The organism is Streptomyces sp. NPDC016845, assembly GCF_044332585.1.
GTDB lineage: Bacteria > Actinomycetota > Actinomycetes > Streptomycetales > Streptomycetaceae > Streptomyces.
Map to the genome: position 1 here is coordinate 1 of NZ_JBIRPI010000019.1, position 113,385 is coordinate 113,385.

Annotated in this window: 108 protein-coding genes, 5 tRNA genes, 1 pseudogene and 1 riboswitch (1 of these 115 only partly in view); of the genes and pseudogenes, 69 read left to right on the top strand and 45 right to left on the bottom strand. The window is 70.4% G+C overall.

The features are described from left to right. Both ACH4RC_RS31765 and ACH4RC_RS31770 read left to right on the top strand, forming a co-directional pair. A partial coding sequence (locus tag ACH4RC_RS31765; protein WP_398207039.1) for an acyl-CoA carboxylase subunit beta occupies window positions 1-1,028 on the top strand: 1,028 nt, incomplete at its 5' end. A 27-nt stretch (window positions 1,029-1,055) separates the two neighbouring features. Beyond that, complete coding sequence (locus ACH4RC_RS31770) at window positions 1,056-1,247, top strand: acyl-CoA carboxylase subunit epsilon (RefSeq protein WP_394430060.1); 192 nt, start codon at window positions 1,056-1,058, stop codon at window positions 1,245-1,247. 104 nt (window positions 1,248-1,351) lie between these two features. Here the strand turns inward: ACH4RC_RS31770 and ACH4RC_RS31775 are convergent, their stop codons facing one another. The 8 genes and pseudogenes from ACH4RC_RS31775 to ACH4RC_RS31810 all read right to left on the bottom strand — a co-directional run bounded on the left by ACH4RC_RS31775 (window position 1,352) and on the right by ACH4RC_RS31810 (window position 12,189). Further along, entirely contained in the window at window positions 1,352-1,942 is a 591-nt protein-coding gene (locus ACH4RC_RS31775; protein WP_324775244.1) for an ATP/GTP-binding protein, read from the bottom strand. Next, window positions 1,923-2,510, bottom strand: coding sequence for a DUF742 domain-containing protein (locus tag ACH4RC_RS31780; protein WP_398207041.1), 588 nt, complete (start codon window positions 2,508-2,510; stop codon window positions 1,923-1,925). Before ACH4RC_RS31780 ends, ACH4RC_RS31775 begins: the two co-directional genes overlap by 20 nt. A 94-nt stretch (window positions 2,511-2,604) precedes the next feature. After that, window positions 2,605-3,018 carry a roadblock/LC7 domain-containing protein gene (locus ACH4RC_RS31785; protein WP_026057603.1) on the bottom strand — a complete coding sequence of 138 codons (414 nt, stop codon included), beginning with the start codon at window positions 3,016-3,018 and terminating at the stop codon, window positions 2,605-2,607. Between the two features lie 10 nt (window positions 3,019-3,028). Beyond that, a pseudogene (locus ACH4RC_RS31790) lies at window positions 3,029-6,333 on the bottom strand (nitrate- and nitrite sensing domain-containing protein). 384 nt (window positions 6,334-6,717) lie between these two features. Then, the gene (locus tag ACH4RC_RS31795) at window positions 6,718-7,308 is read right to left on the bottom strand and encodes an ATP/GTP-binding protein (protein WP_324775236.1); all 591 of its coding nucleotides are present in this window, start codon (window positions 7,306-7,308) and stop codon (window positions 6,718-6,720) included. Continuing rightward, complete coding sequence (locus tag ACH4RC_RS31800) at window positions 7,289-7,702, bottom strand: DUF742 domain-containing protein (protein WP_398207043.1); 414 nt, start codon at window positions 7,700-7,702, stop codon at window positions 7,289-7,291. Before ACH4RC_RS31800 ends, ACH4RC_RS31795 begins: the two co-directional genes overlap by 20 nt. 188 nt (window positions 7,703-7,890) lie before the next feature. Next, complete coding sequence (locus tag ACH4RC_RS31805; protein ID WP_164305831.1) at window positions 7,891-8,304, bottom strand: roadblock/LC7 domain-containing protein; 414 nt, start codon at window positions 8,302-8,304, stop codon at window positions 7,891-7,893. Between the two features lie 9 nt (window positions 8,305-8,313). Next, entirely contained in the window at window positions 8,314-12,189 is a 3,876-nt protein-coding gene (locus ACH4RC_RS31810) for a nitrate- and nitrite sensing domain-containing protein (protein WP_398207045.1), read from the bottom strand. A gap of 573 nt (window positions 12,190-12,762) precedes the next feature. Here ACH4RC_RS31810 and ACH4RC_RS31815 point away from each other — a divergent pair. From ACH4RC_RS31815 to gltX, 3 genes are all read left to right on the top strand, one after another. Then, a complete protein-coding gene (locus tag ACH4RC_RS31815) occupies window positions 12,763-12,948 on the top strand; it encodes a hypothetical protein (RefSeq protein WP_398207047.1) in 186 nt (61 codons plus the stop codon). A 117-nt stretch (window positions 12,949-13,065) separates the two neighbouring features. Continuing rightward, window positions 13,066-13,851 (top strand): fumarylacetoacetate hydrolase family protein, encoded by a 786-nt coding sequence (locus ACH4RC_RS31820; RefSeq protein WP_398207049.1) that lies wholly within the window; start codon window positions 13,066-13,068, stop codon window positions 13,849-13,851. Then, entirely contained in the window at window positions 13,844-15,328 is a 1,485-nt protein-coding gene (gene gltX / locus ACH4RC_RS31825; RefSeq protein ID WP_398207051.1) for a glutamate--tRNA ligase, read from the top strand. Before ACH4RC_RS31820 ends, gltX begins: the two co-directional genes overlap by 8 nt. A 59-nt stretch (window positions 15,329-15,387) precedes the next feature. Here the strand turns inward: gltX and ACH4RC_RS31830 are convergent, their stop codons facing one another. After that, complete coding sequence (locus ACH4RC_RS31830; RefSeq protein ID WP_398207053.1) at window positions 15,388-15,783, bottom strand: hypothetical protein; 396 nt, start codon at window positions 15,781-15,783, stop codon at window positions 15,388-15,390. Between the two features lie 98 nt (window positions 15,784-15,881). Here ACH4RC_RS31830 and ACH4RC_RS31835 point away from each other — a divergent pair, with 98 nt between their 5' ends. From ACH4RC_RS31835 to ACH4RC_RS31860, 6 genes are all read left to right on the top strand, one after another. Continuing rightward, complete coding sequence (locus tag ACH4RC_RS31835) at window positions 15,882-16,601, top strand: HAD family hydrolase (protein WP_398207054.1); 720 nt, start codon at window positions 15,882-15,884, stop codon at window positions 16,599-16,601. Window positions 16,602-16,688: 87 nt separating this feature from the next. Then, window positions 16,689-16,760, top strand: a tRNA-Gln gene (locus tag ACH4RC_RS31840). A 42-nt stretch (window positions 16,761-16,802) separates the two neighbouring features. Then, a tRNA-Glu gene (locus ACH4RC_RS31845) sits at window positions 16,803-16,875 on the top strand. A 62-nt stretch (window positions 16,876-16,937) separates the two neighbouring features. Next, a tRNA-Glu gene (locus ACH4RC_RS31850) sits at window positions 16,938-17,010 on the top strand. A gap of 30 nt (window positions 17,011-17,040) precedes the next feature. Further along, window positions 17,041-17,112, top strand: a tRNA-Gln gene (locus ACH4RC_RS31855). A 42-nt stretch (window positions 17,113-17,154) separates the two neighbouring features. Further along, window positions 17,155-17,227: transfer RNA gene (locus ACH4RC_RS31860), tRNA-Glu, on the top strand. A 146-nt stretch (window positions 17,228-17,373) separates the two neighbouring features. Here the strand turns inward: ACH4RC_RS31860 and ndgR are convergent. Next, entirely contained in the window at window positions 17,374-18,090 is a 717-nt protein-coding gene (gene ndgR / locus ACH4RC_RS31865; RefSeq protein ID WP_324767461.1) for an IclR family transcriptional regulator NdgR, read from the bottom strand. 187 nt (window positions 18,091-18,277) lie between these two features. Between ndgR and leuC the strand changes: the two genes are divergently transcribed. The 4 genes from leuC (at window position 18,278) to ACH4RC_RS31885 (ending at window position 21,686) form a co-directional block, all read left to right on the top strand. Then, window positions 18,278-19,708: a 3-isopropylmalate dehydratase large subunit gene (gene leuC, locus ACH4RC_RS31870; protein WP_398207055.1), complete on the top strand. Its 1,431-nt coding sequence runs from the start codon at window positions 18,278-18,280 to the stop codon at window positions 19,706-19,708. A gap of 6 nt (window positions 19,709-19,714) precedes the next feature. Beyond that, window positions 19,715-20,308, top strand: coding sequence for a 3-isopropylmalate dehydratase small subunit (gene leuD / locus ACH4RC_RS31875; RefSeq protein ID WP_398207056.1), 594 nt, complete (start codon window positions 19,715-19,717; stop codon window positions 20,306-20,308). Window positions 20,309-20,603: 295 nt separating this feature from the next. Then, window positions 20,604-20,843 carry a hypothetical protein gene (locus ACH4RC_RS31880; RefSeq protein WP_394430041.1) on the top strand — a complete coding sequence of 80 codons (240 nt, stop codon included), beginning with the start codon at window positions 20,604-20,606 and terminating at the stop codon, window positions 20,841-20,843. Window positions 20,844-20,975: 132 nt separating this feature from the next. Continuing rightward, a complete protein-coding gene (locus ACH4RC_RS31885; protein WP_398207058.1) occupies window positions 20,976-21,686 on the top strand; it encodes an HU family DNA-binding protein in 711 nt (236 codons plus the stop codon). 102 nt (window positions 21,687-21,788) lie between these two features. Here ACH4RC_RS31885 and ACH4RC_RS31890 read toward each other — a convergent pair whose 3' ends face one another. Next, on the bottom strand, window positions 21,789-21,992 hold the full coding sequence (locus tag ACH4RC_RS31890) for a hypothetical protein (RefSeq protein WP_398207060.1): 204 nt from the start codon (window positions 21,990-21,992) through the stop codon (window positions 21,789-21,791). Window positions 21,993-22,005: 13 nt separating this feature from the next. After that, on the bottom strand, window positions 22,006-22,650 hold the full coding sequence (gene cofC / locus ACH4RC_RS31895) for a 2-phospho-L-lactate guanylyltransferase (protein ID WP_398207061.1): 645 nt from the start codon (window positions 22,648-22,650) through the stop codon (window positions 22,006-22,008). Between the two features lie 135 nt (window positions 22,651-22,785). Between cofC and ACH4RC_RS31900 the strand changes: the two genes are divergently transcribed. From ACH4RC_RS31900 to ACH4RC_RS31910, 3 genes are all read left to right on the top strand, one after another. Then, complete coding sequence (locus tag ACH4RC_RS31900; protein ID WP_398207063.1) at window positions 22,786-23,580, top strand: lysophospholipid acyltransferase family protein; 795 nt, start codon at window positions 22,786-22,788, stop codon at window positions 23,578-23,580. Beyond that, window positions 23,577-24,599, top strand: coding sequence for an NAD(P)H-dependent glycerol-3-phosphate dehydrogenase (locus ACH4RC_RS31905; protein ID WP_398207065.1), 1,023 nt, complete (start codon window positions 23,577-23,579; stop codon window positions 24,597-24,599). The genes ACH4RC_RS31900 and ACH4RC_RS31905 overlap by 4 nt, the downstream gene beginning before the upstream one ends. Before the next feature lie 104 nt (window positions 24,600-24,703). Beyond that, window positions 24,704-25,882 carry a D-alanine--D-alanine ligase family protein gene (locus tag ACH4RC_RS31910; RefSeq protein ID WP_398207067.1) on the top strand — a complete coding sequence of 393 codons (1,179 nt, stop codon included), beginning with the start codon at window positions 24,704-24,706 and terminating at the stop codon, window positions 25,880-25,882. 19 nt (window positions 25,883-25,901) lie between these two features. Here the strand turns inward: ACH4RC_RS31910 and ACH4RC_RS31915 are convergent, their stop codons facing one another. Together ACH4RC_RS31915 and ACH4RC_RS31920 are read right to left on the bottom strand one after the other, a co-directional pair. Further along, window positions 25,902-26,411: a DUF3515 family protein gene (locus ACH4RC_RS31915; RefSeq protein WP_398207069.1), complete on the bottom strand. Its 510-nt coding sequence runs from the start codon at window positions 26,409-26,411 to the stop codon at window positions 25,902-25,904. Between the two features lie 20 nt (window positions 26,412-26,431). Continuing rightward, entirely contained in the window at window positions 26,432-26,665 is a 234-nt protein-coding gene (locus ACH4RC_RS31920) for an Lrp/AsnC ligand binding domain-containing protein (protein ID WP_351165332.1), read from the bottom strand. 293 nt (window positions 26,666-26,958) lie between these two features. On the opposite strand from ACH4RC_RS31920, the gene ACH4RC_RS31925 reads away from it, so the two are divergent. Together ACH4RC_RS31925 and thiD are read left to right on the top strand one after the other, a co-directional pair. Further along, a complete protein-coding gene (locus ACH4RC_RS31925) occupies window positions 26,959-27,942 on the top strand; it encodes a thiamine-phosphate kinase (protein ID WP_398207071.1) in 984 nt (327 codons plus the stop codon). Between the two features lie 59 nt (window positions 27,943-28,001). Beyond that, window positions 28,002-28,802 (top strand): bifunctional hydroxymethylpyrimidine kinase/phosphomethylpyrimidine kinase, encoded by an 801-nt coding sequence (thiD, locus tag ACH4RC_RS31930; protein ID WP_398207278.1) that lies wholly within the window; start codon window positions 28,002-28,004, stop codon window positions 28,800-28,802. Between the two features lie 141 nt (window positions 28,803-28,943). Here thiD and rpmB read toward each other — a convergent pair whose 3' ends face one another. Continuing rightward, on the bottom strand, window positions 28,944-29,129 hold the full coding sequence (rpmB, locus tag ACH4RC_RS31935; protein WP_003957616.1) for a 50S ribosomal protein L28: 186 nt from the start codon (window positions 29,127-29,129) through the stop codon (window positions 28,944-28,946). Window positions 29,130-29,388: 259 nt separating this feature from the next. Here rpmB and ACH4RC_RS31940 point away from each other — a divergent pair, with 259 nt between their 5' ends. After that, a complete protein-coding gene (locus ACH4RC_RS31940) occupies window positions 29,389-31,116 on the top strand; it encodes a DAK2 domain-containing protein (RefSeq protein WP_398207073.1) in 1,728 nt (575 codons plus the stop codon). Window positions 31,117-31,220: 104 nt separating this feature from the next. Here ACH4RC_RS31940 and ACH4RC_RS31945 read toward each other — a convergent pair whose 3' ends face one another. After that, window positions 31,221-33,920 carry a tetratricopeptide repeat protein gene (locus ACH4RC_RS31945; protein WP_398207074.1) on the bottom strand — a complete coding sequence of 900 codons (2,700 nt, stop codon included), beginning with the start codon at window positions 33,918-33,920 and terminating at the stop codon, window positions 31,221-31,223. Further along, window positions 33,917-35,728 (bottom strand): HSP90 family protein, encoded by a 1,812-nt coding sequence (locus ACH4RC_RS31950; RefSeq protein WP_398207076.1) that lies wholly within the window; start codon window positions 35,726-35,728, stop codon window positions 33,917-33,919. Before ACH4RC_RS31950 ends, ACH4RC_RS31945 begins: the two co-directional genes overlap by 4 nt. Before the next feature lie 171 nt (window positions 35,729-35,899). On the opposite strand from ACH4RC_RS31950, the gene recG reads away from it, so the two are divergent. From recG to mutM, 8 genes are all read left to right on the top strand, one after another. Next, window positions 35,900-38,119: an ATP-dependent DNA helicase RecG gene (recG, locus tag ACH4RC_RS31955; RefSeq protein ID WP_398207078.1), complete on the top strand. Its 2,220-nt coding sequence runs from the start codon at window positions 35,900-35,902 to the stop codon at window positions 38,117-38,119. Between the two features lie 87 nt (window positions 38,120-38,206). Beyond that, window positions 38,207-38,803, top strand: coding sequence for a 16S rRNA (guanine(966)-N(2))-methyltransferase RsmD (gene rsmD, locus ACH4RC_RS31960; protein WP_398207080.1), 597 nt, complete (start codon window positions 38,207-38,209; stop codon window positions 38,801-38,803). Between the two features lie 26 nt (window positions 38,804-38,829). Then, window positions 38,830-39,309, top strand: a complete 480-nt coding sequence (coaD, locus tag ACH4RC_RS31965; protein ID WP_398207082.1) for a pantetheine-phosphate adenylyltransferase — start codon at window positions 38,830-38,832, stop codon at window positions 39,307-39,309. A 100-nt stretch (window positions 39,310-39,409) separates the two neighbouring features. After that, complete coding sequence (locus ACH4RC_RS31970) at window positions 39,410-40,531, top strand: ATP synthase F0 subunit B (RefSeq protein WP_398207280.1); 1,122 nt, start codon at window positions 39,410-39,412, stop codon at window positions 40,529-40,531. Between the two features lie 165 nt (window positions 40,532-40,696). Then, the gene (locus ACH4RC_RS31975; RefSeq protein WP_398207281.1) at window positions 40,697-41,341 is read left to right on the top strand and encodes a YceD family protein; all 645 of its coding nucleotides are present in this window, start codon (window positions 40,697-40,699) and stop codon (window positions 41,339-41,341) included. A gap of 2 nt (window positions 41,342-41,343) precedes the next feature. Further along, a complete protein-coding gene (gene rpmF / locus ACH4RC_RS31980; RefSeq protein WP_030361955.1) occupies window positions 41,344-41,517 on the top strand; it encodes a 50S ribosomal protein L32 in 174 nt (57 codons plus the stop codon). Window positions 41,518-41,524: 7 nt separating this feature from the next. After that, a complete protein-coding gene (gene rnc / locus ACH4RC_RS31985) occupies window positions 41,525-42,331 on the top strand; it encodes a ribonuclease III (RefSeq protein ID WP_398207084.1) in 807 nt (268 codons plus the stop codon). Window positions 42,332-42,509: 178 nt separating this feature from the next. Further along, complete coding sequence (gene mutM, locus ACH4RC_RS31990) at window positions 42,510-43,379, top strand: bifunctional DNA-formamidopyrimidine glycosylase/DNA-(apurinic or apyrimidinic site) lyase (protein ID WP_398207086.1); 870 nt, start codon at window positions 42,510-42,512, stop codon at window positions 43,377-43,379. Here mutM and ACH4RC_RS31995 read toward each other — a convergent pair. After that, complete coding sequence (locus ACH4RC_RS31995; protein WP_398207088.1) at window positions 43,352-43,732, bottom strand: winged helix-turn-helix transcriptional regulator; 381 nt, start codon at window positions 43,730-43,732, stop codon at window positions 43,352-43,354. The two genes, mutM and ACH4RC_RS31995, sit on opposite strands and share 28 nt — an antisense overlap. Before the next feature lie 126 nt (window positions 43,733-43,858). Then, window positions 43,859-45,049, bottom strand: a complete 1,191-nt coding sequence (locus ACH4RC_RS32000; RefSeq protein WP_398207090.1) for a CAP domain-containing protein — start codon at window positions 45,047-45,049, stop codon at window positions 43,859-43,861. A gap of 226 nt (window positions 45,050-45,275) precedes the next feature. Here ACH4RC_RS32000 and ACH4RC_RS32005 point away from each other — a divergent pair, with 226 nt between their 5' ends. The 4 genes from ACH4RC_RS32005 (at window position 45,276) to ACH4RC_RS32020 (ending at window position 51,599) form a co-directional block, all read left to right on the top strand. Continuing rightward, window positions 45,276-45,557, top strand: coding sequence for an acylphosphatase (locus tag ACH4RC_RS32005; RefSeq protein ID WP_398207091.1), 282 nt, complete (start codon window positions 45,276-45,278; stop codon window positions 45,555-45,557). Between the two features lie 383 nt (window positions 45,558-45,940). Continuing rightward, entirely contained in the window at window positions 45,941-46,144 is a 204-nt protein-coding gene (locus tag ACH4RC_RS32010) for a hypothetical protein (RefSeq protein ID WP_398207093.1), read from the top strand. 237 nt (window positions 46,145-46,381) lie between these two features. Beyond that, window positions 46,382-49,930 (top strand): chromosome segregation protein SMC, encoded by a 3,549-nt coding sequence (smc, locus tag ACH4RC_RS32015; RefSeq protein ID WP_398207094.1) that lies wholly within the window; start codon window positions 46,382-46,384, stop codon window positions 49,928-49,930. A 244-nt stretch (window positions 49,931-50,174) separates the two neighbouring features. Continuing rightward, window positions 50,175-51,599, top strand: a complete 1,425-nt coding sequence (locus ACH4RC_RS32020) for a sugar porter family MFS transporter (RefSeq protein WP_398207095.1) — start codon at window positions 50,175-50,177, stop codon at window positions 51,597-51,599. Window positions 51,600-51,716: 117 nt separating this feature from the next. Here the strand turns inward: ACH4RC_RS32020 and ACH4RC_RS32025 are convergent, their stop codons facing one another. Beyond that, the gene (locus ACH4RC_RS32025) at window positions 51,717-52,688 is read right to left on the bottom strand and encodes an LLM class flavin-dependent oxidoreductase (RefSeq protein WP_398207097.1); all 972 of its coding nucleotides are present in this window, start codon (window positions 52,686-52,688) and stop codon (window positions 51,717-51,719) included. A 58-nt stretch (window positions 52,689-52,746) separates the two neighbouring features. After that, window positions 52,747-54,192: a cytosine permease gene (locus ACH4RC_RS32030; protein WP_398207099.1), complete on the bottom strand. Its 1,446-nt coding sequence runs from the start codon at window positions 54,190-54,192 to the stop codon at window positions 52,747-52,749. 238 nt (window positions 54,193-54,430) lie between these two features. Here ACH4RC_RS32030 and ftsY point away from each other — a divergent pair, with 238 nt between their 5' ends. Next, window positions 54,431-55,633 (top strand): signal recognition particle-docking protein FtsY, encoded by a 1,203-nt coding sequence (ftsY, locus tag ACH4RC_RS32035; protein WP_398207100.1) that lies wholly within the window; start codon window positions 54,431-54,433, stop codon window positions 55,631-55,633. A 135-nt stretch (window positions 55,634-55,768) separates the two neighbouring features. Here ftsY and ACH4RC_RS32040 read toward each other — a convergent pair whose 3' ends face one another. Next, window positions 55,769-56,437 carry a bifunctional DNA primase/polymerase gene (locus ACH4RC_RS32040; protein WP_398207102.1) on the bottom strand — a complete coding sequence of 223 codons (669 nt, stop codon included), beginning with the start codon at window positions 56,435-56,437 and terminating at the stop codon, window positions 55,769-55,771. 479 nt (window positions 56,438-56,916) lie between these two features. Here ACH4RC_RS32040 and ACH4RC_RS32045 point away from each other — a divergent pair, with 479 nt between their 5' ends. From ACH4RC_RS32045 to ffh, 5 genes are all read left to right on the top strand, one after another. Beyond that, window positions 56,917-58,398, top strand: coding sequence for a hypothetical protein (locus tag ACH4RC_RS32045; protein WP_398207104.1), 1,482 nt, complete (start codon window positions 56,917-56,919; stop codon window positions 58,396-58,398). 276 nt (window positions 58,399-58,674) lie between these two features. Beyond that, on the top strand, window positions 58,675-60,030 hold the full coding sequence (locus tag ACH4RC_RS32050; protein ID WP_398207105.1) for an ammonium transporter: 1,356 nt from the start codon (window positions 58,675-58,677) through the stop codon (window positions 60,028-60,030). Further along, window positions 60,027-60,365, top strand: coding sequence for a P-II family nitrogen regulator (locus ACH4RC_RS32055; protein ID WP_361065033.1), 339 nt, complete (start codon window positions 60,027-60,029; stop codon window positions 60,363-60,365). Before ACH4RC_RS32050 ends, ACH4RC_RS32055 begins: the two co-directional genes overlap by 4 nt. Window positions 60,366-60,411: 46 nt before the next feature. After that, window positions 60,412-62,955 (top strand): [protein-PII] uridylyltransferase, encoded by a 2,544-nt coding sequence (locus ACH4RC_RS32060; protein WP_398207107.1) that lies wholly within the window; start codon window positions 60,412-60,414, stop codon window positions 62,953-62,955. A gap of 837 nt (window positions 62,956-63,792) precedes the next feature. After that, on the top strand, window positions 63,793-65,352 hold the full coding sequence (ffh, locus tag ACH4RC_RS32065) for a signal recognition particle protein (protein WP_398207108.1): 1,560 nt from the start codon (window positions 63,793-63,795) through the stop codon (window positions 65,350-65,352). Between the two features lie 136 nt (window positions 65,353-65,488). On the opposite strand, the gene ACH4RC_RS32070 is transcribed toward ffh, so the two are convergent. From ACH4RC_RS32070 to yhfZ, 8 genes are all read right to left on the bottom strand, one after another. Further along, window positions 65,489-66,724 (bottom strand): phosphopentomutase, encoded by a 1,236-nt coding sequence (locus ACH4RC_RS32070; protein WP_398207109.1) that lies wholly within the window; start codon window positions 66,722-66,724, stop codon window positions 65,489-65,491. Next, a complete protein-coding gene (locus ACH4RC_RS32075; protein WP_398207111.1) occupies window positions 66,721-67,887 on the bottom strand; it encodes an alanine racemase in 1,167 nt (388 codons plus the stop codon). Before ACH4RC_RS32075 ends, ACH4RC_RS32070 begins: the two co-directional genes overlap by 4 nt. 6 nt (window positions 67,888-67,893) lie before the next feature. Then, the gene (locus tag ACH4RC_RS32080) at window positions 67,894-69,021 is read right to left on the bottom strand and encodes an aminotransferase class V-fold PLP-dependent enzyme (RefSeq protein ID WP_398207113.1); all 1,128 of its coding nucleotides are present in this window, start codon (window positions 69,019-69,021) and stop codon (window positions 67,894-67,896) included. 2 nt (window positions 69,022-69,023) lie between these two features. Further along, window positions 69,024-69,971 carry a phosphotriesterase gene (locus tag ACH4RC_RS32085; RefSeq protein ID WP_398207115.1) on the bottom strand — a complete coding sequence of 316 codons (948 nt, stop codon included), beginning with the start codon at window positions 69,969-69,971 and terminating at the stop codon, window positions 69,024-69,026. 194 nt (window positions 69,972-70,165) lie between these two features. Continuing rightward, on the bottom strand, window positions 70,166-71,512 hold the full coding sequence (locus ACH4RC_RS32090) for a YhfT family protein (RefSeq protein WP_398207117.1): 1,347 nt from the start codon (window positions 71,510-71,512) through the stop codon (window positions 70,166-70,168). 16 nt (window positions 71,513-71,528) lie between these two features. After that, the gene (locus tag ACH4RC_RS32095; RefSeq protein ID WP_398207119.1) at window positions 71,529-71,885 is read right to left on the bottom strand and encodes a DUF2620 domain-containing protein; all 357 of its coding nucleotides are present in this window, start codon (window positions 71,883-71,885) and stop codon (window positions 71,529-71,531) included. A 44-nt stretch (window positions 71,886-71,929) separates the two neighbouring features. Then, complete coding sequence (locus ACH4RC_RS32100) at window positions 71,930-72,304, bottom strand: PRD domain-containing protein (protein WP_398207121.1); 375 nt, start codon at window positions 72,302-72,304, stop codon at window positions 71,930-71,932. 93 nt (window positions 72,305-72,397) lie between these two features. After that, window positions 72,398-73,342: a GntR family transcriptional regulator YhfZ gene (gene yhfZ / locus ACH4RC_RS32105; RefSeq protein ID WP_398207123.1), complete on the bottom strand. Its 945-nt coding sequence runs from the start codon at window positions 73,340-73,342 to the stop codon at window positions 72,398-72,400. A gap of 102 nt (window positions 73,343-73,444) precedes the next feature. Here yhfZ and ftsH point away from each other — a divergent pair, with 102 nt between their 5' ends. After that, entirely contained in the window at window positions 73,445-75,385 is a 1,941-nt protein-coding gene (gene ftsH, locus ACH4RC_RS32110; RefSeq protein ID WP_398207124.1) for an ATP-dependent zinc metalloprotease FtsH, read from the top strand. Between the two features lie 14 nt (window positions 75,386-75,399). On the opposite strand, the gene ACH4RC_RS32115 is transcribed toward ftsH, so the two are convergent. Next, complete coding sequence (locus ACH4RC_RS32115; RefSeq protein ID WP_398207126.1) at window positions 75,400-76,260, bottom strand: class I SAM-dependent methyltransferase; 861 nt, start codon at window positions 76,258-76,260, stop codon at window positions 75,400-75,402. Window positions 76,261-76,515: 255 nt separating this feature from the next. Here ACH4RC_RS32115 and proS point away from each other — a divergent pair, with 255 nt between their 5' ends. The 18 genes from proS to ACH4RC_RS32205 all read left to right on the top strand — a co-directional run bounded on the left by proS (window position 76,516) and on the right by ACH4RC_RS32205 (window position 91,342). Next, window positions 76,516-77,931, top strand: a complete 1,416-nt coding sequence (proS, locus tag ACH4RC_RS32120; RefSeq protein ID WP_398207128.1) for a proline--tRNA ligase — start codon at window positions 76,516-76,518, stop codon at window positions 77,929-77,931. Between the two features lie 258 nt (window positions 77,932-78,189). Further along, the gene (locus tag ACH4RC_RS32125) at window positions 78,190-78,786 is read left to right on the top strand and encodes a hypothetical protein (RefSeq protein WP_361064993.1); all 597 of its coding nucleotides are present in this window, start codon (window positions 78,190-78,192) and stop codon (window positions 78,784-78,786) included. A 210-nt stretch (window positions 78,787-78,996) separates the two neighbouring features. Beyond that, a complete protein-coding gene (gene rpsP / locus ACH4RC_RS32130) occupies window positions 78,997-79,419 on the top strand; it encodes a 30S ribosomal protein S16 (protein WP_398207130.1) in 423 nt (140 codons plus the stop codon). 2 nt (window positions 79,420-79,421) lie between these two features. Next, window positions 79,422-79,661 carry an RNA-binding protein gene (locus ACH4RC_RS32135; RefSeq protein ID WP_324767399.1) on the top strand — a complete coding sequence of 80 codons (240 nt, stop codon included), beginning with the start codon at window positions 79,422-79,424 and terminating at the stop codon, window positions 79,659-79,661. Between the two features lie 138 nt (window positions 79,662-79,799). Next, window positions 79,800-80,372 carry a ribosome maturation factor RimM gene (rimM, locus tag ACH4RC_RS32140; RefSeq protein WP_398207131.1) on the top strand — a complete coding sequence of 191 codons (573 nt, stop codon included), beginning with the start codon at window positions 79,800-79,802 and terminating at the stop codon, window positions 80,370-80,372. Then, complete coding sequence (gene trmD, locus ACH4RC_RS32145) at window positions 80,369-81,190, top strand: tRNA (guanosine(37)-N1)-methyltransferase TrmD (RefSeq protein ID WP_398207132.1); 822 nt, start codon at window positions 80,369-80,371, stop codon at window positions 81,188-81,190. Before rimM ends, trmD begins: the two co-directional genes overlap by 4 nt. A gap of 132 nt (window positions 81,191-81,322) precedes the next feature. Next, a complete protein-coding gene (rplS, locus tag ACH4RC_RS32150) occupies window positions 81,323-81,673 on the top strand; it encodes a 50S ribosomal protein L19 (RefSeq protein WP_356493218.1) in 351 nt (116 codons plus the stop codon). A 65-nt stretch (window positions 81,674-81,738) separates the two neighbouring features. Then, window positions 81,739-82,443, top strand: coding sequence for a signal peptidase I (gene lepB, locus ACH4RC_RS32155; protein WP_398207134.1), 705 nt, complete (start codon window positions 81,739-81,741; stop codon window positions 82,441-82,443). Beyond that, window positions 82,436-83,551, top strand: a complete 1,116-nt coding sequence (lepB, locus tag ACH4RC_RS32160) for a signal peptidase I (RefSeq protein WP_398207135.1) — start codon at window positions 82,436-82,438, stop codon at window positions 83,549-83,551. The genes lepB (ACH4RC_RS32155) and lepB (ACH4RC_RS32160) overlap by 8 nt, the downstream gene beginning before the upstream one ends. Window positions 83,552-83,555: 4 nt before the next feature. Then, entirely contained in the window at window positions 83,556-84,416 is an 861-nt protein-coding gene (gene lepB, locus ACH4RC_RS32165; RefSeq protein WP_398207137.1) for a signal peptidase I, read from the top strand. Window positions 84,417-84,508: 92 nt separating this feature from the next. Continuing rightward, window positions 84,509-85,249 (top strand): signal peptidase I, encoded by a 741-nt coding sequence (gene lepB / locus ACH4RC_RS32170; RefSeq protein ID WP_398207139.1) that lies wholly within the window; start codon window positions 84,509-84,511, stop codon window positions 85,247-85,249. Then, window positions 85,242-85,754 carry an NUDIX hydrolase gene (locus ACH4RC_RS32175; protein ID WP_398207141.1) on the top strand — a complete coding sequence of 171 codons (513 nt, stop codon included), beginning with the start codon at window positions 85,242-85,244 and terminating at the stop codon, window positions 85,752-85,754. Before lepB (ACH4RC_RS32170) ends, ACH4RC_RS32175 begins: the two co-directional genes overlap by 8 nt. Before the next feature lie 55 nt (window positions 85,755-85,809). Beyond that, window positions 85,810-86,118 (top strand): DUF2469 domain-containing protein, encoded by a 309-nt coding sequence (locus ACH4RC_RS32180; RefSeq protein WP_005311352.1) that lies wholly within the window; start codon window positions 85,810-85,812, stop codon window positions 86,116-86,118. A gap of 127 nt (window positions 86,119-86,245) precedes the next feature. Further along, a complete protein-coding gene (locus ACH4RC_RS32185) occupies window positions 86,246-86,620 on the top strand; it encodes a YraN family protein (RefSeq protein ID WP_398207143.1) in 375 nt (124 codons plus the stop codon). Window positions 86,621-86,622: 2 nt separating this feature from the next. Further along, window positions 86,623-88,242, top strand: coding sequence for a YifB family Mg chelatase-like AAA ATPase (locus ACH4RC_RS32190; RefSeq protein ID WP_398207145.1), 1,620 nt, complete (start codon window positions 86,623-86,625; stop codon window positions 88,240-88,242). After that, a complete protein-coding gene (gene dprA, locus ACH4RC_RS32195; RefSeq protein WP_398207147.1) occupies window positions 88,239-89,420 on the top strand; it encodes a DNA-processing protein DprA in 1,182 nt (393 codons plus the stop codon). The genes ACH4RC_RS32190 and dprA overlap by 4 nt, the downstream gene beginning before the upstream one ends. Window positions 89,421-89,785: 365 nt before the next feature. After that, window positions 89,786-90,628 carry an RNA polymerase sigma factor WhiG gene (gene whiG / locus ACH4RC_RS32200; protein WP_398207149.1) on the top strand — a complete coding sequence of 281 codons (843 nt, stop codon included), beginning with the start codon at window positions 89,786-89,788 and terminating at the stop codon, window positions 90,626-90,628. A gap of 156 nt (window positions 90,629-90,784) precedes the next feature. Next, entirely contained in the window at window positions 90,785-91,342 is a 558-nt protein-coding gene (locus ACH4RC_RS32205) for a TetR/AcrR family transcriptional regulator (RefSeq protein ID WP_398207283.1), read from the top strand. 441 nt (window positions 91,343-91,783) lie between these two features. On the opposite strand, the gene ACH4RC_RS32210 is transcribed toward ACH4RC_RS32205, so the two are convergent. Then, window positions 91,784-92,431: a M23 family metallopeptidase gene (locus ACH4RC_RS32210; RefSeq protein WP_398207151.1), complete on the bottom strand. Its 648-nt coding sequence runs from the start codon at window positions 92,429-92,431 to the stop codon at window positions 91,784-91,786. Window positions 92,432-92,699: 268 nt separating this feature from the next. Here ACH4RC_RS32210 and rpsB point away from each other — a divergent pair, with 268 nt between their 5' ends. From rpsB to ACH4RC_RS32235, 5 genes are all read left to right on the top strand, one after another. Then, window positions 92,700-93,644, top strand: coding sequence for a 30S ribosomal protein S2 (rpsB, locus tag ACH4RC_RS32215; RefSeq protein ID WP_398207153.1), 945 nt, complete (start codon window positions 92,700-92,702; stop codon window positions 93,642-93,644). 125 nt (window positions 93,645-93,769) lie between these two features. Then, complete coding sequence (gene tsf / locus ACH4RC_RS32220; RefSeq protein ID WP_398207155.1) at window positions 93,770-94,606, top strand: translation elongation factor Ts; 837 nt, start codon at window positions 93,770-93,772, stop codon at window positions 94,604-94,606. Window positions 94,607-94,791: 185 nt separating this feature from the next. Further along, window positions 94,792-95,562 (top strand): UMP kinase, encoded by a 771-nt coding sequence (pyrH, locus tag ACH4RC_RS32225; protein WP_398207157.1) that lies wholly within the window; start codon window positions 94,792-94,794, stop codon window positions 95,560-95,562. A gap of 344 nt (window positions 95,563-95,906) precedes the next feature. Continuing rightward, window positions 95,907-96,464, top strand: a complete 558-nt coding sequence (gene frr, locus ACH4RC_RS32230; protein WP_324767379.1) for a ribosome recycling factor — start codon at window positions 95,907-95,909, stop codon at window positions 96,462-96,464. A gap of 224 nt (window positions 96,465-96,688) precedes the next feature. Next, entirely contained in the window at window positions 96,689-97,945 is a 1,257-nt protein-coding gene (locus tag ACH4RC_RS32235) for a phosphatidate cytidylyltransferase (protein WP_398207159.1), read from the top strand. 363 nt (window positions 97,946-98,308) lie between these two features. On the opposite strand, the gene ACH4RC_RS32240 is transcribed toward ACH4RC_RS32235, so the two are convergent. From ACH4RC_RS32240 to ACH4RC_RS32290, 11 genes are all read right to left on the bottom strand, one after another. Continuing rightward, a complete protein-coding gene (locus tag ACH4RC_RS32240; protein ID WP_398207161.1) occupies window positions 98,309-99,571 on the bottom strand; it encodes a tyrosine-type recombinase/integrase in 1,263 nt (420 codons plus the stop codon). After that, on the bottom strand, window positions 99,571-99,765 hold the full coding sequence (locus ACH4RC_RS32245; RefSeq protein WP_398207285.1) for a helix-turn-helix domain-containing protein: 195 nt from the start codon (window positions 99,763-99,765) through the stop codon (window positions 99,571-99,573). The genes ACH4RC_RS32240 and ACH4RC_RS32245 overlap by 1 nt, the downstream gene beginning before the upstream one ends. A gap of 2 nt (window positions 99,766-99,767) precedes the next feature. Further along, window positions 99,768-101,153 (bottom strand): replication initiator protein RepSA, encoded by a 1,386-nt coding sequence (gene repSA / locus ACH4RC_RS32250; RefSeq protein WP_398207163.1) that lies wholly within the window; start codon window positions 101,151-101,153, stop codon window positions 99,768-99,770. After that, window positions 101,150-101,338 carry a hypothetical protein gene (locus ACH4RC_RS32255; RefSeq protein WP_398207165.1) on the bottom strand — a complete coding sequence of 63 codons (189 nt, stop codon included), beginning with the start codon at window positions 101,336-101,338 and terminating at the stop codon, window positions 101,150-101,152. Before ACH4RC_RS32255 ends, repSA begins: the two co-directional genes overlap by 4 nt. Before the next feature lie 91 nt (window positions 101,339-101,429). Then, window positions 101,430-101,750 carry a SpdD-like protein gene (locus tag ACH4RC_RS32260; RefSeq protein WP_398207167.1) on the bottom strand — a complete coding sequence of 107 codons (321 nt, stop codon included), beginning with the start codon at window positions 101,748-101,750 and terminating at the stop codon, window positions 101,430-101,432. A 24-nt stretch (window positions 101,751-101,774) separates the two neighbouring features. Further along, complete coding sequence (locus ACH4RC_RS32265) at window positions 101,775-101,930, bottom strand: hypothetical protein (protein WP_398207169.1); 156 nt, start codon at window positions 101,928-101,930, stop codon at window positions 101,775-101,777. A gap of 12 nt (window positions 101,931-101,942) precedes the next feature. Further along, window positions 101,943-102,596 (bottom strand): DUF2637 domain-containing protein, encoded by a 654-nt coding sequence (locus tag ACH4RC_RS32270; protein WP_398207171.1) that lies wholly within the window; start codon window positions 102,594-102,596, stop codon window positions 101,943-101,945. A 469-nt stretch (window positions 102,597-103,065) separates the two neighbouring features. Next, window positions 103,066-103,257, bottom strand: a complete 192-nt coding sequence (locus ACH4RC_RS32275; RefSeq protein WP_398207173.1) for a hypothetical protein — start codon at window positions 103,255-103,257, stop codon at window positions 103,066-103,068. A gap of 4 nt (window positions 103,258-103,261) precedes the next feature. Further along, entirely contained in the window at window positions 103,262-103,480 is a 219-nt protein-coding gene (locus tag ACH4RC_RS32280) for a hypothetical protein (RefSeq protein ID WP_398207175.1), read from the bottom strand. Window positions 103,481-103,498: 18 nt separating this feature from the next. Continuing rightward, window positions 103,499-104,857 carry an FtsK/SpoIIIE domain-containing protein gene (locus ACH4RC_RS32285; RefSeq protein WP_398207177.1) on the bottom strand — a complete coding sequence of 453 codons (1,359 nt, stop codon included), beginning with the start codon at window positions 104,855-104,857 and terminating at the stop codon, window positions 103,499-103,501. A 3-nt stretch (window positions 104,858-104,860) separates the two neighbouring features. After that, window positions 104,861-105,217 carry a hypothetical protein gene (locus ACH4RC_RS32290; protein WP_398207179.1) on the bottom strand — a complete coding sequence of 119 codons (357 nt, stop codon included), beginning with the start codon at window positions 105,215-105,217 and terminating at the stop codon, window positions 104,861-104,863. 179 nt (window positions 105,218-105,396) lie between these two features. On the opposite strand from ACH4RC_RS32290, the gene ACH4RC_RS32295 reads away from it, so the two are divergent. Together ACH4RC_RS32295 and ACH4RC_RS32300 are read left to right on the top strand one after the other, a co-directional pair. Further along, on the top strand, window positions 105,397-106,128 hold the full coding sequence (locus ACH4RC_RS32295; RefSeq protein ID WP_398207181.1) for an XRE family transcriptional regulator: 732 nt from the start codon (window positions 105,397-105,399) through the stop codon (window positions 106,126-106,128). A 35-nt stretch (window positions 106,129-106,163) separates the two neighbouring features. Then, complete coding sequence (locus ACH4RC_RS32300; protein WP_398207183.1) at window positions 106,164-106,634, top strand: NUDIX hydrolase; 471 nt, start codon at window positions 106,164-106,166, stop codon at window positions 106,632-106,634. On the opposite strand, the gene ACH4RC_RS32305 is transcribed toward ACH4RC_RS32300, so the two are convergent. Beyond that, window positions 106,635-107,186, bottom strand: a complete 552-nt coding sequence (locus ACH4RC_RS32305; protein WP_398207185.1) for an HD domain-containing protein — start codon at window positions 107,184-107,186, stop codon at window positions 106,635-106,637. Window positions 107,187-107,677: 491 nt separating this feature from the next. Further along, window positions 107,678-108,574 carry a hypothetical protein gene (locus tag ACH4RC_RS32310; RefSeq protein WP_398207187.1) on the bottom strand — a complete coding sequence of 299 codons (897 nt, stop codon included), beginning with the start codon at window positions 108,572-108,574 and terminating at the stop codon, window positions 107,678-107,680. A 446-nt stretch (window positions 108,575-109,020) separates the two neighbouring features. Here ACH4RC_RS32310 and rlmN point away from each other — a divergent pair, with 446 nt between their 5' ends. The 4 genes from rlmN to ACH4RC_RS32330 form a co-directional block, all read left to right on the top strand. Then, entirely contained in the window at window positions 109,021-110,127 is a 1,107-nt protein-coding gene (rlmN, locus tag ACH4RC_RS32315; RefSeq protein ID WP_398207189.1) for a 23S rRNA (adenine(2503)-C(2))-methyltransferase RlmN, read from the top strand. Between the two features lie 30 nt (window positions 110,128-110,157). Beyond that, a riboswitch (TPP riboswitch) is annotated at window positions 110,158-110,277 on the top strand. A 79-nt stretch (window positions 110,278-110,356) separates the two neighbouring features. Next, entirely contained in the window at window positions 110,357-111,439 is a 1,083-nt protein-coding gene (locus ACH4RC_RS32320) for a thiamine ABC transporter substrate binding subunit (RefSeq protein WP_398207191.1), read from the top strand. After that, a complete protein-coding gene (locus ACH4RC_RS32325; RefSeq protein WP_398207193.1) occupies window positions 111,415-113,121 on the top strand; it encodes an ABC transporter permease in 1,707 nt (568 codons plus the stop codon). Before ACH4RC_RS32320 ends, ACH4RC_RS32325 begins: the two co-directional genes overlap by 25 nt. Continuing rightward, window positions 113,122-113,385, top strand: partial view of an ABC transporter ATP-binding protein gene (locus tag ACH4RC_RS32330; RefSeq protein ID WP_398207195.1) — the beginning only. 786 nt of this gene lie beyond the right edge of the window; only the first 264 of its 1,050 coding nucleotides appear in the window; the start codon lies at window positions 113,122-113,124; its stop codon lies off the right edge, out of view. It abuts the gene before it with no gap.

Consider the following 113,385-nt stretch of genomic DNA (forward strand, 5'->3'; position numbering starts at 1 on the left):
ACAGCCCCGCCCTGACCGACTTCGTGTTCATGGTCCGCGAGACCTCGCAGATGTTCATCACCGGGCCGGACGTGGTCAAGGCGGTCACCGGCGAGAACATCACGCAGAACGGGCTCGGCGGCGCCGACGTCCACGCGGAGACCTCCGGTGTCTGTCACTTCGCCTACGACGACGAGGAGACCTGCATCGCCGAGGTGCGCTACCTCCTGTCGATGCTGCCGCAGAACAACCGCGAGAACCCGCCGACGACCCACTCCGACGACCCCGCGGACCGCCGCGGCGACGTCCTCCTGGACCTGGTCCCGGCCGACGGCAACCGCCCCTACGACATGACCAAGGTCATCGAGGAGCTCGTCGACGACGGCGACTACCTGGAGGTCCACGAGCGCTGGGCCCGCAACATCATCTGCGCCCTGGCACGCCTCGACGGCCAGGTCGTCGGCATCGTCGCCAACCAGCCGCAAGCCCTCGCCGGTGTCCTGGACATCGAGGCGTCGGAGAAGGCCGCGCGCTTCGTGCAGATGTGCGACGCCTTCAACATCCCGATCGTCACCCTGCTCGACGTGCCGGGCTTCCTTCCCGGCGTCGACCAGGAGCACGGCGGCATCATCCGCCACGGCGCCAAGCTCCTCTACGCGTACTGCAACGCCACCGTCCCGCGCATCTCGCTCATCCTGCGCAAGGCGTACGGCGGTGCTTACATCGTCATGGACTCCCAGTCCATCGGCGCGGACCTGACCTACGCCTGGCCGACCAACGAGATCGCCGTGATGGGCGCGGAGGGCGCCGCCAACGTCATCTTCCGCCGCCAGATCGCCGACGCCGAGGACCCCGAGGCCATGCGGGCCCGGATGGTCAAGGAGTACAAGTCCGAGCTGATGCACCCGTACTACGCGGCCGAGCGCGGCCTGGTCGACGACGTCATCGACCCGGCGGAGACCCGCGAGGTACTGGTCAAGTCCCTGGCGATGCTCCGCACCAAACACGCCGACCTGCCCTCCCGCAAGCACGGCAACCCGCCGCAGTAGCGGCCCCCACTCGTAGGAGACCCGCCCATGTCCCACGCTGACATCCGTGTCGAGAAGGGCCACGCCGAGCCCGAGGAAGTCGCCGCCATCACCGCGATCCTCCTCGCCCGCGCCGCCGCCCAGCCGGCCGCCCCGGCCCACCGCGTCCGCCAGAACCGCGCCGGCTGGCGCCGCCTGGAGCGCGAGCCCGGCTTCCGCGCCCCGCACAGCTGGCGCTGAGCGCCCACAGCGACGTACGAACGGCTGCGGCCCCGTCCTCCACGTGGAGGACGGGGCCGCAGCCGTTCGCCCCGAAGGGGCGCGGGGCACTTCCGGCGGAGCGCTCAGCGCAGGCGCGCCATCAGCGCGTGCTCGACCAGCGTGATCAGCGAGGACTTCGCGTCCGCGCGGTGGCGGGCGTCCGTCGTGATGATCGGGGTGTCGGGGCCGATCTGCAGCGCCTCGCGGACCTCGTCCGGGCCGTAGGGCTGGTTGCCGTCGAAGCCGTTGAGGGCGATGACGAAGGGGAGGCCGCTGTTCTCGAAGTAGTCGACGGCCGGGAAGCAGTCGGCGAGCCGGCGGGTGTCGACGAGGACGACGGCGCCGATCGCGCCGCGGACCAGGTCGTCCCACATGAACCAGAAGCGGTCCTGGCCGGGCGTGCCGAACAGGTACAGGATCAGGTCCTGGTCGAGCGTGATGCGGCCGAAGTCCATGGCGACCGTCGTGGTCGTCTTGTCCCCGGTGTGGGTGAGGTCGTCGATGCCCGCGGACGCGGACGTCATGACGGCCTCGGTGCGCAGCGGGTTGATCTCCGACACGGCGCCCACGAAGGTCGTCTTGCCGACGCCGAACCCGCCGGCCACCACGATCTTCGCGGACGTGGTGGAACGACTTGGAGTTGCCGGCCCTCCGCTAGAGCTTGCGAAGTCCACTGAGCACCCTTTCGAGCAGTGTCACGTCTGGCTGACCGCCGGCGCTCTCGTCGCCGCCGGGCTGATGGATGGCGACCAGGCCCGCCTCCGCCAAGTCGGCGACGAGAATCCTGGCCACGCCGAGAGGGATGGTGAGCAGGGCCGAGATTTCGGCCACCGACTTGATCTCCCGGCAGAGGTGGCAGATCCGCTGGTGCTCGGGCAGTTGGCCCTGCAACTGGTGCGGCTGCGCGGTGGTGTGCACCAGCGCCTCGATGGCGAGCTGGTAGCGCGGCCTGGTGCGACCGCCCGTCATGGCGTACGGGCGCACCAGGGGGTTGTTCTTCGCAGCGGGCGCGGGCGCGTCGGGACGCGGCTGCGGCTGCACAGGCTGGATTCGGGGTGCCGACGGCTGGTCGTAGGGGCCGGGCTGCCGGGTCGGCCGGGCGTGGCTCGGCGTGGACGGGAAGTTGTACCGGTTCCCCGACCCGTTGTCACGGTTCGCGCCCGGCTGCCCGTGGCCCTGTGCGGGGCCGTAGGGCGGCCAGTGGGCCGACGAACCGCTCGGGGGTGTTGCTGAACCAGACACGTACTTCCTCCTCCGACTGCGCTGGGCACCATCACTGTGGAGCCGCGTCCCGAAACTTTACGGCCACGGGACGCGGAAACGCACCGCCTGTCTGCTAGTTGAGAAGGCTTCCCTGAAGCTCCGCCCGCAGGTCCGGGGTGAGAACCGTGCCCGCGCGGTCGACAAGAAGTGCCATCTCGTACCCGACGAGGCCAATGTCCGCTTCGGGGTGTGCAAGGACGGCAAGGGAAGAACCGTCGGAGATGGACATGATGAAGAGGAATCCTCGCTCCATCTCCACAACTGTCTGGTTCACCGCGCCGCCCTCGAAGATGCGGGACGCGCCCGCGGTCAGCGAGGTCAGTCCCGACGCGACGGCCGCCAGCTGGTCGGCGCGGTCGCGGGGGAACCCTTCGGACATCGCCAGAAGGAGTCCGTCGGCGGAGACCACCACTGTGTGGGACACCCCGGGGGTGTTGTCCACGAAGTTCGTGATCAACCAGTTCAGGTTCTGTGCCGCCTGGCTCATCGGGCTCACACTAACGCTCCTGGATGTAGGTGCTGTCAGGGCCACCGGGAAACCCGCTGTCCTGGCCGTTCTTCGTCACTACGGTCGCTGCGGTCACTGCTGCTCACCGCCGCCTTCACTGCGTCCACGCTGTACGCCGCGCCGCAGATTGCTCAGCCGGCCCCGGACGTCCTCGGGGGCTCGGGATATCTGCGGGCCGCCCTGCGGCGTGGACTCCGCGGCGCCCTCGATCAAGTTGGCCTTGGGCACCCGGCGCGGCAGTCCGGAAGCGGTGACGCCGCCCGCCTTGGGCTGCTTGAGCCGCTCCGCGCGCCCCCACCGCTCGTCGTTGGCCGAGCGCCAGTCGGCCGGTCCGTCGGAGCCGGCCGCCGCAGGGGTCTCCTGCGCGGGGTCCTGGCGCTGGGGGGCGCCGGCGCCGCGGCGCGGCAGTCCGGCGTCCGTGACCTCGTGCGTGACGGAGGGGGAGGGACCGGCCGCCGGTCCTGATCCGGCGGTGGTGCCCGCGCCGAAGCCTACGCTGTCCAGGTCCGCCGCGTCAGCGGCCTGGGCGGATTCCGCATCGGACCCGTACGACGATCCGAAGTCGCCCTGGTAGCTCTCCCGTACTGGCCAGTCGTCCTGCTGACCGCGGTCGGGGTAGGCGGTGTAGGCGTCCGCGCCGGCTTCCGGATAGCCGTCCGGCGAGGGGTGGCCGGCCGCGTACCCGCCCTGCTGACCCTGGTCGTAGGAGGGCTGTACGGGGGCGAAGGGGTCGTACCCGGTCTGCTGCGAGGTGTCGTAGGAAACCTGCTGCTGATCGTTGTAGACGCCCTGACCCTGATCGTCGTAGGCGTTCTGCTGCTGCGGGTCGTAGCCGAGCTGCTGACCGTCGTACGCGGAGTGATCCGCGTACCCCGACTGATCCGCCTGGTCCTGCTGGGCCGGGTGGGGCTGGGCCTGCGGGACCTCGTCGCGGAAGAGCGGACGGTCGTCCGCCGCTTCGGGGCCCTGCGTCTGGGCCTCCAGGGCCGCACGACGCTCCTCGCGCATCAGGGAGCGGCCGACCGGGTCCAGCTCGCGGGCGTCGTCCGGGACCTCGTAGCGGCTGTCGTCGAAGCCGAGCTCGGCGGCGGTGCGCAGCGGCGCCTTCTCGAACGCCTGCTGCTGCTGCGGCTGCTCCTGCTGCGGAATCATCGTCGAGACGGTGAACTCGTCGAAGTCGGCGTTGTTCTGCCCGCCGCCGCCACCGTGGGTGATGTTCTCCGGGAGCATGACGAGCGAGGTCGTGCCCGCCTGCTCGCCCGAGGGGCGCAGCTGGACGCGGATGCCGTGCCGGTCGGCGAGGCGGCCGACCACGAACAGGCCCATGCGCTGGGAGATCGCGGCGTCCACGGTCGGCGGGTTGGCCAGCTTGTGGTTGATGTCCGCGAAGTCCTCGGCGGTGAGGCCGATGCCCTTGTCGTGGATCTCGATCATGATGCGGCCGTCGGGGAGACGGGTCGCGGTGACGCGGACCTTGGTCTGCGGCGAGGAGAACGTCGTGGCGTTCTCCAGAAGCTCGGCGAGCGCGTGCACGAGGTCGGTGACCGCGCGGCCGTGGATGTCGGCCTCGGGGACGCCGGACAGCTCGACGCGCTCGTACTGCTCCACCTCGGAGGAGGCGGCGCGCAGGACGTCGACGAGCGGGACCGGCTGGTCCCAGCGGCGGCCGGGCTCCTCACCGGCGAGGACCAGGAGGTTCTCGCCGTTGCGGCGCATACGGGTCGCGAGGTGGTCCAGGCGGAAGAGGTTCTCCAGCTGGTCCGGGTCGGCCTCGTTGTTCTCCAGGTCGGTGATGAGGGTCAGCTGGCCCTCGATCAGCGACTGGTTGCGGCGCGACAGGTTGGTGAATATCGCGTTGATGTTGCCCCGGAGCAGGGCCTGCTCGGCGGCGAGCCGGACGGCCTCGCGGTGGACCTGGTCGAAGGCGCGGGCGACCTCGCCGATCTCGTCACGGGTGTTGATCGGGATCGGCTGGACGCGGGTGTCGACCCGGCCCGGCTCGGTGCGCGAGAGCTGGTCGACCAGCATCGGCAGGCGCTGCTCGGCCACGTCGAAGGCGGCGGAGCGCAGGCGGCGCATCGAGCGGGACATCTGGCGGGCCATCATCCCGGCGATGATGAACGCGGCGAGCAGGGCGACGACGACGGCGGCACCGATGATGATCGCCTGCTGCTTGGCGTCGTCGGCGATGCCGGACGCCTCGGTCACGGCCTTGTCGGCGAGGTCCGACTCGATCGTGCGGTACATGTCGAACTTGGCGGTGTTGACCGCCCACCAGTTCTCGGCGGTCACGCCCTTCTCGGCGAGCGCGATCCGCGCGCTGGGCTGGGTGCTGGGCATCCCCACGATGGCGGAGACCATGTCGGTCGCCTCGGCCGGCGGCGGGACGTAGTCCGGGTCCTTCGCCTTGGCCGCGGCGGCCTGCTTGGCGCCGTCCGTCTTCAGCTTCTCGATCGCGGTGTCGAGCTTCTTCAGATCCTCGGGCGTACCGCCGCCCTTGTACTCCTCGACGGCGATGCCCTCGAGGTAGGCGTAGCTGCCGAGCGCGGTGCGCTGCTTGGCGAAGCTCTCCGACGACACGCCGGGCTTGACCAGGAGGTGCATACCGATGGAGCGCTCCAGGGAGAGCGCCGCCTTGGTGAGCGAGATCGCGTAGACCGTACGGCCGTAGCTGGTGATGTTGCCGGTGCCGAGACCGAGCTCGTTGGCGAACTCCATCAGCGGGTGCTGGATGGCGACGTAGCCCTCTTCGGTCGCGACGCCCGGAAGCTTGGAGGTGTAGGACGCGGCGCGCAGCTGGTCGAGGCCGCCCTCGACCTTGGTGAACTGCGCCAGGCGGCGCTCCAGGCCCTCTTTGTGCGGCATGCTCTTCGACGCGGCGTGGAAGTCCGCGGCGGCCGAGTCCGTGGCCGCGCGCGCCTTGACCACCTTCGGGTCGTTCTTCTTGCCCTGGAGCAGGGGCGCGGCGGAGATGTCCCGCTCCTCCACGAGGCGGTTGCCGTAGGTCAGCGACGCCTGGACGAGGCGTGCGGTGGCCTCGGCGTCCTCGGCCTCGTGCCAGGTGTCGATGGAGCTCTTCACCTGGAAACCGCCCATGACCAGGCCGACGAGGACGGGTATGAGAAGGATGGCGTTCAGCTTGGTGGGCACGCGCCAGTTGCGCGGCGACATCCGGCCGCCCGACGGCTCGGGCGCCGCCGTCTCGGCCGGGGCGGCCTGCGCCGCTGTGCGCGGCGGCGGGGTGAAGTTGCCCCGCGCCGACGCCGGCTCGGGACTGTTCTTGCTTCGCCTCACTCGACCAACAACCTCTCGGCGTCGGCACTCACGTCGTGCCGCGGTATGTCTCCAGGCCCGTTCTTACTGGGCAGTTCAGCGCATTCCAGCACGTCAGGAGGCGCACCTCCAAACAGTCGGAAGCGGAAGCTCCCCGTGATGTATGCCCCAGATAAAACGGTCATAAAGAGCGAGCCCCGCCAAAAGGCGGGGCTCTTGTGCGCACAGTGGAACCAGGTGTGCGCGACGTGTGTCTACGCCCGTGCAATTCTCTGTCGAAACGTTATGAACACAGCGGCCCCGCGTGTCAAACGCCACAGGGGCCGCCGGAATCGCTACGACAACTGCCGTATGTTTCTAGCCACTTGATGGCCGACTTCCGACTGTTTCCGGCTGCCTCACCGGCTACTTCAGGCGGGCCATCAGGGCGTGCTCCACCAGCGTGATCAGGGCACTCTTCGCATCGGCCCGGTGCCGGGCGTCCGTCGTGATGATCGGAGTGTCCGGCCCGATCTGCAGCGCCTCGCGCACTTCCTCGGGGTTGTACGGCTGATGCCCGTCGAACCCGTTGAGGGCGACGACGAACGGCAGACCCGAGTTCTCGAAGTAGTCGACCGCGGGGAAGCAGTCGGCGAGCCGGCGGGTGTCCACGAGGACGACGGCGCCGATCGCGCCGCGGACCAGGTCGTCCCACATGAACCAGAAGCGGTCCTGGCCGGGCGTGCCGAACAGGTACAGGATCAGGTCCTGGTCGAGCGTGATGCGGCCGAAGTCCATGGCGACCGTCGTGGTCGTCTTGTCCCCGGTGTGCGTGAGGTCGTCGATCCCGGCGCTCGCGGAGGTCATCACGGCCTCGGTGCGCAGCGGATTGATCTCGGAGACCGCGCCCACGAACGTGGTCTTGCCGACGCCGAAGCCACCGGCCACCACGATCTTGGCCGAGGTCGTCGACCGGGGCGCCGCCCCCGTGGCGCCGTCAGAGCTTGCGAAGTCCACTGAGAACCCTTTCGAGCAGAGTCACGTCCGGCGCACCGCCGTTGTTCTCGTCGCCACCCGGCTGGTGGATCGCGACGAGGCCGGCCTCGGCCAGGTCCGCGACGAGGATCCGGGCCACCCCGAGCGGCATCGACAGCAGGGCCGAGACCTCGGCCACCGACTTCACCTCACGGCACAGGTGGCAGATGCGCTGGTGCTCGGGGAGCAGCGTCATCAGCGCCGCCGGGTCGGCGGTCGTGCTGACGAGCGCCTCTATCGCGAGCTGGTAGCGCGGCCGGGTCCGGCCGCCGGTCATCGCGTACGGGCGGACCAGCGGCTGGTCGCCCTCAAAACCGTAGGCGGCCTGTGCGGCTGCGCTGCCGTACGGATCGTGAGGAGCGGTGGGCGGGGTCATGGATCCTCCGGGCGGGACGGCGGGCCTGGGGCCTGCCGTCTGAGGGTGGGCCGGTGGGGGGATTGTGACGGCCTTACGGTGACAGGACGCAGATCGGAAGGGGATTACGTGACTTCTCTGGTCTCCGGGGCGGTTGATGCGCCAGACTTCTGGTGTGGCCGGGGTTACCGGCCGTCACCCCGGACAGGTCAGTGCAGAAGACTGCCCTGCAGCTCTGCGCGCAGATCCGGGGTGAGCACGGCGCCCGCCCGGTCGACGAGGAGCGCCATCTCGTACCCGACGAGGCCGATGTCGCAGTCCGGGTGCGCGAGCACGGCCAGCGACGATCCGTCGGAGACGGACATGATGAAGAGGAAGCCGCGCTCCATCTCCACGACGGTCTGATTGACCGGGCCGCCCTCGAAGATTCTCGAGGCCCCCGCCGTCAGCGAGGTCAGACCCGACGCCACGGCCGCCAGCTGGTCCGCGCGGTCGCGCGGAAAGCCCTCGGACATCGCGAGCAGCAGACCGTCCGCGGACACCACGACCGTGTGGGAGACCCCCGGCGTGTTGTCCACGAAGTTGGTGATCAACCAGTTCAGGTTCTGTGCCGCCTGGCTCATCTGGCTCAACTAACGCTCCTGCTGGTGAGTGGGGCGGGGGTAGCTGCCGGTCTGGCCGGAGTTGCCGGCCTGCCGACCCTGCTGGATGCCCCTACGGAGATTGGTCAGCCGTCCCCGCACCTCGTCGGGTGCGCGTGAGACCTGCGGGCCGGTCTGGTTCTGCTGTTGTTCCTGAGCCGTGCCCGCCACGAGGTTCGCGCGCGGCACACGGCGCGGCAGGCCCGAGACGGTGACGCCGCCGGCGGCGGGCTTGCGCACCCGCTCGGCCTGACGCATCAGCTCGTCGTTCGGGGACTGCCGCCAATTCGACTGGGGCTGGCCGGCGTCGGGGGCGACGGGCGCCTGGCGGGCCGCGCCGTTCCGGTCCTGCGGACGCTGCTGCAGACCGCCGCGCTGCGGCAGGGAGCGGCCCTGCGGAGCGGGCTGCGGCTGCTGCGGGGCCTGACCCTGGCTGCCGTTCTGGCCGTTCTGGCCGTTCTGGTTGTTGCCCTGGCTCTGCTGGCCGTGGAACCAGTTCGTCTCCAGCGTGTCGTACAGCGGGGTGCGGCCGTCACCGGGACCGGCGGCCGGCGGCAGGTAGTCCTGCTGCGGCTGCTGCTGCGGCTGTTGCTGCTGCGCCGGACGCTCGTACGCGAACGGGTCCTGCTGCGCCGGAGCCTGGAACTGCTCGTACTGGCCGGTGTCGGACGGGCTCTGCGGCTGCTCGTAGCGCGGCTGCTCGTACTGGCCCGTGTCCGACGTGCTCTGCCGCTGCGGCTCGTACTGCGCGAACTGGCCGGTGGCGGCCGGGTCCTGCGGGCTCTCGTACTGGCCGGTGTCCGTCGGGTTCTGCGGCTGCTCGTACTGGCCGGTGTCCGACGGGTTCTGGCGGCCGGGTACGGCACCCGGTATGCCGCCGAAGACGTCGGAGCGGACGAACTGGCCGTTGTCCTGGTCCGCGGGGGGCGGCGCGTCGAAGTCGGGGCGGGCGAACTCGGCCGTGGCGGCCGGGCCCTGATGCATGTCCTGCACCCGGGGGTAGCGCGCCGTCGAGTCCGGCTCGTCGTGCTCGCGCGGCGCGTCGAGGCGCGGCTGGGCGTTCTCGTCGCTCCAACTCGGCACACGCGGCTGCGGGTTGCCGCCCGGCAGCTCGGCACGCGGGCCGCCGCGCGGGGGCAGCACCGGACGGCGACGGCCGCCGCCCTGCTGCTGCTCGGCCGGGTCGTTGTGGGTGCGCTGCTGCGGCGGGACCGGGCCCTGCCCGAAGACGCCGGCGCCGGAGCCGGTCGGCGCCTGCGGAGCCGGTGCGTTCTGCTGGTCCTGCGGGCCCCGCTGGGCGCGCGCGGGCAGCGGGGGCTGCTGCCGCTGCGGTGCCTGCGGGTTCTGGGGGAGCTGCGGGTTCTGGGGAGCCTGCGGATTCTGCGGGCCGCGCGGCTGTCCCTGCCGGCCCTGCGGGCCGGAGTCGCGGGGGCCCTGCGGGACCTGCGGGTTCTGGGGACCACGAGGCCCCTGGCCCTGCGGGTTCTGCGGGCCCTGCGGGCCCGGGGCGCCGTCCCGGCTGGGCAGCGCCGCACGGGGGCCACCGGCACCCGCGCCGACCTGCGGGCGCGCGGCGCCGGGACCGGCGTTCAGGCGCCCTGCCGCACCGTTGCCCGCGCCGCCCGGAGCGACACCGCGGCGCGCGGCGGAGGCACCGGCCGCGGCCTGCGCGGCGGCGGGACCGCCACCACCGGGACCACCCTGACCGGGCAGCTTCTTGCCGCCCTGGGCCACGTCCACGGGGAGCATGACGAGCGCGGTCGTACCACCGGAGTCGGAGGGCCGGAGCTGGATGCGGATGCCGTGACGCTGCGACAGACGGCCGACCACGAACAGACCCATGCGGCGGGAGACGGAGACGTCCACGGTGGGCGGCGACGCGAGCCGCTCGTTGATCGCGGCGAGGTCCTCGGGGGAGAGGCCGATGCCGGTGTCGTGGATCTCGATCAGGACGCGGCCGTCGGGCAGCGCGTGACCGGTCACCTTCACCTTGGTCTGCGGCGAGGAGAACGAGGTCGCGTTCTCGAGCAGCTCGGCGAGCAGGTGCACGAGGTCGTTGACGACGCGGCCCGCGACCTCGGTGGTCGGCACCGACGCCAGCTCGATGCGCTCGTACTGCTCCACCTCGGAGGCGGCGGCGCGCAGCACGTCGACGAGGGGCACGGGGCGCGTCCAGCGGCGGCCCGGCTCCTCACCGGCGAGGACGAGGAGGTTCTCGCCGTTACGGCGCATGCGGGTCGCGAGGTGGTCGAGCTTGAAGAGCGAGGAGAGCTGGTCGGGGTCGGCCTCGCGGGACTCCAGCTCGGAGATGAGCGAGAGCTGGCGCTGGATGAGGCCCTGCGAACGGCGCGAGAGGTTGGTGAACATCGCGTTGACGTTGCCTCGAAGGAGCGCCTGCTCGGCGGCGAGGCGGACGGCCTCGCGGTGCACGTCGTCGAAGGCCGCGGCTACCTGGCCGATCTCGTCCCGGGAGTGCACACCGACCGACTCCACGGACGTGTCGACGTCCTGCGGGTCGGACTCGGAGAGCTGCTTGACCAGCTCGGGCAGGCGGTCCTGGGCGACCTTGGTCGCGGTGTCCTGGAGCCGGCGCAGCGAGCGGATCATGGAGCGGGCCACGACGAACGCGCCGACGAGGGAGACGCCGAGCACGACCAGGATCAGCGCACCGTTGACGATGGCGGACTGCTCGGAGGAGTTGCGCAGCTCACGGGCCTGCTGCTCCATCTCGCTGAGCAGCGTCCGCTCGATCTTGGTCATCTCCTGGATACGGGAGCTGTCCGCGTCGACCCAGTCCTTGTAGGAGCGCTTGTCCTGGGAGCGGATGCCGTCCGTCTTGGCGAGGACCCGGTCCGCGTAGTTGTCGGCCGCCTTGATGGTGGCGTTGTTGTCCGTCAGCGGCTTGAGCAGGTTCGCCGATTCGGTGCCGTAGACGTTGCGGAAGGTGTCGAGCGCGTTGCCGAGGTTGTCGGCGGCGGCGAGACCGTACTGCCGGTCGGGCTCGGAGAGCCTGCCGAACTGGGAGCTGTTCGGCGGCAGGGCCGCGGCGATGATGGCGCGCTGCTCGGAGGCGTACTCCTTGGCGTTGGAGAACGCGGCGAGCGAACGCGTGCGCTCGATCATCTCCGGGTTGCTGGTCGCCTGCGCCATGTCGGTGGAGAGCGACAGGAGGTTCTCGATGATGCGGCTGTACGCCTCGACGGTCTGCGACGAGGACGTGCCCTTGGCGAAGGCGTCCTCGCGGACCGACTTGATGGTGCCGAGCTGGGAGGCGATCTGCACGACGTGGTCGTGGACGCCCTTCAGCTTGGAACCGTCGTCGTCCTCGACGCTGTACGTGCCCTCCAGGAACGTGTCACGGGCGCGGTTCGTCTTCTCGCGCGCCGCCCTGATGCTGAAGTCGCCGGTCGCCTTGGGGTCGTTGGTCAGCGGACCCGCCGACTGGTCGCGCTCCTCCTGGAGCGCCGAGGCCAGGTCGGTGGCCTGCTTCGTCATCTCGGTCAGCAGCTTCATGTTGTCGAGCTGCTGGATGTCGTCCAGGGACTCCGCGATACGCAGGGCGCCGAGGGAGGTGGCGGCGACCACGGGCAGCGTCAGCAGAGCGACCAGACGGGTGGAGATGCGCCAGTTGCGCAGGGCGACCCGGGGGCCGGGGCCCGTGGGGCCCTTCGCCTTGGCGGGGGCCGGCGCGGGCTTGGCGGCGCCGGGCGTCGTGGTGCGCCCGTCGCGCTCCCCGACGTCGACGGACGCGGTGCGCCCCGGGTTCTGGGCGTGCGGGGGCTGGGAGCCGCCTGTTATCGGGCCGGTCCCGCCGCGCGGCTCCGGCTCCGCCGCAGCGCTGCCATCCCTGTTCTTACGTCCCTGCACTAGCGTCGCAACCTCTGGACCAGGCGCCCCGCCCGCGAGCAGCGGGTGAAGCGGTGTCGGCGTAGTTCGAGGGGCGACCTGAAACGCCCCCCTGTTGGTCGTGAGTGACCGGCGTCGGCTCCCCCTCCACCGCCGCCGCTCGGCGCTGACTCGCGCCCCCGTGCGCCGGCGCAGTCCGCGGCGGTCCCGGGAATTTCAGCACAGTGCAGGATCTCCAACAAGGCCCGAGGGGCGCACCGCACCACCCGTGACACGGCGTGAGGGGGGAGTCACCAGACGTAGAAAGTGATCTAGGGGAAACCGGGCATTCTCGGAGGTTCTCCGTACGGGAGGGGGGTGTCCCAGTCGCCATGATCGGGAGCGGAATGATGGCTTCAGTGGCGCAATGTCCGTTTCTCTGCTCTCGTCCGTCAGCCCGAAGTGCCCCTTTTGAGGGTCTCCCCGTGAGCAAACTCACACGTAAGCGATCACAACTTCCCGGCTTTCGGCGGGAATCAGATGTTTAGCCTGACGCTTTACACAGACGGACCGACCGACAAACCGCCGACGACACGAAGGTGCACGAGCGCAGCCATGAAGACGAAGACGATGTTCCTGAACCTCGCCAACCCGCGGCGCACCACCCTCGCGCACCTCAAGGACGCCGAGGAGATCCAGGCCGCGCCGCACCTGCCGGAGCACGCCGTCGAGCTGCCGACGAACACCGCGAACCCGAAGCGCACGATCCTCATGGAGAAGCCGGAGCAGTCCGTGGCGTAGCGCTTACGGAGAAGCCGTGGCGAGGGTGCTCGCGTTAGCCTGGACCGGTCAGAGCCCCGAAGCCAGGCTCTGCCGTCCCACCCGGGCCCAACGCAAGAATGAGGGGCGCAGCCACCCGTGCGCATCGCCAGATTCTCCATCGACGGGAACGTCGCCTTCGGCGCGGTCGAGGGCGACAAGCCAGACGAGCTCGTCCTCGACATCATCAAGGGCATCCCCTTCGCGGACTTCGAGCTCTCCGGCACCAAGGTCCCGCTGAGCAAGGTCCGGCTGCTGCCGCCCGTGCTCCCCAACAAGGTGATCGCCTTCGGCCGCAACTACGCGGAGCACGCGAAGGAGCTGGGCAACGAGGTCCCCGACACCCCCTTCGCCTTCTTCAAGCCGTCCACGTCCGTGATCGGCCCCGGCGACGAGATCCAGTACCCCTCGTTCTCGCAGGAGCTGCACCACGAGGCGGAGCTGGCCGTCGTCATCGGCCGCATGTGCCGCGAGGTCCCGGCCGCGCGTGTGAACGACGTGATCCTCGGCTACACCGCCGCCAACGACGTGACCGCGCGTGACGTGCAGAAGCGCGAGAAGCAGTGGGCCCGCGCCAAGGGCTTCGACACCTCCTGCCCGCTCGGCCCCTGGGTGGAGACGGACCTGGACGTGGCCGCCGCCTCCGACCTCGGCATCCAGTGCACGGTCAACGGGCAGCAGCGCCAGCTCGGCTCCACGTCCCAGATGATCACGTCCATCCCGGACCTGATCGCCAACATCTCCGAGGCAATGACGCTGCTCCCGGGCGACGTCATCCTCACGGGCACCCCGGAAGGGGTCGGCCCCCTGCAGGTCGGCGACGAGGTCGCCGTCAGCATCGAAGGCATCGGCACTCTCACCAACAAGGTTGTCAAGCGTGGCTAGCGCACCCTCTCCAGCAGTCCGTGTCCGTTTCTGTCCTTCGCCCACCGGCAACCCCCACGTGGGCCTGGTCCGCACCGCCCTGTTCAACTGGGCCTTCGCGCGCCACAACCAGGGCACCCTCGTCTTCCGCATCGAGGACACCGACGCGGCCCGCGACAGCGAGGAGTCGTACGAGCAGCTCCTCGACTCGATGCGCTGGCTCGGCTTCGACTGGGACGAGGGCCCCGAGATCGGCGGCCCGCACGCCCCGTACCGGCAGTCGCAGCGCATGGACGTCTACAAGGATGTCGCGCAGAAGCTGCTTGACGCCGGCCGCGCGTACTACTGCTACTGCTCCACGGAGGAGCTGGACGTCCGCCGCGACGCGGCCCGCGCCGCCGGCAAGCCGTCCGGCTACGACGGCCACTGCCGCGAGCTGACCGCCGAGCAGAAGGAGGCGTACGGGGCCGAGGGCCGCAAGCCCATCGTGCGCTTCCGGATGCCCGACGAGACGATCACCTTCACGGACCTGGTCCGCGGCGACATCACGTACGAGCCGGAGAACGTGCCGGACTACGGCATCGTCCGCGCCAACGGCGCCCCGCTGTACACGCTGGTCAACCCGGTCGACGACGCGCTGATGGAGATCACCCACGTCCTGCGCGGCGAGGACCTGCTCTCCTCCACGCCGCGCCAGATCGCCCTGTACGCGGCGCTCAAGGACCTCGGCATCGCCAAGCGGACCCCGCTCTTCGGGCACCTCCCGTACGTCATGGGCGAGGGCAACAAGAAGCTCAGCAAGCGCGACCCGCAGTCGTCGCTGAACCTCTACCGCGAGCGCGGCTTCCTTCCCGAGGGCCTGCTGAACTACCTCTCGCTGCTCGGCTGGTCGCTCTCGGCGGACCGCGACATCTTCTCCATCGACGAGATGGTCGCCGCGTTCGACGTCGCCGACGTGCAGCCGAACCCGGCCCGCTTCGACCTCAAGAAGGCCGAGTCGATCAACGGCGACCACATCCGCCTGCTCGACCCGAAGGACTTCGCGGCCCGCTGCGAGCCCTGGCTGAAGGCCCCGTTCGCCCCCTGGGCGCCGGAGGACTTCGACGAGGCGAAGTGGGCGGCGATCGCCCCGCACGCCCAGACCCGCCTCAAGGTCCTCTCCGAGATCACCGACAACGTCGACTTCCTCTTCCTGCCCGAGCCGGCCGTCGACGAGGCCAGCTGGACCAAGGCCATGAAGGAGGGCTCCGACGCCCTCCTCGTCACGGCCCGCGAGAAGCTGGAGTCCGCGGACTGGACGTCCCCGGAGGCCCTCAAGGAAGCGGTCCTGGCCGCCGGCGAGGCCCACGGCCTCAAGCTCGGCAAGGCCCAGGCCCCGGTCCGCGTCGCGGTCACCGGCCGCACGGTCGGCCTCCCGCTCTTCGAGTCCCTGGAGATCCTGGGCAAGGAGAAGACCCTGGCCCGCATCGACGCGGCCCTGGCGAAGCTCGCGGCGTAGTACGCAAACGCGCTTGAGGGGGCTGATCCAGCCCCCTCAAGCGCGTTTTCAGTAGGCGCTCAGGCCTTGGCGCTGACCCAGCTTCCACAGCTGTACGGGGTGCCGCTCGAGCCGTCGGACAGGCACGAGCGGATCTGCAGGCTCGTTCCTTCGGCGAAGTCGAGGTTCCACGTCTTCGTCGCGCCGTAGCCGCCACCGTTGTAGTAGCTGTGGACGGTGGAGCCGGAGCCGTACCGCCACTGGGCCACCGAACCGTGGCCGTCCCGCGACTGGTCGGAGCTCTGGAGCTTGTCCCCCTGCTCCCAGAACCACGCTATCGACGCACCATTGGAATTGCTGACGTTGTTCGAGGTCCCGGCCAGGGCCGGCGCCGAGGCGGCGATCAAGAGCGTCGCAGCGGCTGCCAGGCCACTGGCGGCCAGCTGGATGCGCTTGCGGGCTGTCGCATTCTGCATCAAGACTTAACTCCCCGTCGCTTGAGCTTGTTTGACCTGCGCATGCTAAGCGATCTCCACTCCGCGCGCCGGGAATTAGCGCTGAGTACGATCGGCCGGTGACTCCAAAGGCCGTCGTCTGGGACATCGACGACACCCTCTTCGACTACGCCACCGCCGACACGACCGGCATGCGTGCCCACCTCACCGCCGAGGGCCTGCTGGACGCCTTCGGCACCGCTGAGCAGGCCCTCACCCGCTGGAAGACGCTGACCCGCGAGCAGTGGGCGCGCTTCGAGGCGGGGGAGACCGACTGGGAGGGCCAGCGCAGGGACCGGGTCCGTGCCTTCGTCGGGCAGCTGCTCGACGACGCGGCGGCCGACGCCTGGTTCACGCGCTATCTGGGCCACTACGAGGCCGCCTGGGCCCTCTTCCCGGACACCGTGCCCGTCCTGGACGCCCTCGCGCGCACCCACCGCCACGCGGTGCTCTCCAACTCCTCGCTCCACAACCAGGACCGCAAACTCCGCGTCCTCGGCGTGCGCGACCGCTTCGAGGCCCTGCTGTGCGCGGCCGAGCTGGGCGTCGCCAAACCCGACGCCGCCGCCTTCCACGCCGTCTGCGACGCGCTGGGACTCGCCCCGCACGAGGTCGCGTACGTGGGGGACCAGCCGGACACCGACGCGCGCGGCGCTGTCGAGGCGGGAATGACCGGCATCTGGCTGGACCGTACGGGGATCGGCGGCCGCCCTGAGCTGGTCCGCATCACCGGCCTCGACCAGCTGCCGCCGCTGCTGGCCCGCGATACCCGTTTTGGAGCGCCGGAGACCTTCGGGTAATGTTCTTCCTGCGCCGAGGGAAGCGAGCCGAAAGGCTGGCCCGGAAGCGCAAGCCGAACAAAGGTCCCGACGGGATTGGCGTTCTGGTGGCCTATGGTGTAATTGGCAGCACGACGGTTTCTGGTTCCGTTAGTCTAGGTTCGAGTCCTGGTAGGCCAGCTCGCAGAGCTCATCTGCAACCGTGGATTCCAGATCCACAAAGCCCCCGTTGTGTAGCGGCCTAGCACGCTGCCCTCTCAAGGCAGTAGCGCCGGTTCGAATCCGGTCGGGGGTACAGATCCTTCCCACGAGGACGGCACGGGTAGCTCCCACCGACTTCGATGCAGGATCGCTAGGGCCCCCGTTGTGTAGCGGCCTAGCACGCCGCCCTCTCAAGGCGGTAGCGCCGGTTCGAATCCGGTCGGGGGTACTGGTCGGACCCGCGTGGTCCGAACCACTGTGGCCTATGGTGTAATTGGCAACACTACGGTTTCTGGTACCGTCATTCTAGGTTCGAGTCCTGGTAGGCCAGCTCTGCAGAGCTCATCTGCAAACCGCGGATCTGATCCGCAAGGCCCCCGTTGTGTAGCGGCCTAGCACGCCGCCCTCTCAAGGCGGTAGCGCCGGTTCGAATCCGGTCGGGGGTACAGAACGAAGAGGCCCTCCCCATCGCGGGGAGGGCCTCTTCGCGTACGTACATGTGCGTGTGCCGACCCCGGACACAACTCCGGCCGGTCGCTGCGGCGTTGGAGCGACCGGCCGGAATGGGCAGGGGGAACGGGCGAGTTGTTTCTCAGCCGGTGCGGCGCAGGGCCTCGGAGAGGCGGCCCGCGGCGTCGATCACGGCCTGGGCGTGCATCCGGCCCGGGTGCCGGGTGAGGCGCTCGATGGGGCCCGAGACCGAGACGGCGGCCACCACGCGGTTCGACGGGCCGCGCACGGGCGCGGAGACGGACGCGACGCCCGGCTCCCGCTCGCCGATCGACTGGGCCCAGCCCCGGCGGCGGACGCCCGACAGGGCCGTCGCCGTGAAGCGGGCGCCCTGGAGGCCGCGGTGCAGGCGCTCCGGCTCCTCCCAGGCCATCAGGATCTGCGCGGACGAGCCCGCCTTCATGGTGAGCGTCGAGCCGACCGGGACCGTGTCCCGCAGGCCGGACAGGCGCTCCGCCGCGGCGACGCAGATGCGCATGTCGCCCTGGCGGCGGTAGAGCTGCGCGCTCTCGCCCGTGACGTCCCGCAGGTGCGTGAGCACCGGGCCCGCGGTCGCGAGCAGGCGGTCCTCGCCGGCCGCCGCGGAGAGCTCCGCGAGACGCGGGCCGAGAATGAACCGGCCCTGCATGTCCCGCGCCACCATGCGGTGGTGTTCGAGGGCCACCGCCAGGCGGTGGGCCGTCGGTCTTGCCAGTCCGGTGGCCGCTACAAGTCCTGCGAGGGTCGCGGGCCCGGACTCCAGGGCGCCCAGGACAAGGGCTGCCTTGTCCAGAACGCCGACGCCGCTACTGTTGTCCATGCGTCGATACTCCCGTCTCACTCTGTGAAACGCAAGTTCAAATATCCGTGGAACTTGCCACTCTGTACGGACGCCGGTCCGTGGACCAACGGGCCCGGCAGCCGACGTCCGGTACGAGGGGTACGAGCGACGGCGATCCGAACTCTCTAGTGGGACCGGCGCATCCCGGCCGGCCGAAGGGAAAGCGATGGGTAGGACACTCGCGGAGAAGGTCTGGGACGACCACGTCGTCCGGCGCGCCGAGGGCGAGCCCGACCTCCTCTTCATCGATCTGCACCTGCTGCACGAGGTGACCAGCCCGCAGGCGTTCGACGGCCTCCGGCAGGCGGGCCGCCAGGTGCGCCGCCTCGACCTCACCATCGCCACCGAGGATCACAACACCCCGACCCTCGACATCGACAAGCCGATCGCCGACCCGGTCTCGCGCGCCCAGCTGGAGACGCTGCGCAAGAACTGCGCCGACTTCGGTGTACGCCTGCACTCGCTCGGCGACGTCGAGCAGGGCGTCGTCCACGTGGTGGGTCCGCAGCTGGGCCTGACCCAGCCCGGCACCACCGTGGTCTGCGGCGACTCGCACACCTCCACGCACGGCGCGTTCGGCGCGCTGGCGTTCGGCATCGGCACCTCGCAGGTCGAGCATGTGCTCGCCACGCAGACGCTGCCGATGGCCCGCCCGAAGACCATGGCGATCACGGTCGAGGGTGAACTGCCCGAGGGTGTCACGGCCAAGGACCTGATCCTGGCGATCATCGCCAAGATCGGTACCGGCGGCGGTCAGGGCTACATCATCGAGTACCGCGGCTCCGCCATCGAGAAGCTCTCGATGGAGGCCCGCATGACCATCTGCAACATGTCGATCGAGGCCGGCGCCCGCGCGGGCATGATCGCCCCCGACGCCACCACCTTCGACTACCTCGAGGGCCGCGCCCACGCGCCCGAGGGCGAGGAGTGGGACGCCGCGGTCGCGTACTGGAAGACGCTGCGCTCCGACGACGACGCGGTCTTCGACGCCGAGGTGTTCATCAAGGCGGAGGAGTTGTCCCCGTTCGTCACCTGGGGAACCAACCCCGGCCAGGGCGCTCCGCTTTCGTCGCACGTCCCCGACCCGGCTTCGTACGAGGACGCTTCGGAGCGCTTCGCCGCCGAGAAGGCCCTGGAGTACATGGGGCTGACCGCCGGGCAGGCGCTGCGCGACATCAAGGTCGACACCGTCTTCGTCGGCTCGTGCACCAACGGCCGCATCGAGGACCTGCGCGCCGCCGCGGCCCTCGTCGAGGGCCGCAAAGTCGCCGACGGCGTACGGATGCTGGTCGTCCCGGGCTCCGCGCGGGTCGGCCTCCAGGCCGTCTCCGAGGGCCTGGACAAGGTCTTCAAGGAGGCCGGCGCCGAGTGGCGGCACGCGGGCTGCTCCATGTGCCTGGGCATGAACCCGGACCAACTCGCCCCCGGCGAGCGTTCCGCGTCCACCTCCAACCGCAACTTCGAGGGCCGCCAGGGCAAGGGTGGCCGCACCCACCTGGTCTCGCCCCAGGTCGCCGCCGCCACCGCCGTCCTGGGCCATCTGGCCTCGCCGGCCGACCTGTCCGACGCCGACGCCCGTACGCCCGCTGGAGTCTGATCAGTCATGGAAGCATTCACCACGCACACCGGCCGGGCCGTCCCGCTGCGCCGCAGCAATGTCGACACCGACCAGATCATCCCGGCCCACTGGCTCAAGAAGGTGACCAGGGACGGGTTCGAGGACGGGCTGTTCGAGGCCTGGCGCAAGGACCCCGAGTTCGTGCTCAACAAACCGGAGCGCGCGGGCGCCACGGTGCTGGTCGCGGGCCCGGACTTCGGTACCGGCTCCTCCCGCGAGCACGCGGTGTGGGCGCTGCAGAACTACGGGTTCAAGACCGTCATCTCCTCCCGGTTCGCCGACATCTTCCGCGGTAACTCGCTCAAGAACGGTCTGCTGACCGTCGTCCTGGACCAGAAGGTCGTGGAGGCGCTCCAGGAGCTGGTGGAGCAGGACCCGCAGGCCGAGATCACCGTCGACCTGGAGGCGCGCGAAGTCCGCGCCGAGGGCGTCACCGCCTCCTTCGAGCTCGACGAGAACTCCCGCTGGCGCCTCCTCAACGGGCTCGACGACATCAGCATCACGCTCAGCAACGAGAGCGACATCGCCGCCTACGAGGCGAAGCGCCCGTCGTTCAAGCCGCAGACCGTACAGGTCTGAGCGAGCCCACTCGGCTCTCGGGCAAGGCTCATTCAGGCCACATCCGCAGACCCGTACCCCCAATCGTGCATCGGTTGGGGGTACTTCTGTGTCCGGCTCCAACTGCCCCCGCAAGGCCTGCGCAGGGGAGCCTTCCTGACCAGCAACTCCCTTGATTGACACGGGTGTTCCTGGGGTAAGCGGGACTCGGTGCCGCTCCCGACGAGCGCGCCGCGCGAGGGCTCAGGAGGCGCCTGTGGGGCGGGAGTTACCCCCTGCGGAGGCGACAACTCGCCCCAGATGGCACAATCTGTGCATGGAACACGACGGCCAACTCCAGCTGTACGCGGCGGTCGCGAACCAACTCAAGGAAGCGCACGCCCGAGTGCGCGCACTGCAAGTCCCGGAGGGCGTACGGATGGCGCTGACCCGGAAGCTGCTGGCCATTACGGCCGCGGCCAAACACGATCTGGCCGGTGCGGCCAGACGTCTGGAGCGATTCGGTGCGGACCTCGACGACTTCGAAGAGGGCTCCGGCACGGAAGAGGAACTCTGAGACGGCCGAGATCGTTGCGGCACAAGGGTGATTAGCCCGTTTCGTGTTTGATTTGCGGTATATATCTGCCTAACGTGCGAAAAAGCCGGGGCGAAAGAGATTCGTTCCGGCAATGTCTCCGAAGGGGAAGACGTGAACAAGGCGCAGCTCGTAGAAGCGATTGCCGACAAGGTCGGTGGCCGTCAGCAGGCCGCCGACGCCGTCGACGCGGTACTCGACGCCATTGTCCGTGCCACGGTCAACGGCGACCGTGTCTCGGTCACCGGCTTCGGTTCGTTCGAGAAGGTGGACCGCCCGGCCCGTTACGCCCGCAACCCGCAGACCGGCGAGCGTGTCCGGGTCAAGAAGACGTCCGTGCCGCGCTTCCGCGCCGGTCAGGGCTTCAAGGACCTCGTCGCGGGCTCCAAGAAGCTCCCCAAGAACGACGTCGCGGTCAAGAAGGCGCCCAAGGGCAGCCTGACCGGCCTCGCTTCGGCGACCGTCAAGAAGGCCGCGGCCAAGAAGACGACCGCCAAGAAGGCCGCCGCCTCCACCGCCAAGAAGGCGGCGCCGGCGAAGAAGTCCACCGCCAAGAAGACGACGGCGACGGCGAAGAAGACCGCCTCCACCGCCAAGAAGGCGTCTCCCGCCGCGAAGAAGGCGACGGCGCAGAAGGCCACCACCGCCACGGCCAAGAAGGCGGCCCCCGCCAAGAAGGCCACGGCGCAGAAGGCCACCGCCAAGAAGGCGGCTCCCGCCAAGACGGCCCCCGCCAAGAAGGCCACGGCCAAGAAGGCGCCCGCCAAGAAGTCGACGGCTCGCAAGACGACGACCGCCAAGAAGGCCACCGCCCGCAAGAAGTAAGGGCACCCGCCACAAGGCTGCTCACGCGCCGGGCCGGGCTCCCCTCGGGGAGCCCGGCCCGCGGCGTGTCCGGGTCTTGACCCGCTTGACCTGGGGGTCCGGTCAGAAGGTCTGGAGGGTCACGAGCGCGACCTGCCGTGCCTCGCCCTCGCCCCGGACCTCGATCCGCACCCGCTGCCCCGGCCGCAGCAGCCGCAGGCCGCCCGCGTCGAAGGCGGCGGCGTCGAACGTCAGCGGCGTGCCGTCGTCCAGGAGGACGCTGCCGGAACGGGAATCGGGGTCGTACGTGTACGCGGTGGCCTGCATACGGGCAGCGTACTCAGTCCTGGGCCGCGTCCGGGGACAGCAGCCCGACCGTGGCCCGCGCGGTGTAGGGGCCCACGCCCAGCGCCAGCGCCGTGCGCAGGTCGTCGCCGGTGTCGACGTCCTGGCGTACGGAGTCGACACCGGCGAGCGGGAGTTCCGCCGCGCCGGACGCGGTGTGCCGGGCCCGGGAAGCCGCGCCGAATGCGGGGGACAATTCCGCGCCGGACGCGGCGGACAGAAGTGTCGTGCCGATTCCGGCGGCGTCCGGCAGGAATGCCCGGGGAAATGCGGTGGCCGCGCCGAGAACGCGGGCCAATTCCGCCGGACGCAGCGCCGGGAGATCCGCGTTGAGCGCCGCCACGGGCGCGGCGGGACGCGAGGCACGTACGTACTGAGCGCCATGGGCGAGAGCCGCATTGAGACCCGCCTGCGGCGTGTCGGGAACGATACGGGCGCCGAGAGCCCTGAGTTCACGACCGGCGCGGACATCGTCCGTGACGACCACCACATCAGCCACCGCCGCGCAGGCCGCCGCGGCGGCCACGGTGTCCTGGGCGAACGCGAGGGCGAGGCCCGGGCGCAGGCCGCCGGCCGCGGGCGCCAGCCTGCTTTTGGCCCGCACCAGCGGTTTCAGCGGTATCACCAGGGTCCACTGCACGCCCCTATTGTGACCTGTGCATGAGGTGAGCCGGTTCGGGCGGGCGTACGGTGTTCTCGACAGACCGGTGGCCTGGGGCGACACTTGTGCGGCCCTACGGAGCCCACCCGCCAGGTCCTAGAGGAAGGTGTCCGAGTGTCCCGCCGCAGAATCGGCTTCTGGTACCGCTTCGCAGCGGTCCTGTGCAAACCGCCCCTGGTGGTTCTGTTCAAGCGGGACTGGCGCGGAATGGAGAACATTCCTGCCCAGGGTGGCTTTATCACCGCGGTCAACCACAATTCGCATCTGGACCCGTTCCTCTACGCCCACTATCAGTACAACACCGGACGAGTCCCGCGTTTCCTCGCCAAGCACAGCCTCTTCCGGAAGGGCTTCGTCGGCGCCGCGATGCGCGGCACCGGACAGATTCCCGTCTATCGCGAGTCGACGAACGCACTGAGCGCCTTCCGCGCCGCTATCGCTGCCGTGGAGCGCGGCGAGTGCGTCGCCTTCTATCCAGAAGGAACGCTTACCCGGGACCCCGAACTGTGGCCCATGACCGGTAAGACCGGTGTCGCCCGCGTGGCCCTCCAGACGCGGTGCCCGGTCATTCCCGTCGGCCAATGGGGCGCCACCGACGCACTCGCGCCATATGCGAAGAAGCCGCATTTCTTCCCGCGCAAGACGCACCACGTCCTCGCCGGCGAGCCCGTCGACCTGTCGCGGTTCTACGACAAGGAGATGACGCCGGAGCTGCTCAAGGAGGCGACCGAGGTCATCATGGGCGAGATCACCACGCTGGTGGCGGAGCTGCGCGGCGAACCGGCCCCGCGGAAGCGTTACGACCCGCGCCAGGCGCGGATCGAACAGCGCCGCAAGTCGCGGGCGCGCAGCGGCGGTTCGCACAGCGGTACATCCCGAAGTGGCGGCAGTTCGGAGGAGAGCAAGTGAGCCGACCCGTGAAGGCCGCAGCCAAGGTCGCAGTCTTCGGGACCGGATCATGGGGCACCGCGTTCGCCATGGTCCTCGCCGACGCGGGGTGCGACGTGACCCTCTGGGGCCGCCGTGCCGAACTCGCCGACGCCATCAACTCGACGCACGTGAACCCCGACTACCTGCCCGGCGTCGAGCTGCCCGCGAGCGTACGGGCGACGGCCGACGTGGCCGAGGCCGCGCAGGGCGCCGACTTCACCGTGCTCGCCGTGCCCTCGCAGACCCTGCGCGACAACCTCGCCGCGTGGGCGCCGCGGCTCGCCCCCGACACCGTGCTGGTCTCGCTGATGAAGGGCGTGGAGCTCGGCTCGGCCATGCGGATGAGCGAGGTCATCGAGGACGTCACGGAGGTCGGCGCGGACCGCATCGCGATCGTCACCGGGCCGAACCTCGCGCGCGAGATCGCCGCCCGGCAGCCCGCCGCCGCGGTCGTCGCCTGCCGTGACGAGGCCGTCGCCCAGCGGCTCCAAGTCGCTTGCCACACCCCGTACTTCAGGCCGTACACCAACACGGATGTCGTCGGCTGCGAGCTGGGCGGCGCGGTGAAGAACGTCATCGGGCTCGCCGTCGGCATCGCCGACGGCATGGGGCTCGGCGACAACACGAAGGGCTCGCTCATCACGCGCGGCCTCGCCGAGACGACCCGGCTCGGCCTGGCGATGGGCGCCGACCCGCTGACCTTCTCCGGGCTCGCGGGCCTCGGCGACCTCGTCGCCACCTGCTCGTCGCCGCTGTCGCGCAACCACACCTTCGGCACCAACCTCGGCAAGGGCATGACCCTCGCCGAGACCATCGCCGTCACCAAGCAGACCGCCGAGGGCGTCAAGTCCTGCGAGTCCGTGCTCGACCTGGGGCGCCGCCACGGCGTCGACATGCCCATCACGGAGACGGTCGTCGGCATCGTCCACGAGGGGAAGCCGCCGGTCGTCGCCGTGAAGGAGCTGATGTCCCGCTCGGCCAAGCCCGAGCGGCACTGAGGCCGCCGGACCGAGGGCGCCGGGCGGGGGCGACGCGGCTCGGCCCGGCGGAGGCCGACTCCTTCGCTGACTCCTCCTGTACCAGCAGGTACGCTCATCGCGATATGAGCAGCGAGAACCTTCCCCAGAGCCCCGCGCCCGCCGAGCCCTTCGCGCCTGCGGGCGGGCAGAAGCCGCGTGTGGCCGTCGTCTTCGGTGGCCGTAGCTCCGAGCACGGTGTCTCCGTCGTCACCGCGGGCGCCGTGCTGCGCGCCATCGACCGCTCCAAGTACGACGTGCTGCCCATCGGCATCACGCGCGAGGGACGTTGGGCGCTGACCTCGGACGATCCCGAGCGCATGGCGATCACCGACCGCAAGGTGCCGGACGTCGCCGATCTCGCGGACTCGCCCGAGGGCGGCGTGGTCCTGCCCGTCGACCCCTCCTCGCGCGAGGTCGTCTACACCGAGCCCGGCTCCGTACCGAAGGTGCTCGGCGACGTCGACGTCGTCTTCCCCGTGCTGCACGGCCCGTACGGCGAGGACGGCACGATCCAGGGGCTCCTCGACCTCTCCGGAACGCCGTACGTCGGCTGCGGTGTGCTCTCCTCGGCCGTCGGCCAGGACAAGGAGTACATGAAGCGGATCTTCACCTCCTTCGGCCTCAAGGTCGGGCCCTACCTGACCGTCCGGCCGCGCGAGTGGGAGCGCGAGCAGGAGGGCGCGCGGCGGCGTATCGCCGACTTCGTCAGCGATCACGGCTGGCCGCTGTTCATCAAGCCCGCGCGCGCGGGCTCGTCGATCGGCATCACGAAGATCGACTCCTTCGCCGGGCTCGACGAGGCCATGGAGACCGCCCGCGCCCACGACCCGAAGGTCATCATCGAGGCGGCGATCCTGGGCCGCGAGATCGAGTGCGGCGTGCTCGAGTTCGAGGACGGGCCGCGCGCCTCCGTCCCGGCCGAGATCCCGCCCGTGCAGACCCACGACTTCTACGACTTCGAGGCGAAGTACATCGACTCCGCCGCCGGGATCGTGCCCGCCCCGCTCACCGCGGAGCAGACGGCCGAGGTGCGGCGCCTCGCCGTCGCCGCGTTCGACGCGGTGTCCTGCGAGGGCATCGTCCGGGCGGACTTCTTCCTGGACGAGGAAGGCGAGTTCGTCATCAACGAGATCAACACGCTGCCCGGCTTCACGCCCATCTCGATGTACCCGCGGATGTGGCAGGAGAGCGGGGTCAGCTACCCGGAGCTGGTGGACCGCCTGCTGCAGGCGGCGCTGCGGCGCCCGACGGGGCTGCGCTAGCCGTCGGGCAGTGAGCGGCTCAGGAGGCGATCCCCGTCGGGATCGCCTTCTTCACCGCCGGGGCCAGATCCACCAGGACACTCGAACTGTCCCGCCCCTTCTCCGCGCTCACCTCGACATACGCCTCGCGATTGGCGGTGGTGAAACGGTACGACCCGTCGTCCTGCTTCTCCATCAGCCAGTCCACCCCGTTCACCCCGCCGGCGACCGCGTCGGGATCTCCGCCGTCCGCCACCTTCGGATCGATCATCTTCGGGGGCTGTGCGACTCCGCAGCGCAGTATGATCGCGTTGCTTCCCCAGGCAGCGGTCAACGTGGACGCCGGCCCGGGGTCCTCGCGGCTCAGACCGTCGACCTTCGACGGCAGGACCTTGTCCAGGTTCCGGCACAGCTTCGCGGCCGTCGCGCCCGGACGGGGAACCACGACCGACGCGCTGCCGTCTGCCGAGGAGCAGCCCGCCACGGCGATCGGCAGGCACAGCGCGGGCAGCCCGATGAAAAGACGGAGCCGGTGAGGAGAAGAGTTCACCGGCACAGGGTAGACGGGGGCTACAGGTGGACGACCGGGCAGGTCAGGGTGCGCGTGATGCCGTCCACTTGCTGGACCTTGGCGACCACCATGCGACCCAGTTCGTCGACGGTGTCGGCCTGCGCGCGGACGATCACGTCATAGGGGCCGGTGACATCTTCGGCCTGGATCACTCCCGGAATCTTCGCGATGAGCTCGGCGACGGTCGACGCCTTGCCTACTTCGGTCTGGATCAGGATGTACGCCTGTACCACGGAACCTCCAGGGCGGCCACGAGGATCATGTGGGGGAAAGGGACGCCACGGTATCGCGTCGCCGCTCGTCGCGGGGAGACCCGGGGTGGCTGTGGCGTACACGCCGTGTGCGGGAAGGTGGTCGCAGGCGGCGCGGGGCCTCCTGCGGCGAGCACCGCACGGCGCCGTCCGGCAGGTAGTGCAGGGGAGCTCTCGGTGGGCTGTGCGGAGAGCCCGTCCTTGACAGAAACCGTACCCATGACAGAGACGGACCGCGACCGCAAGCGGGCCGTGGCAGAAGGGGCAGTACGCGCATGAAGGGCACCGTCGGCGAGCTGGGGGAGTTCGGACTCATCCGAGAACTCACCTCCCGGCTCACCACCACCCCGGCCGTACGGATCGGCCCCGGCGACGACGCCGCGGTGATCGCCGCGCCGGACCGCAGGGTCGTCGCCAGCACGGACGTCCTCCTGGAGAACCGGCACTTCAGGCGCGACTGGTCCACGGCGTACGACGTCGGCCGCAAGGCCGCCGCGCAGAACCTCGCCGACATCGCCGCCATGGGCGCCGTCCCCACGGCCCTGCTGCTCGGCCTCGTCGTACCCGCCGAACTCCCCGCGTCCTGGCCGTCCGAACTGATGGACGGGTTGCGCGACGAGTGCCAGGTGGCCGGCGCCGCGGTGGTCGGCGGCGACGTCGTCCGCGGCGACACCATCACCATCGCCATCACCGCACTGGGCGACCTGCGCAACCACGAGCCGGTGACCCGCGCGGGCGCCGGCCCCGGCGACGTCGTGGCCGTCACCGGCTGGCTCGGCTGGTCCGCGGCCGGGTACGCCGTGTTGTCCCGCGGCTTCCGCTCCCCGCGCGCCTTCGTCGAGGCCCACCGCCGCCCGGAGCCGCCGTACCACGCGGGCCCCGCCGCCGCCGGACTCGGCGCCACCGCCATGTGCGACGTGAGCGACGGCCTCATCGCCGACCTCGGCCACATCGCCGAGGCCAGCAAGGTCCGCATCGACATCAAGTCCGGGAAGGTCGACGTGCCCTCCCAGATGAACGACATCGGCCAGGCCGTCGGCGTCGACCCGCTGCAATGGGTCCTGACCGGGGGAGAGGACCACGCCATCGTCGCCACCTTCCCGCCGGACGTGAAACTGCCCGCCCGCTGGAAGGTGATCGGCGAGGTGCTGAACCCCTCCGCCCTGCCCCAGGTCACCGTGGACGGCGCACCCTGGACCAGCAAGGGCGGCTGGGACCACTTCGGGGACGACTTCCCCGGCGGGGAGATCGAGTCGTGACGGCCTCCGCGCCCCTGCCGCGGGCTGCCTACGGGCCCGTCTCCGCCGCGCCCGTACGGGTGCTGACCGTGGCCGGGTCCGACTCCGGCGGCGGCGCCGGTATCCAGGCCGACCTGAAGACCATGCTCGCCCTCGGCACCCACGGCATGAGCGTCATCACGGCCGTCACCGCCCAGAACTCCCTCGGTGTCCAGGGCGCCTGGGAGCTTCCCGCGGAGGCGGTCCGCGCCCAGTACCGCAGCGTCGTCGACGACATCGGGGTCCAGGCGATCAAGACGGGGATGCTCGCCTCTCCCGAACTCGTCGAGTGCGTGGCCGAGCTGCTCGCGGGCACCGAGGCGCCGGTCGTGATCGACCCGGTCGGCGTCTCCAAGCACGGGGACTCGCTGCTCGCCGCCTCCGCGCTCGACTCCGTCCGGACGAGACTCCTGCCGACCGCCACCGTCGCCACCCCGAACCTCGACGAGGTGGCCCAGCTCACGGGCGCGCGCGTCGGGTCGGAGGACGACATGCGGCGCGCGGCGGCAGCGGTGCTGGCGTACGGGCCCCGGTGGGTGGTCATCAAGGGCGGTCACCTGGACACCGGGTCAGGGCCGGGTGCGGGCCCGGCCGGGGAGGCGGTCGACCTCCTGACGGACGGTTCCGAGGAGTACTGGCTGCGCGCCCCGCGCCATGACAACCGGCACACGCACGGCACGGGGTGCACTCTTGCCTCCGCGATCGCGGCCCAGCTGGCAAAGGGCCAGTCGGTGCCGGAGGCCGTGCACGCGGCCAAGGAGTACGTGACCGGGGCGATCGCGGCCGGATTCGCCCTGGGGGCGGGGATCGGCCCGGTGGACCATGGCTGGAGGCTCAGGTAGGCGGTGCCGACGGGGCCCGGCAGTGGGCCCACGGGCGCACGGGCGCATAGGCACACGGGCACATAGGCACATGAAAAAGCCGGTCCCCGAGGGGACCGGCTTTTTCAAGCAACCAGCGAGGTGGCCGCGCTACGCGAAACGTCAGCGCGAGACCTTGCCGGCCTTGATGCACGAGGTGCAGACGTTGAGCCGCTTCGGCGTCCGACCGACCACTGCACGCACACGCTGGATGTTCGGGTTCCAGCGACGGGACGTACGGCGGTGCGAGTGCGAAATGTTGTTGCCGAAGCCCGGCCCCTTGCCGCAGACGTCGCAGTTGGCAGCCACGGGTCACTCCAAAGACTTCAGATGCACTTACGGTTGATCCCGGCATGCCGGGATCAGGATCGGAGGATCTGAGTGGCGGTGCCAGGGTGAGCCCGATGGATATCGGGCAACCGGAGCAGCATACAACGGCTGCTTCGGTACAACGAAATTACCATGGCTGCCCGGACCGCTGCCCGGCGCCCTGACCGGGGCCCTTCCCCGTCGGCCGCCCGCCGGGGTCTACTCTGCGAGGCCAGTCCAGCCGCTCGAGGAGGCGCAGGTGCCGCAGGTGCCACAGGCGTTCGACGTAGCCGCCGTACGCGCCTGGTGCTCACTGGCCCTGGAGGCGCTCGGCCGCGACCGCGCGGAGATCGACGCGATCAACGTGTACCCCGTCGCGGACGGCGACACCGGTACCAACCTGTATCTGACCGTCGAGTCCGCGCAGCAGGCCGTCGAGGCGGTCTTCGCGGGGCTCCAGGCGGGGCCCGAGCCCGCCGCTCCCTCGCTGGCCGAGGTGGTGCGCGCGATGGCGCACGGCGCGCTCATCGGTGCCCGCGGCAACTCGGGGACGATCCTCGCGCAGCTGCTGCGCGGCATGGCGCAGGTCCTCGCGGACGGCGGCGGTCGTGATGCGGATCACGCGGGGGTGGATGCGGGCGCCTTGCGGCTCGCGCTGAGCAGGGCCGCCGCGTCCGCGCGCGAGGCCGTCGCCCACCCGGTGGAAGGCACGGTCCTGACCGTCGCGACGGCGGCCGCGGAAGCCGCCTCCGGTGTCGACGGTGACTGCGGGGCCGTCGTACGGGCCGCCTACGAAGGCGCCTGCGCCGCGCTCGACGCGACGCCGGACCAGCTCGCTGTGTTGAGCCGGGCCGGGGTCGTGGACGCGGGCGGACGCGGTCTCGTCGCCGTGCTCGGGGCGCTGCGCGAGGCGGTGTCCGGGCAGGCGACGCCCGTACGAGCGCGGGCGGACGGCCACCACGCGCGCGTGGACGCCGCAGACGCCGCAACGGACGAGCCTCCTCTCGGAAGCGGGGCTCTCGGAAGCGGCGCTCTCGAATGTGCGGAGGAGCCCGACGGGGCCGGGCCCGCCTTCGAGGTCATCTACCTCCTCGAAGCCGACGACGTGGCCGTGGCCCGGCTTCGGGCGCGCCTTGACGCCCTCGGCGACTCACTGGTCGTGGTCGGCGGCGACGGCCTGTGGAACGTGCACGTGCACGTCGACGACGCGGGCGCGGCCGTGGAGGCGGGCGTCGAGGCCGGGCGCCCGTACCGCATCCGCATCACCCACTTCGGGCTCGGCGACGCGCACGCGGCCCGATCCTCGGCGCCGCCGCGCGAACGGGCACAGCGCGCCGTCGTGGCCGTCGTGCCGGGCGACGGTCTCGCGGGGCTGTACGCGGAGGGGGGCGCGACGACCGTGCCCGACCGGCCCGGCGAGCCCCCCGCCAGCGGAGAGCTGGTCGAGGCGATCCGGCGCGCCCACGCGCGCGAGGTGGTGCTCCTGCCGAACGACGCCGAGCTGCGCCACACCGCCGCCGCGGCGGCCGAGCAGGCGCGGTCCGAGGGCGTACGGGTCGCGCTCATCCCGACCCGGTCCGCGGTGCAGGGCATCGCCGCGCTCGCCGTGCACGAACCCGACCGCAGCTTCGACGAGGACGTCGTCGCCATGACCTCGGCCGCCGGGGCGACCCGGTACGCCGAACTGGCCGTCGCCGAGCGGCAGTCCTGGACGATGGCCGGCATCTGCCAGGCCGGTGACGTCCTCGGCCTCATCGACGGTGACGTCGCCGTCATCGGCACGGAGGTCCCGGCGACCGCCCGCACCGTCCTCGACCGCATGCTCTCGGCCGGCGGCGAACTCGTCACCCTCGTCCTGGGCGACGAGGTCCCCGACGAGGTCGCGGACGGCCTTGAGCAGCACGTCCGCGAGACCTACCTGGCGGTGGACACGGTGGTGTACCGGGGCGGACGGCAGTCCGCGCCGATGCTGATCGGCGTGGAGTAGCCGCCACCCGGGCGCCCTGCCGCGCGAGCGCCGCGTGGGCCTTGCCCCGTTCGTCCCGAGTGACGTGGCCGCATCGGCGTCGACGCGGCCACCCGTCCGGCTCCCTACCGCTCGAGCGCCGCGCGGGCCTCGTCCCGTTGTTCCGTGTCGCCCGCCGCCTCGAACGCCATGGCGGCGCGTTCCAGCTGGGCGGCGGTCTCCTCCTCGTCGTCGTGGCGGTCGAGGAGTTCCGCGAACTGGCGGCAGGTGTGGCCGAGTTCGGAGAGCAGGGGCTCGCGGTCGGCGGCGTCCGCAGATGTGAGCGCCTCCTCCAGGGTGTGGATCGCCGCGTTCATCAGCTCCTGTTCGTCCTCCGCCGACGCCGAGTCCAGCCAGGCACGCGCGCGAAGGGAGCGCACCACGGCGTGGACGTGCCCGAGGGAGCGCCACAGGTCGCCCGCGCGCGCGTAGGCGCGGTCGGCCTCCTCCGGGCGGCCGGCCCGGTCGAGGGCGTCGGCCGCGAGATTCGCCAGCATGGCGTGGTCGCGCTGCTCGGGCCAGTGCTGAGCGATCTCCGCCGCCTTGAGCCAGGCCTCGGCGGACTGAAGGTGTTCGCCGAGCGCGCGGGCGCAGTCGCCGAGCCACCACCGGGCCTGTACGAGGGCCCCGTCGCCGTGATCCTCTGCGGTCAGGTCGAGCAGCGCCGACTCAAGCACCTCGGCGGCCTCCGCCACCCGCTCCTCGCGCAGCAGGTGGCCGCCGAGCTGGAACCGTGCCCAGGCGGCGAACCCGGCGTCGTCGTCCGCCTCGTCGGCCCAGTGCGCGGCCTCCAGGGCGTGCGCGGACGCCTCCCCGACCTGTTCGCCGGCGGCCAGGACCTCGGCGAGCTGGAGGTGCAGCCGCGCCGCGCCGGACGGCTCCAGGTACCCCGCCCCGTGCTCCAGCGCCGCCCGCAGCGCCTGTTCGGCGGCCGCCGCGTCGTCCCGCTCGCGCGCGAGCGCGGCGAGCCGCACCCGGCAGTCCACGGCCATCCAGGGGCGCCCCGCCGCCACCTGCGCGGCCGCGGACTCCTCGTACAAGGCCACCGCCGTTTCCGGGTCCCCGCGGTGCACGGCGATGTCGGCGAGCAGCGAGCGCGCCGACGCCGCCTGCGAGGCGATCCGCGGGACGTCACCGAACGGTCCGGTGGCGGCGAGCAGTTGCCGCACGCAGGCCTCGGCGGCGGCGACCTCGTCGTCCCCGGAGTGGGCCGCAAGGAGGATGCGGGCGCGGCACACGAGGACGGCGGCCGCCTGGCGGGCCGTGGTGGCGTCCGGGGCGGGCAGGGTGGCGAGCACCTGCTCGTACGGTTCCCGGATCGCGGCGAGAGCCTCTTCGGCGCGGCCCGCGCGGGACAGCGCGTACGCGCCACGCGCGCGTGCCGCCCGCGCCTCATTGGGGTCGCCCGCCTTCTCGTACAACTCGGCCGCGACGGCGAAGAGGCCCGTCGCTTCCTCCGAGTCCATCGCCGTGTAGTCGGCGATCTCCGCACGGTCGTGGACGGTCAGCTCCAGGCCCTGCGACTCGGCGGCCCGCGCGGCCGTCCGCCAGGCGCGGGCCGCGTCCGGACCGCCGTCCGTCTCCGAGATCCGCCGCGCCTGCGCCACGAGCGCCGCCGCGTCCACGACCGGCTCCGCGGCCACCGTGACGACCGGCTTCGGCGAGGCCGTCCGTACGACCCGTACGCCCAGCGGAAGGCGGTCGAGGAGGGGCTCCTGGTCCATCCGGCGCCGGAGCCGCGTGCTGACGCGGTCCGTGCCGTTGCGCGCGTCGAAGCGGGCCGCGACGGACAGCGCCTCCACGCGCGCGTGAGCGCCGAGCTCAGCGGCTGTCCAGGTCCGGCCGGCGGGGCCCGGGACGCTCTGCTCGCCCATGCCGAGCGCCACAAGGCGGTCCATCAGCAGGGCGGCCACCCCGAGGAAGTCCATCAGGCCCTGCGGATTGCCGCGGTCGGTGAAGTACGCGGGCCGCTCCGCGAGCAGCTCCAGGGCGCGCGCCTCATTGCCGGTCAGGGCACAGAACTCCACGTGCGACGCGAACGCGCCCCGCATGGACTCCATCGACCGTACGAGGCGGTAGCCGCGCAGGTGGTTCGCGCGGGCCTCCTCGGGGCGGCCCAGGCGCACCAGCGGGAGCAGCGAAGCGGCGAGCGTGGCATGCGGTTCGTGGGCGCACGTGTACTCGCCCTCCAGGACCGGCCGCCACAGCTCCAGGGCGCGCTCGTCCTGGCGCAGGTCCGACTGGCGCTCGCCCTGCCCGTCCAGCTCGCAGGCGTGGCAGTCGGCCATCTTGTCGCGGTCGGCCGCCAGCCACGCCTCGTACGCGCGCGTGGCCCGCTCCTCGTCGCCCATGTGGTCGGCGACGTAGAACTCGCTCATCCGGACGGCGCGCTCGGAGTGGCCCGCCACCCGGTAGCGGTGCTCCATCTCGGCGAGCCACTTCTCGATGGACGCGAGCGGGATGTGCGGCTGGTTCAGCATGCCGCCGGACATCCACTTGAAGACCCAGTGCAGCGAGTGCGTCTCGTAGGCGTCGAAGTCCTCGGGGTGCTCGTCCCACATGCGCAGCAGCCGCGCGAAGGGGACGAACATCTTGTCCTTCTCGGAGCTGTAGTTGTACATCTGCAGCTGGTGGCCGAGCGCCTCGATCACCCCGAGCGGGACGCCGAGCTTCTCCGCCTCGGCCAGCAGCTGCTCGGCGCGGGCGCCGCGGGCGGGCCCTTCCGGCTCGGCGGCGTTCTCCGCCATCGCGCGGCGCAGGGCGTCCAGATCCATGGCCTCGATCATCGGGAGGCGTCCTTTCCGGTGCCGGGGTGCGTGGCCCACTCCAGGAGGCCGATGAACGAGCGGTTCAGGAGCGCGGAGTCGGCGGGGCGCAAGGGGCGCTGCGCCATGAGGAGCGCCTGCCCGTACAGCGCCTCGGCCGCCGTGCCGATCAGCTCGGGGTCGGAGAGCGCGCTCACCCGGCGGATCAGCGGGTTGAGGTGGTTGAGGACGAGCCGCGCGCGTGGGGCGCTGCCGCGCAAGGAGCCGAGGATGCCGGCCCACAGGTCGTCGGCCTGGGACTCGGCCTCCGCGCGCGCCTGCTCGTGCCGGGCCGCGCGGTCGTCCAAGTGGAGCGCGGGCACCGTCAGCGGATGGAAGGCGCGCAGGGCGACGTCGCAGCCCAGCGGGTCGAGCCTGGCCCGCGCCGCCGCCAGGAACGCCGACAGGGCCAGCTCCTCGGCCGGGTCGACGGCGTCCAGGTGCGCGGTCACCGTGTCCGCGTCCAGCTCGGCCACGGCCGTGCCGGGGCGCACCGACGGCAGCGCCTCGACCAGATCGGCGTCATACGTGTAACCGCCGTTGACGACCCCGATGCCCTGCGCGGAGGCGATCGGCGCGACCTGCCGGTACTCCTCCACGGTCCGAGTGAAGTGCACGACGGGGTGGCGCTGCGCGAACTCCTCCAGGGAGAGCTGCCCGTCCGTCGTCTCGAACGGGAGCCAGGGGAGCATCGTGCGCAGCATCTCCTTGTCGTGCCGCGCGAGGGACTTGACGCCCAGGTGGTGCACGGACAGGAAGGCGGCGAGCCGCTCCGGATCACCGGCCGCGAGCGACGTCAGCCACTCCCGGACGCGCTCGCCCAGGGCCTCGCGCACGGCGGCCAGGGTCTCGTCCTCGTAGAGCGACTCGCGCGAGGCGGTGGGGCGCAGGCTGTCCGTGTCGATCACGCAGCGCACGAAGAACGCCCAGTCGGGCAGCAGCTGTTCGGCGCGGTCGGTGAGCAGCATGCCTTTGAGGTGGACCCGGTGGCCCGCGCGCTGCGCCGGGCTGACCGCCTGCGGCAGCACATGGGCGACGCCCCGGACGCCCGCGAGCGGCACCTCCAGGTCGATCGAGTCGAGCGGCGTGAACCCGAACAGCTCGTGGCAGTGGCGGGCCAGGGCGACCCGGCGGGCGGCCGGGCTGGGGTGCGTACGGCTCCAGACGGACGGCAGGTCCGTGACCGGGGTGTCTCCGACGCGCACGTCGTACGGCAGCAGCGAGCCGAAGTCCCGGGCCAGGGACAGGACCCGCTCCTCGGTCAGCCAGTCGGCGGCGCCCGCGCGCGCCTCCAGATGCACGGTCGTCCCCGGCTCGGGGCGGGCCGCGTCGGGGAGCGTACGGACCGTGTACGAACCGTCGTCGCTTGCCGTCCACTCGACCGGCGGCGCCTCGGGCGTCCGCGCGCTGCGGCTGACGACCCGGATGCGCTCGGCGACGACGAAGCAGGCGAGCAGGCCGATGCCGAACTGCCCGAGGAAGTCGGCACGGGCCGACTCCAGGCCGTCGCCGCGCTTGGAGCTGCGGCCGATCGTCGCGAGCAGGTTGTGCACGTCGGCCTCGGTCAGACCGATGCCCGAGTCCTCGACGCGCAGCGACCCGCCCTCCGCGAAGAGGCGCACGGTGGCAGGGGCGTCCGGCTGCTCGGCGCGGCGGGCCGTGATGGCGTCCACCCCGTTCTGCAGCAGCTCGCGCAGATAGACCTTGGGGCTGGAGTAGAGGTGGTGGGAGAGGAGGTCGACGAGGCCGCGCAGGTCGACCTGGAAGGTGTGCGGTGTCTGTGAGTTCATCGTCGCTGCGCCGGTGGGGGGACGGGCGACGGCGCGGGTCGGGCGGCCCCGCGAGAGGTGACCGCGATCAAGGTCGGAGCCCGTCACTCTACGGCCGTACAGCCCCGTGCGACCAGCGGTTTTCACAGTTGTTCACGGGGCTGGGCGGGAATGTCAGTGGCGTGGTGTGCAATGGATCTCGTGCCCGTGCTCGAAGAACCGCTGAAGAAACTGCTCGGCCCGCCCACCGCGAAGGTGATGGCCGAGCACCTAGGCCTGCACACCGTCGGCGACCTGCTCCACCACTACCCGCGCAGATACGCGGAGCGCGGGGAGCTGACCCGCCTCGCCGACCTGCCCCTGGACGAGCACGTCACGGTCGTCGCCCAGGTCGCCACCGCCCGCGTCCTGCGGTTCAACGGGGGCAGTGGCCAGCGCCTCGAAGTCACCATCACCGACGGCAGCGGCCAGCTCCAGCTCGTCTTCTTCGGCAAAGGCATCCACAAGCCGCACAAGGACCTGCTGCCGGGCACGCGCGCGATGTTCGCGGGCAAGGTCGGCGTCTTCAACCGCAAGATGCAGCTGGCGCACCCCGCCTACCAGCTGCTGACCGCGGACTCCTCCGAGGAGGCGGCCGAGACCGTCGGCTCCTGGGCCGGCGCGCTGCTCCCGATCTACCCGGCCACCGCCAAGCTGGAGTCCTGGAAGCTCGCCAAGGCCGTCGACCTGGTGCTGCCCAGCGCCCAGGAGGCCGTCGACCCGCTGCCCGAGTCGCTGCGGCAGGGCCGTGACCTGGTCCCGCTGCCCGAGGCACTGCTCAAGATCCACCGGCCGCACACCAAGGCCGACATCGCCGATGCGCGCGCCCGCCTCAAGTGGGACGAGGCGTTCGTCCTCCAGGTCGCCCTCGCCAGGCGCCGGTTCGCCGACACCCAGCTGACCGCCGCCCCGCGTGTGGCCAAGCCGGACGGGCTGCTCACCGCCTTCGACGCCAAGCTGCCGTTCACGCTCACCGACGGCCAGCAGAAGGTCTCCAAGGAGATCTTCGACGACCTGGCCACCGACCACCCCATGCACCGGCTGCTCCAGGGCGAGGTCGGCTCCGGAAAGACGATGGTCGCGCTGCGCGCCATGCTCGCCGTCGTCGACGCGGGCGGCCAGGCCGCCATGCTCGCGCCCACCGAGGTCCTCGCCCAGCAGCACCACCGCTCGATCACCGAGATGATGGGCGAGCTGGCCGAGGGCGGCACGCTCGGCGGCTCGGAGCACGCCACGAAGGTCGTGCTCCTGACCGGTTCCATGGGCACCGCCGGGCGCCGCCAGGCCCTGCTCGACCTCGTCACCGGCGAGGCGGGCATCGTCATCGGCACGCACGCGCTGATCGAGGACAAGGTGCAGTTCCACGACCTCGGCCTGGTCGTGGTCGACGAGCAGCACCGCTTCGGCGTGGAGCAGCGGGACGCCCTGCGCTCCAAGGGCAAACAGCCCCCGCACCTCCTGGTCATGACGGCGACGCCGATCCCGCGCACGGTCGCCATGACCGTCTTCGGCGACCTGGAGACCTCCGTCCTCGATCAGCTCCCGGCAGGACGCTCACCGATCGCCAGCCACGTCGTCCCCGCCGCCGACAAGCCGCACTTCCTCACGCGCGCGTGGGAGCGCGTGCGGGAAGAGGTGGGCAAGGGACACCAGGCGTACGTGGTCTGCCCGCGGATCGGGGACGACGAGGACGAGAAGCCCAAGAAGGGCGGCAAGAGCGCGGCGAAGAAGCAGTCCGCCGAGGACGAGGCGGAGAAGCGGCCGCCGCTCGCCGTGCTCGCCGTCGCCGAGGAGCTGGCGCGCGGGCCGCTCCAGGGGATCAAGGTCGAGGTGCTGCACGGCCGGATGCAGCCCGACGACAAGGACGCCGTGATGCGCCGCTTCGCCGCGGGGGAGACCGACGTCCTGGTGGCGACGACCGTGATCGAGGTCGGGGTGAACGTGCCGAACGCCACGGCCATGGTGATCATGGACGCCGACCGTTTCGGCGTCTCCCAGCTCCACCAGCTGCGCGGCCGCGTCGGCCGCGGCTCGGCGCCCGGCCTCTGCCTCCTGGTCACCGAGATGCCCGAGGCGAGCCCCGCCCGCGCGCGCCTGGGAGCCGTCGCCTCCACGCTCGACGGCTTCGAGCTGTCCCGCATCGACCTGGAGCAGCGCCGCGAGGGCGACGTGCTCGGGCAGGCCCAGTCCGGAGTGCGCTCCTCCCTGCGGATGCTCGCCGTCATCGAGGACGAGGAGATCATCGCCGAGGCGCGCGAGGAGGCGACCAGAGTGGTCGCGGCCGACCCGGACCTGGAGCAGCTGCCCGCCTTGCGCACGGCCCTGGACGCGCTTCTGGACGAGGAGCGCGAGCAGTACCTCGACAAGGGGTGAGAGGGCCAGGCACGGGCCGGATGCCCGTCTTTTGAGACACTGGTCCCACAGCTCCCACACGCCAAGCACGCAAGGACAAGGACCGAGATGACCCGCGTGATCGCCGGACGCGCCGGCGGACGCCGCCTGGCCGTGCCGCCGGGCAACGGCACCCGCCCCACCTCCGACCGCGCGCGCGAGGGCCTCTTCTCCACCTGGCAGGCGCTGCTCGGCACGCTCGACGGCACCCGCGTCGCCGACCTGTACGCGGGCTCCGGAGCCGTCGGCCTGGAGGCCCTCTCCCGGGGCTCCGCCCACGCACTGCTCGTCGAGGCCGACGCCCGCGCCGCCCGCACGGTCCGTGAGAACATCCGCGCGCTCGGCCTGCCCGGAGCCGAGGCCCGTACCGGAAAAGCGGAACAGGTCATTGCGGGCCCGCCGCCCGAGGACCCGTACGACCTGGTCTTTCTCGACCCCCCGTACGCCGTCTCGGACGCGGATCTTCGGGAGATCCTCCTCACACTCCGCACTCAGGGCTGGCTCACGGACGACGCGCTGGTCACCGTGGAACGCAGCACCAGAGGCGGGGATTTCCGGTGGCCGGCCGGTTTCGAGGCACTGCGGTCCCGTCGCTACGGCGAGGGCACGTTTTGGTACGGTCGCGCCGCCTTGACCACCAGCCTCACGTGCGACGACGCACGATGAGCGGACCGGAGAGCGAGGGACTTCCCGTGCGCCGCGCAGTCTGTCCCGGGTCGTTCGACCCCATCACCAACGGCCACCTCGACATCATCGCCCGAGCCTCCAAGCTGTACGACGTCGTGCACGTCGCGGTGATGATCAATCAGTCCAAGAAAGGCCTGTTCACGGTCGACGAGCGGATCGACCTGATCCGTGAGGTCGCCGCCGAGTTCGGCAACGTACAGGTGGAGGCGTTCCACGGCCTCCTCGTCGACTTCTGCAAGCAGCGCGACATTCCGGCCATCGTGAAGGGCCTGCGCGCGGTCAGCGACTTCGACTACGAGCTGCAGATGGCCCAGATGAACAACGGCCTGTCGGGCGTCGAGACCCTCTTCGTGCCCACCAACCCCACCTACAGCTTCCTGTCCTCCTCGCTGGTCAAGGAGGTCGCGGCCTGGGGCGGCGACGTGTCGCACCTGGTCCCGCCACGGGTGCACGAGGCCCTGACCGAGCGCCTCCCCAAGAAGTGACACGCACGCGCCGGTTGGGCATACAGTCGTCCCGTCCGTCTCCAAACCCCCTGTCAGCCCAGTGACGACAGTGACAAGACGAGAGAGTGGCGAGCACACGGTGGACGTGCAGAAGAAGCTCGACGAGATCGTCGCCGCGGTCGGCAGCGCCCGGTCCATGCCCATGTCGGCCTCGTGCGTGGTCAACCGCGCCGACCTGCTCGCGATGCTCGAAGAGGTGCGCCAGGCGCTGCCCGGCTCCCTCGCGCAGGCGCAGGAGCTGATCGGCGGCCGCGAGCAGATGGTCGAGCAGGCGCGGGCCGAGGCCGACCGGATCATCGAGACCGCGCACGCCGAGCGCGGCTCCCTGATCTCCGACACCGAGATCGCCCGCCGCTCGCAGAACGAGGCCGACCGGATCCTCACCGAGGCCCGTCAGGAGGCCGAGGAGGTCCGCGCCGAGGCCGACGACTACGTCGACTCCAAGCTGGCCAACTTCGAGGTCGTCCTCACCAAGACCCTCGGCTCGGTCGGCCGGGGCCGCGAGAAGCTGCTCGGCACCGGCCCCGGCACCGACGAGCAGGGCTACGAGGACGAGGACGCCCCCGAGCGCAGCCACGACCCGGAGACGTTGCGCCGCGACGCCGACACCTACGTCGACACCAAGCTCGGCGCCTTCGAGGCGGTGCTCGCCAAGACCCTGGAGGCGGTCGGCAAGGGCCGCCAGAAGCTGCACGGCCGCATCGCCACCGACGACCTGGGCGCGCTGTCCATGGACGCCGAGGGCGGCTCCCAGGCGCACACCAGCGACGCCGACTACCTGGCGGGTCTGGCCGAGGTCGGCACAGGCCCCGGCCAGACGCCGGAGCAGCCGCAGGAGCAGGAGCCCGTCGCCGCGCCGCAGATCCCCGCGCAGCAGCCGGCCGCCGCCTACGCACACCAGCAGGACCCGTACGGATACGAGCAGCAGCAACAGCAGTACGGCCAGCAGGACCCGTACGCCGCCTATCAGCAGCACGACCCGTACGCGTACCAGCAGGGACAGCAGCAGGACCCGTACGCCGCTTACCAGCAGCAGGACCCGTACGGATACCAGCAGCACCAGGAACAGCACCCACACCAGGACCAGCACGCGCACCAGGGGCAGCAGCAGGATCAGGGCGGGGCGCTCGACGAGACCAGTCTCTTCGACACGAGCATGATCAGCATGGAGCAGGTCCGCCAGTACGAGCAGGGCCGCTGACCGCCCCGCCGACGGGGGCGCCGCAGGGTGGCGGGGAGCGGATTGGGCCGAGAGCGAAAGGTCCAGTACCCTGGTTCTTCGGTCGCGCGTACACGTGTGATCCGAGATGCCCGGAAATCTCGCGGCAGTGAACCCAGAGTTTGAAGATCGAAAGCAGGAACAGCCCTGAGTACCCACCTCGACCACCGCAACCCACTTGTGTTCGACACGCACGAGCTGGGTCGGCGTCCTGGTGCCATGCAGCGGCTGACCCGCACGATCGACGCCCCCCGGGACTTCGGTGTCGAGGGAGTCATCGGAGTGCCGGAAGGCGACCCGGTGGAGCTCGAACTCCGCCTCGAGTCGGTCATGGAAGGGGTGCTTGTCACAGGCACCGCCCGTGCACTGGCGAAGGGGGAGTGCGTAAGGTGTCTGGAGCCGGTCGGCCTCGAGGTCGACACGGACTTCCAGGAGATGTTCTCGTACCCTGACGCCGATGACCGGGGCCGTGTGAAAGCGGAACCGGCCGACGACGCCGAGGACGACGAGGACAGGCTCTTTCTCGAGGACGGCTTGTTCGACCTCGAATCCGTGCTGCGTGATGCGGTGGTGCTCGCACTGCCGATGCAGCCGGTGTGCCAGGACGACTGCGAGGGACTGTGCTCCGAGTGCGGAGTGCGGCTCGCGGACGAACCGGGACATCATCACGACGCCCTCGACATCCGTTGGGCGGCTTTGCAGGGACTCGCTGGATCCATCCAGGACGGCGAGAAGGACGAGATGAGCGGCGCCGAAGCGCAAGCGGGCGTCGACGAGAAGCAGGAGAAGTAGCCGTGGCTGTTCCGAAGCGGAAGATGTCGCGCAGCAACACGCGCCACCGCCGGTCGCAGTGGAAGGCTGCGGTCCCCACCCTGGTTTCGTGTGAGCGTTGCCAGGAGCCCAAGCTGCAGCACATCGCGTGCCCCGCTTGTGGCACCTACAACAAGCGCCAGGTCCTCGAGGTCTGAGCGGCTGGTGAGAGGCACAGTGGCTAGCCATAAACCGGCGGATGACGCCAAGAAAAAGGCCGACACCACAGCCTCGTCCCACACGCTTCTGGAAGGGCGGCTCGGGTACAAGCTCGAGTCCGCCCTTCTGGTGCGTGCGCTGACGCACCGCTCGTACGCGTACGAGAACGGCGGACTGCCCACGAACGAGCGTCTGGAGTTTCTCGGGGACTCTGTGCTCGGCCTCGTGGTCACCGACACGCTCTACCGCACCCACCCCGATCTTCCCGAGGGCCAGCTGGCCAAGCTTCGGGCCGCGGTGGTGAATTCGCGTGCACTGGCGGAGGTCAGTCGCGGGCTCGACCTGGGCTCCTTCATCCGGCTCGGCCGGGGCGAGGAAGGCACGGGCGGCCGGGACAAGGCGTCGATTCTGGCCGACACCCTGGAAGCGGTGATCGGCGCGGTCTATCTGGACCAGGGGCTGGACGCGGCCGGTGAACTCGTGCACCGGTTGTTCGACCCGCTGATCGAGAAGTCCTCGAACCTGGGAGCCGGCCTGGACTGGAAGACCAGTCTCCAGGAGCTCACGGCGACCGAGGGGCTCGGCGTGCCCGAGTACCTGGTCTCCGAGACCGGCCCCGACCACGAGAAGACCTTCACTGCTGCCGCCCGCGTCGGAGGCGTCTCGTACGGCACCGGCACCGGCCGCAGCAAGAAGGAAGCGGAGCAGCAGGCCGCGGAGTCCGCGTGGCGTGCCATTCGCGCTGCCGCGGACGAGCGGGCGAAGGCGGAGGCGGCTGCTTCGGCTGCCGCCGCCTCCGCCGACCCGGCGTGACGCTGCGCTTCCTTGACCCGTCCCCACCGGCCCCGCGCCGGTGGGGACGGGTTTTTTCTACGGCCCCGCCCCTGGGCGCCGCGGTGTGTCCGCGGGCCGGTGGGGGCTGGGCGCGCAGTTCCCCGCGCCCCTGACCGGCGCGGTACGCCCCTGATCGTCACTTAAACGGAGGTTCGTCGTGCCTGAGCTGCCCGAGGTCGAGGTCGTCCGGCGGGGGCTCGCGCGGTGGGTGGCGCACCGGGCCGTCGCCGACGTGGAGGTCATGCACCCCCGCGCGGTACGCCGTCACATCGCCGGCGGTGAGGACTTCGCGCTCCGGCTGAAGGGGCAGACGATCGGGGAGCCGAGCCGGCGCGGCAAATACCTCTGGCTGCCGCTGGAGACGGCGCACATGTCCGTCCTCGCGCACCTCGGAATGAGCGGCCAGCTCCTGGTGCAGCCGGACACCGCCCCGGACGAGAAGCACCTGCGCGTCCGCGTCCGCTTCGCCGACGAGCTCGGCACCGAGCTCCGCTTCGTCGACCAGCGCACCTTCGGCGGCCTCTCCCTGCACGACACCGCAGAGAACAGCGCGGACGGCCTGCCCGACGTCATCGCGCACATCGCCCGCGACCCGCTCGACCCCCTCTTCGACGACGCGGCCTTCCACACGGCGCTGCGCGCGAAGCGCACCACGATCAAGCGTGCGCTGCTCGACCAGACGCTCATCAGCGGCGTCGGCAACATCTACGCCGACGAGGCGCTCTGGCGCGCGAAGCTGCACTACGAGCGCCTCACCGCCGGGCTCACGCGCCCGCGCACGGCCGAACTCCTGGGCCACGTACGGGACGTGATGAACGCGGCGCTCGCCGTCGGCGGCACCAGCTTCGACTCCCTCTACGTCAACGTGAACGGGGAGTCGGGCTACTTCGACCGCTCCCTCGACGCGTACGGGCGTGAGGGCCTGCCGTGCAAGCGGTGCGGGACGCCGATGCGCAGGCGGCCCTGGATGAACCGGTCCAGCTACTTCTGCCCGCGCTGTCAGCGCGCCCCGCGCGTGGTGTCGTAGCGCTCGCGCGCCACCAGGACGTCGTCCATGCGCCCCTCCACGAAGTGGATGAGGGAGAGCAGGCGCTCGGCCACGTCCCGGCCGAGCGGCGTGAGTTCGTAGTCCACGCGGGGCGGGTTGGTCGGCTGGGCCTCACGGTGCACCAGGCCGTCCCGCTCCAGGGCGTGCAGCGTCTGGGACAGCATCTTCTCGCTGACACCGTCCACGCGGCGGCGCAGCTCGTTGAAGCGCAGCGGGCCCTCGTGCAGAGCCCCGAGCGTGAGCCCGCCCCAGCGGCCGGTGACGTGCTCCAGGGTGCCGCGGGACGGGCACGCCTTGGAGAACACGTCGAACGCGAGGTCGGTGGAGTCCATACGCCGAGGGTACTGCGGCACAGCGGTGTGAAGGTCAGCGCTGTGTGCGAGTAAGCGCGACGATCAGTCTGGTGGGCGCGACGGCAAGACTGGTGGGCGCAACGATCAGACCGGTGAGTGCGACGGTCAAAAGCCGAAGTCCTGCGTCCACCACGGGCCGCCCGACCCGAAGTGCACCCCCACACCGAGGGTCTTGTAGTCGCAGTTGAGGATGTTCGCCTTGTGGCCGGGGCTGTTCATCCACGCCTCCATCACGGCCGCCGCGTCGCCCTGGCCGCGGGCGATGTTCTCGCCGCCGAGGTCGCTGACGCCGGCCTTCTCCGCGCGGTCCCAGGGCGTCGCGCCGTCCGGGTCCGTGTGGTCGAAGAAGCCCCGCGCGGCCATGTCCTCGCTGAAGGCGGTCGCCAGTGCGGCCAGGCCGCTGTCGGCGGTGACGGGGGAGCAGCCGACCTTGGAGCGCTCCTGGTTGACGAGGGCGAGGACCTGGGCCGCGGCCGTGTCCGCCGCCGAAGTGGTGGGCGCGGCGGTGGTGGGCGCCTGCGTCTTCTCCGGAGCCTCGGGCGCGGGCGTCGCGCTCTTGGTCGTCGTGGCGGCGCCGCCCCCGGCGGCGGACGTCCTGGACGGCGCGGGCTTCTTCGACGGCTTCGCGGACGGCTTGGCCGGAGCGGGCTTCGAGGGCCGGGCCGAGGGGGTGGCGCGCTCGGTGGCGCGGCTCGGGGCCGACGGGGCGCGGTCGTCGTACACGGGGCCGTCCGTGCCGCCCTGCGCCTCCACGGTGGGGGAGACGGCGGCCTGCACCTTGTCCCCGTCGTGGTCGCCGCCGAGCTTGTAGCTGTCGGCGCCCGGTATCAGCCCGGAGGCCACCGCCACGGCGCCCATGGCGACGGCGGCCGAGGCGCCGAGCAGCCCGGTGCGCACGGGGACACCGCTGCGCTTGGCCCGCCGGCGGGACCGGCCGCGCGGCACCTGCCCGGAGCCGCCGGCCGAGGATATGGAGCCGTAGACGGCGGTCTCCGTCTCCCGCTGCTCAGGGAAGGCGGCCGCAGGAGCATCCCGGAAGTACTGGGCGTAGGCGTCGTACTGTGCCGGCTCCTGCGGAAAGTCGTACCGGGACGGCTCCTGCGGAGTGTTGTACGGGGACGGCTCCTGCGGGAAGTCGTACGGGGACGGCTCCTCCGGGAAGTAGAGGGAGCGCGCCGATCGTGGCGGGTACGCCGCGGAGGGGGCAGAGGGGGTCGAGGGAGAGTAGCTCTCCGTGATGTCCGCTGCGCGGCCCGTGGCGGCGCGGCCGGCGGCGGAGCGTCGGTGGCGTCCCATGCGATGGCCTTCCTCGTCCTCGCGGCGGTCAGGACGACGGTCGACGCGGCGCACCGGCCGCCGATGTGACGGTCCGGTGGCCGATGTGACGCACCGATCGTCAACGTGACGCACCGGTCGTCCATGTGACTCACCCGTACGGGTGAGGCTCGTCGGTCGGCGACGGTACCCCACGACGTACGGGGCCGAAGTGCTCTCTGTGCAATTGGCCGGTTAGCGTGCAGCCATGAACGAAGACGTACGGCTCACCGTCTGGGTGCGAGGGCGCGTCCAACGTGTGGGTTTCCGCTGGTTCACCCGGGCGAGGGCCCTGGAGATCGGCGGCCTGTGTGGTTTTGCTCTCAATCTGGAGGACGGCCGCGTGCAAGTGGTCGCCGAAGGACAGCGCCAGGCGTGCCAGGAACTCCTCGACTGGCTCCATGGCGACGACACACCCGGCCGCGTCGACGGTGTCACTGAGATCTGGGACACGCCGCGCGGCGGCTACGACGGGTTTGCCATCCGCTGAAGCATTGCCGCAGGCGAGCCCTGGTGCGGCCGGGAAAGAGGTGCCGCAGGCAACTGCTCCGGGCAGAAATGCCCTGGTGGTTGCCAAGACAGGGGACTCGTGGCAGGCTCCGGGAGAACGGATGATCACCACGCCCTCAGGGCCCCGAAGGTCAGGCCGCGCCGGACGATCCACGGTGCGATGCCCCCGGGTTGCCCACCGATACGGGGCGTGATCGTGTTGACCGTCAAACTTTTTGGTGAGACTCTGGAATCCCCGCGCACCTTAGCTGTTTGGCATGTGAGAACGGCCAGCAAGACAACAAGTGCCAGGCACCGCGGGTGCGATTCCCTCACGACCCACCACCGCTTCGGTCGGTCACTCAGTGTGGAGGACCATCCATCATGGCAAAGGCGCTTCTCGGTTACGTCGGCGGCAGCGACCCGCGACTCCTCGCCGAGATGCGACGGCTTCAGCAGCGCGTTCAGGATCTGGAATCCGAGCTCGGCAGGATCCAGGCCGAGAACGACTCGCTCGCGGCTGCCGCTTCTCGCGACTCTCTCATGGAGAGCATCGACGTACCCCAGGCGGAGCCGGCGCTCACCTGATCACGCCCAGCGCAGCGCGTGAGCAGGCTGCTCGTACAGCCGCTTGACCAGAGATACGCAAGGGACGCTTCGGCGTCCCTTCTTCTTTTCCGCCCTTGTGGCTTTCGCCCTGGTCGCTCTTTCCGGCCGCCCCCGCGCCCCGAAGCTCATTCTTAACGTCTGATGTGCCCTGCACCTTCACGGGCGAAACCGTGGGTTCATGGAGTGAGACAAGGGCGCCCGGTAGAGTCCGACGGCGTGCATCTCAAGGCCCTCACCCTGCGCGGGTTCAAATCGTTCGCCTCGGCCACCACCCTGCGGTTCGAACCGGGCATCACCTGCGTCGTGGGCCCCAACGGTTCGGGCAAGTCCAATGTCGTGGACGCCCTGAGCTGGGTCATGGGGGAGCAGGGCGCCAAGTCGCTGCGCGGCGGCAAGATGGAGGACGTCATCTTCGCCGGCACCACCGGGCGCCCGCCGCTCGGCCGCGCCGAGGTCTCCCTCACCATCGACAACTCCGACGGCGCGCTGCCCATCGAGTACGCCGAGGTCACCATCGCGCGGATCATGTTCCGCAACGGCGGCAGCGAGTACCAGATCAACGGCGACACCTGCCGCCTCCTCGACATCCAGGACCTCCTCTCCGACTCCGGCATCGGCCGCGAGATGCACGTCATCGTCGGCCAGGGCCAGCTCGACGGCGTCCTGCACGCCGATCCCATGGGCCGCCGCGCCTTCATCGAGGAGGCCGCGGGCGTCCTCAAGCACCGCAAGCGCAAGGAGAAGGCGCTGCGCAAGCTGGACGCGATGCAGGCCAACCTCGCGCGCGTGCAGGATCTCACCGACGAACTGCGCCGCCAGCTGAAGCCGCTCGGCAGACAGGCCGCCGTGGCGCGCCGGGCCGCCGTCATCCAGGCCGACCTGCGCGACGCCCGCCTGCGGCTGCTCGCCGACGATCTCGTACGGATGCGGGAGGCGCTCAGCGCCGAGGTCGCCGACGAGGCCGAGCTGAAGCGGCGCAAGGAGACGGCCGGGGAGGAGCTGAAGAAGGCGGTGCTGCGCGAGGCGCACCTGGAGGACCAGGTGCGCCGGCTCTCGCCCCGGCTCCAGCGGGCGCAGCAGAGCTGGTACGAGCTGTCGCAGCTGGCCGAACGGGTGCGCGGCACGATCTCGCTGGCCGACGCGCGCGTACGCAGCGCCGCCGCGGCGCCGGCCGAGGAGCGTCGCGGCCGTGACCCCGAGGACCTGGAGCGCGAGGCCGCCCGGGTGCGGGAGCAGGAGGCCGAGCTGTCGGCGGCGCTCGAAGCGGCGCAGGTCGCGCTCGACGAGACGGTCGCCCACCGCGCCGACCTGGAGCGGGACCTCGCGGTCGAGGAGCGCCGCCTCAAGGACGTCGCCCGCGCCATCGCCGACCGGCGCGAGGGCCTTGCCCGGCTCCAGGGCCAGGCCAACGCCGCCCGGTCGCGGGCCGCTTCCGCCCAGGCCGAGATCGACCGGCTCGCCGCCGCCCGGGACGGGGCACAGCAGCGGGCCGACGCCGCGCAGCAGGAGTACGAGCAGCTCAAGGCCGAGGTCGACGGGCTCGATGCCGGGGACGAAGAACTCGTAGCGCAATGGGAGGAGGCCAAGGCGGCTCTCGCCGAGGCCGAGTCCGCGCTGTCCGCCGCGCGCGAGGCCGCCACGTCCGCGGAGCGCAAGCGGGCCGCCGTCGCCGCACGCCACGAGGCGCTCGCGCTCGGCCTGCGCCGCAAGGACGGCTCGGGCGCGCTGCTCGGCGCCAGGGAGCAGCTGACCGGGGTACTCGGCCCCGCCGCCGAACTGCTGACCGTGACGCCCGGGTACGAGGTCGCGGTGGCGGCGGCGTTCGGCGCGGCCGCCGACGCGATCGCCGTGACCACCCCCGCCTCGGCAGCGGAAGCGATTCGCCTGCTGCGCAAGCAGGACGCGGGGCGAGCGGCGCTGCTCCTCGCGGGCGGCCCCGACGTGCGGGAAGCGTCCGCGGGAGGCCCGCCCTTCGCCGCCGATCTGGTCCGCGGCCCCGCCGAGCTCATGGCCGCCGTACGGCACCTGCTGCGCGGCATCGTTGTCGTAGGGACGCTCGAGGACGCCGAGGACCTGGTGTACGCGCGGCCCGAGCTGACCGCGGTGACCGCCGAGGGCGACCTGCTCGGCGCGCACTACGCGCAGGGCGGGTCCGCCGGGGCACCGAGCCTGCTTGAAGTGCAGGCGTCGGTGGACGAGGCCGCCGCCGAGCTGGAGGAGCTGGCCGCGCGGTGCGAGGAGCTGGCCGAGGCGCAGCACGCGGCGACCGAGCGGCGCGGCGAGTGCTCCGCGCGCGTGGAGGAGCTCGGGCAGCGGCAGCGCGCCATAGAGCGGGAACGTTCCGGCCGGGCGCAGCAGCTCGGGCGGCTCGCCGGGCAGGCGCGCGGCGCCGCGGGGGAGGCCGAGCGCAGCGCCGCGGCTGCGGCTCGGGCGCAGGAGGCGCTGGAGCAGGCCGCCATGGACGCGGAGGAACTGGCCGAGCGGCTTGCCGTGGCGGAGGAACAGCCCGCCGACGAGGAACCGGACACCTCCGTGCGCGACCGGCTCTCCGCCGATGGCGCCAACGCCCGCCAGACCGAGATGGAGGCCCGCCTCCAGGTACGTACGCATGAGGAGCGGGTCAGGGGGCTCGCCGGCCGGGCCGACTCACTCGACCGGGCTGCCCGTGCGGAACGCGAGGCACGCGCGCGTGCCGAGCAGCGCCGTGCCCGGATGAAGTACGAGGCGGCCGTCGCCGAAGCCGTGGCGTCCGGGGCCCGGCAGCTGCTCGCGCACGTCGAGGTGTCCGTCGCCCGCGCCGACGAGGAGCGCACGCTCGCCGAGCAGGCCAAGGCGGAGCGGGAGCGGGAGCTCGTCGCGGAGCGGGCCCGTGGCCGCGATCTCAAGGCGGAGCTCGACAAACTCACTGATTCAGTTCACCGAGGCGAGGTACTAGGAGCGGAGAAGAGGCTGCGCATCGAGCAGCTGGAGACCAAGGCGCTGGAGGAGTTGGGTGTCGAACCGGCCGGGCTCGTCGCGGACTACGGTCCGGACAAGTTCGTGCCGCCCTCGCTCCCCGCCGAGGGCGAGGAACTGCCGGAGGACCCGGAGCATCCGCGCAACAAGCCGCGGCCCTTCGTCCGTTCGGAGCAGGAGAAGCGGCTCAAGTCCGCCGAGCGCGCCCACCAGCAGCTCGGGAAGGTCAATCCGCTGGCCCTTGAGGAGTTCGCGGCGCTGGAAGAGCGCCATCAGTTCCTCAGTGAGCAGCTGGAGGACCTGAAGAAGACCAGGGCCGACCTCCTTCAGGTGGTGAAGGAGGTCGACGAGCGCGTCGAGCAGGTCTTCACCGAGGCCTACCGTGACACCGCGCGTGAGTTCGAGGGCGTCTTCAGCCGCTTGTTCCCGGGTGGTGAGGGGCGGCTGATCCTGACCGATCCCGACAACATGCTCATGACGGGCGTGGACGTCGAGGCCCGCCCGCCGGGCAAGAAGGTCAAGCGGCTGAGCCTGCTCTCGGGCGGCGAGCGGTCGCTGACCGCCGTGGCCCTGCTGGTCTCCATCTTCAAGGCGCGGCCCAGCCCGTTCTACGTGATGGACGAGGTCGAGGCCGCTCTTGACGACACCAATCTGCAGCGCCTCATCCGCATCATGCAGGAGCTGCAGGAGGCCTCCCAGCTCATCGTGATCACGCACCAGAAGCGCACGATGGAGGTGGCCGACGCGCTGTACGGGGTCTCCATGCAGGGCGACGGGGTGTCGAAGGTGATCAGCCAGCGGCTGCGCTAGCCCGCGAAGCGTTCAAGGGCCGACAACAGCTCTCCCAGTCTTCGGGCAGTCTTCAAGACTTGAACTCAACTGCCACTTCAGTGCCGAAAAACTCACACCGACCTCACTATTGACTTCGAAACTTGAAGGCATAGTCTCTGCAACGTTGCTTTTACCTTCAGGTGGTGAGCCGCGTGCAGTTGTGCGCCACTGGAAGGGCTCGCCCCCACCCCCGGCAGCGAAGCCGGTGGCCCGAGGAGTACACGTGACCAGCACTGAGGCACCTTCATCAGGAGCCAGAAACGCCCAGCCCGATCACCTCGGGCACGTCATCTTCATCACGGCCGCGGCCGCGATGGGCGGCTTCCTGTTCGGCTACGACAGCTCCGTGATCAACGGTGCGACCGTCGCCATCCAGCACAAGTTCGACGTCAGCGCCGACATCCTGGGCTGGATCATCGCGTCCGCGCTGCTCGGCTGCGCCGTCGGTGCCGCCATCGCCGGACGCATCGCCGACCGCATCGGCCGTATCCGCTGCATGCAGATCGCCGCCCTCCTCTTCGCGATCAGCGCCATCGGCTCGTCGCTGCCCTTCGCGGCCTGGGACCTGACGATGTGGCGCGTCATCGGCGGCCTCGGCATCGGCATGGCGTCGGTGATCGGCCCGGCCTACATCGCGGAGGTGGCCCCGCCCGCGTACCGCGGCCGGCTCGCCTCGTTCCAGCAGGCCGCCATCGTCATCGGCATCGCCGTCTCCCAGCTCGTCAACTGGGGCATCCTGAACATGGCCGACGGCGACCAGCGCGGCAAGCTGGGCGGCCTCGAAGCCTGGCAGTGGATGCTCGGCGTCATGGTCATCCCGGCCCTGCTCTACGGTCTGCTCTCCTTCGCGATCCCCGAGTCCCCCCGCTTCCTCATCTCGGTGGGCCGCAAGGAGCAGGCCAAGAAGGTCCTCGGCGAGGTGGAGGGCACCGGTATCGACGCGGACGCCCGCGTCGCCGAGATCGAGCACGGCATGCGCAGGGAGCACAAGTCGTCCTTCAAGGACCTGCTCGGCGGAAAGTTCGGCTTCCTGCCGATCATCTGGATCGGCATCTTCCTGTCGATCTTCCAGCAGCTCGTCGGCATCAACGTCATCTTCTACTACTCGAACCAGCTGTGGCAGTCCATCGGCAAGGACCCCTCCAGCTCGTTCCTGTACTCGTTCGAGACGTCGATCGTGAACATCATCGGTACGGTCATCGCGATGATCTTCGTCGACCGTATCGGCCGCAAGCCGCTCGCGATCATCGGCTCCACCGGTATGGCGCTCGCGCTGTTCACCTGCGCCTGGGCCTTCTCCTACCGCACCGGCACCGGCGACAACGTCTCGCTGCCGAACGCGCAGGGTCTGACCGCGATCATCGCCGCCAACGCCTTCGTCCTCTTCTTCGCCCTCTCCTGGGGTGTCGTGGTCTGGGTGCTGCTCGGCGAGATCTTCCCCAACCGGCTGCGCGCGGCCGCTCTCGGTGTGGCGGCCTCGGCCCAGTGGCTGGCCAACTTCGCCATCACCAAGACCTTCCCGAGCATGTCGGAGTGGAGCCTGACCGGCTCGTACATCATCTACGGCGCCTTCGCCGCGATCTCCATCCCGTTCGTGATGAAGTTCGTGAAGGAGACCAAGGGCAAGTCCCTGGAGGAGATGGGCTGACCCGCCCGCTCCGCGTCAGGCCTGTCTTCAGGACAGGCCTCGGACCCGGGGAGGTGGGCTCAGTCCCCGCTGCCACCTCCCCGCTCACGTCACTGCCCCGGTTCACCGGCCTGCGCGTCAGGCCTTGAGCCGGGGCAGTACGTTTTCGCAGAACAGGCGCAGGCCGCGCCACCCCTCGTCGAGGGGCATGCCGCCCGACAGCGGGTGCAGTACGTAGTTGTCGAGGCCCTGCGCGAGGCACTCGTCCGGTGTGAGGATCCGGTAGACACCCTCGGCGCGCAGCTCCTCGACCGTGGTCGCGCCCGACTTCACGGCCGAGCGGATGTCCGTGGACTGCCAGGACGCGTAGGTCCGCGCCTCGTGCAGGAAGTGCGCGCCGTGCTCGGCCCAGGTGCGGTCGGGGTCCTCGGACAGGTGCAACAGGGACGTGTTCTCCGCGGGCATCATGGTCCAGCCCTCGGTGCCGTACTCGGCGAGCCGCTCCTTGTAGTACGTGTCGAGCTCCGGCAGGTGCGCGCTGGGGAAGAACGGCAGCCCGAGCCGGGCCGCGCGGCGCGCCGCCGCCCGCGAGGAGCCGCCGACGAGCAGGAGCGGATGCGGCTGGGTGAGCGGGCGCGGGGTGACGCGGACCTGCCGCCCGCGGAAGGTGAACTCCTCGCCGGTCCAGGCCCTGAGCAGGGTCTCGAGCAGCTCGTCCTGGAGCGCGCCGCGCCGCTTCCACTCCACGTCGAACTGCGCGTACTCCTGCGGCCGGTACCCGATCCCCGCCACTGTCACGAGCCGGCCGCCGCTCAGGAGGTCCAGTACGGCGATGTCCTCGGCGAGGCGCAGCGGGTCGTGGAGCGGGCCGATGATCGCGGAGACGGTGACCGCGATGCGGCGCGTGGCGCCGAGGACCGCGCCCGCGAAGGTGAACGGCGAGGGCAGCCAGTTGTTGGCGGCGCCGTGGTGCTCCTCGGTCTGCACCGTGTCGACGCCCTGGTCGTCGGCGTACGCGGCCATCTCGACCGCCGCCTTGTAGCGGGCGCTCAGCGATCCGGGGGTGGCGTCGGGCTCGACCAGGTTGAACCGTACGACGGAGACGGGCATGAGAAAGTCCCCCTTCACACACGGGTGCGGGTGAAGGGGGACGGTAGCTGACGGAGCGTCAGACGGCCAGGGGTGCGGGCTCCTCGCTGTCCGCCGGGGCCGTGGTCGTGTCCACGGGCTTCGGCAGCGCCAGGTAGAGCAGGCCCGAGACGACGATCGTGACGATCCAGCCGAGCCCGTACTCACCGATGAAGTTGTTCGAGGCGAGCGGCCCGGTGAACCAGTCCGAGGTGGTGAAGAGCAGGCCCGCGACGAGGCCGACGGCCCAGGCGGCGACGGCGGCGGGGGAGAAGCCGCCCTTGTACCAGTAGGCGCTGCTGCGCGTGGTGTCGACGAGGGCGGCGGGGTCGTAGTGCTTGCGCTTGAACATGTCCGCGCCGAAGACGCCGACCCATGCGGAGAAGGCGACCGCGAGCAGCGACAGGAACGCGATGAACGAGCCCATGAAGCTGGTGGCGACCAGCATCAGGATGCCGCCGAAGATCAGCGAGATCAGCGCGTTGACCGAGACGGCCCAGTGGCGCGGGACCTTGAAGCCGAGAGTCTGCGCGGTGAAACCGGCCGAGTACATCGACATGGCGTTGATCAGGAGCATGCCGACGAGTGCGATCAGCAGGTACGGCACCGCGATCCACATCGGCAGGATCTCGCCGAGGAAGGAGACCGGGTCCGCCGCCGAGGCGAGGTCCGGCGTGGAGACCGCCATGACCGCGCCCATCAGGACCATCGGCAGGACGACGATGCCGGCGCCCCCGATCGAGTGCCCGACGACCGCCTTGGAGGAGGCGCTGCGCGGCAGGTAGCGCGTGAAGTCGGGGGAGGCCGGGATCCAGCTGACGCCACCGGCCGCGATCAGGCCGATCCCCGCCACCATCAGGGACGTCTTGCCCGCGGGCTGGTCGAACACCTGCGACCAGTCGGTGTCGACGATCAGGAAGACCAGCACCAGCGCGGTGAACAGGCCGAAGAGGTACGTCGCGTACTTGTTGCACTTCTGCACGGCATTGATGCCGAGGCCTGAGATCACGAACGTGGCGACCACGAAGCAGAGCAGCGTGACGATGACCAGGAAGTCGTTCTGCTTGATGTCGAACAGGATGTCGAGGACGGTGAGCACGGCGTACGCGCCCGTCACCGCGTTGATCGTCTCCCAGCCCCAGCGGGCGACCCAGATCAGCGAACCGGGGAGCAGGTTGCCGCGCTGGCCGAAGACCGCGCGCGACAGCGCCATGCCCGGGGCGCCGCCCCGCTTGCCCGAGATGCCGATCAGGCCGACGAGCCCGTACGACACGACCGGCGCCGCGATCGCGACGACGACGGCCTGCCAGAAGTTGAGCTTGTACGCCACGACGAGGCTCGCGCCCATCGTGAGCAACAGCACGCTGATGTTGGCCGCGACCCACGTCGGGAACAGCTCGCGGGTCTTGGCGGTGCGCTCGGCATCGGGGACGGGCTCGATGCCGCGCGTCTCCAGGGCGCCTTCGGATTCGGCGGTCTTGCTCATGCGGTGGGGTTCCGTGCCTCTGTGGGGTGGGGCGGAGTGCGAGTGCGCGAGGGACTCGTGGGGGGTGGAGGTTCGCGAGGGGCTCGCGAAGTGAGAGCTCGCGAGGGACTCTACGCGCGTTGACGCACCCTCTTCCATCGTAGTTTAGTCCGAGTAATACCTTGCGGAGACCTTTGTCCCTTGGAGGATGCGACGAGAGCGGCTCCGCGGGGGCCCCATGGCTGATACTGGACGGGTTATGGAAATCGTCATCCTTGCTGTAGTCATCGCCGTGGTCGTGATCGGCGCGCTCGGCGGGCTCGTGGTCGGCAGCCGCAAGAAGAAGCAGCTGCCTCCGCCGCCGCCCTCGGCGCCCGACATCACCACCGCCCCGCCCACCGAGCCGCACGTCGGCGACGAGGCCGAGACGCCGCGCGACGAAGCGCGGCGCACGATCGAGGAGGTCGACCTCCCGGTCGCCGAACCGGTCACCGAGGAGGTCGTCGAGGAGCCGGCCGCTCCGGCGGTCGAGGTACCGGAGCCCACCGCGGGCCGCCTGGTACGGCTTCGCACCCGGCTCTCCCGCTCGCAGAACGCGCTCGGCAAGGGACTCCTCACCCTGCTGTCCCGCGAGCACCTCGACGAGGACACCTGGGAGGAGATCGAGGACACGCTGCTCACCGCCGACGTCGGCGTGCAGCCCACCCAGGAGCTGGTCGACCGGCTGCGCGAGCGCGTGAAGGTGCTCGGTACCCGCACCCCGGACGAGCTGCGCGGCCTGCTGCGCGAGGAGCTGCTCACGCTGCTCGTCCCCGAGTTCGACCGCACGGTCAGGACCGACTCGAACCTGGACACCCCGGGCATCGTGATGGTCGTGGGCGTCAACGGCACGGGCAAGACCACCACCACCGGCAAGCTCGCGCGCGTGCTCGTCGCCGACGGCAAGAACGTGATGCTCGGTGCGGCCGACACGTTCCGCGCCGCCGCCGCCGACCAGTTGCAGACGTGGGGCGAGCGGGTCGGCGCGCGCACGGTGCGCGGCCCCGAGGGCGGCGACCCGGCGTCCATCGCGTTCGACGCCGTCAAGGAGGGCATCGCCGCCGGTGCCGACGTCGTGCTCATCGACACCGCGGGCCGTCTGCACACCAAGACCGGTCTGATGGACGAGCTCGGCAAGGTCAAGCGCGTCGTGGAGAAGCACGCGCCGCTCGACGAGGTACTGCTCGTGCTCGACGCCACGACCGGGCAGAACGGCCTCGTGCAGGCGCGGGTCTTCGCCGAGGTCGTCGACATCACCGGCATCGTGCTGACCAAGCTGGACGGTACGGCCAAGGGCGGCATCGTCGTCGCGGTCCAGCGGGAGCTGGGCGTGCCGGTCAAGCTGATCGGTCTCGGTGAGGGCCCTGACGACCTGGCGCCGTTCGAGCCCGAGGCGTTCGTGGACGCGCTGATCGGGGAGTAGCCGGTCGTCCCGTCTCGTCCCGTCCCGTCCCGGACGGAGCCGAAGGGGGTGGAAAGGCGCGAGCGCCTTTCCATCCCCTTCTTCTGTGAGGTCTCCTACGAGTCTTCTGTGAGGTCTTCTACGAGGCGGTGCCGGTCATGCCCAGGGCGAGCGGTGCGCCACGTACGCCAGCGTCCCCAGGAGGAGCCGCGCCTGCGGTGGCTGCGTCGCCGTGTCCAGGGAGGGGGCGCGCAGCCAGGTCGCCGGGCCGAGGCCCGAGCGGTCGGAGGGCGGGGCCGTGATGTGCGCGCCGGGGCCGAGCGCGTGCAGGTCGAGCGTCGCGTCGTCCCAGCCCGTGCGGTAGAGCAGCGTGGGGAGCTGGGCCGCGGCGCCGGGCGCCACGAAGAAGTGCGCGCGGCCCTCCGGGGTGGCGATCACCGGGCCGAGCGGAAGGCCCATCCGCTCCAGACGGATCAGGGCGCGACGGCCCGCGGGCTCGGGGACGTCGATGATGTCGAACGCGCGGCCGACCGGGAGCAGGACCGAGGCGCCCGGAAACCGGCTCCAGGCGTCCGTCACCTCATCGAGGGTGGCGCCGGCCGGGACCACCGCGGCGGGGTCGAGCGGATGCGCGCCGGGGGCCGGGCAGTCCGCCTTGCCGCAGGAGCAGTGGGGGCCCGCCGCCCGCGCGCCGGGCACCACGTCCCAGCCCCACAGTCCGGTGAACTCCGCCACCGCGGTGCAGGCCGATGCGCGGCCGGACGTGCGGCCGCGCCGACGTGACCCGGAGCGCATCTCGCGGATGCCGCCGATCGTGAAGCCCATGCCCCCTCCAACGGGTACTGCGCGCCGGTGGTTACGCGACGGAATCGGATCGTGACCCACTGTGTGCGAGCCGCCTGGTCAGGGTGGCGGTGAGTCGCATCCGGGGTGGTGCGCTCGGCAACGTGCGCCCTCGCGCACTCCGTTTCGCCGACTTCCGGCTGTCCTATGTCAAGTGAATCGCGTGTGGCGGCCCTTGAGTTCATTCGAAGGGGTGGCGAATGGTGGCGTTTCCATGTTCGCCCTCGCCGAAGGGGTGATCGTAGGATTACTTTCAGTACACGGGCTCTCGGGGTACATGCACCCGTGGGTATGCCAACGGCAAGTCGCTTTCCTGTTCGACGAGTGACAACTGGCGGACGAGGCCCCGTAGTTGGCGGCATTCTGATAGGGCTTGCGGGTAGGGCTCGCAGTGGAAGAGGCCTACAGGACGTGGCGTTGAGATGAGCGCCTTAGACGGTTCAAGGGATGGGGGCGTTCCAGTGGGCGGCAGCGGCGGAAGCGTGACGAACGCTGAGAAGCGCCCGAACGAACTGCTCGGCTCGTGGTTCGTGCGCAGCGGCTGGTCCAAGGGTGAGCTGGCGCGTCAAGTGAACCGCAGGGCTCGGCAGTTGGGCGCCAACCACATCTCCACCGACACCTCGCGTGTGCGGCGTTGGCTCGACGGGGAGAACCCGCGCGAGCCGATCCCACGCATCCTCAGCGAGTTGTTCTCCGAGCGGTTCGGCTGCGTGGTCGCCGTCGAGGACCTCGGGCTGCGCGCCGCGCACCAGGCGCCCTCGGTCTCCGGCGTCGACCTGCCGTGGACCGGGCCGCAGACCGTCGCGCTCATCGGCGAGTTCTCGCGCAGCGACCTGATGCTGGCGCGCCGCGGCTTCCTCGGCAGCTCCCTCGCGCTCGCCGCGGGCCCCTCGCTCATCGAGCCCATGCAGCGCTGGCTCGTGCCCGGGCCCAGCGGCGCCGCGGTCGGCACCGACCTCGACGCCGCCGCGCAGCGCCGGGGGAACCGTCTCTCCAGGCCCGAGCTGGACCTGCTGGAGTCCACCACCGTCATGTTCCGCCAGTGGGACGCCCAGTGCGGCGGCGGTCTGCGCCGCAAGGCGGTCGTCGGACAGCTGCACGAGGTGACCGACCTCCTCCAGGAGCCGCAGCCCGAGGCCACCACGAAACGCCTGTTCAAGGTCGCGGCCGAACTCGCCGAGCTGGCCGGGTGGATGAGTTACGACGTCGGTCTGCAGCCCACCGCGCAGAAGTACTTCGTGCTCGCTCTGCACGCCGCCAAGGAAGCGGGCGACAAGCCGCTCGGCTCCTACGTCCTGTCCAGCATGAGCCGCCAGATGATCCACCTGGGCCGCCCCGAGGACGCACTGGAACTCGTCCACCTCGCCCAGTACGGCAGTCGGGACTGCGCCAGTCCGCGCACCCAGGCCATGCTGTATGCGATGGAGGCCCGCGCCTACGCGAACATGGGCCAGCCCGGCAAGTGCAAACGGGCCGTGCGGATGGCCGAGGACACCTTCGCCGACGCCGACGAGTGGGACGACCCGGACCCCGACTGGATCCGCTTCTTCTCCGAGGCCGAACTCCACGGCGAGAACAGTCACTCCTTCCGCGACCTCGCCTACGTGGCCGGGCGCAGCCCCACCTACGCGTCGATGGCCGAACCGGTGATGCAGCGGGCCGTCGAACTGTTCGGCAAGGACTTCGAGCACCAGCGTTCGTACGCGCTCAACCTGATCGGCATGGCCACGGTGCACCTGCTCCAGAAGGAGCCCGAGCAGGCCACGGTCATGGCGGACCAGGCGCTCGGGATCGCCAAGAAGGTCCGCTCCGAGCGCGTCAACACCCGTATCCGCAAGACCGTGGACACCGCGGTCCGTGACTTCGGGGACGTCGCCGAAGTCATCCAGCTGACCGAACAACTGGCCGTCCAACTGCCCGAGACCGCCGAAGCCGCGGTCTGACACCCCACGATCGCCGGCCGCGGCCGACCGTCCCCGTTACAGCCCGACTCGGCTCCCCCATGCCAGGTCACCGGAGACGGAAAGCCGCGGCCGGTCTGCCGTGCAGCCACTTCATGCAGGCGTAACACCCACGACCTCTTCGTCACTGCGCCGAAACATCGAGGGGCCCCCGCCGAAACGGCGCTGGGCCAGAGTCTGGCGCATAACCGGCCCACCCCTCATGGCCGCCTCCAGGCTTCGCCCGCACGGGGCCGTACCGACGACGAGGAGACGCCGATGGCACCTGCCGCCATCACGCTCGCCGCAGAAGCGCCGAAACTCTCTGCCGCGAACACAGGCTTCATGCTGATCTGTTCCGCCCTGGTGATGCTCATGACGCCGGGCCTCGCCTTCTTCTACGGGGGCATGGTCCGCGTCAAGAGCACCTTGAACATGCTGATGATGAGCTTCATCAGCCTCGGGATCGTCACGATCCTGTGGGTGCTGTACGGCTTCTCGATGGCGTTCGGCACCGACAAGGGGTCGCTGATCGGCTGGGACGGTGACTTCGTCGGCCTCAGCGGGATCGGCCTGACCCAGCTGTGGGACGGCTACACCGTCCCCGTCTACGTCTTCGCCGTCTTCCAGCTGATGTTCGCCATCATCACGCCCGCCCTGATCAGCGGCGCCCTCGCCGACCGCGTCAAGTTCACGGCCTGGGCCCTGTTCATCACGCTGTGGGCCACGATCGTCTACTTCCCCGTCGCCCACTGGGTGTGGGGCACCGGCGGCTGGGCCTTCGACCTCGGCGTCATCGACTTCGCGGGCGGTACGGCCGTCCACATCAACGCGGGTGCCGCGGCGCTCGGCGTGATCCTCGTCATCGGCAAGCGCGTCGGCTTCAAGAAGGACCCGATGCGGCCGCACTCGCTGCCCTGGACGATGCTCGGCGCCGGGCTGCTCTGGTTCGGCTGGTTCGGCTTCAACGCCGGTTCGTGGCTCGGCAACGACGACGGCGTCGGCGCGCTCATGTTCGTCAACACGCAGGTCGCCACCGCCGCCGCCATGCTCGCCTGGCTCATATACGAGAAGCTGCGCCACGGCGCCTTCACCTCCCTGGGTGCCGCCTCCGGCGCCGTCGCCGGACTCGTCGCCATCACTCCTTCCGGTGGCGCGATCTCGCCGCTCGGCGCGATCGCCGTCGGGGCCATCGCCGGTGTGCTGTGCGCCATGGCCGTCGGCCTGAAGTACAAGTTCGGCTACGACGACTCGCTCGACGTCGTCGGCGTCCACCTGGTCGGCGGCATCGCCGGCTCCCTGCTCATCGGGTTCTTCGCCACGGGCGGCGGCCAGTCCGACGTCCAGGGCCTCTTCTACGGCGGCGGCCTCACCCAGTTCTGGAAGCAGTGCGCCGGTGTCGGCGGCGTCCTCGCCTACTCGCTCGTCGTCTCCGCGCTCCTCGCCTTCCTCATCGACAAGACGATGGGCATGCGGGTCGCCGAGGACGACGAGGTCGCGGGGATCGACCAGGTCGAGCACGCCGAGACCGCCTACGACTTCACCGGCGCGGGCGGCGGCTCCATGGCCCGCACCGCCACGCCCGCCACGCCCGCCGCGCAGACAGCCCAGAACACGAAGAAGGTGGACGCATGAAGCTCATCACCGCGGTCGTCAAGCCCCACCGGCTCGACGAGATCAAGGAGGCCCTCCAGGCCTTCGGCGTCCAGGGCCTGACCGTGACCGAGGCCAGCGGCTACGGCCGCCAGCGCGGCCACACCGAGGTCTACCGCGGCGCCGAGTACACCGTCGACCTCGTACCCAAGATCCGTATCGAGGTCCTGGTCGAGGACGACGACGCGGAGCAACTCCTCGAAGTCGTCGTGAAGGCCGCACGCACCGGCAAGATCGGCGACGGCAAGGTCTGGGCGGTCCCCGTCGAGACAGCGATCCGCGTTCGGACCGGCGAGCGCGGACCGGACGCGCTGTAACCCACGCGACAAGCGATGCGACGCTGAACAGAACGGGAGCTGCCGGGTGGCGAGTGTGGACGACGTACGGACCGAAGAAGCGGACGACCGGCCCAGCGGCTACGCGGCGGCCCGGCTGCGCCTCCTCCAGGAAGGGGCGCGGTCCGGGCCGCCGCGCCGTACCGCCCTCGCCGAACTGACCGACGACTGGCTGACCGGACTCTTCGGCACCGGGACGCCGGGCGGCGGCGTCTCGCTCATCGCCGTCGGCGGCTACGGCCGCGGCGAACTCTCCCCGCGCAGCGACCTCGACCTGCTGCTCCTCCACGACGGCTCGGCAGACCTCGGAGCCGTCGCCGCGCTCGCCGACCGCATCTGGTATCCGGTCTGGGATCTCGGCCTCGCCCTCGACCACTCCGTGCGGACGCCCACCGAGGCCCGCAAGACCGCGGGCGACGACCTCAAGGTGCAGCTCGGACTCCTCGACGCCCGCCACCTCGCCGGCGACCTCGGCCTCACCGCCGGACTGCGCACCGCCGTCCTCGCCGACTGGCGCAACCAGGCACCCAAGCGCCTCCCCGAACTGCGCGAACTGTGCGAGGAGCGCGCCGCACGCCAGGGCGAGCTCCAGTACCTTCTCGAACCCGACCTGAAGGAGGCGCGCGGCGGACTGCGCGACGCCACCGCGCTGCGGGCCGTCGCCGCGTCCTGGCTGGCCGACGCGCCGCGCGAGGGCCTCGCCGACGCGCGCCGTCGCCTGCTCGACGTGCGCGACGCCCTCCACCTGGCGACCGGCCGCGCCACCGACCGCCTCGCCCTCCAGGAACAGGACCAGGTCGCCGCCGGACTCGGCCTGCTCGACGCCGACGTGCTCCTCCGACAGGTGTACGAGGCCGCGCGCACGGTGTCCTACGCCAGTGACGTGACCTGGCGCGAGGTCGGCAGGGTGCTCAAGTCCCGGTCCGTACGCCCCCGGCTGCGGGCCATGCTGGGCGGCGGCAAGGCCGCGCCCGTGGAACGCTCGCCGCTCGCCGAGGGCGTCGTCGAGATGGACGGCGAGGCCGTCCTCGCGCGCGCGGCCCGGCCCGAACGCGACCCCGTGCTCCCGCTCCGCGCCGCCGCCGCGGCGGCCCAGGCCGGACTTCCGCTGTCGCTGCACGCGGTCCGGCGGATGGCCGCCGCGACCCGGCCGCTCCCCAGCCCGTGGCCCGCCGAAGCCCGCGAACAGCTCGTCACGCTGCTCGGCGCGGGCCGCACGACCGTCGAGGTCTGGGAGGCGCTGGAGGCGGAAGGGCTGATCACCCGGCTGCTGCCCGACTGGGAGCGGGTCCGGTGCCGGCCGCAGCGCAATGCCGTCCACACCTGGACCGTCGACCGGCACCTTGTCGAGACCGCCGTCCGCGCCTCCGAGCTGACTCGCCGCGTCGGCCGGCCCGACCTGCTGCTCGTCGCCGCGCTGCTGCACGACATCGGCAAGGGCTGGCCCGGTGACCACTCCGTCGCGGGCGAGATCATCGCGCGGGACGTGGCGGCGCGGATCGGCTTCGACCGGGTCGATGTCGCCGTCCTCGCCACCCTCGTCCGCCACCACCTGCTGCTCATCGAGACCGCCACCCGGCGCGACCTGGAGGACCCGGCGACCGTACGCGCCGTCGCGGACGCCGTCGGCTCGCAGGGCACGCTGGAACTGCTGCACGCGCTGACGGAGGCGGACGCGCTGGCCAGCGGCCCCGCCGCATGGTCCTCCTGGCGCGGATCCCTCGTGTCCGACCTGGTCAAACGGGTCTCCGCGCTGCTGGCCGGGGCCGCCCCCGTCGACCCGGACGCCTCCGAGAACGCCGAGCCCACCGCCGAACAGGAGCGGCTCGCGGTGGAGGCGTTCCGCACGGGAGGCCCGGTGCTGTCGCTGCGCACGCAGCCGGAGCCGGTGGTGTCCGCGGTGACGGAGGAGGCTGCCGCGAAACACACGCCAGAACCGGCCGAGCCGGAACCGCTGGGCGTGGAGCTGCTGATCGCCGTACCGGACCAGTCGGGCGTGCTCCCCGCCGTGTCGGGTGTCCTGGCCATGCACCGGCTGACGGTGCGCACGGCGGAGCTGCGCTCGCTCTCGCTGCCGGATGAATGGGGCCGGGGGCCGGGGGAGGGCGGCTCGCCGCAAGGGCCTTCGGTGCTGCTCCTCAACTGGCGGGTCGCCGCCGAGTACGGCTCCCTCCCGCAGGCCGCCCGGCTCCGCGCCGACCTCGTACGCGCCCTCGACGGTTCGCTCGACATCGCGGCGCGACTCGCCGAACGGGACGCGGCCTACCCGCGTCGGCGCGGCACGGTGCCGCCACCGCCCCGGGTCACCGTCGCCTCGGCGGACTCCCGCCTCGCGACCGTCATCGAGGTACGGGCCCAGGACGCGCCGGGCCTGCTGCACCGCATCGGCCGCGCGTTCGACACCTCCCGCGTCCGTGTGCGCTCGGCACACGTCTCCACACTGGGCGCGAACGCGGTGGACGCCTTCTACGTCACGGGGCTCAAGGGCGCGCCCCTGCCTTCGGAGGAGGCGGTATCGGTGGCGCGCGCGGTCGAGAAGGCGTTGCAACCGGGCGCGGGGTCCGGCGGCTGAGCTGCGACGCTCCGGCTCGGGGGCTGTGGTGTCGGGCTGAAGCTCTTCGAGGCTGTGCTGCCGGGTGGCCGGGCTGTATGACGGCCGCTGCCTTCGGAAGAGGCGGCGCTGACGGCAGGGTTCCGTGAGGAGGTTCCGCATCCAGGCGCTTGCGGACAGGGCGCCGCGGCATCCGGGCCCGCGCTCGGCCGGCCTGGGCCGGTGCCAGGTGCGGGTCCGCCGCGAGACGCGGTGCGTCGTCGGCGCCGGGCTCCATGGCGCGCTTCGCCGCTTGCGAGACGTACGGGGTCGGCGACTCGCCACCGGGTTCCAGGACGGGGCCCGCCCTGGAACCCGGCGGCGCACACCCTTGATCCGGCCTCCCGACCGGACGCGGCGGTCTGCGGCTGAGCTGCGAAGTTCCGGTGCGGGCCCGGACGGCCTCGGCCGGCACGTGTCGTGGATGTGCTGCGGGCCGGGCGGGGTGCATGGCGTGCTCCGCCTCTGGGAGAGGCGGCGAGGGCGGCGCGCTCGCGACTCGGCGCGTGCGCGGGTCGCACTCCCGCGGTCCGGCCCGCGACCGGCCGCCCTCGGCCGGTGCCGATGGCGGCCACCGCCGGGAGCCGCGCCCGACCGCGGAGCCTTTTCGAGGGCGCGCGCCACCGACACCACCCCGTCCGAGGGCAGGTCCCGCCCTGGTCGGTACCGCTCGCAGACGGGTCGCGGGGCGCGGAACGTACGCGTACCAGCCCTCCGCTTCCACTGTCCCCGACGGGGCGCTGACCCAATCGGTCGCGGCAGATACCCTGGAAGGCCACCTGTCCGTAGAGCCACCCGACCCGAGGATTCGCGACCGCCGTGTTCGACACTCTTTCCGATCGCCTCGCAGCGACATTCAAGAATCTCCGCGGCAAGGGTCGCCTTAGCGAGGCGGACATCGACGCCACGGCGCGCGAGATCCGGATCGCCCTCCTTGAGGCCGATGTGGCGCTGCCTGTCGTCCGCGCCTTCATCAAGCAGGTCAAGGAACGGGCCGCCGGTGCCGAGGTCTCCCAGGCGCTGAACCCCGCGCAGCAGGTCATCAAGATCGTCAACGAGGAGCTCATCGGCATCCTCGGCGGCGAGACCCGCCGGCTGCGGTTCGCCAAGACCGGCCCGACCGTGATCATGCTCGCGGGTCTGCAGGGTGCTGGTAAGACGACCCTCGCGGGCAAGCTCGGCCACTGGCTCAAGACCCAGGGCCACTCGCCGCTGCTCGTCGCCTGCGACCTCCAGCGCCCGAACGCCGTGAACCAGCTCAGCGTCGTCGCCGAGCGCGCCGGCGTCGGCATCTACGCCCCCGAGCCGGGCAACGGCGTGGGCGACCCGGTCAAGGTCGCCAAGGACTCCATCGAGTACGCGAAGTCCAAGGTCTACGACGTCGTGATCGTCGACACCGCGGGCCGTCTCGGTATCGACCAGGAGCTGATGCAGCAGGCCGCGGACATCCGCGACGCCGTCTCGCCGGACGAGGTCCTCTTCGTCGTCGACGCGATGATCGGTCAGGACGCGGTCAACACGGCCGAGGCCTTCCGCGACGGCGTCGGCTTCGACGGCGTCGTGCTCTCGAAGCTCGACGGTGACGCGCGTGGTGGTGCGGCGCTGTCGATCGCGCACGTCACCGGCCGTCAGATCATGTTCGCCTCCAACGGCGAGAAGCTGGACGACTTCGACGCGTTCCACCCGGACCGCATGGCGTCCCGCATCCTCGGCATGGGCGACATGCTCACGCTGATCGAGAAGGCCGAGCAGACCTTCTCGCAGCAAGAGGCCGAGAAGATGGCCTCGAAGCTGGCCTCCAAGAAGGGCCAGGACTTCACGCTCGACGACTTCCTGGCACAGATGGAGCAGGTCAGGAAGATGGGCTCCATCTCCAAGCTGCTCGGCATGCTGCCGGGCATGGCGCAGATGAAGGACCAGATCAACAACCTCGACGAGCGCGACGTCGACCGCACCGCCGCCATCATCAAGTCGATGACCCCGGCCGAGCGCGCCGACGCCTCGATCATCAACGGTTCGCGCCGCGCCCGTATCGCCAAGGGTTCCGGCGTCGAGGTCAGCGCGGTCAAGAACCTCGTCGAGCGGTTCTTCGAGGCCCGCAAGATGATGTCCCGCATGGCCCAGGGCGGCGGCATGCCGGGGATGCCCGGCCTGCCCGGCATGGGCGGCGGCGGTGCCCGGCAGAAGAAGCAGACGAAGAAGGCCAAGGGCAAGCAGCGCTCCGGCAACCCGATGAAGCGCAAGCAGCAGGAGCAGGAGGAGGCCGCCCGGCGCGCTGCCGCGGCCGAGGCGGGCGGCGCGCTCGGCCTGCCCGGCGCCGGCCAGCAGGGCGGCAAGGACTTCGAACTGCCCGACGAGTTCAAGAAGTTCATGGGCTGACGTCATGATCCGGTGACCTTTCCGTACGCGGAGGGGTGAGGGGCGCTCGCTGCTGCGGGCGCCCCTCACCCCTGTACGGAGGTCCGTTACGAGGCCCTTACAGGAAGGGCCCTGGGTCAGGTCCGTACGGAGGCGGTCAGGCGGCCCGCGTCGAGGCCGCCCGTATCTCCGTGCCGTTGGCCAGGCCCGCCGGGTCGAGGCCCAGCGCCGCCGCCGCGGTGGCGCCCACGTCGGCCAGGCTCGTCGCGTCCGGCATCAGCTCGGCACCTCGCGCCTCGGGGCGGTGGATCAGCACCGGGACGTACTCGCGCGTGTGGAAGGCGTGCCCGATCGTCGGGTCGTTGCCGTGGTCCCCGGTGACGATCAGCCGGTCGCCGGGTTCGGAGAGCAGGGAGAGCAGTGCGGCGAGGCCCGCGTCGACCTGCTCCAGGATGCGTCCGTAGCGTTCGGTGTCCTGCTGGTGGCCCGCGAGGTCGGACTCCTGCACGTTCGCCACGACCAGCGCGTCCCCGTCGGCGCGCACCGCCTCGAGCGTGTGTGCGAGGACCTCGGCGGTGTCCACGGCGGGCCGCCGCACGGCCGCCTCGCAGGACAGGATGTCCGCCGCCTTGCCGACGAGCGTCACCGGAACACCGGCCCGCGCCGCCAGGTCGGGGAGCTGACGTGTGTGGTCGAGGCCGGCGCCGAGGTGCTGCACCTGGAGCCCGCCGTTGCGGTAGAAGCCGGTCGCCGGGGTGTCCAGGCCGACCGTGCCGCCGTCGCCCGCGCGCACGTACGCGTCCAGCGACTTCTCCGCGTGACCGCCGACCGCGATGACGCGGGCGACCGGGGCGACCGACCGCACCGTACGCGCGATGGCGAGGATCCCGGCGAAGCCGATGGCGTCGAGGCGGCCCGACGCGTTCCAGTTGATGCCCGGGTCCGCCTCCAGGTTGTCGTGCACGAGGACGGTGCCGTCCACGACCACCAGGGGTTTGCCGTCGAGCGGTTCGACCTTGTGGCCCGCATCCGTGAGCGCCCGGGTGACCTCGTCGAGGTGCTCGGCGAGCCGTGCCACGGTCACCCGGCTGAAGTCCGCGCCCATCATCGTCTGGTGCCCGGCGAACGTGTCCGCCCCCGGATAGCCGAGCGTGGCCCTCCCCACGGCCACCGGCAGATGCGTGCGCCGGGCCAGGTCGGGGTGCGGATGGACCAGGCCGAGACCGAGCGCGCCGAGCACGGGCAGCCGCAGCGGCCTGCCGAACGCCTCCCGGCACCGGTCGAGAACGTGCCCACAGGTGTCCGCGGACAGGTCACCCGGGCGCAGCGCCCCCGCGTCCGCCATCGCGCCGACGCCGAACCCGTCCACCACCACGATCACGGTCTTGCTCATGAGACGGCCTTCCCTTGTGCGTCGTACAGCCCGACCAGGCGGGGTGCGCCGGTCGAGAGCCCGGCCACCACCGCGACCGTCGAGCGCGTGACGAAGATCTGCGTGCGGAACGCGAGCAGCGCGGTCTCGCCCACCCGCACGTCCGCGCCGGGCCCGGGGGCGTCGAGCAGCCGGTAGTAGTCGATGTTCTGCGGCGGGGCATCCTGCACCGGAAGCCGCAGGCCCGTGCGGGGGAGCAGCGCCGAGGTGATCTGGGAACGCGCGTAGAAACCGCCGCCGAAGACCGCGGGCCTGCCGTCGGCGAGGGTGTGCGCGACCTCGGTGACGTACACGTACGCGGGCGTCTCCGGCTGGCCGAGGTCGCGCGCGTGCAGCGGGGTGGTGCCGGTGAGGGAGTGGCCGGGCTCGCCGTGCGTGGCCCCGAGCTCGGCGAGCATCGGGAGCGTTGCCACGGAGGTGGCGCTGGGCGCGCTGAGTATGAGGTCCTCATGTCCGCGCGCCGCCACTGTCTGGCGCGCCTTGAGCGCGATCTCGAAGTTGGGCGTGGGCGCGGGCAGGCCCGTGACCGGGTCGCACAGCACGCACGGGAACGCCGTGACGCCCGCGATGCGTACCCCGGGCAGCCGCTCGACCGCCGCCGCGAACTCCTCGATGCCGGCGAGCGGGACCCCGCCCTCCTGCCCCGGGTAGACGGACCCCTCCGCGCCTTCGATACGTACCAGCACGTCCTGGACGAGGCCGAGTCGCAGCGCGGCCTCGGACACCGCCCGCGCGTTCGCCACGTCGTACACGGTCACCGTCTCCGGGCGCCAGGCCAGCATCTCGGGCAGCGCCCGGTGCGGGATCTGGACCAGGTGCCCGAGGTTGCCCGCCCGCGCGCCGGCCGCGTGCAGGGTGCGGGCCTCCGGCGGGTCGATGGCGGCGTACTTCGGGATGTGCCGGGCGATCGCCCTGATCAGCTCGGGGTTGCGGCCGAGCTGCTTCACGACGAACCAGAGGTCCAGGCCGAGCCGCTGGGCCTCCGCGGCGAGCAGCGCCGCGTTCCCCTCGATCGCGTCGAGGTCCATCACGTAGGTGTCCGGCGGGATCGCGCCGCGCCGGTGGAGATCGGTCGCCGCGTCGGTCAGCGCGGGGTTGCGGGCGAGCAGGCTGTCGAGGAACACGGTCGGTCAGTCCTTGCTGAGTTCGTGGAGTGCGCGGCGCAGGACGGAGACGACCAGATCGGCACCTGCCCGCATCGGATTGATCCGGACCGTCCAGTCGGCGAGCTCCGGGGCGTCGTCGAGGGAGGAGCTGGACATGCGGTAGAAGAGCGGCGCGATCTCGAACCGCGAGTTGGAGCCCACCGGGTAGGGCGCCGCCCCGAACTTCGCGGCGACGGCGGGCAGCTCGCGCGCGACGGGCCGGTCGAGGCGCACCAGCAGACAGCGGTCCTGCGCGTTGGCGATCCGTACGTCGGTGACGCCCGGTACCTCGCCCGCGGCGAGACGCTCGGCGACCTCCGCGCCGACTCTCGACTGCAGCGCCCACATCACCGGTACGTGCGTGAGCGCGCGCAGCGCGTCGAGCGCCTGATGGCCCTGGACCTGACCGCCGCCCGAATAGTTGTCCGCGCGGACGTGCTCGACGAGGTCACGGGCGCCCACCACCGCGCCCACGCCCTCCGGGCCGTGCAGCTTGAAGAGGGAGAAGCAGGACGCGTCGGCGCCCAGCTCGACGCCGGCCCGGGGGACCCGGAACGCCGCGTAGTTGTCGTCGACGACCGTGCGCACTCCGGCCTCGCGGCAGGCGGCCAGGACCTCGCCCGGGTCGTAGGAGTCGCCGAGCCGCTGGCGCGTGTGCTGCACGTACGCCCAGCGGAACCGGCCGGAGCCGAGGGCGGCGCGCAGCGCGTCCAGGTCGTTGAAGTCGACCTCGTGCGTCCGGACGCCGAGGCCGCGCAGGGTGACCTCGGTGGTGCGGTAGACGGGCGCCCGGTGGATGAGCAGCGGATCGCCCGCGCTCACCGCCGCGTTCAGCGCCGCCCGGATGGCGCCGGTGCCCGCCCCCTGGACGAGGGCTGCGTCCTGTGCGCCGAAGAAGTCGGCGAGCACGGCCTCCACCTGGGCGGTCGTCCTCGGCCGTCCGAGGCCGGGCACCACACCGGCGTCCGCGGAGAACAGCTCCGCGCCCTGGAAGTGCGCCGCCGTGCATTCGAGGAGCCGGAACTGCCGTGCCGTGGCCTCCTCCACGGGGACGGTGGGGAGCGGATGGGTCACCGGCAGGGACGGCGCCGAGGGAGAGTTCGGTCGGGGCATGGTCAGATCTCCTCCGTGCTCGCGCCGGTCAGGAAACGCAGCGGGTTGCGCCGCGTCATCAGGTCGATCAGGTCGTCGTCCACCCCGGCGGCCCGCAGCCGGGGCAGGAACGAGCGGAACAGATGCCCGTACCCCTGTCCGCCCTCCGCCTCCAAGTACGCGTGCCGCGAGATGTCGCAGCTGAGCAGGGTCCGGTCGGCGTACCCCGCCTCGATGAGGCCGAGCAGCAGGCGCAGCCGGGTCTCGTCGCTCTGGTAGCTCTCCTTGCCGACCGTGTCGAAGGCGACGTACGCGCCGCTCGCCGCCAGCTCCTTGTGCACACCCGGGTCGTCCAGGAGGTCCTGGTGGCCGACGGAGACGCGGTGCGCGGGCAGGCCCTCGGAGGTGAGCAGCGCCAGCTGGGCGAGGCCGCCGCGCCCGAGCTGGGCGTGCGTGGCGACGGACAATCCGGTGGCGGCGGCGGCCCGGGCGGCGGCGCGCAGCGAACGAGCCTCTGGTTCGCTCGGCACGTCACCGTGGCTGCCGACCTCGCCGAGCACTCCGGGCCGGATGCCGCTCGGGCCGAAGCCGCCCTCGATCTCGCGCATGAGGCTCTCCGTGAGCTGCTCCACGCTCGCCGTCGCCACCTCCGGCGTGTGGAACGGCTCGTAGTACCAGCCGGTCGCCGCGACGACCGCGACCCCTGTCTTCCGCGCGAGCGCGGCGAGCGCGCGCGGGTCGCGCCCCATGCCGCGGCAGGTCAGCTCTATGACGAGGGAGAGGCCGAACGTGTCGCGCAGCGCTCTGAGTTCGGAGGCGACGGCCGGACCGTGCCGCTCGGCGTCGAGCACGGCGCCGCCGTCACCCTCGCGGTCCAGGTTCAGGACGAGGTGCTCGTGGGCGAGGGCGGGGCCGCGGACAGCTTCGTGGGAAAGGGGCCCCGTGACGGTGTGGAGGGTGGTGGTGTGCATGGTGGGTGTTCCTTTCCGGCGAACTGGCCCCGGCGGGCCGGGTGGTGCGGTCGGCCTCGGTCGTCGGCCGCTCACCCCCTCAACGACTCGCGTTCCGCAAAAGTTACACGGAGAGTGACGAAATCTGGGGTGAGTTTCACGGAGCGTGCGAATCCGTGGTGGTGGCCGACCGGATCACGACGGGACCGGACCCCTCACGGCTTGATCGGCGTGAACAGGTCGAGCCAGTACAGGACGTTGAGCAGGATGCCGCCGACGATCACGGCCGCCGGCGCCGCCGCCATCCGTACGACGGGCCGTCCCATCGCCTCGTTGAGCAGGTAGAGGCCGCCCACGACGAGGATGCCGAGCCCGGCGCCCATCGCGTTCGCCGCCATCAGCGAGCCGAAGAGGATCGCCAGCTGCAGCGTGTCGGTGATCGCGCTGCGCAGGTGCTCCGACGAGTCGCGCACGCTCGGCAGCTTGCCGAGGAACTTGCCGATGTAGGACAGGGCGAGGATTTCGACGGCGAAGACGAGGGCGCCGACGACAGCCGCGAGGAACGGGTTCGGCAGCAGGTAGCCGATGGGGTAGACGAGCGTGAAGCCCGCGATGCCGTACGCGCCGGAGGCCAGGGCCGTCGTCGCGATCAGCGGGATGAAGCCGAACACCCGGTAGAAGTCGACCTGGGCCGCCTCCCCGTACTGCCCCTTGGCGATCAGGAAGCTGGTCGCCTCACCGCCGCCGAATATGTGCATCTGGGCCAGGACGCAGACGCCCGCGCCGAGCACCATGAACAGCGGAAGGTACTTGCGAAGGCGCGCCGCGCTCGCGCTGAACAGGGACGCCATGGGGTCGTCGTCGGGGGTGGTCTCCTCGACGGCGTTCGCCCGGTCCGCCTTGCGCTGCCTGAGGTCCTTGGCGATCGCGAGGCCGATCAGCATCAGGACGCCGGCGGCCATGGCGATGGCGCCCGCGAAGACGTTCGGCCACAGCTTCATCGTCATGACGACCAGCGCGAGTTCGAGGACGCCCGCGATACCGCCCCACCTGCGCCCGAACTGCTTGGTGATGGCGAGCACCGGGAACAGCGTGAACAGGAACAGGATCGGCGTCGACATCTGCTGCATCGCGGTCAGGAAGTCGACCGGCAGATCGTGCGCCAGGTTGTTGGCGCCGTTCAGGCCGAAGACGACGACCGCGCCCCAGGCCGCGCCCAGGATCGGCGCGAGCCACTTCTTGGGGGAGAGGATGCCCAGGATGTCGGTGGGCAGGAACACCAGCCACGGGTTGAGGACGCCCGTGGACAGGGCCATGGGCGCGCCGAGGCCGAAGATGAACCCGGCCGACAGGCCGAACGAGACCGCCGTGGTGGCGCTGCGGGTGGACCGCCCCTGGATGAAGTCGAGCATGAAGGGGCGCACGCCGTCGTTGAAGACGGCCAGGGCCATGTGCGAGATGAACGCGGTCAGCGCGCACAGGGCGACCACGGTGAGCTGCTGTGCGAGGCTGAAGTCGAGGTCGGCACCGGCGGCGATGACGGTGCCCGTGGCTGTGTTCATGGTGTGTCCTACGCGGCTACGAGCGGGCCGCGATCGCCCGCGCGAGCAGCGGGGCGATCCGGTCGATCTGGTCCATGGAGAAGCCGAACACCTTCTTGCCGTCCGCAAGGAGGGCCTCGACCTCCTCCTCGGTCGGTACGCCACGCCCGAAGGTGTGGCAGGCGGGCTGTCCCATCAGGCCGACGAGCACGCCGAGGGAGGCTCCGGCGCCGGTGTGGCAGGTGCCCAGGAAGTAGTCGGCCTGGCCGGCACGCAGCTTCATCGCCGCGTCCATGTCGCTGGAGACGACGATCTCGACGCCGTCGAGACCCAGCCCCTTGACCGTGTCGGCCACTTCGACCTTGCCGACGCCGCCGGTGAGGATCTTCGTCATGTCTGGTTCCTTCTTTCTGGGGCCCGAAGGGCCCGGGGTCGGGCTCAGCGCGCGGGCTGCTGCGCCAGGACGGCGAGGTGCATGGCCAGGAAGTTGATCTCGGACTCGGGCAGGGTCCGGCCGAGCGCCCCACGCGCGCGTGCCGCGAGGAGCCGGGCGCGCGCCACGGCGTCGGGGTGGTCGGCGAGTTCGGCGGCGACCTGGTCGTCCGTGAGGAACTGCTCGATCGGCGCGCCGTCCATGAGCCGGGTGAGCGCCATCATCAGATGGCTGGTCAGCATCCCGGCGCTCTCCTCGGTGACGGTGTTCCCCTCGTTCTCCAGGGCCGCGAGCTCGGTGGTCACGAACTCGGCGACGTCCGGTCCGACCTGGCCGCCCTCCCGGAACAGCCGGATGCGGAGCGCTAGTTGGTCGTCCATGGGTCCTCCCAATCAAGACAGTAACCGGGATTTTGTATTTTGAGCCGAAGGCAAGACCCCGGAGACCGGGACCGGACGACTCGCTCGAGAGCGTCAGTACGAGGGGATGCGCTCGCCCCGCACCACTTCGGACTGCAGTTGTGCCACCTGGGACAGGTCGAGGACGTCGCGCACCGCGGACAGCGCCTTCGCGCCCTCGGTCCTGCCGATGATCGCCGCACTGGAGTTGCGCAGCGCCAGATCGCGCGTGACCTCGTCACCGAGCGGCAGGACGTCCACCTCCATGCCGAGCCGGCCCTGCACCTCGTCGAGGTTCCAGACGGTGGCGTCGGCCTGCTTCTGCGCGAACAGGTCGCGCAGCTGCATGTAGGACGACTCGACCCACCGGATGTCGTCGCGCCCGGCGAAGGCGCGCTCCGCCAGCATGCGCTGGTCCTCCGAGGCGTGGTCGACGGCGACGCGCAGGCCGGGGGAGTCCAGCGACACCCCGTCCCGCACCAGGAAGCCGTGCGCGCCCACGTACGTGGCCGGGCCCAGGTCGGCGACGAGCGCCAGCTGGTCCTTGTGCTGCTCGACCAGGCCGTCGGCCGCGAAGCGTGACAGCACCACCAGGTCGACCTTGCCTTCGAGGAGCGCCGCCGTACGGTCGCCGGCGCCGCGCATGAAGGTGATGGCGAAGGGGGTGCCGGCCGCTTCGAACGCGGCGCGCAGGCCGGTGGCCAGGCCCTCGTAACGACGCGAGTAGGGCAGCGGCATCGCGGCCAGCAAGGTGCCGAGGCCGGAGAGGCGCCAGAGTATGGCGCGGTCCGAGCGGACCAGGAAGGTGCCCAGATGGCCCCGGGCGGCGGTCGCGATGGCGCCGGCCTCCTCCAGGAGGCGCAATGCCGCCTGCACGGTCCCGTTCCCGCACCCCAGTTCCTGTGCGAAGTCCTTCACGCGCGGCAGCCGTGTCTCCGCCTCGAGGCCCATCAGGAGGACCGCAAGCTGGCGCGCCGCCAGGCCGTTGCGCGTAAGGAAGCGCTCATCGAAACCGTTCACAAACCAGACAGTAACCAGGATTCTGGATACTGGCAAGAGGTCCGAATCCGTGCGGTCATGGGCGCAGGAGTGACCGACGCTGCGGGCAGGAGGAGAAGAGGCGTGGCGAACCCCGTACCCCCGCGCGACCGGACCGATCAGCCCTGGCGCTCCGAAGGGGCGCCCCCGCCACCGCCCCCGCAGTCGCCCAAGCGCAAGATGCCCGGCGGCTGGGGCGGCCTCGTCCTCACGGCCCTGGTCGTCTACCTCATCGCCAACCTGGTGCTGTCGTTCTTCAACCAGGGCGACGAGCCGACCATCTCCTATACCGAGTTCAGTAAGCAGGTCGCCGACGACAACGTCACCAAGATCTACGCCAAGGGCGACGCGATCCAGGGCCAGCTCAAGAAGGAGCAGCCCACCCCGGACGACAGCGACGGCGGTAAGAAGAACTACACGAAGTTCACGACCCAGAGGCCCTCCTTCGCCGACGACGACCTCTGGGCGAACCTGGAGAAGCACGACGTCGTCGTGACGGCCGAACCGGTCGTCCAGGAGCGCAGCTTCCTGTCCAACCTGCTCATCTCGCTCGCTCCGATGCTGCTCCTGGTCTTCCTGTGGGTCTTCATCGCGCGGCGCATGAGCCAGGGCATGGGCGGCGCGGGCGGCATGCTCGGCCGTAAACAGCCGCCCAAGCCGGTCGAACTGGAGGCCGGGAAGAAGCGCACCACCTTCGAGGACGTCGCCGGTATCGACGAGGTCGAGGGCGAGCTCAACGATGTCGTCGACTTTCTCAAGAACCCCGAGGCCTACCGCAGGATGGGCGCCAAGATGCCGCGCGGCGTGCTCCTCGCCGGTCCGCCCGGCACCGGAAAAACGCTGCTCGCGCGCGCGGTGGCGGGCGAAGCCGAGGTGCCGTTCTTCTCGGCCTCCGCCTCGGAGTTCATCGAGATGATCGTCGGCGTCGGCGCCTCACGCGTGCGTGAACTCTTCGCCGAGGCCCGCAAGGTCGCCCCGTCGATCATCTTCATCGACGAGATCGACACCATCGGCCGCGCGCGGGGCGGCGGCAGCGGTATGGGCGGCCACGACGAGCGCGAGCAGACGCTGAACCAGATCCTCACCGAGATGGACGGCTTCACCGGCTCGGAGGGCGTCATCGTCATCGCCGCCACCAACCGCGCGGACGTCCTCGACCCCGCCCTCACCCGGCCCGGCCGCTTCGACCGCGTCGTCACCGTCTCGCCGCCCGACCGGGGCGGCCGCGAAGCCATCCTCAAGATCCACTCGCGCGAGATCCCGCTCGCCCCCGACGTGGACCTCGCCCAGGTCGCCCGTACGACGCCGGGCATGACCGGCGCTGAACTCGCCAACCTCACCAACGAGGCCGCCCTCCTCGCCGTCAAGCGCAAGCAGGATCAGGTCACGCGGACCGACCTCTCCGAGGCGCTGGAAAAGGTCCAGCTCGGCGCGGAACGCCCCCTGGTGATGCCCGACGAGGAGCGCCACCGCACCGCCTACCACGAGAGCGGCCACGCCCTCCTGGGCATGCTCCAGCCCGGCGCCGACCCGGTCCGCAAGATCACGATCGTGCCGCGCGGCAGAGCGCTCGGCGTCACGCTGTCCACCCCGGACGCCGACAGATACGCGTACACGGAGGGGTACCTCCGAGGGCGCATCATCGGCGCCCTCGGCGGCATGGCGGCCGAACAGGTCGTCTACGGCGTCGTCACCACAGGAGCGGAGAACGACCTCGAACAGGTGACCAGCATCGCCCGCGGCATGGTCGGCCGCTGGGGCATGAGCGAGAAGGTCGGCCGGCTGTCCGCCCTCCCGAACGACGCCCAGCAGACGTACGGGCTCGCCGCCGCCCCCGACACGCTCGACACGATCGACCGCGAGATGCGCCGCATCGTGGACGAGTGCTACCAGGAGGCGTTGCACACGCTGCGCGAGAACCGCGCCAGGCTGGACGCGCTGGCCGGCGCGCTCCTCGAGAACGAGACCCTCGAAGAGGCGAACGCCTACCGGATCGCCGGCGTCACCCGCCTCACCAAGGACTGATCAGGCCCTACGACTCAGGGCGTACGCGCGATCAGGTACCGGAAGACATTGGGCATCCATACGGTGCCGTCCTTGCGCACGTACGGTTGCAGCGCCTCCGTCACCTCCTTGTCCACCTGCGCCAGGTCCGTCGCGCTCACCGCCGCGTCGAACAGCCCTGTGGACAGCAGACCGCGTACCGCGCTCTCCGCGTCGGCGTACCCGAACGGGCACGCCACGCGCCCCGAACCGTCGGGCCGCAGCCCGGCCCGCTGCGCGACGTCCTCCAGGTCGTCCCGCAGCGCGGGCCGCCAGCTGCCCGTGCCGCACGGGTCGGACAGCTTCGTGGCCACCCGCAGCACCGCCGAGGAGGCACAGCGCTCCGGCGGGCCCCAGCCGACGAGCACCACGGCAGCGTGCCGTGCCGTGAGCGGCGCGACGCGCTCCAGGAGCGTGGACAGACCCGTCGAGTCCCCGGCCGTGCAGCCGATCGGCTGGAAGGCGGTGACAAGATTGTACGGAGGATCGCCGGGCTCGGAGACGCTGACGCCGTCATCGCCGCCGTCCGTGAGCCGCGGGGCGCGGGACGCGGGCCCCTCCCCGGCAGCGGGCAGCAGCCGGTCTCGGGCGAGCGCGAGCCGTTCGGGTTCAGCGGGTTCGACGCCTGTCACGGCAGCGCCGCGCGAGGCGGCCATGAGCAGGGCGAGGCCGGTACCGCAGTCGAGTCCCAGGAGTCGGGTGCCCGAGCCGACCTCGAGCCGCTCGTACACCGCTTCGTAGACGGGGACCAGCATGCGCTCCTGGATCTCCGACCAGTCACGCGCGCGTGCGCACAGGTCCACGCGCGGCGTGGGGTCCGCGTGGAAAAGGTGTCGCCGCACGAGCGTAGGTGTCATCGAAAGTGCCCCAATCCAACGAGAGATGCCGAGAGTTGTCGCTGTGGTGTGTGAACCGGTTTCGCGCGCTGCTCGCTCTCCCCCCGTAAGCCAGAGAACTCCGCATCGTCCGTCACGTCTAGGGGGTGTCGGGCAGGCCCGCCGACAATGCCCGCGTGCTCCGTCGTGCGCCCCCCGGCTGCGGCAGAGCGGGGCGCGGCATCCGGGCGAAAAAGGATTCCCGTGCGCCACGGCCCGCGCCGTAGCATGCGCGCCATGGCCAAAGCACCTGTTCTCACGCCCCGGGCGGAAGACTTTCCGCGCTGGTACCAGGACCTGATCTCCAAGGCCGAACTGGCCGAGAACGGACCGGTGCGCGGCACGATGGTCATCCGACCGTACGGCTACGGCCTGTGGGAACGGATGCAGCAGGACATGGACGCCCGCATCAAGGAAACAGGCACGCAGAACGCCTATTTCCCGCTCCTGATCCCGCAGTCCTATCTCGCCAGGGAGGCCGACCACGTCGAGGGGTTCGCGCCCGAACTGGCCGTGGTCACGCACGGCGGCGGCAAGGAGCTCGAAGAGCCCGCCGTCGTCCGCCCCACCTCGGAAATGATCGTCAACGACTACTTCGCCAAGTGGATCCAGAGCTACCGGGACCTCCCCCTTCTCATCAACCAATGGGCCAACGTCGTGCGCTGGGAATTGCGCCCCCGTCTCTTCCTGCGGACGACGGAATTCCTGTGGCAGGAAGGCCACACGGCGCACGCGACATACGAGGGGGCGCGTGACTTCGCGGCACGCATCCACCGCCACGTTTACGCCGACTTCATGGAAAACGTGCTCGCGATGGATGTCGTCCTGGGCCGCAAGACCGCGAGGGAACGCTTCGCGGGCGCCATCAACACCCTCACGCTCGAAGGAATGATGGGCGACGGCAAGGCCCTCCAGATGGGCACCAGCCATGAGCTCGGCCAGAACTTCGCCAAGGCGTTCCACACCCGGTACCTGTCCAAGGAGGGCAAGCAGGAACTGGTCTGGCAGACCTCCTGGGGCTCGACCACCCGCATGATCGGCGCGCTGGTGATGATGCACGGCGACGACGACGGCCTGCGGGTGCCGCCCAGGCTCGCGCCCTTCCAGGTCGTGGTCCTCGCCATCAAGGGCGACGAGGCCGTGATCGCCAAGGTCCGCGAGATCGGAGAGGCCCTCGAGGCGGCCGGCGTCCGTGTGCGCATCGACGACCGTACGGACATCCCCTTCGGCCGCCGCGCGGTCGACTGGGAGCTGAAAGGCGTCCCCGTACGTATCGAGGTCGGCCCCCGCGACCTGGAGAACGGCACCGCGATGCTCGCCCGCCGCATCCCGGGTGGCAAGGAGGCCGTGCCCGTCGACGCCCTGGCCCGGCTGCTCCCCACCGTCCTCGAGGAGGACCAGGCGCTGCTCCTGGCCGAGTCACGCCGACGCCGCGAGGACCGTACGAGCGAGACCGCGACCTTCGACGAAGCGGTCGAGGCGGCCCTCGCGGGCGGCTGGGCCCGCATCCCGTGGGCGACCCTCGGCGAGGAGGGCGAGGCGGCCCTCGCCGAGCACGGGGTCTCCGTACGCTGTCTGCTCGCCGCCGACGGGTCGGTGCCTGAGGCGGACGACGCACCCGGTAACGTCGCGATCGTGGCGCGCGCCTACTGAGCCACCTTCAGTCATGCGGAAGAGGCCGAAACGCCTCTTGCGCACCGGACGGATACGTACGCCCCGGCGCGAGCAGCCACCTACGCGCCGGGGCGTACGCGTTGCTACGCACCACCTTGGTGTGAGCTGTGAGGCTTCTCCGCAGATCAGCGCACCCGCCCTCGTCCGGATACATGAGCGACGACTGACTGGTACGTGCAAAATATTTGGGATGCCCCGGAATAGGAACACAGAGGTACCCCGGCTCGTTGTCACGACGTGAGCACGACACCACCTGTTCTCGCCGCAGAGCTGGCAGGGGCGTGGGCCGACATTCAGCGGCACCACCCCGAACTGCCGGATCTTGCCGCGCCCGAATCCCTGATCGGGGAGTCGTCGTCCGCCTGCGGGCACGAGCTCTCCTTCGAGCGACTCCTTCATGAGGCAGTCCACGGCATCGCCGCCGCGCGCGGAATCCGCGACACCTCGCGCGCCGGCCGGTATCACAACCGCAGATTCCTGGCCATCGCCGAGGAGTTGGGCCTCGACCATCCCGAGGAGCCGCATCCCAGCAGCGGCTTCTCCCTGGTCACGCTCAACCCGGAGGCCAAGCAGCGCTACCGGCAGACGATCGAGCGGCTGCACCGCGCCCTCAAGGCGCACACCGTCGCGACCGCCGCCGACACCAAGCGCAGCTTCCGCGGCCCGGCCGCCCGGCACGGTTCCTCCGGAGGCGGCGTCCGCGTCAAGGCGGTCTGCGACTGCGGCCGCAATGTCCGCGTCGTACCGTCGGTGCTGGCCCAGGCGCCGATCATGTGCGGCGGCTGCGGCAAGCCGTTCCGCATCCCGGAGGTCGTCGGGGCCGCCGTGGGGTGACGGCGTGGCGACTGGTGGGGACGGCCGTGAGCACCCGGGGGAGGGTTCGGCCGCCCCGGCGAGGTGTGGCACAATGGCTAGCTGTACTCGACAGTCGCACAGGACCCCTCTCTCCTCCGGCTGACGCGTCCATCGGGCACTCGGGTACCGCAACCCCACGCGGCAATCTCGCCGTGCCCACCCACGTCAAGACCAGGAGACACCACTTCCGTGGCAGTCAAGATCAAGCTGAAGCGTCTGGGCAAGATCCGTTCGCCTCACTACCGCATCGTCGTCGCCGACTCCCGTACCCGCCGTGACGGCCGGGCCATCGAGGAGATCGGTCTGTACCACCCGGTGCAGAACCCGTCGCGCATCGAGGTCGACTCGGAGCGCGCGCAGTACTGGCTGAGCGTCGGCGCGCAGCCGACCGAGCCCGTCATGGCCATCCTGAAGCTCACCGGCGACTGGCAGAAGCACAAGGGTCTGCCCGCCCCGGAGCCGCTGAAGGTCGCCGAGCCGAAGCAGACCCGCCCCTCCTTCGAGGCGCTTGCCACGGCCGACGAGCCCAAGGGTGAGGCCATCACCCAGAAGAAGAAGGCTGAGAAGAAGGACGAGGCCGCTGAGGCTGCGTCCGAGTCGACCGAGGCCTGAGCATGCTCGAGGAGGCTCTTGAGCACCTCGTGAAGGGCATTGTCGACAACCCCGACGATGTGCAGGTCGCCTCGCGCAACCTGCGCCGTGGGCGCGTGCTCGAGGTCCGGGTCCACCCCGACGACCTCGGTAAGGTGATCGGCCGCAACGGCCGCACCGCGCGCGCTCTGCGTACTGTCGTGGGCGCCATCGGCGGCCGCGGGGTCCGCGTCGACCTCGTCGACGTCGACCAGGCTCGCTGACAAAGTTGAACACCGGCTCGGGCCGGGGAGGGCTTTCGAGCCGTCCCCGGCCCGTAGTCGTTCGACGGCTTCGGCCGTCCGACCGGCCGTTCGACCGGTCAACGTCGTACGACAGGCATGACAGGAGAGTCACCGACCGTGCAGTTGGTAGTCGGGCGCATCGGCCGCGCCCACGGCATCAAGGGTGAGGTCACCATCGAGGTGCGCACCGACGAGCCCGAGCTGCGGCTCGGCCCCGGCGCGGTGCTCGCCACCGACCCCGCCGCCACCGGACCGCTCACCATCGAGTCCGGCCGAGTCCACAGCGGCCGGCTGCTGCTGCGCTTCGCGGGCGTACGCGACCGGACCGGGGCGGAGGCGCTGCGCAACACGCTCCTGATCGCCGAGGTCGACCCGGAGGAGCTGCCGGAGGACCCGGACGAGTACTACGACCACCAGCTCATGGATCTCGACGTCGTCACGGCCGACGGCACCGAGGTCGGCCGCATCACGGAGATCTCGCACCTGCCCTCGCAGGACCTGTTCATCGTGGAGCGGCCGGACGGCACCGAGGTCATGATCCCCTTCGTCGAGGAGATCGTCACCGAGATCGATCTCGAGGAGCAGAAGGCGGTCATCACGCCGCCACCCGGTCTCATCGACGACCGCGCGGAGATCGCCTCCAGCCGCGACGCCGACGAGACCGAGCGGGCCGAGGACGAGTCCGCATGAGGCTCGACGTCGTCACGATCTTCCCCGAGTACCTCGACCCGCTGAACGTCTCGCTCGTCGGCAAGGCACGCGCGCGTGGGCAGCTCGACGTCCACCTGCACGACCTGCGGGAGTGGACGTACGACCGGCACAACACGGTCGACGACACCCCCTACGGCGGCGGCCCCGGCATGGTCATGAAGACCGAGCCCTGGGGCGAGGCGCTCGACGACGTCCTCGCGCACGGGTACGAGAACGGGGCGCAGGGGCCCGTCCTGGTCGTCCCCACGCCCAGCGGGCGCCCCTTCACCCAGGAACTCGCCGTGGAGCTCTCCGAGCGCCCCTGGCTGGTCTTCACGCCCGCGCGCTACGAGGGCATCGACCGCCGCGTCATCGACGAGTACGCGACCCGTGTGCCCGTCTACGAGGTCTCCATCGGCGACTACGTCCTCGCGGGCGGAGAAGCCGCGGTGCTGGTGATCACGGAGGCGGTCGCCCGCCTGCTGCCCGGCGTGCTCGGCAATGCCGCCTCGCACCAGGACGACTCCTTCGCGCCCGGCGCCATGGCGAACCTCCTCGAAGGGCCCGTCTACACCAAGCCGCCCGAGTGGCGCGGCCGTGACATCCCGGACGTGCTGCTCAGCGGCCACCACGGCAAGATCGCGCGCTGGCGCCGCGACGAGGCGCTGCGCCGCACCGTGCGCAACAGGCCCGACCTGGTGGAGCGCACCGACCCGAAGGCCTTCGACAAGAAGGACCGGGAAATGCTCTCGATCCTGGGGTGGCGGCCGGGTCCCGACGGACGATTTGGGCCAACGCCCGAGGCCGTGGAAGAATAGGCCGCTGCTGTACGTCCAGCCTGCGCCCCTGCCACAGGGGGAACGACGCAAGGCCCGACGCGATCAGCTACCGAAACTCATCGCATACCTCCCGCCGATGACCTGTGGCATCGGTGAAGAAAGCAGACGATCATGACTCACCTGCTCGACTCCGTCGACGCCGCGTCGCTCCGCAGCGACCTCCCGGCCTTCCGCCCGGGTGACACCGTCAACGTCCACGTCCGCGTCATCGAGGGCAACCGCTCCCGTGTGCAGCAGTTCAAGGGCGTAGTCATCCGCCGCCAGGGCGCCGGTGTCCGCGAGACCTTCACGGTCCGCAAGGTCTCCTTCTCCGTCGGCGTCGAGCGCACCTTCCCGGTGCACACGCCGATCGTCGAGAAGATCGAGCTCGTCACCCGGGGTGACGTCCGCCGCGCCAAGCTGTACTACCTGCGCGAGCTGCGCGGCAAGGCCGCCAAGATCAAGGAGAAGCGCGAGAACTGATCTCGCGCCGCGGGAGCACCTCTCGCGGACGGCGTCACAGCGCGGCCGGATACCATCCGGTCTCGATGGACACCGAAGCACAGCCTGTGGAGCGCGACCGCTCCTCCCAGCCCTCGAAGGACACCTCGGCGGGCGAGGAGGACCGGTCGCGCTCCTCTTTGCTGTCCACGCTCGCCGCATGGCTGCCCGGTGGGCGCATCACGCTCACGCTCCTGGTGTGCGTCGCGTTCCTGCTGGCCGTCAGCGTGTTCGTGGTGCAGCCCTTCCAGATCCCCAGCAGCTCCATGGAGAGCACGTTGAGGGTCGGGGACCGCGTTCTCGTAAACAAGTTGGCGTACCGTTTCGGTGCCGAACCCGGCCGCGGGGACGTGGTCGTGTTCGACGGCAGCGGATACTTCGGGGACGCCGACTACGTCAAGCGCGTCGTCGGCACAGGGGGCGACCACGTGGTCTGCTGCGACAGCAAGGGGAGGATCGAGGTGAACGGGCAGTCCGTGGACGAACGCTCCCTGCTGCACGCGGGGGACGCCGCCTCGGAGGTGCCGTTCGACATAGAGGTGCCCGACGGCACCCTCTTCCTGCTCGGCGACCATCGCGGCGACTCCCGGGACTCGCGTGACTACCTCGGCGCCCCGGGCGGCGGATTCGTCCCGGTCGACCAGGTGATCGGCAAGGCTCAGTGGATCGCCTGGCCCTTCGGACACTGGCGCTCCTTGTCGCGTACGGACGTCTACGCGCGCGTGCCCGCACCCGGCGGTGCCCATGGGTAGGCGCGGCAGGGCCCGCGACGGCCACGGCTCCGACGAGCAGCTGCCCACCGGGAGCCGGCCGACCAGCGGCCAGCCGCCCCGCGGCCGGGCCGAGCGGCGCAAGCTCGCCCGCAAGGTGAAGCGGCGCAGAAGGCGCTCCGCGATCAAGGAGATACCGCTTCTCATAGGCGTGGCCCTGCTCATCGCCCTCGTCCTGAAGACGTTCCTCGTGCAGGCCTTCGTCATCCCGTCGGGCTCCATGGAGCAGACGATCAAGATCGGTGACCGGGTCGTCGTGGACAAGCTCACCCCCTGGTTCGGCGCCGAGGTGCACCGCGGCGACGTCGTCGTCTTCCGGGACCCCGGGAAATGGCTGGAGCAGGAGATCGCCCCGGCGGAGGACGCCCCCGTCGGGATCAAGCAGATCAAGACCGGCCTGACCTGGATCGGGCTGCTGCCCTCCGACGACGAGCGCGACCTCATCAAGCGGGTCGTCGGCGTCGGCGGCGACACCGTGAAGTGCTGCGACGAGCAGGGCCGGGTCACGGTCAACGGGGTCCCGCTGAACGAGTCCTCGTACATTCACCCGGGCAACGCGCCCTCCAAGTTCACCTTCTCCGTGAAGGTGCCCGCAGGACGGCTGTTCGTGATGGGCGACCACCGCGCGAACTCCGCGGACTCGCGCTTCCACCTCACGGAGGCGTTCAACGGCACCGTCTCCGAGGACTCCGTGGTGGGCCGCGCCCGGTGGATCGTGTGGCCCGTGGGGCATTGGTCGGGGCTCGATGAACCGGATACGTTCGCGGCGGTGGCCGACGCGCGTGGCGACGGGTCGGCCGCGGCCGCCGGTACGTCACATAGGCTGAACCTCGCGAACAGCTCCGGACCGAGTTCGAGGACATCGAATTCGGACGGATTGATCCCCCTCCCGACCCCTGCGGAACTCCCGCTCGTTATGGGAATGGTGGGCCTGCATCGCGTAGGGATCAGGCAGCGGCACGGAGTGAGGAGTGGATGTGGGGGACTTGGCGGTCGGCGCACGGTCAGGGCATGGACCCGAGGAGCAGCCCGAGCGATCCGACGACGCGGCGAGTCCGGCCGTGGCGGACCGCCTTCCCGAGGACGGTGACGCGATGGAGCCGACACCCGTGGACGGGTCGGGATCCGGCAGTGACGAGGCCGCGAGCAAGCAGAAGAAGCCCCGCTCCTTCTGGAAGGAGCTGCCGCTCCTCATCGTCATCGCGCTGGTCCTCGCCCTGGTGATCAAGACGTTCCTGGTCCAGGCGTTCTCGATCCCCTCGGCCTCGATGGAGAACACGCTGCAGATCGGCGACCGGGTGCTCGTCGACAAGCTGACCCCGTGGTTCGGCTCGGAGCCGGAGCGCGGCGAGGTCATCGTCTTCCACGACCCGGCCAAGTGGCTGGAGGGCGAGCCGACGGCGGAGCCGAACGCCATCCAGCAGGTCCTCAGCTGGGTCGGCCTGATGCCGTCCGCGGACGAGAAGGACCTCATCAAGCGCGTCGTCGGCGTCGGCGGTGACACCGTCGAGTGCAACGGCACGGGCCCGCTCAAGGTGAACGGCAAGGCGCTCAGCGAGCCGTACGTGTACGCGGGCAACACCCCGTGCAGCGCGGACAACGCGGGTGGAACGTTCAAGGTGAAGGTTCCGGACGGCAAAGTTTGGGTCATGGGCGATCACCGCCAGGACTCGATGGACTCCCGGTACCACCAGAGCGACGTGAACCAGGGCTTCGTGCCGGTGGACAACGTCGTGGGCCGGGCCATCGTCGTCGCCTGGCCGCCCACGCACTGGTCGACGCTGCCGGTACCGGACACCTTCGACCAGCCGGGCATCAACGCGGCGGCGAGCGCGGCTCCTGGCGCGCTCGGCCTCGCGGGCGCGGTGCCGCTGGTCCTGCTGCGCCGACGCAAGATCAACAAGCGTCTCTCCGAGGGGAACACCAGGGTTTCTGGGACCGGTACCGCCGGGTAGGGTGCCGTCCCAGATCGCCGATCTTCCGAGGTCCGTGCCGCTCAGGGGCCGGACCGCGCGGGTCGAATTCTCCGACGCGGGGAGCAACTGGGATGAGCAGGACACGTCGTACGAGCGAGGGCCACGGCCGGGCCGGCAGCGTGCTGTCGGGCATAGCCGTGGCCCTCGGCTGTGTGCTGTTCCTCGGCGGATTCGTCTGGGGCGCCGTTGTCTACCAGCCCTACACGGTGCCGACCGACTCGATGTCGCCGACGATCGGCGCGGGCGACCGGGTCCTCGCGCAGCGCATCGACGGCAGCGAGATCAAGCGCGGTGACGTCGTCGTCTTCCAGGACAAGAGCTGGGGCGACATGCCGCTGGTCAAGCGTGTCGTCGGCATCGGCGGCGACCGGGTCGCCTGCTGCACGGACGGCAAGCTCACCGTCAACGGCAAGAAGATCGAAGAACCGTATCTGCAGGGCGGCCAGAGCGCGTCGATCACCGGCATCAAGTCCACGACCGTCCCCGCCGGGCGCCTGTTCTTCCTCGGTGACGAGCGCAGCGGCTCCCTGGACTCCACCGTCCACCTCGACGACATCCAGCACGGTTCGGTGGCCCGCGAGGCCGTGAAGGGCCGCGTCGACGCGGTGGCGTGGCCCATGGACGGCATGCTGCCGACACCTACCGGCTTCGAGCAGCTGCCCGGCGGCATCTCGCAGCCGGGGCCGCTCAAGCCGATGCTGACCGCGGTGGTCGTGGGCGCCTTCCTCGTCCTCGTCGGGGCGGCCTACGGACCGATCGCCCAGCGTGCGCGACGCTCGCGCACCAGGTCCGCGGAGCCGGCGCGTGCCTGACCTCGGGAGTGAGTTGCGCAAGGTCGCGCGCGTCGTACTGCTCGACCGGGACGACCGCGTCCTGCTGCTGCACGGCCACGAGCCCGACGACCGGAGCGACGACTGGTGGTTCACGCCGGGAGGCGGCGTCGAGGGCGACGAGACACGTGAACAGGCGGCGCTGCGGGAGCTGGCGGAGGAGACCGGCATCACCGACGTGGAGCTCGGGCCCGTGCTGTGGCAGCGGACCTGCTCGTTCCCGTTCGACGGGCGCCGCTGGGACCAGGACGAGTGGTACTACCTGGCGCGTACGGCCGCCACGGCGGACGTGCGGCCGGAGCTGCACGGGACAGGCCTGACCGACCTGGAACGACGCAGTGTCGCCGGAGCGCGATGGTGGACGTACCGGGAGTTGGCCGACGCGCATGAGACGGTGTATCCGACCAGACTCGCCGAACTGCTGAATCGGTTGTTCGACGACGGTCCCCCTAGCCGGCCGCTGGTCCTGGACACGGAAATCGTCTAGAGGCCGCAGAGGCTGGCGCACAATAGGGGGACGCACGGCTGAAGGGGAACATGCCATGAGCGCCGAGGACCTCGAGAAGTACGAGACCGAGATGGAGCTGAAGCTCTACCGGGAGTACCGCGATGTCGTCGGGCTGTTCAAATACGTGATCGAGACCGAGCGGCGTTTCTACCTCACCAACGACTACGAGATGCAGGTGCACTCGGTTCAGGGTGAGGTGTTCTTCGAGGTGTCGATGGCGGACGCGTGGGTCTGGGACATGTACCGGCCGGCGCGATTCGTGAAGCAGGTGCGGGTGCTCACGTTCAAGGACGTGAACATCGAGGAGCTCAACAAGAGCGATCTGGAGCTTCCCGGCAGCTGAAACCGGCGGCGCCTTCGCGTCGGTAGCTCGGGCGAGTGGCGGGGTTTTCCACAACCCGTGAGTAGTTCACCAAGATCCACTTCCTTCCGGTCCGTGCGTCAGCGTGGGCGTCGGAGGTGGTGCCGACGTGAACGCACGGGGCGCGATGGGAAAGTACGGCGAGGACCTGGCCGCGAGGCGGCTGACCGACGCCGGGATGACAGTGCTCGCCCGGAACTGGCGGGCGGGACGGACGGGCGAGCTCGACATCGTGGCGCGGGACGGCGACGCGATCGTCGTCTGCGAGGTCAAGACCCGCAAGGGGCGCGGCGCGGGGAGCGACGCCTTCCAGCACCCCATGGCCGCGATCACCCCGGTCAAGGCCCGGCGCCTGCGCGATCTCGCGGAGCGCTGGGTGCAGGAGCACGGGGGAGCGCCACCCGGCGGCGTCCGGATCGACGTGGTCGGGGTGGTGCTCCAGGAGCGCGGGGCTCCCCGCGTCGAGCACGTGCGGGGGGTGTGACGATGGGTTTCGCGCGTACGTGTTCCGTGGCCCTGGTGGGCGTCGAGGGCGTCGTCGTCGAGGTGCAGGCGGATCTGGAGCCCGGCATCGCCGCGTTCACGCTCGTGGGCCTGCCCGACAAGAGCCTCATCGAAAGCCGGGACCGGGTGCGGGCCGCGGTCGTCAACTCGGGGGCGGACTGGCCGCAGAAGAAGCTGACGGTCGGACTCAGTCCGGCGTCCGTGCCCAAGGGCGGCTCGGGTTTCGACCTCGCCGTCGCGTGCGCAGTGCTCGGCGCCGCCGAGCGGATCGACCCGCGGGTCCTCGCCGACATCGTGATGATCGGGGAGCTGGGGCTCGACGGGCGGGTGCGGCCGGTGCGCGGCGTACTGCCGGCCGTCCTCGCCGCGGCCGACGCCGGGTACGAGCAGGTGGTGGTTCCCGAGTGCACGGCGGGCGAGGCGACGCTCGTGCCGGGCGTCTCCGTGCTCGGGGTCCGCAGCCTGCGCCAGCTCATCGCGGTGCTCACCGACGAACCCGTGCCGGACGAGGAGCCGGAGGAGCGCGGCCGCCCCGATCCGATGCTCTCCGGCCTCAGCATGCCCGGCGGCGGCGCGGGTACGGGGCTCGGCGGATCGCTGGCAGACGGGCACGGCCTGGACCTGGCCGATGTCGTGGGCCAGATGTCGGCACGCACCGCGATCGAGGTCTCGGCCGCGGGCGGGCACCACCTGATGCTGTCGGGTCCGCCCGGCGCCGGGAAGACGATGCTCGCCGAGCGGCTGCCCGCCGTTCTTCCGCCGCTCACCCGCGGGGAGTCCCTGGAGGTCACGGCGATCCAGTCGGTGGCCGGCATGCTGCCACCGGGCAAGTCGATGATCGACACCGCGCCGTACTGCGCTCCGCACCACTCGGCGACCATGCAGTCCCTCGTCGGCGGCGGAGCCGGGGTGGCACGGCCGGGAGCGGTGTCGTTGTCACACAGAGGAGTGTTGTTTCTGGACGAGGCGCCCGAGTTCAGCGGCCGGGCGCTCGACGCCCTGCGCCAGCCGCTCGAGGCCGGGCACGTGGTCATCGCCCGCAGCGCAGGGGTGGTGCGGCTGCCCGCGCGCTTCCTGATGGTGCTCGCCGCCAATCCCTGTCCTTGCGGGCAGTACCGCGCCCTGGGCGGTGAGTGCGACTGCCCGCCCGCCACCGTGCGGCGTTACCAGGCGCGGCTCTCCGGACCGCTCCTCGACCGGGTCGACCTACGGGTCGAGGTGGACGCCGTCACCCGCACCGAACTCGCCGGGTACGGGCCGCGCGGGGAGAGCACCCAGGTTGTCGCCGAGCGGGTGCGGGAGGCCCGGGAGCGGGCGGTGGCACGGTTCACGGACACGCCCTGGCGGACCAACAGCGAAGTACCGGGACACGCCTTGCGCACGAGGTGGCCCACCGCGCCGGGCGCCCTGGACGAGGCCGAACTGGATCTGGAGCGCGGCTTCCTCACCGCCCGCGGCCTCGACCGGGTCCTGCGGGTGGCCTGGACCGTGGCCGACCTGGCGGGACGCGAGCGGCCCTACGCCCAGGACGTGGCGCTCGCGCTGCAACTGCGGACCGGGATCTCGCGCGGGGTCCCCATGACGATCGGCGCGGGCTCATGACGGCCCCGAGCGCCCCGGAGGCGGTGCGGCTCGCGCGGGCCCGGCTGACCCGGATCGTCGAGCCCGGCTGGGAGGTGGCGGGGCGCTGGCTCAGGGAGTACGGGCCGGTGGAGACGGTGCGGCGCATCGACGAGGCCGAGGAGGGGAGGGACGGTCCGCCGTCGCTGCCCGGGGTACGGGCCGAGCGCTGGGCCGGCCTGGTCGCGCGGGCCCGGGCGGCGCCGCCCCCGGAGCGCGACCTGGCGCGCGTGGCGGAGCGCGGGGCGCGGTTCGTGTGCCCGGGGGACGCGGAATGGCCCGGTCAACTCGACGACCTGGGGGACGAGCGGCCCGTCGGGCTGTGGGTGCGCGGCGGGGCCGGACTGCGGTTGTGGGCGTTGCGGTCGGTGGCCGTGGTGGGCGCGCGGGCCTGCACGGACTACGGCGTACGGATGGGCGCGAGCCTCGGGGCCGGGCTCGCCGAGCGCGGCTGGGTCGTAGTCTCCGGCGGCGCGTACGGGGTCGACGCAGCGGCGCACCGGGGGGCGCTCGGCGCCTCGGGGGCGACCGTCGCCGTCCTGGCCTGCGGGGTCGACCGTGTCTATCCGCGCGGCCACACCCAGTTGATCGACAGGATCGCGGAACAGGGGCTCGTCGTCGCCGAGTTGCCACCCGGAGATCATCCGACGCCGAACCGCTTCATTCTGCGCAACCGCGTCATCGCCGCGTTGACCCGGGGCACGGTCGTCGTGGAGGCGGCCTACCGCAGTGGAGCGCTGGGAACGGCCCGTTGGGCGCTGCGCCTGGGACGGCACGCGATGGGGGTGCCAGGGCCGGTGACCAGCGGTGTCTCCTCCGGAGTGCATGAACTGCTGCGCAAGGAGGGCGTCCTTGTCACCGATGCCGCGGAAGTGATCGAGCTGATCGGCGACATGGGTGAGCTGGCGCCCGAGCGGCGCGGACCCGTGCTGCCGTGCGATCTGCTGCCGCCGGCCACGGCGCGGGTGCTCGCCGCACTGCCCGCACGAGGGACGCACACCGTCGCGAACATCAGCAGGGAGGCGGAAGCCAGTGCGGATGACACGATCGGGAGACTGTACGAACTGCGCTCTTTGGGGTTCGTCGAACGGGAGGGCGACGGTTGGCAGTTGACACGCCAGGCGAACAGCCCGGTGTTTCCGGACGGAGGTGCGCCCTGACGCTGTCCTGACGCAGCGTATTGCGCCGTCCGGATGACGCCCCGACGACCTTGACAGTACCGGCAGTTGGCGACGGGCCCCGGTCACGGACGGCAACCGAAGGGTCCGCGCAAGTCCCCCAACGGAACGTATCTGCGCGCGTACGAACCCATAGCCTTCGCACTCTGCGACACTCCAGTCACGCTACGCTCACCAGGATTCGGGTTCGTCCCCCTCAATGCGGAATCAGGCAGGCGGTTCGGTAGCAGTCACCACCAGACGGGCATCACTCCATCTTCAGCAGCGAAGCGACCTCAGCGACAGCAGCGATTCCAGCGACCCTCTCCGACTCCGTCGGCAGGCAGCAGAACGGCACAAGGCGGCGCATGCCACAGCACATCTCCGGATCCGACCGGGCGGCGGCGGTACCCCCCGCCGCCCGCGGCTCCAGCGTGCGGCCTCCGGCCCCCTCCTCCCTCGAGGAGCTGTGGAGGTCGTACAAGGCGACCGGTGACGAGCGGCTGCGCGAGCAGCTGATCCTGCACTACTCGCCGCTGGTGAAGTATGTCGCGGGCCGGGTCAGTGTGGGGCTCCCGCCCAACGTCGAGCAGGCCGACTTCGTCTCGTCCGGGGTCTTCGGGCTGATCGACGCGATCGAGAAGTTCGACATCGACCGCGAGATCAAGTTCGAGACGTACGCGATCACCCGGATCCGGGGCGCGATGATCGACGAGCTGCGGGCCCTGGACTGGATCCCGCGGTCCGTGCGGCAGAAGGCGCGCAATGTGGAGCGGGCGTACGCGACGCTCGAGGCCAAGCTGCGGCGCAGTCCCTCGGAGAGCGAGGTCGCTGCCGAGATGGGGGTCGCGCTGGAGGAACTGCACGCCGTTTTCAGCCAGTTGTCGCTGGCGAACGTGGTGGCGCTCGAGGAGTTGCTGCACGTCGGGGGTGAGGGCGGGGACCGGCTCAGCCTCATGGACACCCTCGAGGACCGTGCGGCGGACAATCCGGTGGAGGTCGCCGAGGACCGGGAGCTGCGCAGGTTCCTGGCGCGAGCGATCAATACGCTGCCCGAGCGGGAGAAGACCGTGGTGACGCTCTACTACTACGAGGGCCTCACGCTGGCGGAGATCGGCAATGTGCTCGGGGTGACGGAGAGCCGGGTCAGCCAGATCCATACGAAGTCGGTGCTGCAGCTGCGCGCGAAGCTGGCCGGGTTCGGGCGCTGAGCCGCCATCGACTCCTGGAGGCGAATCGTCCCTGCCGCGATAGCGGGCGTTCTCGGGCGTCGGGTGGCGTCGCGTGGTGCCGGGTGGCCCGTGCGACTCCCGTCCCGGGCAGCGCGTCCGTAAAGTGGAGCTGTGCCAAGGATTCGAGCGGCCTCTGTGGCCGAGCACCGGTCGATGCAGCGCGGCGCCCTTCTGGACGCGGCGCGTTCCCTGCTGTCCGAAGGGGGGACGGAGGCGCTGACGTTCCCCGCGCTTGCGGAGCGGACGGGGCTCGCGCGGTCCTCCGTGTACGAGTACTTCAAGTCCCGCGCGGCGGTCGTCGAAGAGCTGTGCGAGGTCGACTTTCCGGTGTGGGCCGCCGAGGTCGAGGACGCGATGGCGCGGGCCGCGACGCCTGAGGACAAGGTCGAGGCGTACGTCCGGGAACAGCTGGCCCTGGTCGGCGACCGGCGGCACCGCGCCGTGGTGGCCATCTCGGCGAGCGAGCTCGACTCGGGGGCCCGGGAGAAGATCCGCGCTGCGCACGGCGGCCTCGTCGCCATGATCGTCGAGGCGCTCGTGGACATGGGGCACGACCAGCCGCGTCTTGCCGCGATGCTGCTCCAGGGCGTCGTGGACGCGGCGGTCCGCCGCATCGAGCTGGGCGCGGCGGAGGATCCGGACGTGATCGTGGACGCGGCCGTACGGATGGCCCTGCGGGGCATTCGGGGTTAACCGCTGGGTTTAGCCGCTGGGCTGGGCCGGCGTTCACCTGCCCGCGGTTGTGTCCGCCCGGCCGGGGCCGGTCTCCGCTGGGCTGAGATCGCGCTTGGTCGAGCCGGGCCGGGCCTTGCCGGGGCCGGGTGTCTCTCCCGCCGCAGCGCTGGTCGTGTCGGGCCGGGGCGATTCGCACGCAGCCGGTCGGGCCGGCCCAACAGCCATGCCTCCGAGCCCGTACCGTCCGGCATCAGTGGTGTCCGGCGAGTGAGTGCTGGGCTTCGTCAGGGCCTGCCCATTAGCCATGCGCTGGACCTGTGTCGTCCGGCATCAGTGGTGTCCACCCCGGTGAGTGCTGGGCTTCGTCAGTGCCTGCCCATCAGCCATGCCCCGGGCCCGTGTCGTCCGGCGTCAGTGGTGTCTGGCGAGTGAGTGCTGGGCTTCGCCAGTGTCTGCCTGTCAGCCATGCCCCGGGCCCGTGTCGTCCGGCACAAGCGGTGTCCGCCGAGCGGCTCCGGGCTTCACCAGCGCCCGTCCGCCGGGCAAGCCCGGAGTCGTCGTCGGCGCCCATCCCCATACCGGCAGCAACCTCACCCCGCTCCCGCTCAACCGCGACGCATCCAGCAGCGACAGTGGGTTCAAGTAGGTCTCGGCTCTCCTCAGGCCCCAGTGCAGGCACGACGGGGTCGAGGGTGGGCAGTGGCCCGTGGGGAGTTGCAGGGTGGCGATTACTTCGCCCGGGGCGACGTGGGCGCCCTCCTTCAGCGTGGGGGTCACCGGCTCGTAGGTGGTGCGTAGTGGTGGGTCGCCCGTGTGGGCCAGTTCCAGGGACACCACGCCCCGGCCCGCCACCTCGCCCGCGAACGAGATGCGGCCCGCCGCCACCGCACGTACCGGCGCGTCGATCGGGGCCGCCAGGTCGACGCCGCGGTGGCCCGGGCCGTAGGGCGTCGCCGGTGGGGACCAGGCTCGTACGATTCGGGGAGGCGGGCCCTCGCCCACGGGCCAGATCGACCCACCCGCGCGGTCGGCCGCGTAGGCGCTGGAGGCCAGGCACAGGCCGAGCGACAGCAGCAGCGAGAGAGTCACGCAGCGTAGTTTCGTCATGGTCGGAACCATGCCTGATCAGGACTTTTCCGGGGGATCTTGGCCGGGAAAAGTGGACTACCGGTCGGTTGTGGACAGTGGCGTCACCCCCCACCTCGCGGGTCCCGTACACTTCATGTGGCGATCCGGGCCACCGGATCGACTTCGCACGCCCCGACACCAGCCCGCAAAGGCTTCGTGTCAAGCGTCCTTCGGTCCCGTACTCACGTACGCGGCAGGCGCGAGCGGGGCGTCAGGAAACAACCGAGAAAACACAAGGAGTACGGCCATGGCCGTCGTCACGATGCGGGAGCTGCTGGAGAGCGGCGTCCACTTCGGTCACCAGACCCGTCGTTGGAACCCGAAGATGAAGCGCTTCATCTTCACGGAGCGCAACGGCATCTACATCATCGACCTGCTCCAGTCGCTGTCGTACATCGACCGCGCCTACGAGTTCGTCAAGGAGACCGTCGCCCACGGCGGCACGGTCATGTTCGTCGGCACGAAGAAGCAGGCGCAGGAGGCGATCGCCGAGCAGGCGACCCGCGTCGGCATGCCCTACGTGAACCAGCGCTGGCTGGGCGGCATGCTCACCAACTTCTCGACCGTCTACAAGCGTCTGCAGCGCCTCAAGGAGCTCGAGCAGATCGACTTCGAGGACGTCGCCGCGTCGGGTCTCACCAAGAAGGAGCTTCTCGTGCTCTCGCGCGAGAAGGCCAAGCTGGAGAAGACCCTCGGTGGTATCCGCGAGATGTCCAAGGTGCCCAGCGCCGTCTGGATCGTGGACACCAAGAAGGAGCACATCGCTGTCGGCGAGGCCCGGAAGCTCAACATCCCGGTCGTCGCGATCCTCGACACGAACTGTGACCCCGACGAGGTCGACTACAAGATCCCGGGCAACGACGACGCGATCCGCTCCGTCACCCTGCTCACCCGCGTGATCGCCGACGCCGTCGCCGAGGGCCTCATCGCCCGTTCCGGCGCCGCGACCGGCGACCAGAAGCCGGGCGAGAAGGCCGCCGCCGAGCCGCTCGCCGAGTGGGAGCGCGACCTGCTCGAGGGCGAGAAGAAGGCCGACGAGAAGCCCGCAGAGGCCCCGGCCGCCGAGGCGCCCGCCGCTGAGGCTCCGGCCGCTGAGGCTCCGGTTGCCGAGGCCCCCGCCGCCGAGGCGCCCGCCGCCGAGGCTCCGGCCGCCGAGGCCGAGGCTCCGGCCGCCGACGCCGAGCAGGCCTGACCCGTACGGGTACCGGTAGCAACACCGGTTTCATGAGGTGACGGCGGGGGCCAGCCACAAGCGGCCCCCGCCGTCCCCTCGTGACCTCTTCAGACTTCTCAGACTTCGTAGAGAGAACCAGGATCATGGCGAACTACACCGCCGCTGACGTCAAGAAGCTCCGTGAGCTCACCGGCGCCGGCATGATGGACTGCAAGAAGGCGCTCGACGAGGCCGACGGCAGTGTCGACAAGGCCGTCGAGGCCCTGCGCATCAAGGGTCAGAAGGGCGTCGCCAAGCGCGAGGGCCGTTCGGCCGAGAACGGCGCGGTCGTCTCCCTCATCGCCGACGACAACACCTCCGGTGTCATCGTCGAGCTGAAGTGCGAGACGGACTTCGTCGCCAAGGGCGAGAAGTTCCAGGCGGTCGCGAACCAGCTCGCCGCGCACGTCGCCAAGACGAACCCGGCCGACCTGCAGGCGCTGCTCACCTCCGAGATCGAGGCCGGCAAGACCGTCCAGGCCTTCGTCGACGAGGCCAACGCCACCCTCGGCGAGAAGATCGTCCTGGACCGCTTCGCGCAGTTCAGCGACGGTTACGTGACCGCGTACATGCACCGCACCATGCCTGACCTGCCCCCGCAGATCGGTGTCCTTGTCGAGCTCGACAAGGAGAACGCCGAGGTCGCCAAGGGCGTCGCGCAGCACATCGCCGCCTTCGCGCCGAAGTACCTCTCCCGCGAGGACGTGCCGGCCGAGGTCGTCGAGTCCGAGCGTCGCGTCGCCGAGGAGACCACCCGCGCCGAGGGCAAGCCCGAGGCCGCGCTCCCGAAGATCGTCGAGGGGCGTGTCAACGGCTTCTTCAAGGAGGCGACGCTGCTCGGTCAGCCGTACGCCCTCGACAACAAGAAGTCCGTCGAGAAGGTCCTCCAGGAGGCCGGTGTCACCCTGAAGCGCTTCTCGCGCATCAAGGTCGGCATCTGAGTCCGTACGCGACAGCCGCGAGACCCCGGTAGCCACGTATAGCCGCTAGGGTCGACAGCAGTCGCCCGGGCACGCGCCGGGCGACCGCAGATGTGACGAGGAGGCCATTGCCGCGCATGGGATGCGAACACCCCATCGGCAGTGGCCTTCTTCGTATGTGTGCCAAGTAAAGAGGCGAGAAACCCATGACCACCACTCAGGCCGACAACGGTGACAAGAGCGACGACGGCAAAGGCGCGGGGCGCTTTCTGCTGAAGCTTTCCGGCGAGGCGTTCGCCGGGGGCGGGGGTCTGGGCGTCGACCCCGACGTGGTGCACGCCATCGCCCGCGAGATCGCGGCCGTGGTCCGCGGCGGGGCGCAGATCGCCGTCGTCATCGGCGGCGGCAACTTCTTCCGCGGCGCCGAGCTGCAGCAGCGCGGCATGGACCGGGCACGCTCCGACTACATGGGCATGCTCGGCACCGTCATGAACTGCCTGGCCCTCCAGGACTTCCTGGAGAAGGAGGGCATCGACAGCCGCGTGCAGACCGCCATCACGATGGGCCAGGTCGCCGAGCCCTACATTCCGCTGCGCGCCGTGCGCCACCTGGAGAAGGGCCGTGTCGTCATCTTCGGCGCCGGCATGGGCATGCCGTACTTCTCCACCGACACCACTGCCGCGCAGCGCGCCCTGGAGATCCACGCCGAGGCGCTCCTCATGGGCAAGAACGGCGTGGACGGCGTCTACGACTCGGACCCGAAGACCAACCCCGAGGCCGTGAAGTTCGACGCGCTCAGCTACGGCGAGGTCATCACCCGGGACCTCAAGGTCGCCGACATGACCGCGATCACCCTGTGCCGCGACAACGCGCTGCCCATCCTCGTCTTCGAACTGCTGGCGTCGGGCAATATCGCCCGGGCCGTCAAGGGTGAGAAGATCGGGACGCTCGTGGGCGACCAGGGCACCCGCGCCTGACCTCACGTCCGTGCCCCCGCGCGACAGCGCCCGCACCGTCCGGGAGGAACCCCGGAACCGAGGAACCCCGGAACCGAGGATTCGCGGAATCGCGGAGCCCCGGAACCGAGGATTCGCGGAATCGCGGAATCGAGGTAGGAATCCGGGAAGGACCGTCCCGGGAGGGCTCGCGGAAGCCAAGGGGGATGGACAATGTCCTGCCGGTCGGACACCGTGCAAGGACACGAGGACTGACGAGGACAGAAGGACAGAAGGACGCGCGGGAAACCGCGCGCCAAAGACACGCGACGCAGCCGGCCGCCCCGTGCACGCCGGGCCTCACTCAAGACACGCAGGAGCAAGTGGTGATCGAAGAGACCCTCCTCGAGGCCGAGGAAAAGATGGAGAAGGCCGTCGTGGTCGCCAAGGAGGACTTCGCCGCGATCCGCACCGGTCGTGCGCACCCGGCGATGTTCAACAAGATCGTGGCCGACTACTACGGCGCGCTGACGCCGATCAACCAGCTGGCCTCGTTCTCGGTGCCCGAGCCGCGGATGGCCGTGGTGACCCCGTTCGACAAGAGCGCGCTGCGCAACATCGAGCAGGCGATCCGCGACTCCGACCTCGGCGTCAACCCGAGCAACGACGGCAATATCATTCGTGTGACGTTCCCCGAGCTCACCGAGGAGCGCCGCCGCGACTACATCAAGGTCGCCAAGGGCAAGGCGGAGGACAGCAAGGTCTCCATCCGCTCGGTCCGTCGCAAGGCCAAGGAAGCCATCGACAAGGCGATCAAGGACGGCGACATCGGCGAGGACGAGGGCCGCCGCGGCGAGAAGGAACTGGACGACACCACCGCCAAGTACGTGGCCCAGGTGGACGAGCTGCTCAAGCACAAGGAAGCCGAGCTGCTCGAAGTCTGAGCGAGCGCGGAACATCGAGGTTCGAGGAATCCGTGAACGACTCTTCCTGGGGGGCGCCGTCCGGGCCCGGGTACGTGGGGCCGTCCGGCCAGGGGCCCGCCCATGGTCAGGTGCCCGTCGCTGAACAAGGCCCTGCCCATGGCCAGGGACCGGCGCACGGTCAAGGGCCGACGCACGGTCAAGGGCTGGTGCACGGTCAAGGGCCGACGCACGGTCAAGGGCCGGTGCACGGTCAAGGACCGGCGCACGGTCAAGGGCCCGCCTACGGTCAGACGCCGCCGTACGACCCCTCGTACGGCCATGCGCCGTCGCACGGCCAGGGGGCCGCGTACGGTCAGGGGCGCTCCTACGATCACGGGCACCCGTACGACCAAGGGCGTCCTCCGGCGGGTCCCGCGTACGAAGGGCACGCGGTTGAGGAGACTCGGCCCATGCCCATCGTGCCCGATATGCCCGACGTGCCCGCCGGTGGTGGGGACGGGGAGCAGGATGCCGACCGGGGGACCGCTCGGCTGAACGGCCCCTTGTTCCGCGACGACCAGGCGCCCCGGCCGCCGCGGGAGCCTTCGCCCGCCGCGGCGCCGCGGCAGGCCCCTTCGCAGCAGCAGCAACAGCCGCAGCAGCAGCCGCAACCGTCGTCGAGGCGTGCGGAGCCGCCGAAGGCGAAGAAGAGCGCGGGCCGGGACCTCGGCGCGGCCATAGGGGTCGGCGTCGGACTCGGCGTCGTGATCGTCGCGTCGCTCTTCATCGTCAAGGCCGTCTTCGTCGGCGTGATAGCGGTCGCCGTCGTCGTCGGCCTCTGGGAGCTGACCTCGCGGCTCCAGGAGCGCAAGAGCATCAAGGCGCCGCTCGTGCCGCTCGCCATCGGCGGCGCGGCGATGGTCGTCGCCGGATACGTCCGCGGCGCCGAGGGCGCCTGGGTGGCGATGGCGCTGACCGCGCTCGCCGTCCTGGTGTGGCGGATGACGGAGCCGCCCGAGGGCTATCTGAAGGACGTCACGGCGGGCGTCTTCGCCGCGTTCTACGTCCCCTTCCTCGCGACCTTCGTGGCGATGATGCTCACCGCGGACGACGGGGCGTGGCGCGTCCTGACGTTCCTGATCCTCACCGTCGTCAGCGACACCGGCGCGTACGCGATCGGCTGGCGCTTCGGCAAGAACAAGCTGGCACCGCGCATCAGCCCCGGCAAGACCCGCGAGGGCCTGGTCGGCGCGGTGATGTTCGCCATGGTGGCCGGTGTGCTCTGCATGGAGTTCATGGTCGACGACGGCGCCTGGTGGCAGGGGCTCGTCCTCGGCGTCTGCGTCGCCGGCAGCGCGACCCTCGGCGACCTCGGCGAGTCCATGATCAAGCGCGATCTCGGCATCAAGGACATGGGCACGCTGCTCCCCGGCCACGGCGGCATCATGGACCGCCTCGACTCCCTGCTGCCGACGGCGCCGGTCGTCTGGCTGCTCCTGGTGCTCTTCGTGGGCTCCTGACCCGCTCGGTCCACGGCTACGGGCTCCCGCCTCATGGTGGGGGCCCGTTGCCGTAGGGTCCGGTCTCCTGGGGCGCGCCGAGCGGGACGAGGACGGCATCCGCTCGGGCCGCACGCGGTGCGGACGGTGCGACACCTCCATCGGCCAGACCGGCGGCCGCAGGCGCCGTCGCCACTGCCGTACGGGCCACCGCCGGCGTCTCTACGGGCCCGGGTCATGGTGCTGATCGGCGGGATTCTCGGCTGATCCGCGACGCGTGCGACACTGGATGAGCCATGCCTAAGCCCGGAGAACTGGCGGTAGCCGGGCAGCAGAAGGGCCCCCGACCTGCGCGTTAAGCGCGGATCAGGGGCCCGTTTCGGGTTACTGGGCCGTCTCTGGGCCGTCAGGCTCGGGAGGCGGCGGCAGGAACACCCGGTCGACGGCGTTTCGGGTGCGCTCCTGGCTCGACGGCATCAGGTGCGCGTACACGCGGAGCGTCAGCGCCGGATCGGTGTGACCGAGGTACTGGCTCACGGCCTTGATGCTCTCCCCAGCGTCGAGGAGGACGGAGGCGTAGAAGTGCCTCAGTGCGTGCATGCCGTGCTCGCGGGCCGAGTCGTACTTGCCGTCCGGTCCGGCGTCCGGGATGAGGCCAGCAAGGGCGAGAGCGGGTTTCCAGTCCTGGACGTTGAAGTTGCTGCGCCAGACGATTCCGCCCGCGGCGTTCGTGAACAGGAGGCGCGCCGACACCTTCGGGCCGTCCGGCTTCCGCCACGGCAAGGTGATCTCCACAGGCTTGAAGGCGTCCATGTGGACGCGCAACGCCGCAGCGACCGACGACGGTAGCGGTACGTCCCGTTCCTTGCCGCACTTCGGTGGGGCGAACACGGCCTTACCGCGGATGAGCTTCACCTGACGGATCACGCGCAGGATGCCGCCCTCGAAGTCGATCGCATCCTCAGCGAGACCGACGATCTCACCTTGACGGAGCCCGCATCCGGCGCCCGTATCCACCATGGTCCGGTAGCGCTCGGGGAGTGCTGCGCGAACGGCCTTCACCTGTGTGGGCAGCCAGGGCACGACGCGTCGACGCTCAATGGTCGGCGGACGCACTGACTTCGCCGAGCAAGGGTTCCGGGGGAGGAGCCCGTCATCCACGGCAGCGCTGAGGACGGCGCGCACGTCCCCGTAGATGTTGCGTGCGTACGCGCCACTGACCGCGGGGTTGGACTCCAGAGCGCTCGTGAGCTGTCGGATGTGCTCGGGACGGAAGGAGTCCAGCGGTCGTGTGCCGATGACCGGGAACGCGTGCAACCGGAGCCGCTGTTCGGTGACGATCTGGCTCGATAGGTCAGCGGTGTGCGCCCTCAGCCACCTGTCGGCGTACTTCTTGAAGGTGATCCGAGCGGCACGAGGATCGATGTAGCTGCCGCGCGACATGTCCGACGCCGTGTCAGTGAGCCACTGCTCAGCGAGTCGCTTCTGTCGGTCGGCGAAGCTCTTGGACTTCTCCGATCCGTCCGGGCCGATGTAGCGGGCGCGGTAGCGGAGGCCGACGCCGTAGCGGTCGCTCCTGACCTTGACGGGCTTGCCGTCCGGGCCCGGCTCGACCTTGAACCAGCGGTCTTGGACGTGTCCGGCCATCAGGCAGCCGCCTCCATTTGCGATTCCACCCAGGCGCGGAGGTCCTCGGGGTCGAAGCGGAGGTGGCGGCCGACGCGGAAGCCACGGGGTCCGGTGTGCTTGCGGCGCCACTGGTACACGGTCTCGACTGGAACGCCGAAGAGGTTGGCGACGTCGGTTGGTGTCAGGTAGCGGTCGGGTAAGGCGTGCTGCATGGTCACCACGCCCCCTCGTCGGCGAGGTCGGCCAGGGCTTCGCGTGCTGTCTCGCGGTTCAGTTGGAGGTCACGGGCGATGGACGCGGCGAGGGCGGATTCGCCGGGGGTGTGGCCATGCCCGGCGTACTGCCAATCGGCCAGGACGAGGACGGTGTCCGGCTCGTAGTCGGGCAGGCCGAGGGCTTGGCGTTCTTGGGTGGCGCGGAAGTCGGCGCGGGCCTGTCGGAGTGCGCCGAGGGTGGTCGAGTAGCGGCGGGATTTTGAGGAGAAGTGGCCGCGGAAGCCGAGCATGTGAGCCCAGGCCCAGAGCCGACGGTCCGGGTAGAGCGGATCGAGCAGCCTGCATGCCTTGATCAGTCGGCGGGCGTGGTCGGGGACGCCGTAGCGGTCGAGTTCGGCGAGTTCGCCGATCCGGCGGTCGAGAGTGCCGGTGTTCTCTGCGGCTTTGGTGGCGTACTTGGCGACGTAGGAGGCGACCGCCTGTTCGGTTATCTCGGAGCCGTTGCCGAAGGCCCGGATGGGGCGTACGTCGAGCTGTGGGCCCCAGCGGAAGGTGCGGGCCGGTTGGTCGTCGGCGGCGGAGACGCTGACACTGGTGTAGGCGTGCGCGGCAGCCGCGCGGATCGCGTGGTCGAGCAGGGCGACGCTGGCCCAACAGGGTGGCGGGGTGTCCGGTCCGTCCGGGCCGTCGAGCCGGATCACGGCGTGGAAGTGGATGGCGCCGCGCTTTTGGAACTCGGCGACCTTGCCGTACGACACGCGGGCGGTGTCGACGAGTTGCCGCTGTGTGAGTCCGGCGCGGGTGGCGATCTCTCGGCGGAGCCGGTTGATGAAGCGCATCCACAGCTCGCCCGACAGGTTGTTGAAGAGGACCGTGCCCGCGTAGTCGTAGGTGGGCGGATCAAGGGCGGTGCCGAGCGTTGGATCATCCGCGGTGTGCCGGGTGCCGCAGCGGCAGGTGCCGCGGTCGGGCCGGTTGTGGACCGGGCCGAATGACGGGGCGGTCAGGGTGGCGAAGACACGAGGGTGTTCTCGGACCGTGGCGGTGATGTCGCGGCGGTCGTCGCCGACGAGTCCAGCGCGGATCAGGTGATAGGTGTCCCCGGCGTAAGTCCAGGCGCAGGACGGGCAGCGGGAGGCGCGGCGGTTGCCGCAGGCGACCCGGAGCCGTCCGCCCGGCTCGCTCTCGGTCGAGTAGTGGTGCAGGGTCTGCCCGGTCGTCTTGTCCTTGGTCAGCGTCCAGCCGGTCAGGTGGATGGGGCTGGTGCAGCCGCCCGTGCGGCGGATCTGGTCTTGCCAGCGGTTGAAGCCGTCGGACCCGGCCACCCGGAGCGCGTCGGCGAGGGTGACCGGGTCGAGGCCCGGGAAGTGCGCGATGTTGGTCATGCGCGGCCCCCGGCCAGGGCGGTGATGCGGGCGGTCAGGGTGCCGATGCCGTGGCACTGCGGGCAGTGCACGGTGATGGTGCGCAGGTGTCCGGCGCGGGTACGGCCGCCGAGGGTAACGGCGACGGTGGGGAAGCCGTCGCAGTTTGGGCAGACCCGCGCCGAGGAGTCGATGCGGTCGGTCATGATGGTGGTTCCTTCCGGATCAGTGAGTTCGGGTAGGAGGCGCGGGCCCGGAGCGGACGAGACTTGGCGGTTGACGCCGCTCCGGGGCCGGTCAGCGGTGCTTGTGCTCGGAGGCGATGAGCGAGCGGATTACGACGGCGCACACGGCCACCGAGGCGGCGGTGACGGCGACGGCGAGGAGCATTGAGACCAGGACGGCGCCGACGACGAGGATGGCTGCGGTGCCGCCACCGACGGCGAGGAGCAGGGCGCCGGGGGTGAGCTGGACCGTGGGCCGGGACGGCGCCGCGGGGGCCGGGGGCGGAGTCGGGGCGTAGTACGGGGCGGGGACGACCGAGGTCGGCTCGATGACGGTCGAGGAGACGTGGCCGGTCGGCTGGTCGTTGGTCGGAACCTTGGGACGAAGCGCCATGGTGAAACTCCTATGCGCATGTGGTTACTTGAGGGCAGGGTCGATGACGGGGGCGAAGAGGCTGCCTGCGAGGAGGTAGCCACCCAGCAGGAGCAGGGTGATCAGCCACCAGGGCACGCGGACGAGCCGGATGCCGAGCACGCCGACGCAGGCGACGAAGAACCAGAGCGGGACGTTCATGGCGGATCTCTCCTAGTCGGCGAGGCGGGTAGCGATTGCGTCGGCCATCGGGGCCGGGACGCCGAGGCGGGCACGCAGGGTGTCCGTGTCGATTGGGGTACCGGTCCGGGCGCGGTGGTCGTCGGCGACCTTGCGGGCGTGTTCGACCAGTGCGGCGGGGACCGGAGGAGCAGGCGCAGGGGCAGCGGCGGACAGTGCCGGAGCCTCGTCGACAGCCGGGAGGGACTCCGCCGGACCGGAGGCGGGAGCGGGTTCGGGGGCCGAGGCTGCGGGCGCCGGCGGAACCGGCACCCGGTCCCCGGCAGCAGTCGGCGAGTGCGCCAAGAGGGTGCCGCCGAGGAAGGCGAGCGCGGGCCATCCGGCGACGCCGAACCGCAGCCAGGCCGGAGGGTTCGCCAGGTCGAGGAATCCGGCGGTGGCGACGTTGGCGCCGAGCGAGGCGACTAGGGCGACCAGGAACCAGCACCAGGCCAGGCGGGACGGTCCGTCGGTGCGCAGCCGTCGCCAGGCAGCGACCAGCAGCAGGTCGACCGAGGTTGGGTAGGCCCATGCCTTCCAGCCGGTCTGTCCGGCTGCGGCGGCGATGTCGTGCAGGTGGGCGAAGGACAGCGCACCGGCAATCACGGCCTGAATGAGTACGGCATCCGGTCGGAACTGGCGGGTCATGTCCTCACCTCCTTCAAGTGGGGCCGGGGCCGGGCGGGGATCGATGTCCGGCCGCCCGGTCCCGGCGGGTTCGGTTCAGCGGCGGTTGATGTCGGGGCAGCCGTAAAGCATGTGGTCGATGCACTGCGGGCAGTCCTCACCCGGGCTCAGTCCCCGGTGCGCCGCGGGGTCGTATGCGTGGCGCCAGCACTGGGGGCATTCGCCCTTCGGTGTGGCCCTAGGGGTACGGGGTGATGTTCCGAACCGACCCATGGCGGGCTCCTCTCAGTGGGGTGTCGTGATCAGTCAGTGGATGCTTCGCCGGAGCCGAGGCAGCTCAGGCACATGCCGGTTTGCTGGTGATTGGTGGTCCGCTGTTTACGACCGCCAACGCGGACCGGGACGGAGATCTCTCCGGAGCCCTTGCAGGTCTGACACGGCGGCGGAGCCGGGGGCTTGCGCGGGGCGCGCTTGCGGGCGGCAACCATGCTCACCAGCCCCCACCGGGGTACTTGGGGCCGTCGTACGGGGGCAGCAGGCCGGGCGGAGGCTCCGGCAACGAGGCGGCGAGGGACGGCGCCACGATGGCGACGAAGTCGTGATCCACATTGAGCGAGTGGGCGTAGACGGCCAGGTCGCCGAGCAGCGTCATGGTGCGGACGAAGTCCTCGAAGGTGTCCACCGGATCACCACCGACGCTTCGGGTAGGTGTGACCCTCGGGCGGATAGTCGCCCTCGTTCTCCCGCCGCATCTGCGCCTTCATCACAGACTCGATGAACTCGCCGAACTCGTAGTCCTCCGACTCGTACTCAGAGAAGTCGGTGAGGTCCTGAGCGTCCTGATAGATGCGTTGGCTTCGGGCCCAGTCAGTCCGGACCTGCGAGCGGCTGTGACGTCGAGGCATAGCGGTGCTCCTTCCAGATCAGACGGGGTCGGCCAGCTCAGTGACCGGAGCGGGAACCGGCGGCGATGCAGCAGGGGCCAGGACCGGCTGCCAGTCGTCGAGTTCGGGCAGGACAGGGGTCAGGTCCGCGTACCGGTTGCAGACGTTCACGGCGCGGCGCAGCGAGATGTGCGGGGTGCGGACCTTGGCCCAGCCGCCGGTCGAGTCGCCGACGATGGCCGTGCCGGGGCGGTCGTTGGAGATCTGTGTGGCCGCCCAGACGGCTTCGGGCGAGATATCGGCGAACGCCATCTTGGCCGAGGACTCATCGTTGACGCGGTGCGCGATACGGCCGGTCAACTGGGCCCGCAGCATGGTCACCCCGTCGCCCAGCTCGGCGCCGAAGCGCTGCCCGCAGATCTCGACGTAGATTCCGGCCGCCCGGCCGAGCTGGACCAGGCGGATCAGCGCGGTCACGATGCGTTCACGGCGCCGCTTCTCGGCGGTGTTCGCATACAGCAGCAGCTCGGCCACCTCATCGACGAGGACGACCACCGGAATGGGCCGCAGGTAGGCGGGCAGGCCCCAGATGTCGTCTGTGATCTCCTCATCCGTGGTGTCGGCGCTGATGCGCTGCTCACGACGGATCAGGTCATAGATCGCGGGCATCCGGGCCACCAGCGCATCGAGCATGTCGGCAGCGTCTTCGGCGTTGTCCGCCAGGGCCGACAGGCGCCGGGCGAGCGGAGCGAGCTGCACGCCGCCCTTGCAGTCGATACCGACCAGGGCCACCGGCTGAGAGGCCAGGGCGGTGACCAAGCAGCGCTGCATGACGGACTTGCCCGACTGAGTGGCGCCCAGGATCAGCGAATGCGGCACCACCCGGTAGTCGCGGTAGTAGGTGCCGCCGTCATCCGTCAGCGCGACGGGGACTTTCAGCACACTCGCCGCGGCCCGCACGGGCATCTGGACTCGCTTGAGGACGTCGAAGCCGGTCATGCGCAACTCGACAAGAGACGGTCCCAGTTCGCGGGCGGTGACCGCGTGCATGGTGAACGCGTGACGGAGCCGGTCCGCAGCGATCGTGAACGCTTCCGCGTCCTGCCCGGGGCGCAGCTTGAGCCGCAGGATGAGACCGGCACGCGTCGGCCGGATACGCCGGATCTTCGCCGGGCGAGCGGGCGGTAAGGGCTGTTGCAGCAGGGCCGAGGTGACCACCTTGGCCGGGGTGTGAGCGACGACCAGGCGGCACGCCTCCATCGACGCGCGGTAGCGCGTCAGGACCCGGAAGGCCGCGAAGGTGACCCCGAAGGTCATCCAGTACCAGGCGGGACGCCGCCACCGCAGGACGTACACGGCAGCGGCGACCAGCAGCATGAGGGCGAGCGGCCATGTCATGGCTCAGGCCGCCTTGGGCTTCGAGGCACCCGCGGCCAGCGAGGTGACGGCGACCGCGCGGAACGAGATGCCGTGACGCTGGCCGTTGCCGAAGTCGTTCTCCCACGGCCGGGCGATCAGGCCCGTGAGTGCGACGGGCGTACCCATCACCAGCTCACCAGTAATGCCCGGCTCCGGGACCGTGACAGCCAGGATCTCCACCTCATCGTTGGCGGAGAACATGACCTCGATGGTCATCAGCTTCGCGCCGGTCTCAACGTCCGTTGCGATCTCGCCGGAACGACGGTCCTTGACCTTGGGCTGCGGAGGCTTGGCCACCATCACGGCGGCGGCGGAGGTGTCGACGGGTATCTGGCGCATCGTCTGTTCTCCTGCTTCTTGCGGGGGATTCACCGCCGTCTGGCGGTGAGAGCAGGAGACCCCCGAAGGGGGTGGACGCAGCACCGGCCCTATGGACCTTTGGGGACGTCTTGGCTACCGTGAGAAGGTCCCTCCATCCCAACCCCGCTGGTAACACAGCGAGTTCAGGGGGCGGCACCATGGCGAACGACCGTCTACGTGCAGCGATCTCCGCAAAGGGCGAGACCATCCAGACGCTTGCCGATCACGTCGGCATCGACCCCAAGAGCGTCGAACGGTGGATCTCGAAAGAGCGCACTCCGCATCGGACGCACCGTTGGAAGGCTTCACAGTTCCTTGGCGCGGATGAGGTCTACCTGTGGCCCGCCATCGAGAAGCAGGCGGACACGGCCAGCACATCTGAGCTGATCACGTACTACCCCCATCGAGGAGCCGTTCCGGCGAGCCTGTGGGAGTCGCTAATCGAGAACGCGACGAGTCACGTTGAGATCCTCGTGTACGCGGGTCTCTTCCTGTTCGACGGACACCCTGACCTGCCCAACCAGTTGGTCGAGAAGGCTGCAACGGGGACCGAGGTTCGCATCTTGCTGGGTGATCCAGACGCACCAATGATCAAGCAGCGCGGCGAAGAGGAGAGGATCGGCGAGGGCTTGGCAGCACGGGCACGCATCACCCGTCAGTACCTCGAACCAGCGATGGACGTCCCGGGGATCGAGGTCAGGCTTCATGACACGATCCTGTACAACTCGATCTACCGCTTCGACGACGACGTGTTGGTGAATCCGCACGTGCTTGGAGCTCCCGCCGGACAGAACCCGGTGGTGCACTTCCGGTACCTGCCGGGGGCCAGGACGTTCCGGCACTACATGCGGAGCTTTGACTACGCGTGGGAGCGGGGACGGCCCGCGTAGACACGGTGACCGACCAGGCGTGCGACGCTGGGGACATGGCTCGCATCGACTATGTGAACGATCCGAACGCCCCGAAGGCGAACAGCATCGTCCCTTCAGTGGTCGCCGTCGCTCTCAACGAGGCCGGGGAAGTCCTGCTGATCCACAAGACGGATAACGATCTATGGGCGCTCCCCGGCGGCGGGGTCGAGATCGGCGAATCGGTCGCTGAGGCAGCCGTCCGGGAGACCAAGGAGGAGACAGGGTTCGATGTCGAGGTGACAGGACTGGTCGGCACGTACACCGACCCCGGTCACGTCATGGCGTATGACGACGGCGAGGTACGCCAACAATTCTCGATCTGCTTCACGGCTCGGATCGTCGGTGGCGAGTTGAGGACGAGCAGCGAGAGCAAGGAAGTCGCGTTCGTCCACCCGGACCGGCTGAAGGAGCTGAGCATCCACCCGTCGATGCGGATGCGGATCGAGCACGGCTTGGCGAACCGGGCAGAGCCCTACATCGGTTGATCAGCTACCAAGGCGCGCACGCGTGCGCTCGACGGCGGCGCCGAGGTACTGGCGTGCCGTGCTGATCGCGGTGTGCACTTCACTGCCCGGCTCGTACCGGACGAGAATCTCGGCAATGCGACGATCAAAGTCGAAGGACTGCCCAGCGGGGCCGGTCGTCATGTCGGCGTAGATCAGCGCGTCGAGGAGCGGCGAGTCTTCCCGCTCATAGACGGCCAAGTCGTCTGCCAAGCCGCGCTGCTCTGCCTCGTACATGGCGCCGGAGTGGTGAGCGACCAGCCGCACGAGCCGATCGGGGGCGCCGAGGGATTCGAGGTACCGCGCGCCGTCTAGCGGGTGGAACCCAGTCTCGCGGCGCTCCGGGGCGTAGCCGATGTCATGCAGCCAGGCCGCGGCAACGAGGAGATCCCGTTCGGCCTCTGGGACAGCGGCCGATGCCTCGCGGGCACGTGCCGCTACAGCCTGAGTGTGCAGCCAGCGGTTTCCCAGCGGTGGCAGCAAAGCCTCAGCCAGTTTGGCCGCGCCTTGGGGCGTGTCCAGTGCAGTGGGCATGATGCGCACCGTAGCCGAGTCGGCCAGTTGGCGAACAGCCCGGCACGAGTCCCTCCGGGCATGGGCGCTGGACGGTTCCCTGTCTCCAAGGCGGACGAACACCCAAGAGATCCGCCACGTAGCCAATGGTGGAACGCCGTAGCCCCTGGTTCGCCGAAGCGGTGGAAGTTTCCCTACTTCATCAAGGCCCGCGCACGGCGCGGGCGCGGGCCGCCTCGCAGCCCGGCCCGCCTCTTGGCTTCGCCACGGCTGGCCGGTCCGGGCGGCCCGCTCGCGTGCTAAGCGGGCGAAGGGGAGAAACCCGCTGCGGCTGGGGCGGTCGGCTCCACGGCTTTAGGCAGCCACTTTGGGGCGAGCCTCTAAGATCTTGGCCCCAACGTCGTGCTTCAACGGGCAGCTACACAGACTGCCCGACTCGCCGGAAGCTTACGGGGCCAAGATCACTCGCCCCAAAGCAGCTCCCGCCCAAAGCCGCTCCACCGCCCTCGTCTTCAGCGACCCGGCTTTGGGGACGGGCATTTTCGATAGATAATCGCATGGTCGTCAGCGAGACGCCAAAGAGTCTCAGAACCTTTCTCTCTCCCCTTCGCAGAGCAGATCTTGCGTGACAAGACGGAGTCCGAAGGGACTCGAATTACGGACCTCGTGCTTTCGTCGAGGAGTGTCGTCCAAGAGTCTCCAGCCTGGACGACGTAGGCGATTTCTCGCCTTCCCTCCTTGAGATCTACTTGTTCTGCAGGAAGCCAAGGCGTATCGCTTCCGAGGAATTGAATCAGTAGCGCGAATGCGTAACTTGCCAGTACGGAAGCCATGGCGGTGCCTTGGGAGTATTGCAACTTGCGGATCTCGTCCGCACGTCCGTTGAACTCATCAAGTGTTTCTTGGGTGGACGTCCTCAGTGCCGCTATCCTGGAAAGGTCCGCAACGCCTGCGCTACGTTCGGCATTCAGTCGTTCCACCTTCTGCTTCGCTTCAGTCCATAGTTCGTGCAGGCGTTCATCCGTCGGCTCTTTCTGTAGCCATTTGTCGAGTGGCAGCGGTTCAACGCGGTCGACTGCGCGCCCTTTCTTCCTGTCTCGCACGAAAATAAAGTGCCGCACGGCTAGAACGATTACCACCAAGACGACCCAGTACCATACGAGAAGGTACGAAAGAACAAAGATCGTAAGGTACACCCCGAGGCGTATCTCATTTTTTGCCACCTCCGACATTCCAGGTCGCCTGTAAACCTCGTCGTTGGCGTATATGACAATGATGCCAGAAAAAGGCAGTAACAATATGATCGTGCCGACGAAAACTTGGACGGGCCCAGCGGCGGATATTAGCTCCAGCATGGTTGATGGAACGCCATGCGACACAATTGCTATCTTCACGATCACGAGAAGCACGACGGCTGCACCTGCGTAGGCCGGGATGTTAGCTAGGGCGCTTGAGCGTCGAGTTGCTTTATTACGAAGAACTTCCAGTTCGTCAAAGCGCTTTGAGGTCCGCTCTGTTCTTGCGCTCTGCCTTGCGGTTCGGCGCTGTCGCCGCCATCTAGCCACATCGTGCTCCGCGTGTCCGAATTCCTGTGTGGGGTGACCGAAGTGCTGAAATGTGTTTATGTGGGCAGTCTGCATAGATAGTAGATCAGGTAACTAACTTGTGACAGGTGGTGGCGATGCTGGAGTGAGGTGGGCGCGTCCCCGCTGGATATAGCTGTTCGATCTGTCCTCTCGGGCCGTCTCTGGGCCGTCCGAGGCCGCTCGACAGCGACCAGCGGCGACCAACAGTGACAGGGGTCCTACCCGACGACCCCAGGTCACGCCCATCCGTCTGCGACACTGGTAGAGCCATGCCTAAGCCCGGAGAACTCACTTTCGTCGCCCCCCGCGGAGCCAAGAAGCCGCCGCGGCACCTCGCCGACCTTTCGCCCGCTGAGCGGAAGGAGGCTGTTGCCGCGATCGGTGAGAAGCCGTTTCGCGCCAAGCAGCTGTCGCAGCACTACTTCGCGCGGTACGCGCACGACCCCGCGGAGTGGACCGACATCCCCGCCGGTTCGCGCGAGAAGCTGCGGGAGGCGCTGCTGCCCGAGCTGATGAGCGTCGTGCGGCACCTGTCGACCGACCAGGACACCACCCGCAAGACGCTGTGGCGGCTGTTCGACGGGACGCTCGTCGAGTCGGTGCTCATGCGCTACCCGGACCGGGTCACCATGTGCATCTCGTCGCAAGCCGGCTGCGGGATGAACTGCCCGTTCTGCGCCACCGGACAGGCCGGGCTCGACCGGAACCTGTCGACCGGTGAGATCGTGCACCAGATCGTGGACGGGATGCGGGCGCTCAGGGACGGGGAGATCCCCGGCGGGCCGGCCCGGCTCAGCAACATCGTCTTCATGGGGATGGGCGAGCCGCTCGCCAACTACAAGCGGGTCGTCGGCGCCATCCGCGCCCTGACCGACCCCGAGCCGGACGGGCTCGGGCTCTCCCAGCGCGGCATCACCGTGTCGACCGTCGGGCTCGTCCCGGCGATCAACCGGTTCGCCGACGAGGGCTTCAAGTGCCGCCTCGCCATCTCGCTGCACGCGCCCGACGACGAGCTGCGCGACACCCTCGTACCGGTCAACACCCGGTGGAAGGTGCGTGAGGTCCTCGACGCCGGATGGGAGTACGCCGCCAAGTCGGGGCGCCGGCTGTCGATCGAGTACGCGCTCATCCGTGACATCAACGACCAGGCCTGGCGCGGTGACCGGCTCGGCCGGCTGCTGCGGGGCAAGCCGGTGCACGTCAATCTCATTCCGCTGAACCCGACGCCGGGGTCGAAGTGGACCGCGTCGCGGCCCGAGGACGAGAAGGCGTTCGTCGAGGCGATCGCGGCGCACGGGGTGCCCGTCACCGTCCGGGACACCCGTGGCCAGGAGATCGACGGGGCGTGCGGTCAGCTCGCCGCGACCGAGCGGTAGCCTGGGCCGAGCGGTACCAACCACATCTGCATATTCCGACAGGGGAGCGCCACAGCGCTGAGAGTGCGGCACCGGTTCCATACCGCAGGCCGCAGACCCTCTGAACCTCGCCCGGGTCATTCCGGGTAGGAAGTTCGGTCATCACTCATGCTGTTGCGCCCTGCTCGGAGACCTGCGAAGGCTCCGGGCAGGGCCGCGTCTTCTCCTGGTCATTCCAGGAGGAATTCGAATGAGCACCATCAGCAAGAAGACGTGCCTGGCCATGGCCGTCGGCGTCGGCCTCGTCGCCCTCGCCGCCTGCGGGTCGTCCGGCGACGGCGGCTCCGGTGACTCCAGGACCGTCACCCTCGTCAGCCATGACTCCTGGGCCGTCTCCAAGAACGTACTGAAGGACTTCGAGAAGGAGTCCGGGTACAAGGTGAAGGTCCTGGAGGACGGTGACGCCGGGCAGGCCGTCAACAAGGCGATCCTGTCCAAGGGCAATCCGCAGGGCGACGTCTTCTTCGGCGTCGACAACACCCTGCTGTCCCGGGCGCTCGACAATGACGTCTTCGCGTCCTACGAGGCCAAGGGCCTCGACAAGGTGAAGAAGGCCTATCAGCTCGACGCCGGGAAGCATCGCGTCACGCCCGTCGACACCGGCGACATCTGCGTCAACTACGACAAGAAGTACTTCGAGCAGCACAAGCTGACGCCACCCTCCTCCTTCGCCGATCTCGCCGAGCCCGCGTACAGGAACCTGCTCGTCACCGAGAACGCGGCCACCTCCTCGCCCGGTCTCGGCTTCGTGCTCGGGTCCGCCGCGCGGTACGGCGACGACGGCTGGCAGGGCTACTGGAAGAAGCTCGTGGCCAACGGGGTGAAGGTCGTCGACGGCTGGGACCAGGCGTACAACGAGGAGTTCAGCGGCAGCGCCGGCGGCAAGAAGGCCGGTGGCGACCGGCCGCTCGTCGTGTCGTACGCGTCCTCGCCGCCCGCCGAGGCGATCTACGCCGACCCGCAGCCGAAGACGTCACCGGTCGGCGTCGCCACCGGGACGTGCTTCCGGCAGGTCGAGTTCGCCGGGCTGCTCGACGGGGCGAAGAACGAGAAGGGCGGTCAGGCGCTGCTCGACTTCCTCATCTCGAAGGAGTTCCAGCAGGACATGCCGCTCAACATGTTCGTCGACCCGGTGACCGAGGACGCCACCGCGCCCGCCGACTACACCAAGTACGCCGTGCGCGTCGACGACCCCGAGACCCTCAGCCCGCGCAAGATCGCCGACAACCGTGACAGCTGGGTCAAGTCGTGGACCTCCCTCGTAAGGAAGTAGCCGCACCGGCGAAAGCCCGGACGGCATCCCGCGTTCGTCCCTCCGGGGACGCCGCGCGCCTCGGCCTCATGGTCGTGCCCGTCGTGTTCTTCGCCGTCTTCTTCGCCTATCCGGTCGTCGCCATCGTCCGGCGCGGGCTGCTCGTCGGCGGTGCCTGGCAGTTCGGGCGGATCGGGGACGTGCTGAGGGAGCCGGACATCCGGCACGTCCTGTGGTTCACGGTGTGGCAGGCGCTGGCGTCGACCGCTCTCACGTTGCTGATCGCGTTGCCCGGCGCGTACGTGTTCGCGCGGCTCGACTTCCCCGGCAAGCAGGTGCTGCGGGCGATCGTCACCGTGCCGTTCGTGCTGCCGACCGTCGTCGTCGGGACGGCGTTCCTGGCCCTGGTCGGGCGGGGCGGGCTCCTCGACGAGCTGTGGGGTGTGCGGCTCGACACCACCGTATGGGCCATTCTCGTCGCGCATGTCTTCTTCAACTACGCGGTCGTCGTACGGACTGTCGGCGGGCTCTGGGCGCAGCTCGATCCGCGGCAGGAGGAGGCCGCGCGGATGCTCGGCGCCTCGCGGTTCGCGGCCTGGCGGCGGGTGACGCTGCCCGCGCTCGGACCGGCCGTGGCGGCGGCGGGCCTGATGGTCTTCCTGTTCACCTTCACGTCGTTCGGGGTCGTGCAGATCCTCGGCGGGCCGGGCTACTCGACGCTGGAGGTCGAGATCTTCCGGCAGACCGCGCAGATCTTCGACCTGTCGACGGCGGCCGTCCTCACGATCGTGCAGTTCGTGGCGGTGGGGCTGATCCTCGGAGTGCACGCCTGGAGCGTGCGCCGGCGTGAGAGCACACTGCGGCTCGTCGACGCGGCGCACACGGCGCGCAAGCCGCGCGGAGCCGGGCAGTGGGCGCTGCTCGCCGGAGTGCTCGCGACCGTCGCCGTGCTGATCCTGCTGCCGCTCGGCGTGCTCGTCCAGCGCTCGCTCGACGCGCCGGGCGGCTACGGGTTCGCGTACTACCGGGCGCTCACCGACTCCGACGGCGGCACCTTCCTCGTACCGCCGATCAACGCGATCCGGAACTCCCTGGAGTACGCGCTCGCCGCCACCGGGATCGCTCTCCTCATCGGCGGACTCGCCGCCGCCGCGCTGACCCGGCGCGCGGGCCGCCTCGTGCGCGGGTTCGACGCGCTGCTGATGCTGCCGCTCGGCGTGTCCGCGGTGACGGTCGGGTTCGGGTTCCTCATCACGCTCGACAAGCCCCCGCTCGACCTGCGCGCCTCCTGGATCCTGGTGCCGCTCGCGCAGGCGCTCGTCGGCGTGCCCTTCGTCGTACGGACGATGCTGCCGGTCCTGCGCGCCGTGGACGGGCGGCTGCGGGAGGCCGCGGCCGTGCTCGGCGCCTCGCCGCTGCGGGCGTGGCGGGAGGTGGACCTGCCGATGGTACGGCGGGCGCTGCTCGTCGCGGCCGGGTTCGCGTTCGCCGTGTCCCTCGGCGAGTTCGGGGCGACGGTGTTCATCGCGCGGCCCGACAACCCGACGCTGCCGGTCGCCGTGGCGCGGCTGCTCGGCCGCGCCGGTGACCTCAACTACGGGCAGGCGATGGCCCTCTCGACGGTCCTGATGATCGTCTGCGCCGTCTCTCTGCTGCTGCTCGAACGCATGCGGCCCGCGCGGGCCACGACCGGGGAGTTCTGAATGGCGGCCATGCTCGCACTGGACGACGCGACCGTACGGTTCGGGGGGCGCGCCGCGCTCGACCGCGTGGACCTGGAGGTCGCCGAGCACGAGATCGTCTGCGTGCTCGGGCCGAGCGGGAGCGGGAAGTCGACGCTGCTCCGGGTCGTCGCCGGGCTTCAGCACCTCGATTCCGGACGGGTTCTCCTCGGTGGGCGCGATCAGGCCGGCGTGCCCGCGCACAAGCGGGGCGTGGGCCTGATGTTCCAGGACCACCAGTTGTTC

Bases quoted from the DNA above. Each gene is read 5' to 3' on its own strand.
- ACH4RC_RS32070 (WP_398207109.1), bottom strand. From the start codon at position 66,724: ATGAGCAAGACCGTGATCGTGGTGGTGGACGGGTTCGGCGTCGGCGCG.
- ACH4RC_RS32190 (WP_398207145.1), top strand. From the start codon at position 86,623: ATGGGTTTCGCGCGTACGTGTTCCGTGGCCCTGGTGGGCGTCGAGGGC.
- trmD (WP_398207132.1), top strand. From the start codon at position 80,369: ATGAGGCTCGACGTCGTCACGATCTTCCCCGAGTACCTCGACCCGCTG.
- tsf (WP_398207155.1), top strand. From the start codon at position 93,770: ATGGCGAACTACACCGCCGCTGACGTCAAGAAGCTCCGTGAGCTCACC.
- rpsB (WP_398207153.1), top strand. From the start codon at position 92,700: ATGGCCGTCGTCACGATGCGGGAGCTGCTGGAGAGCGGCGTCCACTTC.
- recG (WP_398207078.1), top strand. From the start codon at position 35,900: ATGGATCTCGTGCCCGTGCTCGAAGAACCGCTGAAGAAACTGCTCGGC.
- ftsY (WP_398207100.1), top strand. From the start codon at position 54,431: ATGGAAATCGTCATCCTTGCTGTAGTCATCGCCGTGGTCGTGATCGGC.
- ACH4RC_RS32265 (WP_398207169.1), bottom strand. From the start codon at position 101,930: ATGAACGTCCCGCTCTGGTTCTTCGTCGCCTGCGTCGGCGTGCTCGGC.
- ACH4RC_RS32050 (WP_398207105.1), top strand. From the start codon at position 58,675: ATGGCACCTGCCGCCATCACGCTCGCCGCAGAAGCGCCGAAACTCTCT.
- ACH4RC_RS31950 (WP_398207076.1), bottom strand. From the start codon at position 35,728: ATGAACTCACAGACACCGCACACCTTCCAGGTCGACCTGCGCGGCCTC.
- ACH4RC_RS32320 (WP_398207191.1), top strand. From the start codon at position 110,357: ATGAGCACCATCAGCAAGAAGACGTGCCTGGCCATGGCCGTCGGCGTC.
- ACH4RC_RS31805 (WP_164305831.1), bottom strand. From the start codon at position 8,304: ATGAGCCAGGCGGCACAGAACCTGAACTGGTTGATCACCAACTTCGTG.
- ACH4RC_RS32245 (WP_398207285.1), bottom strand. From the start codon at position 99,765: ATGCAGCACGCCTTACCCGACCGCTACCTGACACCAACCGACGTCGCC.
- ACH4RC_RS32100 (WP_398207121.1), bottom strand. From the start codon at position 72,304: ATGGACGACCAACTAGCGCTCCGCATCCGGCTGTTCCGGGAGGGCGGC.
- ACH4RC_RS32210 (WP_398207151.1), bottom strand. From the start codon at position 92,431: ATGACGAAACTACGCTGCGTGACTCTCTCGCTGCTGCTGTCGCTCGGC.
- ACH4RC_RS32030 (WP_398207099.1), bottom strand. From the start codon at position 54,192: ATGAGCAAGACCGCCGAATCCGAAGGCGCCCTGGAGACGCGCGGCATC.
- ACH4RC_RS32305 (WP_398207185.1), bottom strand. From the start codon at position 107,186: ATGCCCACTGCACTGGACACGCCCCAAGGCGCGGCCAAACTGGCTGAG.
- ACH4RC_RS32025 (WP_398207097.1), bottom strand. From the start codon at position 52,688: ATGCCCGTCTCCGTCGTACGGTTCAACCTGGTCGAGCCCGACGCCACC.
- ACH4RC_RS32270 (WP_398207171.1), bottom strand. From the start codon at position 102,596: ATGACCCGCCAGTTCCGACCGGATGCCGTACTCATTCAGGCCGTGATT.
- ACH4RC_RS32300 (WP_398207183.1), top strand. From the start codon at position 106,164: ATGGCTCGCATCGACTATGTGAACGATCCGAACGCCCCGAAGGCGAAC.
- rlmN (WP_398207189.1), top strand. From the start codon at position 109,021: ATGCCTAAGCCCGGAGAACTCACTTTCGTCGCCCCCCGCGGAGCCAAG.
- ACH4RC_RS32135 (WP_324767399.1), top strand. From the start codon at position 79,422: ATGCTCGAGGAGGCTCTTGAGCACCTCGTGAAGGGCATTGTCGACAAC.
- ACH4RC_RS31830 (WP_398207053.1), bottom strand. From the start codon at position 15,783: ATGCAGAATGCGACAGCCCGCAAGCGCATCCAGCTGGCCGCCAGTGGC.
- ACH4RC_RS31945 (WP_398207074.1), bottom strand. From the start codon at position 33,920: ATGATCGAGGCCATGGATCTGGACGCCCTGCGCCGCGCGATGGCGGAG.
- ACH4RC_RS32240 (WP_398207161.1), bottom strand. From the start codon at position 99,571: ATGGCCGGACACGTCCAAGACCGCTGGTTCAAGGTCGAGCCGGGCCCG.
- leuD (WP_398207056.1), top strand. From the start codon at position 19,715: ATGGAAGCATTCACCACGCACACCGGCCGGGCCGTCCCGCTGCGCCGC.
- rsmD (WP_398207080.1), top strand. From the start codon at position 38,207: ATGACCCGCGTGATCGCCGGACGCGCCGGCGGACGCCGCCTGGCCGTG.
- ACH4RC_RS32295 (WP_398207181.1), top strand. From the start codon at position 105,397: ATGGCGAACGACCGTCTACGTGCAGCGATCTCCGCAAAGGGCGAGACC.
- ACH4RC_RS31880 (WP_394430041.1), top strand. From the start codon at position 20,604: ATGGAACACGACGGCCAACTCCAGCTGTACGCGGCGGTCGCGAACCAA.
- ACH4RC_RS31995 (WP_398207088.1), bottom strand. From the start codon at position 43,732: ATGGACTCCACCGACCTCGCGTTCGACGTGTTCTCCAAGGCGTGCCCG.
- pyrH (WP_398207157.1), top strand. From the start codon at position 94,792: ATGACCACCACTCAGGCCGACAACGGTGACAAGAGCGACGACGGCAAA.
- ACH4RC_RS32080 (WP_398207113.1), bottom strand. From the start codon at position 69,021: ATGCCCCGACCGAACTCTCCCTCGGCGCCGTCCCTGCCGGTGACCCAT.
- ACH4RC_RS31815 (WP_398207047.1), top strand. From the start codon at position 12,763: ATGAAGACGAAGACGATGTTCCTGAACCTCGCCAACCCGCGGCGCACC.
- ACH4RC_RS32095 (WP_398207119.1), bottom strand. From the start codon at position 71,885: ATGACGAAGATCCTCACCGGCGGCGTCGGCAAGGTCGAAGTGGCCGAC.
- ACH4RC_RS32115 (WP_398207126.1), bottom strand. From the start codon at position 76,260: ATGACACCTACGCTCGTGCGGCGACACCTTTTCCACGCGGACCCCACG.
- lepB (WP_398207139.1), top strand. From the start codon at position 84,509: ATGAGCAGGACACGTCGTACGAGCGAGGGCCACGGCCGGGCCGGCAGC.
- leuC (WP_398207055.1), top strand. From the start codon at position 18,278: ATGGGTAGGACACTCGCGGAGAAGGTCTGGGACGACCACGTCGTCCGG.
- ACH4RC_RS32090 (WP_398207117.1), bottom strand. From the start codon at position 71,512: ATGAACACAGCCACGGGCACCGTCATCGCCGCCGGTGCCGACCTCGAC.
- rplS (WP_356493218.1), top strand. From the start codon at position 81,323: ATGACTCACCTGCTCGACTCCGTCGACGCCGCGTCGCTCCGCAGCGAC.
- ACH4RC_RS31890 (WP_398207060.1), bottom strand. From the start codon at position 21,992: ATGCAGGCCACCGCGTACACGTACGACCCCGATTCCCGTTCCGGCAGC.
- ACH4RC_RS31925 (WP_398207071.1), top strand. From the start codon at position 26,959: ATGAAGGGCACCGTCGGCGAGCTGGGGGAGTTCGGACTCATCCGAGAA.
- ACH4RC_RS32280 (WP_398207175.1), bottom strand. From the start codon at position 103,480: ATGCCTCGACGTCACAGCCGCTCGCAGGTCCGGACTGACTGGGCCCGA.
- dprA (WP_398207147.1), top strand. From the start codon at position 88,239: ATGACGGCCCCGAGCGCCCCGGAGGCGGTGCGGCTCGCGCGGGCCCGG.
- ACH4RC_RS32055 (WP_361065033.1), top strand. From the start codon at position 60,027: ATGAAGCTCATCACCGCGGTCGTCAAGCCCCACCGGCTCGACGAGATC.
- lepB (WP_398207137.1), top strand. From the start codon at position 83,556: ATGGAGCCGACACCCGTGGACGGGTCGGGATCCGGCAGTGACGAGGCC.
- ACH4RC_RS32180 (WP_005311352.1), top strand. From the start codon at position 85,810: ATGAGCGCCGAGGACCTCGAGAAGTACGAGACCGAGATGGAGCTGAAG.
- ACH4RC_RS31785 (WP_026057603.1), bottom strand. From the start codon at position 3,018: ATGAGCCAGGCGGCACAGAACCTGAACTGGTTGATCACGAACTTCGTG.
- ACH4RC_RS32290 (WP_398207179.1), bottom strand. From the start codon at position 105,217: ATGCGCCAGATACCCGTCGACACCTCCGCCGCCGCCGTGATGGTGGCC.
- whiG (WP_398207149.1), top strand. From the start codon at position 89,786: ATGCCACAGCACATCTCCGGATCCGACCGGGCGGCGGCGGTACCCCCC.
- ACH4RC_RS32260 (WP_398207167.1), bottom strand. From the start codon at position 101,750: ATGGCGCTTCGTCCCAAGGTTCCGACCAACGACCAGCCGACCGGCCAC.
- repSA (WP_398207163.1), bottom strand. From the start codon at position 101,153: ATGACCAACATCGCGCACTTCCCGGGCCTCGACCCGGTCACCCTCGCC.
- ndgR (WP_324767461.1), bottom strand. From the start codon at position 18,090: ATGGACAACAGTAGCGGCGTCGGCGTTCTGGACAAGGCAGCCCTTGTC.
- ACH4RC_RS32040 (WP_398207102.1), bottom strand. From the start codon at position 56,437: ATGGGCTTCACGATCGGCGGCATCCGCGAGATGCGCTCCGGGTCACGT.
- ACH4RC_RS32000 (WP_398207090.1), bottom strand. From the start codon at position 45,049: ATGGGACGCCACCGACGCTCCGCCGCCGGCCGCGCCGCCACGGGCCGC.
- ACH4RC_RS32255 (WP_398207165.1), bottom strand. From the start codon at position 101,338: ATGACCGACCGCATCGACTCCTCGGCGCGGGTCTGCCCAAACTGCGAC.
- lepB (WP_398207134.1), top strand. From the start codon at position 81,739: ATGGACACCGAAGCACAGCCTGTGGAGCGCGACCGCTCCTCCCAGCCC.
- ACH4RC_RS32285 (WP_398207177.1), bottom strand. From the start codon at position 104,857: ATGACATGGCCGCTCGCCCTCATGCTGCTGGTCGCCGCTGCCGTGTAC.
- ACH4RC_RS32085 (WP_398207115.1), bottom strand. From the start codon at position 69,971: ATGCACACCACCACCCTCCACACCGTCACGGGGCCCCTTTCCCACGAA.
- ACH4RC_RS31800 (WP_398207043.1), bottom strand. From the start codon at position 7,702: ATGACCCCGCCCACCGCTCCTCACGATCCGTACGGCAGCGCAGCCGCA.
- ACH4RC_RS31770 (WP_394430060.1), top strand. From the start codon at position 1,056: ATGTCCCACGCTGACATCCGTGTCGAGAAGGGCCACGCCGAGCCCGAG.
- proS (WP_398207128.1), top strand. From the start codon at position 76,516: ATGGCCAAAGCACCTGTTCTCACGCCCCGGGCGGAAGACTTTCCGCGC.
- ACH4RC_RS32005 (WP_398207091.1), top strand. From the start codon at position 45,276: ATGAACGAAGACGTACGGCTCACCGTCTGGGTGCGAGGGCGCGTCCAA.
- ACH4RC_RS31910 (WP_398207067.1), top strand. From the start codon at position 24,704: ATGAGCAGCGAGAACCTTCCCCAGAGCCCCGCGCCCGCCGAGCCCTTC.
- lepB (WP_398207135.1), top strand. From the start codon at position 82,436: ATGGGTAGGCGCGGCAGGGCCCGCGACGGCCACGGCTCCGACGAGCAG.
- ACH4RC_RS32010 (WP_398207093.1), top strand. From the start codon at position 45,941: ATGGCAAAGGCGCTTCTCGGTTACGTCGGCGGCAGCGACCCGCGACTC.